This window comes from Streptosporangium sp. NPDC049078 (assembly GCF_040648855.1).
Classification (GTDB): Bacteria; Actinomycetota; Actinomycetes; order Streptosporangiales; family Streptosporangiaceae; genus Streptosporangium.
Map to the genome: position 1 here is coordinate 321782 of NZ_JBEZEL010000002.1, position 115343 is coordinate 437124.

95 protein-coding genes and 1 pseudogene are annotated in these 115343 nt (G+C 70.4%); 40 read left to right on the forward strand and 56 right to left on the reverse strand.

Annotated features, from left to right (window positions below; genetic code table 11):
* Positions 1-103: 103 nt before the first annotated feature.
* Positions 104-655 carry a hypothetical protein gene (locus tag AB0B90_RS04425; RefSeq protein ID WP_362920774.1) on the reverse strand — a complete coding sequence of 184 codons (552 nt, stop codon included), beginning with the start codon at positions 653-655 and terminating at the stop codon, positions 104-106.
* A 583-nt stretch (positions 656-1238) separates the two neighbouring features.
* Positions 1239-2732, reverse strand: a complete 1494-nt coding sequence (gene miaB, locus AB0B90_RS04430) for a tRNA (N6-isopentenyl adenosine(37)-C2)-methylthiotransferase MiaB (protein ID WP_350944626.1) — start codon at positions 2730-2732, stop codon at positions 1239-1241.
* A gap of 172 nt (positions 2733-2904) precedes the next feature.
* Between miaB and AB0B90_RS04435 the strand changes: the two genes are divergently transcribed.
* The 6 genes from AB0B90_RS04435 to AB0B90_RS04460 all read left to right on the forward strand — a co-directional run bounded on the left by AB0B90_RS04435 (position 2905) and on the right by AB0B90_RS04460 (position 9055).
* Positions 2905-3573, forward strand: a complete 669-nt coding sequence (locus AB0B90_RS04435; RefSeq protein ID WP_362920877.1) for a Uma2 family endonuclease — start codon at positions 2905-2907, stop codon at positions 3571-3573.
* 80 nt (positions 3574-3653) lie between these two features.
* Positions 3654-4409 carry an amino acid ABC transporter ATP-binding protein gene (locus AB0B90_RS04440; protein WP_350944629.1) on the forward strand — a complete coding sequence of 252 codons (756 nt, stop codon included), beginning with the start codon at positions 3654-3656 and terminating at the stop codon, positions 4407-4409.
* 79 nt (positions 4410-4488) lie between these two features.
* Complete coding sequence (locus AB0B90_RS04445) at positions 4489-5286, forward strand: glutamate ABC transporter substrate-binding protein (protein ID WP_350944630.1); 798 nt, start codon at positions 4489-4491, stop codon at positions 5284-5286.
* A gap of 60 nt (positions 5287-5346) precedes the next feature.
* Positions 5347-6015, forward strand: a complete 669-nt coding sequence (locus AB0B90_RS04450) for an amino acid ABC transporter permease (protein ID WP_350944631.1) — start codon at positions 5347-5349, stop codon at positions 6013-6015.
* Positions 6012-6953: an amino acid ABC transporter permease gene (locus tag AB0B90_RS04455; RefSeq protein WP_350944632.1), complete on the forward strand. Its 942-nt coding sequence runs from the start codon at positions 6012-6014 to the stop codon at positions 6951-6953. Before AB0B90_RS04450 ends, AB0B90_RS04455 begins: the two co-directional genes overlap by 4 nt.
* A gap of 224 nt (positions 6954-7177) precedes the next feature.
* On the forward strand, positions 7178-9055 hold the full coding sequence (locus AB0B90_RS04460; protein WP_350944634.1) for a prolyl oligopeptidase family serine peptidase: 1878 nt from the start codon (positions 7178-7180) through the stop codon (positions 9053-9055).
* Positions 9056-9121: 66 nt separating this feature from the next.
* On the opposite strand, the gene rny is transcribed toward AB0B90_RS04460, so the two are convergent.
* The 3 genes and pseudogenes from rny to recA form a co-directional block, all read right to left on the reverse strand.
* Positions 9122-10738, reverse strand: coding sequence for a ribonuclease Y (gene rny / locus AB0B90_RS04465; RefSeq protein WP_350944636.1), 1617 nt, complete (start codon positions 10736-10738; stop codon positions 9122-9124).
* Positions 10739-11024: 286 nt separating this feature from the next.
* Positions 11025-11861, reverse strand: coding sequence for a recombination regulator RecX (gene recX / locus AB0B90_RS04470; RefSeq protein ID WP_350944638.1), 837 nt, complete (start codon positions 11859-11861; stop codon positions 11025-11027).
* A gap of 164 nt (positions 11862-12025) precedes the next feature.
* Positions 12026-13012 (reverse strand): annotated as a pseudogene (recA, locus tag AB0B90_RS04475) (recombinase RecA); the annotation flags it as partial.
* A gap of 628 nt (positions 13013-13640) precedes the next feature.
* Here recA and AB0B90_RS04480 point away from each other — a divergent pair.
* Positions 13641-13916, forward strand: a complete 276-nt coding sequence (locus tag AB0B90_RS04480; RefSeq protein ID WP_350944639.1) for a hypothetical protein — start codon at positions 13641-13643, stop codon at positions 13914-13916.
* Between the two features lie 7 nt (positions 13917-13923).
* On the opposite strand, the gene AB0B90_RS04485 is transcribed toward AB0B90_RS04480, so the two are convergent.
* Both AB0B90_RS04485 and AB0B90_RS04490 read right to left on the reverse strand, forming a co-directional pair.
* The gene (locus AB0B90_RS04485) at positions 13924-14118 is read right to left on the reverse strand and encodes a DUF3046 domain-containing protein (RefSeq protein ID WP_350944641.1); all 195 of its coding nucleotides are present in this window, start codon (positions 14116-14118) and stop codon (positions 13924-13926) included.
* Positions 14119-14301: 183 nt separating this feature from the next.
* Positions 14302-14790, reverse strand: coding sequence for a VOC family protein (locus tag AB0B90_RS04490; RefSeq protein ID WP_350944643.1), 489 nt, complete (start codon positions 14788-14790; stop codon positions 14302-14304).
* A gap of 286 nt (positions 14791-15076) precedes the next feature.
* On the opposite strand from AB0B90_RS04490, the gene AB0B90_RS04495 reads away from it, so the two are divergent.
* Complete coding sequence (locus tag AB0B90_RS04495; protein WP_362920778.1) at positions 15077-20008, forward strand: ATP-dependent helicase; 4932 nt, start codon at positions 15077-15079, stop codon at positions 20006-20008.
* Positions 20009-20270: 262 nt separating this feature from the next.
* Positions 20271-20414, forward strand: coding sequence for a hypothetical protein (locus AB0B90_RS04500; RefSeq protein ID WP_350944646.1), 144 nt, complete (start codon positions 20271-20273; stop codon positions 20412-20414).
* A 317-nt stretch (positions 20415-20731) separates the two neighbouring features.
* Here AB0B90_RS04500 and AB0B90_RS04505 read toward each other — a convergent pair whose 3' ends face one another.
* The 6 genes from AB0B90_RS04505 to AB0B90_RS04530 are packed head-to-tail and all read right to left on the reverse strand — an operon-like array spanning position 20732 to position 32568.
* On the reverse strand, positions 20732-26377 hold the full coding sequence (locus tag AB0B90_RS04505; protein ID WP_362920780.1) for an amino acid adenylation domain-containing protein: 5646 nt from the start codon (positions 26375-26377) through the stop codon (positions 20732-20734).
* Positions 26374-27579, reverse strand: a complete 1206-nt coding sequence (locus tag AB0B90_RS04510; RefSeq protein WP_350944649.1) for a 2-oxo acid dehydrogenase subunit E2 — start codon at positions 27577-27579, stop codon at positions 26374-26376. The genes AB0B90_RS04505 and AB0B90_RS04510 overlap by 4 nt, the downstream gene beginning before the upstream one ends.
* Positions 27572-28555 carry a transketolase C-terminal domain-containing protein gene (locus AB0B90_RS04515; protein WP_362920782.1) on the reverse strand — a complete coding sequence of 328 codons (984 nt, stop codon included), beginning with the start codon at positions 28553-28555 and terminating at the stop codon, positions 27572-27574. Before AB0B90_RS04515 ends, AB0B90_RS04510 begins: the two co-directional genes overlap by 8 nt.
* Positions 28546-29469, reverse strand: coding sequence for a thiamine pyrophosphate-dependent dehydrogenase E1 component subunit alpha (locus AB0B90_RS04520; protein ID WP_350944652.1), 924 nt, complete (start codon positions 29467-29469; stop codon positions 28546-28548). The genes AB0B90_RS04515 and AB0B90_RS04520 overlap by 10 nt, the downstream gene beginning before the upstream one ends.
* A complete protein-coding gene (locus AB0B90_RS04525) occupies positions 29462-31114 on the reverse strand; it encodes a condensation domain-containing protein (RefSeq protein WP_362920784.1) in 1653 nt (550 codons plus the stop codon). Before AB0B90_RS04525 ends, AB0B90_RS04520 begins: the two co-directional genes overlap by 8 nt.
* Positions 31114-32568: a class I adenylate-forming enzyme family protein gene (locus tag AB0B90_RS04530; RefSeq protein WP_350944655.1), complete on the reverse strand. Its 1455-nt coding sequence runs from the start codon at positions 32566-32568 to the stop codon at positions 31114-31116. Before AB0B90_RS04530 ends, AB0B90_RS04525 begins: the two co-directional genes overlap by 1 nt.
* Positions 32569-32935: 367 nt before the next feature.
* Here AB0B90_RS04530 and AB0B90_RS04535 point away from each other — a divergent pair, with 367 nt between their 5' ends.
* From AB0B90_RS04535 to AB0B90_RS04565, 7 genes are all read left to right on the forward strand, one after another.
* Complete coding sequence (locus tag AB0B90_RS04535) at positions 32936-39457, forward strand: amino acid adenylation domain-containing protein (RefSeq protein ID WP_362920786.1); 6522 nt, start codon at positions 32936-32938, stop codon at positions 39455-39457.
* A 1-nt stretch (position 39458) separates the two neighbouring features.
* Positions 39459-39632 (forward strand): MbtH family protein, encoded by a 174-nt coding sequence (locus tag AB0B90_RS04540; RefSeq protein WP_350944658.1) that lies wholly within the window; start codon positions 39459-39461, stop codon positions 39630-39632.
* Between the two features lie 75 nt (positions 39633-39707).
* Positions 39708-39959 carry an acyl carrier protein gene (locus tag AB0B90_RS04545; RefSeq protein WP_350944660.1) on the forward strand — a complete coding sequence of 84 codons (252 nt, stop codon included), beginning with the start codon at positions 39708-39710 and terminating at the stop codon, positions 39957-39959.
* Positions 39960-39984: 25 nt separating this feature from the next.
* Positions 39985-41406 carry a hypothetical protein gene (locus AB0B90_RS04550; protein ID WP_362920788.1) on the forward strand — a complete coding sequence of 474 codons (1422 nt, stop codon included), beginning with the start codon at positions 39985-39987 and terminating at the stop codon, positions 41404-41406.
* The gene (locus AB0B90_RS04555; protein WP_350944662.1) at positions 41403-43235 is read left to right on the forward strand and encodes a N,N-dimethylformamidase beta subunit family domain-containing protein; all 1833 of its coding nucleotides are present in this window, start codon (positions 41403-41405) and stop codon (positions 43233-43235) included. Before AB0B90_RS04550 ends, AB0B90_RS04555 begins: the two co-directional genes overlap by 4 nt.
* Before the next feature lie 385 nt (positions 43236-43620).
* On the forward strand, positions 43621-43764 hold the full coding sequence (locus tag AB0B90_RS04560) for a hypothetical protein (RefSeq protein WP_362920790.1): 144 nt from the start codon (positions 43621-43623) through the stop codon (positions 43762-43764).
* Positions 43765-43805: 41 nt separating this feature from the next.
* Positions 43806-44330, forward strand: a complete 525-nt coding sequence (locus tag AB0B90_RS04565; protein WP_362920792.1) for an NUDIX hydrolase — start codon at positions 43806-43808, stop codon at positions 44328-44330.
* A gap of 44 nt (positions 44331-44374) precedes the next feature.
* On the opposite strand, the gene AB0B90_RS04570 is transcribed toward AB0B90_RS04565, so the two are convergent.
* Complete coding sequence (locus tag AB0B90_RS04570) at positions 44375-45019, reverse strand: M15 family metallopeptidase (protein ID WP_362920794.1); 645 nt, start codon at positions 45017-45019, stop codon at positions 44375-44377.
* A 288-nt stretch (positions 45020-45307) separates the two neighbouring features.
* Between AB0B90_RS04570 and AB0B90_RS04575 the strand changes: the two genes are divergently transcribed.
* Positions 45308-46216 (forward strand): MerR family transcriptional regulator, encoded by a 909-nt coding sequence (locus tag AB0B90_RS04575; RefSeq protein ID WP_362920796.1) that lies wholly within the window; start codon positions 45308-45310, stop codon positions 46214-46216.
* Between the two features lie 241 nt (positions 46217-46457).
* Here AB0B90_RS04575 and AB0B90_RS04580 read toward each other — a convergent pair whose 3' ends face one another.
* Positions 46458-47660, reverse strand: coding sequence for an ROK family transcriptional regulator (locus tag AB0B90_RS04580; protein WP_350944668.1), 1203 nt, complete (start codon positions 47658-47660; stop codon positions 46458-46460).
* A 207-nt stretch (positions 47661-47867) separates the two neighbouring features.
* Between AB0B90_RS04580 and AB0B90_RS04585 the strand changes: the two genes are divergently transcribed.
* The 4 genes from AB0B90_RS04585 (at position 47868) to AB0B90_RS04600 (ending at position 52703) form a co-directional block, all read left to right on the forward strand.
* Positions 47868-49205: an extracellular solute-binding protein gene (locus AB0B90_RS04585; protein ID WP_350944669.1), complete on the forward strand. Its 1338-nt coding sequence runs from the start codon at positions 47868-47870 to the stop codon at positions 49203-49205.
* Positions 49206-49207: 2 nt separating this feature from the next.
* Entirely contained in the window at positions 49208-50221 is a 1014-nt protein-coding gene (locus tag AB0B90_RS04590) for a sugar ABC transporter permease (RefSeq protein WP_350944670.1), read from the forward strand.
* The gene (locus AB0B90_RS04595; RefSeq protein ID WP_362898549.1) at positions 50218-51126 is read left to right on the forward strand and encodes a carbohydrate ABC transporter permease; all 909 of its coding nucleotides are present in this window, start codon (positions 50218-50220) and stop codon (positions 51124-51126) included. Before AB0B90_RS04590 ends, AB0B90_RS04595 begins: the two co-directional genes overlap by 4 nt.
* 122 nt (positions 51127-51248) lie before the next feature.
* A complete protein-coding gene (locus tag AB0B90_RS04600) occupies positions 51249-52703 on the forward strand; it encodes a glycoside hydrolase family 3 protein (RefSeq protein WP_350944673.1) in 1455 nt (484 codons plus the stop codon).
* A 51-nt stretch (positions 52704-52754) separates the two neighbouring features.
* Here the strand turns inward: AB0B90_RS04600 and AB0B90_RS04605 are convergent, their stop codons facing one another.
* Positions 52755-54029 (reverse strand): condensation domain-containing protein, encoded by a 1275-nt coding sequence (locus tag AB0B90_RS04605; protein ID WP_362920799.1) that lies wholly within the window; start codon positions 54027-54029, stop codon positions 52755-52757.
* Between the two features lie 425 nt (positions 54030-54454).
* Positions 54455-55633: an ROK family transcriptional regulator gene (locus AB0B90_RS04610; RefSeq protein WP_350944675.1), complete on the reverse strand. Its 1179-nt coding sequence runs from the start codon at positions 55631-55633 to the stop codon at positions 54455-54457.
* A 760-nt stretch (positions 55634-56393) separates the two neighbouring features.
* Between AB0B90_RS04610 and AB0B90_RS04615 the strand changes: the two genes are divergently transcribed.
* Positions 56394-56843: an Rrf2 family transcriptional regulator gene (locus AB0B90_RS04615; RefSeq protein ID WP_326637143.1), complete on the forward strand. Its 450-nt coding sequence runs from the start codon at positions 56394-56396 to the stop codon at positions 56841-56843.
* 201 nt (positions 56844-57044) lie between these two features.
* Entirely contained in the window at positions 57045-57836 is a 792-nt protein-coding gene (locus tag AB0B90_RS04620; protein ID WP_350944676.1) for a DNA-formamidopyrimidine glycosylase family protein, read from the forward strand.
* On the opposite strand, the gene AB0B90_RS04625 is transcribed toward AB0B90_RS04620, so the two are convergent.
* From AB0B90_RS04625 to dapA, 8 genes are all read right to left on the reverse strand, one after another.
* Positions 57833-58180, reverse strand: coding sequence for a helix-turn-helix transcriptional regulator (locus AB0B90_RS04625; RefSeq protein ID WP_350944677.1), 348 nt, complete (start codon positions 58178-58180; stop codon positions 57833-57835). The two genes, AB0B90_RS04620 and AB0B90_RS04625, sit on opposite strands and share 4 nt — an antisense overlap.
* Before the next feature lie 207 nt (positions 58181-58387).
* On the reverse strand, positions 58388-58891 hold the full coding sequence (locus tag AB0B90_RS04630; RefSeq protein ID WP_362898557.1) for a nicotinamide-nucleotide amidohydrolase family protein: 504 nt from the start codon (positions 58889-58891) through the stop codon (positions 58388-58390).
* Positions 58892-58922: 31 nt separating this feature from the next.
* Positions 58923-59528, reverse strand: coding sequence for a CDP-diacylglycerol--glycerol-3-phosphate 3-phosphatidyltransferase (gene pgsA, locus AB0B90_RS04635; RefSeq protein WP_350944681.1), 606 nt, complete (start codon positions 59526-59528; stop codon positions 58923-58925).
* A gap of 25 nt (positions 59529-59553) precedes the next feature.
* On the reverse strand, positions 59554-60963 hold the full coding sequence (gene rimO, locus AB0B90_RS04640; RefSeq protein WP_350944682.1) for a 30S ribosomal protein S12 methylthiotransferase RimO: 1410 nt from the start codon (positions 60961-60963) through the stop codon (positions 59554-59556).
* Positions 60964-61178: 215 nt separating this feature from the next.
* Positions 61179-61934 carry a RodZ domain-containing protein gene (locus tag AB0B90_RS04645; RefSeq protein ID WP_350944684.1) on the reverse strand — a complete coding sequence of 252 codons (756 nt, stop codon included), beginning with the start codon at positions 61932-61934 and terminating at the stop codon, positions 61179-61181.
* A gap of 100 nt (positions 61935-62034) precedes the next feature.
* Positions 62035-64557, reverse strand: coding sequence for a DNA translocase FtsK (locus AB0B90_RS04650; protein WP_350944685.1), 2523 nt, complete (start codon positions 64555-64557; stop codon positions 62035-62037).
* A 205-nt stretch (positions 64558-64762) separates the two neighbouring features.
* Positions 64763-66448 carry a ribonuclease J gene (locus tag AB0B90_RS04655; protein WP_350944687.1) on the reverse strand — a complete coding sequence of 562 codons (1686 nt, stop codon included), beginning with the start codon at positions 66446-66448 and terminating at the stop codon, positions 64763-64765.
* Between the two features lie 164 nt (positions 66449-66612).
* Positions 66613-67539: a 4-hydroxy-tetrahydrodipicolinate synthase gene (gene dapA, locus AB0B90_RS04660; RefSeq protein WP_362920802.1), complete on the reverse strand. Its 927-nt coding sequence runs from the start codon at positions 67537-67539 to the stop codon at positions 66613-66615.
* 444 nt (positions 67540-67983) lie between these two features.
* Here dapA and AB0B90_RS04665 point away from each other — a divergent pair, with 444 nt between their 5' ends.
* A complete protein-coding gene (locus AB0B90_RS04665) occupies positions 67984-68706 on the forward strand; it encodes a GntR family transcriptional regulator (RefSeq protein WP_350944690.1) in 723 nt (240 codons plus the stop codon).
* Between the two features lie 60 nt (positions 68707-68766).
* On the opposite strand, the gene AB0B90_RS04670 is transcribed toward AB0B90_RS04665, so the two are convergent.
* From AB0B90_RS04670 to AB0B90_RS04680, 3 genes are all read right to left on the reverse strand, one after another.
* Positions 68767-69237, reverse strand: coding sequence for a peroxiredoxin (locus AB0B90_RS04670; protein ID WP_350944848.1), 471 nt, complete (start codon positions 69235-69237; stop codon positions 68767-68769).
* 187 nt (positions 69238-69424) lie between these two features.
* The gene (locus AB0B90_RS04675) at positions 69425-70075 is read right to left on the reverse strand and encodes a YoaK family protein (protein ID WP_362920804.1); all 651 of its coding nucleotides are present in this window, start codon (positions 70073-70075) and stop codon (positions 69425-69427) included.
* A 192-nt stretch (positions 70076-70267) separates the two neighbouring features.
* Complete coding sequence (locus AB0B90_RS04680; protein ID WP_350944693.1) at positions 70268-71254, reverse strand: DMT family transporter; 987 nt, start codon at positions 71252-71254, stop codon at positions 70268-70270.
* Between the two features lie 22 nt (positions 71255-71276).
* On the opposite strand from AB0B90_RS04680, the gene AB0B90_RS04685 reads away from it, so the two are divergent.
* The 4 genes from AB0B90_RS04685 to AB0B90_RS04700 all read left to right on the forward strand — a co-directional run bounded on the left by AB0B90_RS04685 (position 71277) and on the right by AB0B90_RS04700 (position 75149).
* A complete protein-coding gene (locus AB0B90_RS04685) occupies positions 71277-72674 on the forward strand; it encodes a PLP-dependent aminotransferase family protein (protein WP_350944694.1) in 1398 nt (465 codons plus the stop codon).
* Positions 72675-72943: 269 nt separating this feature from the next.
* On the forward strand, positions 72944-73510 hold the full coding sequence (locus AB0B90_RS04690) for a CGNR zinc finger domain-containing protein (protein WP_350944696.1): 567 nt from the start codon (positions 72944-72946) through the stop codon (positions 73508-73510).
* Between the two features lie 132 nt (positions 73511-73642).
* Positions 73643-74254 (forward strand): GNAT family N-acetyltransferase, encoded by a 612-nt coding sequence (locus tag AB0B90_RS04695; RefSeq protein WP_350944697.1) that lies wholly within the window; start codon positions 73643-73645, stop codon positions 74252-74254.
* Positions 74255-74279: 25 nt separating this feature from the next.
* Complete coding sequence (locus AB0B90_RS04700; protein ID WP_350944698.1) at positions 74280-75149, forward strand: 1,4-dihydroxy-2-naphthoate polyprenyltransferase; 870 nt, start codon at positions 74280-74282, stop codon at positions 75147-75149.
* A 37-nt stretch (positions 75150-75186) separates the two neighbouring features.
* Here the strand turns inward: AB0B90_RS04700 and AB0B90_RS04705 are convergent, their stop codons facing one another.
* From AB0B90_RS04705 to rimP, 15 genes are all read right to left on the reverse strand, one after another.
* Positions 75187-75639, reverse strand: coding sequence for a GNAT family N-acetyltransferase (locus AB0B90_RS04705; RefSeq protein WP_350944700.1), 453 nt, complete (start codon positions 75637-75639; stop codon positions 75187-75189).
* A 25-nt stretch (positions 75640-75664) separates the two neighbouring features.
* Complete coding sequence (locus AB0B90_RS04710; RefSeq protein WP_350944702.1) at positions 75665-75841, reverse strand: hypothetical protein; 177 nt, start codon at positions 75839-75841, stop codon at positions 75665-75667.
* 55 nt (positions 75842-75896) lie between these two features.
* The gene (gene dapB, locus AB0B90_RS04715) at positions 75897-76634 is read right to left on the reverse strand and encodes a 4-hydroxy-tetrahydrodipicolinate reductase (RefSeq protein ID WP_350944703.1); all 738 of its coding nucleotides are present in this window, start codon (positions 76632-76634) and stop codon (positions 75897-75899) included.
* Between the two features lie 130 nt (positions 76635-76764).
* Positions 76765-78078 (reverse strand): pitrilysin family protein, encoded by a 1314-nt coding sequence (locus tag AB0B90_RS04720; RefSeq protein WP_350944849.1) that lies wholly within the window; start codon positions 78076-78078, stop codon positions 76765-76767.
* The gene (locus AB0B90_RS04725) at positions 78078-80429 is read right to left on the reverse strand and encodes a polyribonucleotide nucleotidyltransferase (protein WP_350944704.1); all 2352 of its coding nucleotides are present in this window, start codon (positions 80427-80429) and stop codon (positions 78078-78080) included. The genes AB0B90_RS04720 and AB0B90_RS04725 overlap by 1 nt, the downstream gene beginning before the upstream one ends.
* Before the next feature lie 322 nt (positions 80430-80751).
* Complete coding sequence (rpsO, locus tag AB0B90_RS04730) at positions 80752-81021, reverse strand: 30S ribosomal protein S15 (protein WP_350944705.1); 270 nt, start codon at positions 81019-81021, stop codon at positions 80752-80754.
* Positions 81022-81418: 397 nt separating this feature from the next.
* Positions 81419-82372 (reverse strand): bifunctional riboflavin kinase/FAD synthetase, encoded by a 954-nt coding sequence (locus AB0B90_RS04735; RefSeq protein WP_350944706.1) that lies wholly within the window; start codon positions 82370-82372, stop codon positions 81419-81421.
* Positions 82373-82517: 145 nt separating this feature from the next.
* The gene (truB, locus tag AB0B90_RS04740; RefSeq protein ID WP_350944707.1) at positions 82518-83426 is read right to left on the reverse strand and encodes a tRNA pseudouridine(55) synthase TruB; all 909 of its coding nucleotides are present in this window, start codon (positions 83424-83426) and stop codon (positions 82518-82520) included.
* Between the two features lie 30 nt (positions 83427-83456).
* A complete protein-coding gene (locus AB0B90_RS04745; RefSeq protein ID WP_350944708.1) occupies positions 83457-84482 on the reverse strand; it encodes a bifunctional oligoribonuclease/PAP phosphatase NrnA in 1026 nt (341 codons plus the stop codon).
* Positions 84479-84967, reverse strand: coding sequence for a 30S ribosome-binding factor RbfA (gene rbfA / locus AB0B90_RS04750; RefSeq protein WP_350944709.1), 489 nt, complete (start codon positions 84965-84967; stop codon positions 84479-84481). The genes AB0B90_RS04745 and rbfA overlap by 4 nt, the downstream gene beginning before the upstream one ends.
* Before the next feature lie 68 nt (positions 84968-85035).
* Positions 85036-85335 carry a DUF503 domain-containing protein gene (locus AB0B90_RS04755; RefSeq protein ID WP_350944711.1) on the reverse strand — a complete coding sequence of 100 codons (300 nt, stop codon included), beginning with the start codon at positions 85333-85335 and terminating at the stop codon, positions 85036-85038.
* A 110-nt stretch (positions 85336-85445) separates the two neighbouring features.
* Complete coding sequence (gene infB, locus AB0B90_RS04760) at positions 85446-88604, reverse strand: translation initiation factor IF-2 (protein ID WP_350944713.1); 3159 nt, start codon at positions 88602-88604, stop codon at positions 85446-85448.
* A gap of 143 nt (positions 88605-88747) precedes the next feature.
* Positions 88748-89050 (reverse strand): YlxR family protein, encoded by a 303-nt coding sequence (locus AB0B90_RS04765; RefSeq protein WP_350944851.1) that lies wholly within the window; start codon positions 89048-89050, stop codon positions 88748-88750.
* Positions 89034-90041, reverse strand: coding sequence for a transcription termination factor NusA (gene nusA / locus AB0B90_RS04770; protein ID WP_350944715.1), 1008 nt, complete (start codon positions 90039-90041; stop codon positions 89034-89036). The genes AB0B90_RS04765 and nusA overlap by 17 nt, the downstream gene beginning before the upstream one ends.
* 12 nt (positions 90042-90053) lie before the next feature.
* Positions 90054-90554 carry a ribosome maturation factor RimP gene (gene rimP, locus AB0B90_RS04775; protein WP_350944716.1) on the reverse strand — a complete coding sequence of 167 codons (501 nt, stop codon included), beginning with the start codon at positions 90552-90554 and terminating at the stop codon, positions 90054-90056.
* A 156-nt stretch (positions 90555-90710) separates the two neighbouring features.
* Here rimP and AB0B90_RS04780 point away from each other — a divergent pair, with 156 nt between their 5' ends.
* From AB0B90_RS04780 to AB0B90_RS04795, 4 genes are all read left to right on the forward strand, one after another.
* Positions 90711-91232 (forward strand): hypothetical protein, encoded by a 522-nt coding sequence (locus AB0B90_RS04780; RefSeq protein WP_350944717.1) that lies wholly within the window; start codon positions 90711-90713, stop codon positions 91230-91232.
* On the forward strand, positions 91229-91711 hold the full coding sequence (locus tag AB0B90_RS04785; protein WP_350944718.1) for a ferritin-like domain-containing protein: 483 nt from the start codon (positions 91229-91231) through the stop codon (positions 91709-91711). Before AB0B90_RS04780 ends, AB0B90_RS04785 begins: the two co-directional genes overlap by 4 nt.
* 179 nt (positions 91712-91890) lie before the next feature.
* Positions 91891-92082: a DUF4236 domain-containing protein gene (locus AB0B90_RS04790; RefSeq protein ID WP_350944719.1), complete on the forward strand. Its 192-nt coding sequence runs from the start codon at positions 91891-91893 to the stop codon at positions 92080-92082.
* A complete protein-coding gene (locus AB0B90_RS04795) occupies positions 92082-92375 on the forward strand; it encodes a DUF4236 domain-containing protein (protein WP_350944720.1) in 294 nt (97 codons plus the stop codon). Before AB0B90_RS04790 ends, AB0B90_RS04795 begins: the two co-directional genes overlap by 1 nt.
* A 126-nt stretch (positions 92376-92501) precedes the next feature.
* Here the strand turns inward: AB0B90_RS04795 and AB0B90_RS04800 are convergent, their stop codons facing one another.
* Both AB0B90_RS04800 and AB0B90_RS04805 read right to left on the reverse strand, forming a co-directional pair.
* On the reverse strand, positions 92502-94244 hold the full coding sequence (locus AB0B90_RS04800) for a proline--tRNA ligase (RefSeq protein WP_350944721.1): 1743 nt from the start codon (positions 94242-94244) through the stop codon (positions 92502-92504).
* A 120-nt stretch (positions 94245-94364) separates the two neighbouring features.
* Complete coding sequence (locus tag AB0B90_RS04805) at positions 94365-94931, reverse strand: hypothetical protein (protein WP_350944722.1); 567 nt, start codon at positions 94929-94931, stop codon at positions 94365-94367.
* Positions 94932-95475: 544 nt separating this feature from the next.
* Here AB0B90_RS04805 and AB0B90_RS04810 point away from each other — a divergent pair.
* On the forward strand, positions 95476-96825 hold the full coding sequence (locus AB0B90_RS04810) for an FAD-dependent oxidoreductase (protein WP_350944723.1): 1350 nt from the start codon (positions 95476-95478) through the stop codon (positions 96823-96825).
* A 157-nt stretch (positions 96826-96982) separates the two neighbouring features.
* Positions 96983-98248: an aldolase gene (locus AB0B90_RS04815; protein ID WP_362920811.1), complete on the forward strand. Its 1266-nt coding sequence runs from the start codon at positions 96983-96985 to the stop codon at positions 98246-98248.
* 162 nt (positions 98249-98410) lie between these two features.
* Here AB0B90_RS04815 and AB0B90_RS04820 read toward each other — a convergent pair whose 3' ends face one another.
* From AB0B90_RS04820 to AB0B90_RS04830, 3 genes are all read right to left on the reverse strand, one after another.
* Positions 98411-99085, reverse strand: coding sequence for a copper homeostasis protein CutC (locus AB0B90_RS04820; RefSeq protein ID WP_350944725.1), 675 nt, complete (start codon positions 99083-99085; stop codon positions 98411-98413).
* Positions 99086-99128: 43 nt separating this feature from the next.
* Entirely contained in the window at positions 99129-99785 is a 657-nt protein-coding gene (locus AB0B90_RS04825) for a GNAT family N-acetyltransferase (RefSeq protein ID WP_350944726.1), read from the reverse strand.
* A gap of 272 nt (positions 99786-100057) precedes the next feature.
* The gene (locus tag AB0B90_RS04830; RefSeq protein ID WP_350944727.1) at positions 100058-100804 is read right to left on the reverse strand and encodes a GntR family transcriptional regulator; all 747 of its coding nucleotides are present in this window, start codon (positions 100802-100804) and stop codon (positions 100058-100060) included.
* 136 nt (positions 100805-100940) lie between these two features.
* Between AB0B90_RS04830 and AB0B90_RS04835 the strand changes: the two genes are divergently transcribed.
* Together AB0B90_RS04835 and AB0B90_RS04840 are read left to right on the forward strand one after the other, a co-directional pair.
* The gene (locus tag AB0B90_RS04835) at positions 100941-101294 is read left to right on the forward strand and encodes a hypothetical protein (RefSeq protein WP_350944728.1); all 354 of its coding nucleotides are present in this window, start codon (positions 100941-100943) and stop codon (positions 101292-101294) included.
* A 203-nt stretch (positions 101295-101497) separates the two neighbouring features.
* A complete protein-coding gene (locus tag AB0B90_RS04840) occupies positions 101498-102028 on the forward strand; it encodes a BTAD domain-containing putative transcriptional regulator (protein ID WP_350944729.1) in 531 nt (176 codons plus the stop codon).
* 36 nt (positions 102029-102064) lie between these two features.
* Here AB0B90_RS04840 and AB0B90_RS04845 read toward each other — a convergent pair whose 3' ends face one another.
* Complete coding sequence (locus AB0B90_RS04845; RefSeq protein WP_362920815.1) at positions 102065-102793, reverse strand: alpha/beta hydrolase; 729 nt, start codon at positions 102791-102793, stop codon at positions 102065-102067.
* A 125-nt stretch (positions 102794-102918) separates the two neighbouring features.
* Here AB0B90_RS04845 and AB0B90_RS04850 point away from each other — a divergent pair, with 125 nt between their 5' ends.
* Both AB0B90_RS04850 and AB0B90_RS04855 read left to right on the forward strand, forming a co-directional pair.
* Complete coding sequence (locus AB0B90_RS04850) at positions 102919-103569, forward strand: GntR family transcriptional regulator (protein WP_350944733.1); 651 nt, start codon at positions 102919-102921, stop codon at positions 103567-103569.
* Positions 103570-103609: 40 nt separating this feature from the next.
* A complete protein-coding gene (locus tag AB0B90_RS04855; protein WP_350944735.1) occupies positions 103610-104647 on the forward strand; it encodes a 1-aminocyclopropane-1-carboxylate deaminase in 1038 nt (345 codons plus the stop codon).
* A gap of 53 nt (positions 104648-104700) precedes the next feature.
* Here AB0B90_RS04855 and AB0B90_RS04860 read toward each other — a convergent pair whose 3' ends face one another.
* Entirely contained in the window at positions 104701-105474 is a 774-nt protein-coding gene (locus AB0B90_RS04860) for an SDR family oxidoreductase (protein ID WP_350944737.1), read from the reverse strand.
* 213 nt (positions 105475-105687) lie between these two features.
* Here AB0B90_RS04860 and AB0B90_RS04865 point away from each other — a divergent pair, with 213 nt between their 5' ends.
* Positions 105688-106986, forward strand: coding sequence for a DUF2252 domain-containing protein (locus AB0B90_RS04865; RefSeq protein ID WP_362920818.1), 1299 nt, complete (start codon positions 105688-105690; stop codon positions 106984-106986).
* A 10-nt stretch (positions 106987-106996) separates the two neighbouring features.
* On the opposite strand, the gene AB0B90_RS04870 is transcribed toward AB0B90_RS04865, so the two are convergent.
* From AB0B90_RS04870 to AB0B90_RS04890, 5 genes are all read right to left on the reverse strand, one after another.
* On the reverse strand, positions 106997-107983 hold the full coding sequence (locus AB0B90_RS04870; protein WP_362920820.1) for an ABC transporter ATP-binding protein: 987 nt from the start codon (positions 107981-107983) through the stop codon (positions 106997-106999).
* A 109-nt stretch (positions 107984-108092) separates the two neighbouring features.
* Entirely contained in the window at positions 108093-109103 is a 1011-nt protein-coding gene (locus tag AB0B90_RS04875; RefSeq protein WP_350944742.1) for an ABC transporter ATP-binding protein, read from the reverse strand.
* Between the two features lie 13 nt (positions 109104-109116).
* On the reverse strand, positions 109117-110034 hold the full coding sequence (locus AB0B90_RS04880) for an ABC transporter permease (protein ID WP_350944743.1): 918 nt from the start codon (positions 110032-110034) through the stop codon (positions 109117-109119).
* 83 nt (positions 110035-110117) lie between these two features.
* On the reverse strand, positions 110118-111152 hold the full coding sequence (locus AB0B90_RS04885) for an ABC transporter permease (RefSeq protein WP_350944745.1): 1035 nt from the start codon (positions 111150-111152) through the stop codon (positions 110118-110120).
* Positions 111153-111158: 6 nt separating this feature from the next.
* Positions 111159-112832 (reverse strand): ABC transporter substrate-binding protein, encoded by a 1674-nt coding sequence (locus tag AB0B90_RS04890; RefSeq protein ID WP_350944746.1) that lies wholly within the window; start codon positions 112830-112832, stop codon positions 111159-111161.
* A gap of 507 nt (positions 112833-113339) precedes the next feature.
* Here AB0B90_RS04890 and AB0B90_RS04895 point away from each other — a divergent pair.
* Entirely contained in the window at positions 113340-114101 is a 762-nt protein-coding gene (locus AB0B90_RS04895) for an SDR family oxidoreductase (protein WP_362920823.1), read from the forward strand.
* 6 nt (positions 114102-114107) lie between these two features.
* Here the strand turns inward: AB0B90_RS04895 and AB0B90_RS04900 are convergent, their stop codons facing one another.
* Complete coding sequence (locus tag AB0B90_RS04900) at positions 114108-114941, reverse strand: hypothetical protein (RefSeq protein ID WP_362920825.1); 834 nt, start codon at positions 114939-114941, stop codon at positions 114108-114110.
* Positions 114942-115343: the final 402 nt, after the last annotated feature.

The following is a 115343-nucleotide window of genomic DNA, read 5'->3' on the forward strand; positions in this document are numbered from 1 at the left end:
CGGGGCGAGGATGGTCTTACAAGATCCGGAAACGCGCCGGGGCGCGGTGCTTCTCGCACCGCGCCCCGGCCGTACCGATCATCTTTGGCTCATCGACCCTGGGTCAGTAGCCGCCGACGGGCCCCTGGGGATGCACATAGCCGGCAGGGCCGTCGCTCAGATCGCCCTCCTGGGTGCCCTGCGGCTTCTGCGGGCTGCTCTGCCGCTGCTTCGACGGCTTGTCCTCCGCGGGCCTCCCGGCGGCCGGCTCGTTCCCGCCCGTTCCGCCGCCCCCGGCGTTGGCGTTGGTGTTGGTGTTGGCGCCTGAGCCACCGCCTCCGGTGGACGTGTCGTCGCCTCCGGAGGCGACGTCCGCGCTCTTCTTCGGCTTCTGCTTCTCGTCCTGCGGCGAGCTCTGGTCCGGCTCGGGCTCCTGGACCGCCTCCTGGGCGCTGTCCGGCACCGCCGGCGCTCGGGGATCGTCGCCCCCGGCGTTCACGAAGGCGAAGACGGCACCTCCGCCCAGGAGGGCGGCGGCGAGCACGGAGAAGACGGCTATGGCCAGGCCGCTTCTCCGTCGGGGCTTACGGGATTTACGTGACTGTCTGGGCTCGTCGGCGGGTCCGACGATGATCTCTGGCTCCTCGGGACTGCCCGAAGATGGAGGGACGTGCATGGGGAAAACTCCCTGCGGTTCTCGGGGGGAAACCTCCACGGCTTCCGCGGGTGCTGAACCACAGTAGCCACAGCAGGGAAATGCTCGCACATCAATCACGGATGAATCACGAAATATCATCCGTTAAGGGGCCGACGGCTACGGCGCACAGGTACTCCCTGGCAGGAGCGTCGGCGCTGCCGAAATCACCGCCCCCACCGGGGGTTCCGGCGATTCGATCATGGAATCGCACCGCTCGGAGAAGCATCCCAAAAACAATCGGAAGATCTCCTCCGAAGTGAGCAAATCCGAGAAAATCCCTCCTTCAAGGAGAGGGAGCGACGGTCCTCCAGCCGAGGGCACAGGCCCCTGCCGGGAGACGAGCGGGACCTTCTCACCGGGTGGAGCGGGGATTGCGATGACCGGATGCGCCGTGAGCCGCCCCACCGTTCGGCCCGAGCGCTCGCGGCCCACCGACCCCGGAGAACGCCCTCGGCCGCGACGACGAGGCCCGGGGATCACCGGGACCTCGCGGCCGACGACCGTCGTGTCTCCCGAAGGTCCCTCGGAAGGGCGGGACCCCGGAGGTCGGGAGACCGGATCCTCAGGAGACGGAGCAGCCCGAGGCCTCGGGGAGCGGGGCGGGGCGGCCGATCGAGGGCATGCCGAGCATGACCCCGGAACCGGCCCCGGCGGGGGCGCCCTGACGCGCCTGCCAGGCGTCGCCCGCGCGGGTGCGGCGGAGCCTCAGAGCCGGACCGTCGGCGACCAGGTGATGCGGCGCCGCGTACGTGACCTCGGCGCTCACCACGTCACCGGGACGCGGAACCTCCGCACCGGGGGTGAAGTGCACCAGACGGTTGTCGGGGGCCCGCCCCGACATACGGTGGGTCGCCTCGTCCTTGCGCCCCTCGCCCTCGGCGACCAGCACCTCGAGCGTCCGGCCGACCTGCTTCTTGTTCTCCGCCCAGGAGATCTCGGTCTGCAGGGCGACGAGCCGCTCGTAGCGCTCCTGCACGACCTCCTTGGGAATCTGGTCGTCCATGGTGGCGGCGGGGGTGCCAGGCCGGATGGAGTACTGGAACGTGAAGGCGTTGGCGAACCGCGACTCGCGCACCACGTCGAGGGTGCCCTGGAAGTCCTCCTCGGTCTCGCCGGGGAAGCCCACGATGATGTCGGTGGAGATCGCCGCGTCGGGCATCGCCGCGCGGACCCGCTCGATGATGCCCAGGTAGCGCTCGGCCCGGTAGGAACGGCGCATGGCCTTGAGGACCCGGTCGGAGCCCGACTGCAGCGGCATGTGGAGCTGGTGCATCACATTGGGCGTCTCGGCCATGGCCGCGATCACGTCGTCGGTGAAGGCCGCCGGGTGCGGGCTGGTGAAACGGACCCGCTCCAGCCCCTCGATGTCGCCGCAGGCCCGCAGGAGCTTGCCGAAGGCGAGCCGGTCGCCGAACTCCACGCCGTAGGTGTTGACGTTCTGACCGAGGAGGGTGATCTCCAGCACGCCCTGGTCGACCAGGGTGCGCACCTCGTTCAGGATGTCACCGGGACGGCGGTCCTTCTCCTTGCCGCGCAGCGCGGGCACGATGCAGAACGTGCAGGTGTTGTTGCATCCCACGGAGACCGACACCCACGCGGCGTAGGCGGACTCGCGCTTGGTCGGCAGCGTGCTCGGGAAGGTCTCCAGGGATTCCTTGATCTCGACCTGGGCCTCCCGCTGGACGCGCGCCCGCTCGAGCAGCACCGGCAGCGAGCCGATGTTGTGGGTGCCGAACACCACGTCCACCCAGGGCGCCCTGCGGACGATCTCCCCCTGGTCCTTCTGCGCCAGGCAGCCGCCCACGGCGATCTGCATGCCGGGGTTGCCCACCTTCGAGGGACGCAGGTGGCCGAGGTTGCCGTAAAGCTTGTTGTCGGCGTTCTCCCGTACGGCACAGGTGTTGAACACGACCACGTCGGCCGTCTCCCCCTGGGCGGCCGGGACGTATCCGGCGTCTTCCAGGAGGCCCGACAGGCGCTCCGAGTCGTGCACGTTCATCTGGCACCCATAGGTACGGACCTCGTACGTGCGGGCGCTCTCCACGGTGGCAGTCATCTCACGACAAGGGTAGGCGCTCCGCCGAACCTTCAGGTACGCCCTCGACCCACCGAACTCCAGGTAATCGAATGGTCGCCCAGCGTCAATCTTCTCGCTAAGCTGGGGTTCCAAAGCCGCATGCGAGAATTAGGACTCGACCGACAGCTGAGAGTGGTGAGCCACGGTGGCGATGCTCGTGCAGACCTCGGAGGCCCCGTTGAAGGCCAAGAAGCCCACCAAGAAGCCCCGCCGGAAAACAGCGGCGCCGAAAACGGCCATCTGGGAGACCCCAGGCGAACTCAGCCTCGACGAGTGGTCCGAGCTCAACTCGCGAGACGACGGCGGTCGCTACGAGCTCATCGACGGGAGCCTCATCGTGTCCCCCGCTCCCCCCTTCAGACACCAGCGCATCGGAGACCGTCTTCAGACCTATCTGGAGACGGTGACGCCGGAGGATTTGATCCCCGTTACCGCGACAGGTCTTCTCCTGGATCGCAAGCCCGGCGTCATTCCCGATCTGATGGTGGTGGAGGCGGCACCTTTCGAGGAGGGCGCGGAGGTCGCGCAGCCCGAATGGGTCCACCTGGTGGTGGAGATAGTCTCCAGGTCCACTACGGCCACGGATCGGATCATCAAGCACGCGAAATATGCGGAGGTGGGCATCCCTCACTTCTGGCGCGTAGAGATGAAGTCGTTCCGAGGGCAGGGCTCCGACGATCTTCCGGTGATCTTCACGTACGCGCTCGACGAGAACGGCGAATATCAGCTCATCCATCGTGTCGCCGCCGGGACGACCGTGGACCTGACGGAACCCTTCAAGCTCACCCTCGACCCGGCTACCCTGGGCAGGCTCCGATGATCAAGGCGTGAGCAGGACGTGATCTGATCGGTACCGCAGGGTTAGCCTCAGGTGCCCTTTACAGAATTACGTTGTCCAGCATGACGGAGAACGGGGACAAGACTCCTCTGGTCGTGCTTGAAGGTGTCAACAAGCACTTCGGCAGCCTGCACGTCCTTCGGGACATCAATCTGACGATCTCCCGCGGCGAGGTCCTCGTCGTCATCGGCCCGTCGGGCGGCGGCAAGTCGACCCTCTGCCGGACGATCAACCGGCTGGAGGCGATCGACGAGGGGACCATCACCTTCGACGGGCAGCCGCTCGCGGTGGAGGGCAAGACCCTGGCCAAGCTCAGGTCCGAGGTCGGGATGGTGTTCCAGTCCTTCAACCTGTTCGCCCACAAGACGATCCTCGAGAACGTCACCCTTGGGCCGATCAAGGTTCGCGGCGTCGCGAAGGAGGCCGCGGAGCGGCGGGGCATGGAGTTGCTGGAGCGGGTCGGTATCGGCGCCCAGGCGTCGAAGTATCCCGCGCAGCTCTCGGGAGGCCAGCAGCAGCGCGTGGCGATCGCCCGCGCCCTGGCCATGGACCCCAAGATGATCCTGTTCGACGAGCCGACCTCGGCACTCGACCCGGAGATGGTCCAGGAGGTGCTCGACGTCATGATCGGTCTTGCCCAGGAGGGGATGACGATGATGGTCGTCACCCACGAGATGGGCTTCGCCCGCCGCGCGGCGAACCGCGTGGTGTTCATGGCCGAGGGCCAGATCGTGGAGGAGAACACCCCCGAGGAGTTCTTCACCAACGCCCGGACCGACCGGGCCAAGGATTTTCTTTCCAAGATCCTCACTCACTGACGGCCTGCTCACCCCTGATGTTCCTGATGTCCCTGACGAAAAAGAGGTAGCAAGAATGCGTGTACGTCGTATTGGAGCCGTGGTCATCGCAGCCGCGGCGGCGCTGGCCGGCCTGACCGCGTGCGGCGACGACGGCGGCAGCGGAGGCGACAAGTTCGTCGTGGGAATCAAGGTCGACCAGCCTGGTCTCGGCCAGAAGCAGCCTGACGGCTCCTTCAAGGGTTTCGACGTCGATGTCGCCCGCTATATCGCCAAGGAGCTCGGCTACACGGACGACAAGATTGAGTTCAAGGAGGCCATCTCGGCCAACCGTGAGTCCTTCATCCAGCAGGGCCAGGTCAACGCTGTGATCGCGACCTACTCGATCACCGACGACCGCAAGAAGAAGGTCGCCTTCGCCGGCCCGTACCTGGTCACCGGCCAGGACATCCTGACCCGGGCGGACGACACCACGATCAACAGTGTCGAGGACCTCAAGACCAAGAAGGTCTGTGGCGCCCAGGGCTCCTCCTCCCCCGCCCGCCTGGTCGAGAAGTTCGGCGACGAGTGGAAGAGCGGCTTCCTCACCGAGCAGCAGGGCTACGGCGCCTGCCTGCCGCTGCTGGAGAACAAGCAGGTCGACGCGATCTCCACCGACGCGACGATCCTGGCCGGCTTCGCCACCCAGTCTCCCGGCAAGTTCCGCCTCGTCGGCCAGCCCTTCTCCGAGGAGAAGTACGGCATCGGCCTGAAGCTGGAGGACACGGAGACCCGCGAGAAGGTCAACGCGGCCGTGGAGAAGATGTTCACGGACGGCAGCTGGAAGAAGGCCATCGACGCCAACTTCGGCGAGTTCGGCAAGTTCTTCACCAACCCGCCGACCGTCGAGCGCTACTGATTCGGTCACACCTCGGCCGGGGCGTACGGACGCCCCGGCCTGTGACCACGGGAGGGATGAGTGCAGGCACTCTTCGATGAATACCAGGTCATTCTGGACGCTTTCTGGCTGACGATCCGGCTCACCCTCGCCAGCGGCCTGGTGGCGCTCGTGCTCGGGACGATCCTCGCGGGCATGCGGGTCAGCCCGCTGCCGGTCCTTCGCGGGATCGCCACGGCGTACGTGAACACCCTGCGGAACACCCCGCTGACCCTGGTGATCGTGTTCTGCGGGCTGGGGCTCGGCCTGGTCCTGGACGTCTCGTTCTCCGAGAGCCTGTCCACCAACTACCTGTGGCTCTCCATCATCGGACTGTCCGCCTACACGGCGGCGTTCGTCTGCGAGGCGATCCGCGCCGGGATCAACACGGTCCCGGTCGGCCAGGCGGAGGCGGCCCGTGCCATCGGGCTCACCTTCGGACAGAACCTGAGGCTGATCGTGCTGCCCCAGGCGTTCCGCGCGGTGATCGCCCCGCTGGGCAGCGTCCTGATCGCGTTGATCAAGAACACCACGATCGCCGCGGCCATCGGGGTGGGTGAGGCGTCCCTGACCATGAAGACCCTGTTCGAGGCGCACGGCGACGCGGTCATCCAGATCTTCGCCGGGTTCGCGCTGGGCTTCCTGATCCTGACCCTGCCGACCGGGCTGCTGTTCGGGTGGCTCGCCAAGCGCCTGGCGGTGGTCCGATGACCGCGGTGACCACGGAGCGACCCCCGGCACGCAAGCGGCGCGCCGAGAGCTCGGAACGCGTCAGCGTCCTGTACGACATTCCCGGCCCCAGGGCCCGGATCCGCAACAACGTTCTCACCGTGCTCGTCATCCTCGCCGTGCTGTTCGCGGTGTACGTGATGGTGACCAAGCTCGGCGAGAAGAACCAGCTCAGCGCCGAGTTGTGGACGCCGTTCCTGCGCGGCGACGTGTGGATCAACCTGATCCTGCCCGGCCTGGTGAACACGCTCACCGCGGCCGCGGTCGCCGCCCTGATCGCGGTGCCCTTCGGGTTCGTCTTCGGCATCGGCAGGCTCTCCACGAACGCCTGGATCCGGCGCGCCGCCGGTGCGGTCGTCGAGTTCTTCAGGGCGATCCCGCTGCTGATCATGATCTTCGCGGTGATGTTCGGCGGCAGCGCGGTCTTCGGGCTCACCGTGACGCCGTTCTGGGCGGTGGTGATCGGCCTCGTCCTCTACAACGGCTCGGTGCTGGCGGAGATCGTCCGGGCGGGCATCCTGTCGATCCCACGGGGGCAGAGCGAGGCCGCGCTCGCGGTCGGCATGCGTCCCGGCCAGGTGATGCGGATGATCCTGCTGCCGCAGGCGGTCACGGTCATGATGCCGGCGATCGTCGCGCAGCTGGTGGTCCTCCTGAAGGACACCGCCCTCGGCTTCATCGTGTCGTTCGAGGACCTGCTGAACGCGGGGGCACGCGTGCTGCCCTCCAACTTCAACAACATCATTCCCGCTGTGATCGTCATCGCGATCATCTACATCATCATCAACGTGATGGTGGGCGCCGTCGCCACCTGGCTGGAGAGACGGAGCCGTCGCAGCAGGAAGACCGCGGCCAAGCCGATCGCCCGGCCCGACTCGCCGACGGCGGTCGAGGACGGCCCCGGCAACCCCGCGCCGTAGGAGTACGGCAGCCGAAGGGCGGTCACCGGATCCGGTGACCGCCCTTCCGTGTGACAGGTGGGTAAAAACCTCCGCAGGCCGATTTATGCCAGAGATCGGGCCAACCGCCCTCACCTCATCATTCCCCCTGATCTCACGGCCCGCTCGGTTCACCGACGGCATATCTCCGATGACGCGAGCGTGATACCGGCGACACGCGACGGGTTATCGGGCAGGATTACGCCATGTCCCCCGAGCAGGTCGTCCTGCCGTACGCCACGTGGCCGTCGCCGGTCTCCACCTCCGACGTCGCCCGTTCCGGGCTGCGCCTCGGATACCCGACTGTTCTCGGCGAGGAGGTCTGGTGGACCGAGGACCGTCCCGCCGAGGGCGGACGGACCACCATCATGCACCGCAGTGCCGACGGAGCCCAGCGCGAGCTGCTGAGCGCGCCGTGGAGCGCCAGGACCAGGGTCCACGAGTACGGCGGGCGGTCGTACGCGGTGGTGCCCGGCGAGGGCGTGGTGTTCACCAACTTCGTCGACCAGCGCCTCTACCTACTGCCCGCCGGCGGTGAGCCCAGACCCCTCACGCCGGAGCCCGAGGAGCCGGCCGGCCTGCGCTACGCGGACCTGGTCGTCCACGACGGGCAGATCTGGTGCGTGAGGGAGCGTCACGACGACGGCCGGGTGAGCCGGTCGATCGTGTCCATCCCGCTGTCCGGTGAGGACGCGCCGCGCGAGCGGGCCGGCGGCCACGACTTCTACGCCTTCCCCACCCTCTCCCCCGACGGCGAGCACCTCGCCTTCGTCTGCTGGGACCACCCCCGGATGCCGTGGAACGGCACCGAGTTGTGGGTCTCCCGGCTCGCCGACGGCACCGCCTGGAAGGTGCGGGGCGGCGTCTCCGAGTCGGTGCTCGCCCCTCAGTGGCGTGACGAGCAGAGCCTCTACCTGATCTCCGACTGGTCGGGCTGGTGGAACCTCTACCTGGTCGGGATATACGGCACCGAGCCAAGGGCGCTCTACCCGGCGGAGGAGGAGTTCGCGGGTCCGCTGTGGCAGCTCGGCGCGGTGCCGTACGCACCGATGGCCGACGGGAGCCTCGCGGTCCTGCATGGGCGGGGCAACCTGCGTCTGGGGGTCTTCGACCCGGACAGCGGCGTGCTGAGCGACCTGGACGTGCCCTACGAGGGCTGGGACGCGGTGCTCGCCACCGACGGGCACGCCCTGGTCGGAATCGGGTACGGTCCCGCGCTGCCCCGGTCCATCATCCGGGTCGACACCGTGACCGAGCGGGTGGAGGAGCTCCGCAGGGACGTCAACGAGCTGCCCGACGCCGGTTACCTGCCACTCGCCAGGCCCGTGGAGTTCGAGACCCGGTTCGGGCGCGAGGTGCACGCGTTCCTCTACCCTCCGTCCAACCCCGAGGCGCGTGGCGAGGGCCCCGCGCCGTACGTCGTGTTCGTGCACGGCGGGCCGACCGGGCACAGTGTCGGCGCACTCGACCTGGAGAAGGCGTTCTTCACCAGCAGGGGCATCGGTGTGCTCGACGTCAACTACGGCGGTTCCACCGGCTACGGCCGCGTCTATCGCGAGCGGCTGCACGGCCAGTGGGGCGTGGTCGACGTCGAAGACTCGATCGCCGCGGCCGAGTGGCTGGCCGCGGAAGGTCTGGGCGACCCGGCGCGGATCGCGATCAGGGGCGGCAGCGCGGGCGGATGGACGGTCATGGCGGCCTGCTGCGCGTCCGAGGCGTTCGCCGGGGGTGTCTCCTACTACGGCGTGAGCGGACTCGCCAACTTCAGCGCGACCACCCACGACTTCGAGTCACGCTACGTCGAGTGGCTGATCGGCCCGGAGGATCCCGCCCTGTACGCCTCGCGCGAGCCGGTCGGCCGCGTGGCGGGGGTGAGCTGTCCCATGCTGCTCCTGCAGGGGCTGTCCGACCCGGTGGTCCCTCCGGCGCAGTCTCAGGCCTTCGTCGACGCTCTCACCGAACGCGGCGTCCCCTGCACCTACCTCACGTTCGAGGGCGAGGCCCACGGGTTCCGCCGTGCCGAGACCCGTAGTGCGGCCCTCGCCACCGAGCTCGCCTTCTATCAGCAGATCTTCCACTCCTGACCGGTCGGCGAGGTCAGCGGCTCAACGGGTTTTCAGCGGTTCGGCGGGGGCGACGGTTCGGCGGGGTCAGCGGGCGAACTCGGTGGCCCGCGATTCACGGACGACCGTGATGCGGATCTGGCCGGGGTAGGTGAGCTCCTCCTCGACCTGTTTGGCGACATCTCGGGCGATCACCTGGGCCTGGATGTCGTCGACCGCGTCGGGCTTCACCATCACCCTGATCTCCCGCCCCGCCTGCATGGCGAAGACCTTCTCGACGCCCTCGTAGGAGGTGGCGATCTCCTCAAGCCGCTCCAGTCGCTTGACGTAGGCCTCCAGCGACTCGCGGCGGGCTCCGGGGCGGCCGCCGCTGATCGCGTCGGCGGCCTGGGTGAGGACGGCCTCGACCGTCTTGACCTCGACCTCGTTGTGGTGGGCCTCGATGGCGTGGACGACGTCCTCGTGCTCGCCGTAGCGTCTGGCGATCTCGGCGCCGATGAGCGCGTGGCTGCCCTCGACCTCATGGGTGAGCGCCTTGCCGATGTCGTGCAGGAGCGTGCAGCGCTTGAGCAGTGTCGTGTCGAGCCGCAGCTCGGCCGCCATGATTCCGGCGATGTGGGCGGACTCGATGAGGTGACCGAGCACGTTCTGGCCGTAGGAGGTGCGGTAACGAAGCTGGCCGAGAAGGGTGACCAGCTCGGGATGCATATCGGTGATGCCGAGCTCCACCAAGGCGTCCTCACCGGCGCGCACGCACAATTCCTGGACCTCCGCCTTGCTGCGCTCGTGGGCCTCCTCGATGCGCTGCGGATGGATGCGCCCGTCGAGGACGAGTTTCTCCAGGGTCAGTCGCGCGGTCTCCCTGCGGACCGGGTCGAAGCACGACAGCAACACGGCTTCCGGTGTGTCGTCGATGATCAGGTTGACGCCGGTGGTCGACTCGAAGGCGCGGATGTTGCGGCCCTCACGGCCGATGATGCGCCCCTTCATCTCGTCACCCGGCAGGTGCAGAACGCTCACCACGGACTCGGCGGTCTGCTCGGTGGCCACCCGCTGGACCGCCAATGTGACGATCTTGGTGGCGCGCTTCTCACCCTCCTTGCGGGCCTCGCTCTCGATCTCCCTGATGATCAGCGCGGCCTCGCGCTTGGCCTGGTTCTCGATCTCTCGGACCAACTCGGCCTTGGCCTGGTCGCTGGTGAGTCCGGACACCCGCTCCAGGATGGTCTTACGCTCCTCGGCGACCCGTTCGAGATCCTCACGGCGGTCGGCCAGCTCGACCTCCGTCTCGGCGAGCTTGCGGGCCCGGTCGGTCTGGCGCCTGGCCTCCTCGTCGAGACGCTGCTCCCGCTCGGCGAGCCGGTTCTCCCTGCGTTCGAGGTCGGACCGGAGCTCCTTGAGCTCGTACTTCAGGATCTTGCCCTCGGCCTCGGCCTCCTTGCGCATCTCCGCCGCCGCCTCGACCGCCGTCTCCGACTTGCGCAGGAGCTCTCCGGCGTCATCCCTGGCTCTCGCCCGAATGTCGGCGGCCTCGCGCCTGGCCTCCTCCAGATGGGTCTCGGCCTCGGCCTCCTGCTCAGGGGTGGGGCCCTTCTGCACGGGCCCGGCTCCACCGATACGACGCAGCAACACGACCAGCACGGCTGTCATCACGGCGAGAGCCACAACCGTCACTACCAACATGACGACCACGACCGGATCCATGCGCGCCTCACCTTCCTCGCGTCGCAAATATCAGGCACACGAGGGGTCACACGCACGGCACGGAAAGTCCAGGTGGCAGCGCTGTCGGGACAGAAGTGACCCCAGAGGGGATCACCTACCGGCTCTTCCCGCCGGTCCGTCGTTCCGTCCTCATCCGCCAAGCCTGTTTGCCCGTACTACACCGCTATGACAATCCGCACTGCGCGGAGTAACTCCTCACTGCCGTTGAGATTAAGCGTCAGAGAGGTAACGAGCAAGCAAAGACCCGCTGTCAAGCTGCTTTGGACTAGTCAAGCGGATAGCCCGAATCATCCGTGAATGACGATGTTTCCGCACCCTCGTCCTCCAGCACTTCGCGGATGACGCGAAAGGCCAGGCCGGGGCCGTATCCCTTCCGGGCGAGCATGCCGGCCAGTCTGCGAGTCCTGACCGCGGGCTCCAGGCTTCGGGTCGAGGAGAGCTTGCGCCGAACGAGGCGACGGGCGGTCTCCGCCTCCTCCTCGGGATCGAGCTGATCCACCGCTTCCTTCACGGTCTCCTCTTCCACCCCGCGATGGCGGAGCTCCGAGGCGAGGGCCTTTCTGGCGAGCCCCCGCCCGGCGTGGCGTGAACTCACCCATGCCGCGGCGAACGCCTCGTCGTCGATGAGTCCGACCTCGGAGAAGCGGTCCAGCACGGCGTCCGCCGCCTCCTGTGGCACCTCACGCTTGCGCAGCGCCTCCGCGAGCTGGGCTCGGGTGCGCGGCGCCATGGTCAGCAGCCGCAGACAGATGCCTCGCGCCACCGCCTGCGGGTCGGCCTCGGACTTCCGGCTCACCCCTGCCCGCTCGGCCGATCCGTCGGACCCGCCTGGTCCGTCGGGGCCGTCGGATCCTTCGGGAAGGAAACCCGGGGTAGCCCTCCCTGAGCGCCGCCCGCCACGACGGGAGGCACGTTTCCTCCGGCCGCGGGGTGCGTCGCCCGCAGCTTCCGCGGTCTCCTCGCGGAACCCTTCCTCGAAAGCGGACGAACCGAAGTCGCGCCCACGCCTGCCCGGTGAGGCCGCCCGAGGTTCGTCGGGCCAGGCGCCCCAGTCTCTCGGCCCGGCCTGGTCGGCCGGACCGGAGTCAGGTCCCGTCGTCATCGATCAGCCCGGACTCAGGCGTCACCCGGCTTGGGAGTGGCGGCCTTGGAACCGCGACCGGACCCGGCGGAAGACGCGGCACCGGCCGCACGGCCGGACGCGGCGGCCGGGGCCGAAGCCGCGGGGACGGGCGACGGGGCGGCCGGGCTGTCAAGGCGCGGGCCGACACCCAGCTTCTCCTTGATCTTCTTCTCGATCTCGTTCGCCATGTCCGGGTGGCTCTTGAGGAAGTTTCGCGCGTTCTCCTTGCCCTGGCCGAGCTGGTCACCCTCGTAGGTGTACCAGGCGCCGGACTTGCGGACGAAACCGTGCTCGACACCCATGTCGATCAGGCCACCCTCGCGGGAGATGCCGACGCCGTAGAGGATGTCGAAGTCGGCCACCCGGAAGGGCGGGGCCATCTTGTTCTTGACGATCTTCACCCGGGTGCGGTTGCCGACCGCCTCAGTGCCGTCCTTCAGCGTCTCGATGCGGCGGATGTCGAGACGGACCGAGGCGTAGAACTTCAGCGCCTTTCCACCGGTCGTGGTCTCGGGCGAACCGAACATCACGCCGATCTTCTCGCGGAGCTGGTTGATGAAGATCGCGGTGGTGCCGGTGTTGTTGAGCGCGCCGGCGACCTTGCGCAGCGCCTGGGACATCAGGCGGGCCTGGAGGCCGACGTGGCTGTCGCCCATCTCGCCCTCGATCTCGGCCTTGGGCACCAGTGCGGCGACCGAGTCGATGACCAGCAGGTCGACGGCGCCGGACCGGATCAGCATGTCGGCGATCTCCAGCGCCTGCTCACCGGTGTCGGGCTGGGAGACGAGCAGCGCGTCGGTGTCGACGCCCAGCTTCTGGGCGTACTCCGGGTCGAGCGCGTGCTCGGCGTCGATGAACGCGGCGATGCCGCCGCCGCGCTGGGCGTTGGCCACCGCGTGCAGGGCGACCGTGGTCTTGCCCGAGGACTCGGGACCGTAGACCTCGACGATGCGGCCGCGTGGGAAACCTCCGATGCCGAGGGCCACGTCGAGCGCGATGGAGCCGGTGGGAATCACCTCGATGGGAGCCCGGGTCTCGTCGCCCAGGCGCATGATCGAGCCCTTGCCGAACTGACGCTCGATCTGAGCGAGTGCGGTCTCAAGCGCCTTCTCGCGGTCGTTAGCTGCCATGGGAGCCCCCTGAAGGGTCGCGGGTTGGATCGGTTGCCAGAAAGCTACGGGGTGCCGCCGACAATTTCGGGAGGGCACGCCAGGAGTGGTGGCCTGTTCAATATAGCCGAACGACTGTTCGATCGCCGCCCGTTGGCACCACGGGTTGCGGGAGTCGCGAACCATCGCGGAGGTCACCCGCGCACGACCGGGCACGACCGGGCGCGACCGGGCGCCGACGAACACAGACGGACGCGGACGAACACGAGTGGGCGCGGACGGCGGGTCCGCCTTGACGGTCCAGATGTCGCGTGGCGGTCCGACGAACACGGGGGCGCGGACGGCGGAGCCACCAGCGAGGCGTGCGTGACACCGGGTGCGACAGGCATCATCGGGCATGAATGGCTACGAAACACATGAATAGCCGGTAACTGGCATAGAACACCACAGGTCTACGCAACCAGGCACGGGCGGCGGGGCCGCCGACGAGGCGCGTGGCGCCAGGCGCCGTGGGCACCGGCGGCGGGAGAACCGCCCCGGAGAACCCGGAACCCATCCGAAAGGCGACATTTCCAAGAATTACCTGGAGCCTGTTGTAACCGGGCTGACCTGGGGTGATCCTGAGGGGAAACGACCCGAGGTGCCCGACGTGCCCAACGCGTTCACACAGCAACGCCTAGCCCATCTCGACTCCCTCGCCGCCGAACTGCGACAACGGGGGATGGCGAGCCGCACCCTCGGCGGCACCGCCCCCGTGCTGTGGGTGTGGCATCCCGACAGTCACCGGCAGACGATCGTCTTCGCCACGCCGGTCAAGGACGGCTGGCTGTTCCTGTGGGCACCGGACGGCGAGGAGAGCGCCGACGATCCCGCGCACGCGGCCGAGGTGGTGGAGAGGCTCCTCGTCCCGCTTCCCGAATCCTGACCGGCTCTCAGCGGAGCCTGGGCGAGACGTCGGTCACCCCGCACACGGCGTGCCAGACCTCCTTCGCCCCCACGCCGTCGGCCAGCGCCTGGACCACGGTCCGACCGCCGAGGTCGGCGATGACGTAGTCGTTGGCCCATGAATCGGCGTACCGGTCACCGAAGTGTGACTTCATCCGCTTCCAGAATTCCGACAGGCGCATACCCCAAGTATGGGTCCACTCCGGGGTGGGGGAGCCCGTTCCGAGACGCCGCCTGACCGCGAACCACCCCGTCTCCCGATCTCCCGTCCAGGCCCGCCGGGACCGGGACGGGAGACGTACGGGGAAGGGCCGTCGCCGGTGAGAACGCGGGCGGCCGAGGTCCGGGGTGAGGAGGCGGAGTCGTCAGAGCACTCGGGAGCCGTACATCTCGCCGAGGGGGTCGGCGAGCAGCTCCAGGCGTGCGCCGTCGGGGTCGGCGAAGTAGATGGACGCGCCACTCTCGACCTGGTGCGGCACTCCCGCCGCCTCCAGCTTGCCCCGCAGGCGCTCCCACGTGGAGGGATCGACGGAGATGGCGATGTGGTGGAGCCCGCCGAGAACCTCTTTGTAGGGGCCGAGGTCCAGGCCGGGGAAGTCGAAGAAGGCGAGGAGGTTGCCGTTGCCGATGTCGAAGAAGAAGTGGTTCGACCCCCGGTAGTCGCGGTTCTCGAAGATCTCCGTGAGCGGGAACTCCAGGAGGTCCTGGTAGAACGCGATCGTCGTCTCGACGTCGGAGGAGATCAGCGCGAAGTGGTGCAACCCCCTCGCACTGCTCGGAGGGCGGTGCTCCCTGAGGTGCTCCGCCTTGATCCGCTCGCGTGTCGCCTCGATGGCCTGATGGTCGATGCTCACCGTTAGCTCACCACTCAATGCGTCGTGTGTTCGTCAAAGTCGTGTCCGTGACGACAGGGGGCCAACCTATCCCGGACGCCATGTCATGGCCGCAGGGCGTCGGGAAGACCCCCGGGAGACGTGATCTCCCTCGTTCCCGCCGCGAGGCCGGTTCGTGTGTCCGCAGGTGACGCGCGGTCCGTCCACTCCCGCCCGCCGGTCGGCGGTGGCGGGTTCTGTCGGTGGGACCGTGCAGTATGGGCGGTGACCCGGTTGGTCGGCCGGACCGGGAGCCAGGGGGGCGGCGATGAGCGAGACAACGGGCACGGGCGGCGCGCTCGACCACTTCACCCGGATGACCAGAGACTGGTTCACCGGGGCGTTCTCCGCGCCGACCGCCGCGCAGGAGGGGGCGTGGGCGGCGATCGCCCGGGGTGACAACACCCTGGTGGTCGCGCCCACCGGCTCCGGCAAGACGCTCGCCGCCTTCCTGTGGTCGCTCGACCGGCTCGCCTCCGCCCCTCCCCCCGACGCCGAGACCTCCGGTACGGGTCAGGCGGGCGGTGCGGGCTCGCGGCGCGGGCGGGGGCGTTCTCGCGGGGACGGCGAGCCGGCGAGGCGGTGCCGGGTCCTGTACGTGTCGCCGCTCAAGGCTCTCGCCGTCGACGTCGAGCGCAACCTCCGGGCCCCGCTCGCCGGGCTGAGGCAGACCGCGCGGCGGCTCGGTCTGCCGGTGCCGGAGATCTCGGTGGCGATCCGGTCGGGCGACACCTCCCCCGAGGAGCGGCGCCGGTTCGCGACCAGGCCGTCCGACATCCTGATCACCACCCCCGAGTCGCTGTTCCTGCTGCTCACCAGCCAGGCCCGCGAGGCGTTACGCGACGTGGATACGGTCGTCGTCGACGAGGTGCACGCGGTGGCGGCCACCAAGCGCGGCGCGCACCTCGCCCTCAGCCTGGAGCGGCTCGACACCCTCCTGTCCAGGCCCGCCCAGCGGATCGGCCTGTCCGCGACCGTGCGCCCGGTGAGCGAGGTGGCCGCCTTCCTGGGTGGGACGCGCCCGGCGACAGTGGTCCAGCCGCCCTCCGAGAAGGAGATCGCGGTCGAGGTGGTCGTCCCGATCGAGGACATGACCGAGCTCGACACACCTCCTCCCGCCCCCGCCCCCGACGACGACCGCTGGCTGACGGAGACCCCGGCCAGGCGGTCGATCTGGCCGCATGTGGAGGAGCGGCTGTTCGAGCTGATCGGCGACCACGCTTCCACGATCGTGTTCGCCAACTCCCGGCGGCTCGCGGAGAGACTGTGCACCCGCCTCAACGAGCTGGCGTGGGAGCGACGGGACGACGGCGGGGAGCGGGCGGCGGCGGAGGGCGCGGGAGCGGAGCCGGTGCACTGGGCCGAGGGGTTCCCCGTGCCACCGGCCTCCATCTCCACCCCTGCGGCGATGATGGCGCAGGCCGGTGCGGCCAAGGGGGTCGTCCCTGAGATCGTGAGAGCCCACCACGGTTCGGTGTCGAAGGAGGAGCGCTCCCAGATCGAGGAGGCGCTCAAGTCCGGGCGGCTGCCCGCCGTGGTCGCGACCTCCAGCCTGGAGCTCGGCATCGACATGGGCGCGGTCGACCTGGTGGCGTGTGTCGGGGCACCGCCGAGCGTGGCGAGCGGCCTGCAGCGGATCGGCCGGGCCGGGCACCAGGTGGGGGCCGTCTCGCGCGGCGTGATCTTCCCCAAATACCGGGGGGACCTGGTCCAGACGGCGGTGGTGGCCGAGCGGATGAGGAGCGGGGAGATCGAGGATCTGCGCTACCCGCGCAACCCCCTCGACGTGCTCGCCCAGCAGATCGTCGCGATGACCGCGCTGGACGAGTGGACGGTCGACGAGCTGGAGGAGGTCGTGCGGCGGGCCGCCCCCTACCGGACGCTGCCCAGGAGCGCGCTGGAGGCGACGCTCGACATGCTCGCCGGGCGATACCCGAGCGAGGAGTTCGCCGAGCTGCGGCCGCGCATCGTCTGGGACCGGGTGACCGGCACCCTGCGGGGCCGTCCCGGAGCCCAGCGGCTCGCGGTCACCAACGGTGGCACGATCCCCGACCGGGGGTTGTTCGGAGTGTTCCTGGTCGGGGAGAAGTCCTCCCGGGTGGGCGAGCTGGACGAGGAGATGGTCTACGAGTCGCGGGCCGGGGACGTGTTCGTGCTGGGCGCGACCTCCTGGCGGATCGAGGAGATCACGGCCGATCGGGTGCTGGTCACGCCCGCCCCCGGCCAGCCGGGAAAGCTCCCGTTCTGGCACGGCGACACCGCGGGGCGGCCCGCGGAGCTGGGGAGGGCCATCGGCGCGTTCCTCCGCGAGATGTCGGCGGCGGGCGCGGACGCCGGAGTGGGAGGCGGGGGCACCCGGAGCCCGGGGACGGGAGCGGCGAAAGCCGAAGACGGAGCGGCGGAGGCGAGAAGCGCCGGAGCGGGAGGGACGGGGAAGACCGGAGCGGGAGGCACGGGAGACGGAGAGAGGAGGAAAGCGAAAGCGGGGGACGGGAAGACGGGGAAGGCCGAAGCGGGCGACGCGGCGCGGGAGGGCGCCCTGGAGAGGATCAGGGCGGCGGGACTGGACGAGTTCGCCGCGGCCAACCTGCTCTCCTACCTGGCCGAGCAGCGGCAGGCGACCGGCTACGTGCCGGACGACAGGACGTTGCTGGTCGAGCGCTTCCACGACGAGCTGGGCGACTGGCGGGTGGTGGTGCACTCCCCGTACGGTGCCCGGGTGCACGCGCCGTGGGCGCTGGCGATCGGGCGGCGGCTGCGGGAGCGCTACGGCGTCGACGTGCAGGCCGTGCACTCCGACGACGGGATCGTGCTGCGTGTTCCCGACACGCTCTCCGATCCTCCGTCCGATGTCGCGATCTTCGACGCGGACGAGATCGAGCGGATCGTCACCGAGGAGCTGGGCGGCTCGGCGCTGTTCGCGGCGCGGTTCCGCGAGTGCGCGGGAAGATCCCTGCTGTTGCCGCGCCGCGTGCCGGGCAGGCGGTCGCCGCTCTGGCAGCAGCGGCAGCGCGCCTCACACCTGCTGAGCGTGGCGGGCCGCTACGGGTCGTTCCCGGTGGTGCTGGAGACGATGCGCGAGTGCCTCCAGGACGTGTTCGACGTGCCGGGGCTGGTCCGGCTGATGCGTGACATCGAGGCGCGGCGGGTCCGGCTGGTGGAGGTCGAGACCGGCCAGGCGTCGCCGTTCGCGGCGTCGCTGCTGTTCAACTACATCGGCGCGTTCATGTACGAGGGCGACGCCCCGCTGGCCGAGCGACGCGCCCAGGCTCTCGCGCTCGACACGAGCCTGCTGGCCGAGCTGCTCGGCCAGGCGGACCTGCGCGAGCTGCTCGACCTCGATGTGATCACCGACACCGAGCGGGAGCTGGCCCGGCTGGACAGGCCGCTGCGCGACGCCGAGGACCTGGCCGACCTGCTTCGCTCCCACGGCCCCCTCGTGGCCGAGGACGTCGGCGTGCGCGAGGGCGACCCCGCGTGGCTGACCGCGCTGGAGGGCTCCCGGCGGGCCATCAGGGTGCGGGTGGCGGGGCAGGAGCGGTGGGCGGCGATCGAGGACGCCGCCCGGCTGCGCGACGCGCTCGGCGTGCCGCTGCCCGTGGGTGTGCCGCACGCGTTCCTGGAGCCGGTCGACGATCCGCTGGGCGACCTGCTCGCCCGGCACGCCCGTACGCGCGCCCCCTTCCTCGCGAGCACCGCCGCGGCCAGGTTCGGCCTCGGTGCCGCGGTCGTCACCGAGGCGCTGCGCCGCCTGGCCGCCTCGGGGCGGGTGGTGAGCGGGGAGTTCAGGCCGGGGGGCCGCGGTGAAGAGTGGTGTGACGCGGGGGTGCTGCGGATGCTGCGCCGCCGGTCCCTCGCCAGGCTCCGCAAGGAGGTGGAGCCGGTCTCCCCGGAGACCCTGGCCGCCTTCGCGCCCGCCTGGCACGGCATCAGCGGCTCTCCCCCACGGGGCAGGCCGCCGATCGACGCGCTGGTGGGCGCGATCGAGCAGTTGCAGGGTGCGGCGGTGCCCGCGTCGGCGTTGGAGACGCTCATCCTGCCCTCGCGGGTGCCCGGATACGACCCGTCGCTCCTGGACGAGCTGACCGCCTCGGGCGAGGTGGTCTGGGCAGGGCAGGGGTCCCTGCCCGGCGGTGACGGCTGGGTGTCGCTCTACTTCGCCGACACCGCGCCGCTGCTGATGCCCCCTCCCGCCGACGTCACCCTGACGCCGGTGCACGAGGCGGTGCTGGAGGTTCTCGGCGGCGGGGGCGCGCTGTTCTTCCGCGAGCTGGGCAGCCGGGTCGGCGCGCTCCTGACCGGTTCCGTCCCGGACGACCGCGCCCTGTCCGCCGCCGTGTGGGATCTGGTGTGGTCGGGCCGGATCACCGGTGACACGCTCGCGCCGCTGCGGGCCGTCCTCGGAACGGGACGCCCCGCGCACCGCCCGGCCCCGACCAGGCGCCGTCGGGCGGTGCTGCCGACGAGGAGCGGCCCGCCCACCGTGAGCGGGCGCTGGTGGGCACTGCCCGCCCTCGCGGAGGACACCACCCAGCGCGCCCACGCCCAGGCCGAGGTGCTGCTGGAGCGACACGGCGTGGTGACCAGGGGAGCGGTGACCGCCGAACGGCTGCCGGGCGGGTTCGCCGCCGTCTACCAGGTGCTTCGCGCCTTCGAGGAGAGCGGCCGATGCCGTAGGGGTTACTTCGTGGAAGGGCTGGGCGGCGCCCAGTTCGCCCTTCCCGGCGCCGTCGACCGGATGCGCTCCACATCCCTCTCCCCCACCTCGCCGGAGACGGCGCCGGCGCCCGACCCGTGGAGCACGCGGAAGCCGGAGAGGGCGGAGGCGAGCACCCGGCGGGCGGTGGTGCTGGCGGCCGCCGACCCGGCCAATCCGTACGGCGCGGCCCTGCCGTGGCCCGCCCATCCCGGGGAGGTGTCCCACAAGCCGGGCAGAAAGGCCGGGTCCCTGGTGGTGCTCGTCGACGGGCACCTCGCCCTCTACGTCGAGCGCGGCGGCAAGACCCTGCTCTCCTTCTCGGGTGACGATCGTCTCCAGCCCGCCGTCGACGCCCTCGCGCTCGCCGTGCGCGACGGCGCCCTGGGCAAGCTCACCGTCGAGCGGGCGGACGGCACCGCCGTCAACGACTCCCCCCTGGGCGCGGCCCTGGAGTCCGCCGGGTTCCATCCGACCCCGAGAGGGCTGCGTCTGCGGGCATAGGGCACCGTGACCTGTCGTCCGGTCCCATCTCGCGTCGACGCGCGTGCCACGTGACCTGTCATCCGGCCCTCGTATCGATACGTGCGCTCCATGTCCCGTTGTCCGGTCCCGCCCGTATCGATACGCGCGCTCCATGACCCGTCATCTGGTCTTGCCCGTGTCGGCGCGTGTGCTCGGCGAGGCGATTGCAGTCGTCCACCACTGGTTCGCAACCGGAGGTTGGGACATTGGCCGCGTTGTCAGATCGAAAGGGGAAACAACGATGGCCAAGGCCAAGCCTCAGCTGTCCGAGCTGGCCGGGATCGGCACCGAGCTGGAGGAGAGCCAGCTCGCGCAGGTCAACGGTGGGTACTACTGGGATTTCTACCACTGGGAGGACTTCGCCCCCGGTGGCTGGGCGTACTGACGCCGCGCGGGTAGCCGGACAGGCATGAGAGGACGGGGCGTGGTCGTCGACCGCGCCCCGTCCGTTTTCTCTTCACCCGTTCCTTCCGGCCCTCTCCGAAAGAGGGCCGGGGTTACGCCGCTCAGGACGGGGTCGTCGTCTTCCTGATCGGTTCCGGGAGTAAGCCATCCGGCGGACTCCCGGTGGTGGCCGCCGGCAGGTGAGCACTCTGTGTTCCCTGGCCTTGAGTCCTGATGAAAGACCGCGCCTCTGCCGGCCGGCCGGGAGAAGTGATCGCTTTCAGCGTGGAGACCCCGCCTTCGGGCGCGGGAAGGACGTCATCTCCGAATCGAGATCACCTCGGCGGTCGGCTCGCCGCGCTCGCGTTCCTCACGCTCGCGCTCCTGGCGCCTCTGGATGGCCTGGAAGCCGACCAGGTCGTCCGGGAGCGCGTCGGGGACGTCGGTGTCGAACCTGGACAGCGTGCGGGTCCGCATCGCGACCAGCGCCGTGACCACGATGGCGACGGCGAACAGCACGTACATCAGGCCGACGCCCCGGCCCTCGCCGGTGCCGAGCACGAGGCCGACCGTGTCGGCCAACGGCCCTCCGGGGAGCATCAGCGGTTCGAACAGCTCGCTGCCGTACGGGGCGACCAGGCCGAAGCCGACCGGCAGGGTGGACCAGGCGACGAGCGTGTTGAGCGCGATGACGCGGCCGTGGAAGCGTTGCGGCACCTTGACCTGGATGATCGTCGCGTAGACGCCGTTGAGCATGGTCAGCCAGAACGACATGCCGAAGGCGCCGATCCCGATCAGGATCAGGTTCTGCTGCAGACCGGTGACCAGGCAGAAGACGCCGAGCACGAGGGTGGAGAGCATGACGCCGCGCAGCCGCTGCCGTCGCGGGCCTCCCCAGACGGTCATGGTCAGGCCGCCGAGAAAGACGCCGAGACCGCCGAAGAAGGAGATCCGGCCGACGTCGTCCAGGGTGGCGAAGCCCAGGACGAGCGGTGAGATGAGCAGGAACAGCGGGGACAGGAAGATGTTCAGCACCGCGAAGAAGAACAGCATGCCGCGGAAGCCCCGGTTGCCCCAGGAGAACTTCCAGCCCTCGACCATCTCGGCGACCAGCGACTCCCTGCGCTTCCACGCCATCGTCTTCGGGAAGCGGACGAAGAGCAGCACGCTGATCGCGAAGACGTACGCGGCGACGTCCAGGACGAGGATGCCCTCCAGCCCGATCGCGGCCATCAGACCGACCGCGGCCAGCGGGACGACCAGCTGAGCGGTACCGGTGACCATCTGGACCACACCGTTGGCGTGCCCGAGGAAGCGTTTGGGCACCAGTTGCGGGATGGCGGAGTTGTAGGCGAGGCGCTGGAAGGTCAGCGCGATCGACAGCAGCACCAGGAGCGGGTAGATGTGCCAGATCTGCAGGTTGCCGGTCCACAGCAGGATGCCCAGTGTCAGCTGGGTGCCGAACGCGCCGATGTCTCCGGCGATCATGATCTTGCGCCGGTCGTGGCGGTCGACGAGGGCTCCGGCCAGCGGGGAGACCAGCATGCCGGGAACGAGCGCGAGGACGGAGAAGAGGGCGAATCTGGCGAGCGAGTCGGTGGTGATGTAGATCCACAGCGGGATGGCGAACTCGGTGAGCGACGACCCGACGATCGAGACGAGCTGCCCGGCCGCCACGACGGCGAACCGTTTCATGCTGGGCGGAGGTCCCGAGCGTGCCGGGGTGCCCGTCGCGAGCGGGTCTGTCGTCCCCGGTGGCGCGCCGCCCGTGCCGGAGCCGGGAAGGGCGGACGCCGCGGAGTCAGGACCGGCGGAGTCAGGGCCGGCGGGGGCGACCGGTCCCGCGCCGGTGATCGCGGGTGCCGTCGTCGCCGGGGCGACTTCGGCGAGGTCGTCCTGGGTGGAGACGCCGCCGAGCCACCAGGTGGACCGGTCGGTGCGGGCCAGCTTGGCCGTGTCACCCGAGGCGATGGCCCGGTGAGTGCCGGTCACGATGGTCGCGAGCTCTTCCGCCCGATATTTCAGGAAAAAGTGTCCGGCCTCGTCGAGGACGACCACGGCCGTGGAGCCGGTGAGGAGATGCCACTCGCGATAGCGCTCCTGATAGAACTCGGTGGCCGGGTCGCGGTCACCCGCCACGGAGATGATCGGTGCCTTGAGCGGCTCGACGCCCTCCTCGAAGAGGCGGGTGAAGTAGCGCTCCGCCTCCTTGGTGCCCTTGCGACGGTTGTCGATCATCAGCTTGAGCTGGTCGCGCTCCAGGTCCTCCACGTCGAGACCCGCGGCCTGCAGGGCGTTCGCCCAGACCTGGTCGCTGCGGAGGCGGTCGGTGAGGTTCGACAGCTTGGCCAGCACCGAGGTGGGGCGGGCGAAGGGGAAGATGCCGCCGAGGTAGATCGCCTCGACCGGGCGGCCCGCGGCCTCCAGGCGACGGGCGATCTCCACGGTCAGCATGACGCCGAGCCCGCAGTGCCCGTACAGCGCGAGCGGGCCTCGGATGTCCTTGAGGATCTCGTCCACGCAGCCCTGCGCGACCTCCGCCACCGGCCGGGTCTCCTCGATCAACCCCATCTCCTGGCCGGGGACGGCGACCGCGTGCAGCGCCCAGTTCTGGGGCAGCCTGTCGGCCAGCGGCTGGTAGATGGCGGCGCTGCCGCCGCCGTACGGCACGCAGACCAGGGTCGAGGTGGCCGCGCGGGCCGGGGTGAGCCGGTGCAGCAGCATGCGCGGGCCGTCGTCGGCCGTCTCGACGAGCCGCGCCAGCTCGCGGACGGTCCGGTGCTTGAACAGGTCCAGGATCGTGACCTGGCGCCCGCCTTCAGGAATGGCTTTCCGAAGGCGGGCGACCACCTGCGCGGCGAGCAGCGAATGACCGCCCAGGTCGAAGAAGTCGTCCAGCACGCCGACCTGTACCAGTCCGAGCACCTTCGCCCACACCTCGGCGATCGCCTCTTCGAGAGGCGTCTCCGGCGGGACGAATCCGGCTTCCTGGTCGGGCCGCGCCTCGTCGGGTTCGGGCAGCCTGGCCCGGTCGACCTTGCCGTGCGACTTCAGGGGCAGCTCGTCCAGCCAGACGAACCGCCCGGGGATCATGTACTCGGGGAGCCGCTCACCGAGCCGCGCCCGCAGCTCGCTCACGCTGATCTGGTCTCCGGCGACCTCGCCGACCACGTACGCGACCAGCCGATCCCCGCGCAGGTCGACGACGGCGTGGGCGATCCCCGGCTGGTCGGCGAGCACCGACTCGATCTCCGGCAGCTCCACCCGGTAGCCCCTGACCTTGACCTGCAGGTCGCGGCGGCCGAGGAAGCACAGATCGCCCGAGGGCAGCCACCGGCCGAGGTCACCGGTCCTGTACATGCGGGCGCCGGGCCCGCCGTACGGGTCGGGCAGGAATCTCTCGGCCGTCAGGCCGGGCCGCCCGAGGTATCCGCGGGCGAGCCGGTCGCCGCCGAGGTAGATCTCGCCGGTCATGCCGGGCGGGACCAGCCGCAGGTGCTCGTCGAGCACGTAGACCGCGGCCCCGGGCAGCGGTCTGCCGATCGGCAGGTTCAGCGCCCGCTCGTGCTCGCCGGTGACGGCGTGGGTGGAGATGCCGACCGTCGCCTCGGTGGGGCCGTAGTGGTTGACCACCGTGGTGTGCGCGGTCAGCTCGCGGGCCCAGCTCCACCGGGAGGCCTCGCCGCCGAGGACGAGGAGCCTGCGCGGGAGCAGCTGCGCGGGGTCGTCCACCGCGGCGAGCAGCGAGGCGAGGTGGGAGGGGGTCATCTTCAGGTAGTCGGTGCCGCTCAGCAGCCCGGCGAGCTCCTCGGCGGGAGCCTGCGGGTCGGCCAGGTGCAGCTCTCCGCCGGTCATGAGCGACAGGTAGAAGATCGTCACCCCGAAGTCGAACGAGAGCGACTGCAGCAGGGTGTAGACCCCGCCGGGTTCGACCTCGAAACGCTCCTCGACCCCGGCGAGATAGTTGAGCACCTGCCGGTGCTGCACCCCGACGCCCTTCGGCCGCCCGGTGGTCCCCGACGTGTAGATCACGTACGCGAGGTGGTCGGGCGACACCTCCGGTGGCTCGAACCCGGTCTCCTCCAGCGCCTCGGAGTCCAGGCGGATCGCCGGCGTGCCCGTGACGTCGGGAAGCAGGTCACTCAGTGCGGAGGTGGTCAGGACGGCGACGGCCCCGGCGTCGGCGAGCATGTACGCCAGCCGGTCACGGGGCTGCTTGGGGTCGAGGGGCACGTAGGCGCCACCGGCCTTCAGCACGCCGATGACGGCCGCCGCCAGGTCGGTGGACTGGTCGAGGAAGACGCCCACCCTGGTGTCGGGGCCCACGCCGTGACGGTTCCTCAGCAGGGCGGCGATCCTGGTGGAACGCTCGTCGAGCTCGGCGTACGTCAGCGAGCCGCCCGCCGTCGACGCCGTACCCGGCCCTGAGCCGCCGCGCGTGGCGGGCAGCGTGGTCGAGACGGGCGAGCCCTCGTGGACCACGGCCGTCGCACCGGGCGTGAGCGCGGCCCGCGCGGTGACGAGGTCGTGCAGCAGGTCGTGACCCGACGGCCGGAGCGCGGGACCCGAGCCGAAGCCCAGGACCCTCTCCCGCTCCTCGTCGGAGAGCAGCGACAGCTCGCCCACCCGCGTGTCCGGGTCCGCCACGATCGAGCGCAGCAGCGTCTCGAAGCGCGCCGCCAGCAGTTCCACGGTCTCCGGGTCGAAGAGCGCGGTGCTGTAGGCGAGGTGGCCGACCAGCCCGTCCGGGCTCTCGAACAGGTAGAGGCCGAGGTCGAAGCGGGTCGTCCTCGCCGGGAGCGTGAGGTAGGAGACGCGCCCGTCCTCCTCGCCCGCCTTGAAGTTCTGCAGCGCGAAGGTGACCTGCGCGAGCGGCGACCGGCTCACGTCACGGACCACGTTCAGTTCGTTGACCAGCTGGTCGAACGGGAGCTCCTGGTGCGCGTAGGCGTCCAGGGCGCTCTCGCGCGTCCTGGCGAGGAAAGTGGTGAACGACGGGTCGTCGGCCAGGTCCGCGCGCAGGACCAGGGTGTTGACGAACATGCCGACGACCCCGTCCAGCTCGGGCAGCCCGCGCCCGGCGACCGGGGAGCCGACCGCGAAGTCCGTCTGTCCCGAGTAGCGGGCCAGCAGGACCTGGAAGGCGGCGAGCAGCGTCATGTACGGCGTGGCGCCGGCCTCGGCGCCCAGCTCGGTGAGCCGCCTGGTGAGGTCGGCATCCACCCGGACGTCGAGGGCGGCTCCCTCGTGGCGCTGCTCGGCGGGGCGCGGCCTGTCGGTGGGCAGCTCGATCGCGGGCAGCCCGGCGAGCCGGTCGCGCCAGTGGTCGATCTCGCGGCGGTGGTCGCGGCCCCGCTGCCAGAGGGCGTAGTCGCCGTAGCCGACCGGTGCGGGCGGCGGGGTCCCGCCGTCGTGCAGGACGAGCAGCTCGCGGATGAGCAGGTCGCTGGACCAGCCGTCGATGACGGTGTGGTGGGCGGCGATGAGGAGGACGTGGTCGTCGGGCGCGATCCTCACCAGCACGGTGCGGAAGAGCGGGCCGTGCTCCAGGTCGAACGGGACGGCGAGGTCGGCGTCGAGCAGCTCGATCGCGGCGTCCACGCCGTCCGCCTCGACGACGCGCAGCGCGGCCGGACCCGGCTCGTCGATGACGAGTTCCGGGGTGCCGTCGTCGGTGGTGAGGAACCGCGTCCGCAGGGCCTCGTGGCGCGCGACGAGCTCGTCCAGCGCCCGGCGCAGCGCGTCTTCGTCCAGCTCACCGCGCAGACGCACCGCGACGGGGACGGTGTAGGTGGTGGTGCCCGGCCGGTACTGCTCAAGGAACCACAGGCGTTCCTGGGCGTGGGACAGGGGCGGGACGGTTCCTGAGGCGCGGCGGGCGACGGTGGCCCGTGACTCTCCGCGGCTCTTGAGCCGCCTGGCGAGCAGCGCCTTCTTGGCGTCCGACAGTGTTGTCTCGGTCACGCTTGTAACTCCATCCGGAGGGCCGCGAGGAAGAGCGCGGCGTCCCGTCCGTTGATCAGCCGATGGTCGTAGGCGAGGCCGATGTTGGCGACGGTTCTCATCGTCACCGTGCCGTCCTCGGCGAGTCGCGGTTCGGGCTGCGGCGAGGTGATCGCGAGAGCGCAGACCGTACCGGGGAAGATGAGGGGGATCGCGAGGATGACGTCGGCGTCGGTGTGCAGGGTGACGGCGATGTTGGCACCGGTGAGGTCCTTCTCGCGGAAGTCCCCCTCGGTGGCGGCGAGCCGGTAGCGCATGAGCGCGTCGGCGATGGCCTTGAGCGAGCCGGTGTCGTGGACGACCGGCACGTACAGGCCCTCTCCCATGTCGAAGGTGACGCCGACGCGCGGGGCGTCGGCCGGATGTACCCGGTCACCGTCGACCGAGGCGAAGAACAGCGGGAACGCCGGGTGCAGCGCGGCGACGGCCTGGACGAACAGCTCCGCCGGCCCGACCGGCCTGCGTACCTCCCTGCTCAGCCCCTTGGCCCGCTCCAGCAGCGGGCCCACCTCGAACTTCACCACGGTGTACGCGGCGGGGATGGTCGCGTGCGAGGTGGTGACGGCACGCGCGACGGCACGCTGCACCCGCGAGAGGCGGTGCGCGCCCGGGTCCGCGGCCGGTTCCCGCGCGTCCTGCCGCTCCTTCCGCGCGTCTTCGCGCACGTCTTCGCGCACGTCGGAGGCCGTCTGCCCGGTACGGCGGCGGACCAGGGCCTCCACGTCGGTCCTGCGGACGACGGCGAGGCCCAGGGACGCGACCTCGGCGTGGGAGACGCCGAGCTCCTCCATCGCCACCCGCGCGGGAGCGGTGACGACCGGCTCGGCCACCGGCGCGTCCCGCTGCCGCGCCGCGTCCTCGGAGGCCACCGGGGCGGGCACGCCGGTGACCGGCGCGGGCACGCCGGTGACCGGGGCGGGCTGCGGAACCGCCTCGGCGGTGATGCGGGCGAGGAGCGCGCCCGGAGCGATCCAGCTGTCGAGGGCGGCGACGTGGTGCAGGTAGCCGCTCTCCCCCGCCTCCAGTTCGTCGGCCGCCTTGGAGGTCTCCAGTACGGCGATCGGCTCTCCCGCGACGACGGGCTTTCCGTTCCCGACGAGCCACTCGACGACCAGGTACTCGGTGTCGTTGTTGTTGAGTTTGGGAACGTGGATGTCAGCCACGCAGAGCCTCCCGTGCGGCGTGGTGGATCGTGGACTCCCCGGCCAGGACCTCGTTCTCCAGGTGCGCGGCGGTGGGGATCACGGAGTCCCGCGAGTGGACGAGGCGGACGGGTCCTCGCAGACGGTCCCAGAGACGGGCGTGCAGCAGGTGGGCGACCTCGCTGCCCCAGGTGCCCCCGGCGGTGCTCTCCTCCGCGACCAGGACGACGTCCCCGAGGTGGGGCAGCAGCGTGTCGACGTCCAGCGGGTAGAGCCGGGAGGGGACGAGCAGCCGGGCGGAGATCTCCTCCTCCATCATCAGGGAGCGCATCGCGCCCAGCACCCGGTGGACCATTCCGCCGGGAGCGATGACCACACAGTCGGGACGGTCACCCGCGTCGCGGATGTCCACCACGGCCAGGTCCCCGTCGCGGCGCATCAGGAACAGCGGGTCCACCCGTTCCATCTGCCGGGTGTAGAGGACCTTGTCCTCGAAGAACACGCACGGCTCGCCCCGTTCCAGCATCGCCGCGAACACCGCGCGGTTGTCATGGAAGGGGGACATCTCGTACAGCGACAGTCCCGGCATGCCGACGAAGTGCTTCTGCAGGCTCTGGCTGTGCGTGGGACCGTAGCCCCGGCCGCCACCGGTGGGGCAGCGCACCACCATTCGCAGCGGCAGCCGCCTGCCGTACATCGACACCGACTTGCCGGCGAAGTTGCACAGCTGGTCGAAGGCGAGCGCCACGAAGTCGCCGAACATGATCTCGGCCACGGCCGTGTTACCGGCGAGCGCCAGTCCCGCCGCGACCCCGGTGAGCGCGCCCTCGCTGATCGGGGTGCCGATCACCCGCTCGGGAAAGCGTGTGGAGAGCCCCTTGGTGATTTTGAAGGCGCCGCCGTACGGGTCGAGGATGTCCTCTCCGAGCACGTAGGCGGTGTGGTCGTCGTTCAGCAGCCCGTGCAGGGCCGCGTTGAGGTTCTCCGCTACACGCACGATCCCTCCCAGCGGGAGAGGGGGCGCGCGGCCACCTCGTCGGCGACGGCCTCGACCTCGGCCTTGACGACGCCGTCGAGCCGGTGGAAGTGCTCGGGGTGGTCGTGGGCGTAGCGGGCGTACCAGTCGTTCTCCCTCGCGGCCTGTACGACGTCGGCCGGGCGGATGTCGTCGCCCTTGCTGTGCGGCCCGAGGCGGTGGGTGACGAACTCGACCACCAGAGGCTGCCCCTCGCGCACCCGCGCGATCTCGCGTTCCAGCGAGAGGCGGATCTCGTTGACGTCGGTGGAGACGACCAGCCGGTGCGCGATGCCGAAGGCCGCCGCCCGGCCGGCCACCGTCCCGGCCATCTGCGAGGCGGTCGGAGTGGACTGGGCGATGCCGTTGTTCTCCACCACGACGAGCAGCGGGAGCCGCCAGAGCGCGGCGAGGTTCAGCGCCTCGTAGACCGCGCCCTCGCCCCAGGTGCCGTCGCCGATGTGGACGCAGGCGAGGGTGCCGGGCTCGGAGCGCTTGAGGTGCAGCGCGACACCGGCGGCGACCGGCATGCTCTCACCCTGAACGCCGGTGGACATGTAGCGGTCGCGGTGGATGTGCTGGCTGCCGCCGACACCCCCGCAGACCGCGCCCTCCCTGCCCATGATCTCGGCGAGCAGGCCGTGCGGGTCGCGGAACCTGGACAGGTAGTGGCCATGCCCCCGGTGGTTGCTGAAGACGTGGTCGGCCGGGCCGAGCAGGGATCGCAGCGCGACCGGGACGTACTCCTGGCCGAGGCAGGTGTGCGTGGTGCCGTTGAGGTCACCCCTGCCGTAAAGCTCCAGGAGCTTGAGCTCGAAGTGCCTCACCAACAGCAGGAGTTCCAGGTCGTCGTCGGCGAGGCGGGAGAGACGGAGGCCGTCGAGGATCTCAGTCATCGCCGAGGGAGTCCACGATCCCGGCGATTGTCGGGTTGTCGAAGAAGTCGTCGAGGGAGACCTCGATGTCCAGGCGCTTGCGCATCCGGGCGATGATCTGCGTGATGGTGAGGGAGTGGCCCCCCAGATCGAAGATGTCGTCGTCATCGGCGATCGGTGATATGCCGAGCACCTCTTCCCAGATCTCGCGTACCTGGTCGTTCAGCGTGGTGACGGAACCCATCTCGTCCTCCAGAATTTCGTGCAGTGTCAGGTTGGGGTTGTGCGTGGCGCGTTCCAGAAGGAGACGCAGGTCGTCGGCGACCCTGGCGGCGTCGGGCACCGTCTCGGGGTCGTGGCGCAGGCTGATCTCCAGCCCGCCGGGACCGTCCACGCACTGCAGGTGCAGCGCGCCGCGTACCGCGTGGTTGAAGACGGTCCACTCCACCGACGCGTCGAGCCCGGTGAACACCGGGTCCGCGTCGCGGCGGGTGCGGTAGCTGACGGAGACGGGGACGAGCGCGGCGTGCGGTCTGAGGCGGGGCATCGCCCGGGAGAGCGGCACCTGGCGGAAGCGGTAGATCTCCCTCAGTTCGGTGCGCAGCGCGGTGGCGAACTCGCGGAAGGTCGCCTCGGGGGACGGACCGGAGGCGACCGGGAGTTCGTTGACGAACAGCCCGATGTGTCCCGCGGCCTCGGGGGTCCGGGTCGACAGGTCGACGGCGGTGGTGACCGCGGTGTTGCCGTAGCCGAGGAGCAGGGTGTGCAGCCCGGCGAGCAGCACCTCGAACCGGGTCAGGACGGGGGTGGAGGAGAGGTCCCGCGACGGGTCCGGCTCGATCGACGGGTTCACGGTGAACCGCAGTACCCGGCCCTGGGCCGCTCGCCGGGATCTCAGCGCGCGGCCGAGAACGACGGTCTCGCCGGGATCGCGCCAGCGGGGCTTCCAGAACTCGCGCGCGGCGGGAAGCAGGGCGGCCACCCGGCCGCGCTCGGCCCGCCCGTGGTCGATTTCCGGCAGCGGGGGCGGCGGCTCGCCGTTGTAGAAGGCGGCCAGATCGCGCACCAGGATGTCCTTCGACTGCCCGTCGAAGATCAGGTGGTGGGCGACGAAGAGCAGGAGGTTCCGTCCGGGACCGATCTCGAACAGGGTGAACCTGGCCAGCGGCCCCTTCTCCAGGTCGAACGCGCGCAGGATCTCCTCCCGCACGGCCCGCCCGTACCGCTCGCCGTCCTCACCGCTCTCGCCGTCCCGGGAAGGCGAATGCGGCGAGGGCGAAAGGTCGCGTGTGTCCCCCGCCGCCCCCGCGGCGACGTCGGCGGAAGAGGGGATCGTCACCCGGCGTACGGGAACCTCGGCTCCCGGCACCAGCCGCAGCTCGTTGTCCACCTCCGCCACCACATCGCGCAGCATCGGATGCCGGGCGACCACCGCCTCGCAGGCCGCCAGGAGCGCTCCGGTGTCCAGATCGCCGCGCAGGTGGACGAGTATCGGCATGTGATAGGCGGCGCCCCCGCCCACGCTCTGCTCGGTCACCCACATCCCCTGCTGGGTGAACGTGACCTCCGGCAGGCCCCCGGACGTGTTCTCCCACGAGGTCTCCGAGGTCTCCGAGGTCTCCGCCACCTCGTTCCGTGAAGTGTGCTCGGCGGGGAGACCGGCCATCACTCGCTCTCCGTCATCCGGCGCAGGGCCTTCTTGTCGACCTTGCCGCCGGCGTTGCGCGGCAGGGCGTCGACCGTGATGACGTGCGCGGGCAACTCGTGCGGGGCGAGGCGGTCCTTGAGGAAGATCCGCAGATCCTCGGGCGCGAGGGCCTCTTCGGTGACGAGGGCCACCGCGACGACGGTTCCGAGCACGGGGTGGGGAACCCCGAACGCGGCGGCCTCGATCACCGCGGGGTGCCGGTAGACGACCTCCTCGATGTGGATCGTGGAGACCTTGAAGGCCCCGGACTTCACCACGTCGCTCTCGCGGTCGACGAGGTAGAGGTAGCCCTCGGCGTCGATGTAGCCGAGATCGCCCATCCGTACCCAGCCGCCGCGGAAGGTCCCGTTCTCGGGGTCGCCGTAGTAGGCGCGCGGTGCCGCGGGGGATCGCATCCAGACCTCCCCGGTCTCTCCCGCCTCCAGTGGCTCTCCCTCCGCGGTGGCGATCCTGACCCGCCCTCCGGCGATGGCGCGGCCGACGCTTCCCGGCCGGTCCGGGTCGAACATCATCACCGTCTGGGCCGGGGCCGCCTCGGTCGAGGTGTAGTAGTTGGTGATCGTCGCTCTGGGGAAGGCCGTGGTCAGCGCCTGGGCGACGGCCGAGGGCAGCGGCGCGGCGGCCGAGCCGAGCAGCAGCACGCTGGACAGGTCGTGCCGTTCGGCCACCTTCGCGTTGATCAGCTCGATGGCCATCGCGGGGACGAGGAAGACCGTTCCCGCGCGGTAGGACTCGATCAGCGAGGCGAAACGGGCCGGGGTGAAGCGCGGCAGCGTCACGACGGCCGGATGGGCGTCGAGCGCGTTGATCAGCATCGCCTGTCCGGCGTTGGTCCCGATCGGGAAGGCGTGGACCAGATGCCGGGAGTGCGCGAACGGGCGGCGTTTGGCACCGCAGCCGTAGGCCAGATTGGCATGGGTCGCCGAGACCCCCTTGGGACGGCCCGTCGTACCGGAGGTGTAGAGGATCTGGGCGAGATCTCCGGGCTCCGGAGGCGCGATATCGGCCTTCTCATAGGAGGTTTCGACGTTCAGAGCGTCGACCGTGGCGCTCCAGCCGACCTCGGGAACCGCGAGACCTTGGGCGTGCACGACGCCGGTCGCGCGGCAGTTCTCCAGCATGAGACGCAGGTCATCGAGGGCGAGGCGGTCGGAGAGCGGTACGCCCACCGCCCCTGCCGCCAGCACCCCGCAGAACGCCACGGCGTAGTCCGCCCAGTCCGCGGCCCCGAACACCAGACCCACCCGGTCGCCTCGGGTGACGCCCCGTGCGACCAGGCTGTTCGCGAGCACGGTGGACCGCTCGTGCCACTCGCGATAGGTGAGCCGAGCCGAGCCGTGCACGATCAGCGCGACCCCCTCGGGGTCGGCGAGGGCTCGATCCCTGAGCAACTGGGGGACGGTCAGGTTCACCAAGTGAACCTCCCATTAAAGATCGGATGTATGCGCGTTCGATGTGTGCGAGCACCGAAGGCACAACAGGAAAGAATCTTTACTATTTAAAATCGAGCGCTAGTCTTACATGATCGTAAGGCTCACACAAGACTTTGGGGAGGGGGTTCACAAAGGAACTGAAAACGCGCGAAAGTGACCCTTGCGCCCTCAGGACGAAGGTGTAACACTGACGACCGCGGAGCTAACTGAAAGGTTTCTTTCCAGAAAGAGACCTTTCCCGACGCCCACTTAACTGGTCAAATAGGCACAGAGTGGGTTTTTTGCGTACCAACCTCCAACGCGATTGCGTGAACTAACGGGCCCGTGGCCGACAAAGGAGCCCTTTGTGTTCCCACCGGAGACCGTTCCAACCGGTCAAACAGGGACGGAATACCCCCTGTCGTACGGTCAGCAACGGCTTTGGTTTCTCCACAAGCTCGACCCCAGCGACTCGGCCTACAACACATCCTATGTTTACAGGTTGAAAGGTCGCCTTGACAAGATCGCTTTGGCCGCTGCTTTCACCGCCGTGGCGGCACGGCACGAGAGCCTGAGGACCCGGTTCCGTGAAGTGGCCGGGGAGGCCGTCGCGATCGTCGAGCCGCCGTCGCCGGTGACGGTCGAGCACCTCACCGCCCCCGGCGAGCGGGAAGCCGCGGCTCTGGTCTCGACGCTCACCAACACGGCCTTCGACCTGGCCGCCGCGCCGCCGTTCCGCGTCTCGCTGATCGAGCTCGGTCCCGCCGACCACGTGCTCTGCGTCGTCCTGCACCACATCAACGGCGACGGCTGGTCGCTGAGCGTGCTCCGCTCCGAGGTCGCCGTCCACTACGGAAGCCGGGGCGGCGTCCCGCTGCCCGAACTGCCCCTGCAGTACGGCGAGTACGCCCGCGCCCAGCGTCCCGAGGACTCCGAGCTGCGCTGGTGGACCGAGCGGCTGGCCGGGGTGCCTCCCCTGGAACTCCCCACGGACCGGCCGCGCCCGGCCCGGCGGACCGGCGCGGGCGCCCAGGTCGACTTCCGGATCGCCCCCGACCTGACCGCCTCGATCGGCGACCTCGCCCGCCGCACCCGGTGCACACCGTTCATGGTGCTGCTCTCCGCCTACCAGGTCCTGATGCACCGGCACACCGGCCAGAGCGACTTCTGCGTGGGCACCCCCTCGGCCGGTCGCGGCAGCACCGAACTGGAGACCATGATCGGTTTCCTCTCGACCACCCTCGCCCTGCGCTGCGACGTCTCCGGCGACCCCACCTTCGAGGAGCTGCTCAGGCGCACTCGCAGGGTCGTGCTGGACGGGCTCTCGCGGCAGGACGTCCCCTTCGAGCGCCTCGTGGCCGATCTCGACGTGGAACGGGACCTGAGCCGCACTCCCCTGTTCCAGACCCTGTTCGCCTTCCACACCCACGGCGAACCGGACGAGCCGCTGCCCGGCCTCGACGCCACGTACTTCCCCAACGGCTGGGCCCGCGCCCGGCTCGACCTCTCGGTGGACCTCTACCGTGGCGAGGACGGCGCCCTGAACGGCACCGCCATCTACAGCACCGACCTGTTCGACCACGAGACCGTGGAACGGATCATCGCCCGCTTCCAGGAGCTGCTCACGGCCGCCGTGGCGGATCCGGGCGCTCCGGTGAGCTCGCTGCGGATGCTGCCGGACGCCGAGCTCGACCTGCTGGAGGAGTGGAACGACACCGCGACCGAACTACCGGAGCTCACACTCGTCGACCTGCTGCTCGAACAGGTCGCGGCGACCCCCGACGCGATCGCGGTACGCGCCACACCCGCCCCCGCCCCCGCCGCGATGCCGGCCGGGACCACCCCGCTCACCGCGAACGAACCGGTACGCGAGGGAGCGCCGGTGGACGGACCCGCCGCGCGGGAACTGACGTACGCGGAACTGGCCGGACGGGCGGCGGAGCTGGCCGGGCGGCTGAGCGCGGCCGGGATCGGGCGCGGCTCACTCGTCGCGGTCCGGATGGAGCGCGGCGCCGACATGCTCGTCGCCCTGCTGGGCGTGGCGATGAGCGGCGCGGCCTACCTTCCCGTCGACCCCGACTACCCCGAGGCCCGCGTCTCGTACGTGATCGAGGACTCCGCGGCGGCGCTCGTCCTGACCGGCCTCGACGACCTCCCCCCGATGACGGGCGCGATGACGGGCGAGGCGACCGGTCCAGTGACCGGCACAGTGACCGGCGCAGTGACCGGCGCAGTGACCGGCGCGCTGGTCCCCGCGGCACCCGCCCGGCCGCTTCCCGACGACACCGCGTACGTGCTCTACACCTCGGGATCCACCGGCCGACCGAAAGGCGTCGTGGTACCCCACCGGGCACTGACCAACTTCCTGCTGGCCATGCGTGACCTGGTACGGTCCTCGCCGCAGGACGTGTGGCTCGCGCTGACCTCGCTGTCGTTCGACATCTCCGCCCTGGAGCTCTACCTGCCGCTGGTGACGGGAGGACGGGTGGTCGTCGCCGACGCGGAGACGGCCCGCGACGGGGTACGGCTCGCCCGGCTCGTGCGGGACGAGCGCGTGACCCACGTCCAGGCGACGCCCTCGGGATGGCGCGTCCTGCTCACCGGCGACCTGCCGCGCGTGGTGGGCCTGACCGGCGGCGAGCCGCTCGCCCCCCGGCTCGCCCGCGAGCTGCGTCCCCGGGTCGACCGTCTCGTCAACGTCTACGGGCCGACCGAGACCACCATCTGGTCCACGGCCTGGGACGTTCCCGAGGACCCCGGCGAGATCGTCATCGGCCGCCCGATCGCCAACACCGTCGTCCACGTCGTCGACCTCGGCGGCGGGTCGTGCCCGATCGGGGTGGCCGGGGAGCTGCTCATCGGCGGCGAGGGGGTCGCGACCGGTTACCTCGGCCGCCCCGCCCTGACCGCCGAGCGCTTCGTCCCCGGCCCCGGCGGTTCGCGGCACTATCGGACGGGAGACCGCGTCCGCCTGCGTAACGACGGCACCCTGGAGTTTCTCGGCCGGACCGACAACCAGGTCAAGCTGCGGGGTCACCGTATCGAGCTGGGCGAGATCGAGGCCGTGCTCGACGCCTGCCCCGGCGTGCGGCAGGCGGTCGTCGTGGTGCGCGGAGACCGCCTGGTCGCCTTCGCCGTACCCGCCGCCCTCTCTGAGACGGACACGGACACCGCGGCCACCGGACCGGACGGCACGGAAACGGGCCGCGCGGAAACAGGCGGGTCCGGAGCAGGTCACGCGGGAACGGACGGCACGGAAACGGGACGCGCGCAGAGCGCGGGAACGCTTGACGGTCTTCGGGAACACGCCGCGCGCGAGCTGCCCGGCTACATGGTGCCCAGCGTGTTCGTCGAGGTGGAGACCCTGCCGCTCACCCCCAACGGGAAGGTCGACCGCAACGCGCTCCCCGACGTGGACGCGGCGCCCTCACCGGACGCGATCGCCCCCCGCACCCCGGGCGAACGGATGGTCGCGCAGGTCTTCGCCGAAGTGCTCGGGACCGCGGAGGTCGGGGCGTACGACGACTTCTTCACCCTCGGCGGCCACTCGCTGCTGGCCACCATGGTCACCGCGCGGCTGACGGCGCTGTCCGGGATGGAGGTGCCCGTGCGGGAGGTGTTCCTGCGGCCGACGGTCGCCGCGCTGGCGGATCTGATCGCCACCGCGTCCGTGGCAGAACTGATCGCCACCGCGTCCGTGGCAGAACTGATCGCCACCGCGTCCGGCGACAGGAGCGACGGGCCGCGACCTCGGCCGGAGGGAACCGTCCCGCCGCTCTCCTTCGGGCAGGAGCGGCTCTGGTTCCTCAACCGGCTCGATCCCGATGACGCGTCGTACAACATGTGCCTGGTCACGCGGCTGCGCGGGCCGCTGGACCGGAACGCGCTCGCCGGCGCCCTCGCCGGGACCGTCGCGAGGCACGAGAGCCTGCGCACCCGCTTTCCCGAGGTGGACGGGGTGCCGGTCGTGGTCGTCGACCCGCCGGGGCCGGTGGCTGTCGAGGAGACGGACGCGGCGGGCGAGGCCGGGGCGTTGGAGCTGGTCGCGGCCCTGACCAACGCGCCCTTCGAGCTGGGCGCCAGGCCGCCGCTGCGGGTCACCCTGATCAGGATCGCCGAGGACGACCACGTCCTGTGCGTCGTGCTGCACCACATCCTCGGCGACGGCTGGTCGCTCAACCTCATCTTCGACGAGGTGTCGCACCTGTACTCCGGCGCCGGCGCCCTGCCGCCGGTCCCGCTCCAGTTCGGCGACGTCGCCCTCTGGCAGCGCGGGCGCGATCTCGGCGACCTGCTCGGCTACTGGCGGGACAGGCTCGCCGACCCCACCCCGCTGGACCTTCCGGTCGACCGGCCGCGTACCGCGGGTGCCGCCAGGCGCGGCGACGTGGCGAACGTCCGGCTGGACGCGGCGGAGGCCGCCGCCCTCGCCCGGCTGGGCAGGGAGCAGGGCGCGACCATGTTCATGGTCCTGCTCGCCGCCTACCAGGTCCTGCTGTCACGGCACACCGGGCACAGCGACATCCTGGTCGGTACGGCCACCGCGGGCCGGGACCGGGTCCAGCTCGAACCGGTCGTCGGCTATCTCAGCGACACCCTGGTCATGCGCGGCGACCTGTCGGCCGACCCCACCTTCGCCGAGCTGCTCCGTGAGACCCAGATCGGCGTCCTGGACGCCTTCTCCCACCAGGGCGTGCCGTTCGAGGAGCTGGTGGCGGCTCTGAGGGTCGAGCGCGACCTCACCCGCACGCCGCTGTTCCAGACCATGCTCATCCTGCACACCCAGGACGTCGGCCGGCCCCGCGACGCCTTCGCGGGGCTGACCACGACGGGGTTCGAGCACGGCATGCGGCAGGCCAAGCTCGAACTGATGCTGGAGGCCTGGCAGGACGAGCACGAGCTCACGCTCAGCTTCGTCTACGACGCCGAACTGTTCGACCGGTCCACGATCGAGGCGATGGCCGCGCGGTTCCGCCTGCTGCTCACCGCGCTGCCGGAGGCGTCCGGCGACCGGATCTCCGAGCTTCCGTTGCGCACCGGGGAGGACGACGCCCTGCTGCGGCGCCTCTCGCGGGGACCCGCGCGACCACCCGCGCTCCCGGTGCCCGCCCTGTTCGCGGCGACCGTACGGGACACGCCGGACGCGACGGCGATCGGATGCGGGGGTGCCACGCTCGGCTACGCCGACCTGGACGCCCGCGCGGACGAGCTCGCGGCGCTGCTGCGAGGGCGGGGGGTCGTGCCCGGCGACGTGGTCGGCGTCTGCCTGGACAGGTCGCCCGACGCCGTCGCGGCCCTGCTCGCCGTCTGGCGGGCGGGGGCGGCCTACCTGCCGCTCGACCCGGACCATCCCGCCGAGCGGCTCGCCTTCATGCTGGACGACAGCGCCGCCTCCCTCGTCCTCACCTCGGCGGACCTGGGCGACCGCCTGCCGCCGGGAACGCCACGCGCGCACACGAACGAACGCCCTCCCGCCATGCTGAACGGCACGGTGAACGTCCCGACGAGCGTCCCCGCGCCCGGCTCGGCCGCTTACGTGATCTACACCTCCGGATCCACCGGAACGCCCAAGGGGGTCGTGGTCTCGCACCACAACCTGGCCGCCCGCGTCGCGTGGATGCGCGAGGCGTACGAGCTGGGCCCCGAAGACCGGGTGGTCCAGTTCGCCTCGCTGAGCTTCGACACCCACGCCGAGGAGATCTATCCGGCGTTGGCCGCCGGGGCCCGGCTGGAGTTGCTGCCCGAGGGCGGCGTCACCCTGCCCGACCACCTCGACCAGGTCACCGTGCTCGACCTGCCGACGGCGTACTGGCACGCGCTGGTCGACGACATCGACGAGATCTCCTGGCCTCCGACGCTGCGGCTGGTGATCCTCGGCGGCGAGCAGGTGCACGAGGCGGCCGTGACCCGCTGGCGGGAACGCTTCGGCGACAGGGTGCGGCTGGTCAACACCTATGGCCCGACCGAGGCGACGATCATCGCCACCGCCGCCGAACTGGACGGCTCCCCCGGACGCCCGTCCATCGGCGTCCCGATCGCCGACACCTCGGTCCTGCTTCTGGACGGCTCCGGTGAGGCCGTGCCGCCGGGAGCGCCGGGTGAGCTGTGCGTCGGCGGGGCCGGGGTGGCCGTCGGCTACCTGGGCAGACCGGACCTCACGGGCGAGCGCTTCCCCACCCTCGGTGTCTCCGGCGTTCCCGGTGTTCCCGGTGTTCCCGGTGCCCTCGGCGGAGAGCGGATCTACCGGACCGGCGACCTGGCGCGCTGGCGGTCCGACGGGCGGCTGGAGTTCCTGGGCCGCCTGGACGACCAGGTCAAGGTACGCGGCTTCCGGATCGAACTCGGCGAGATCGAGGCGCGGCTGCTCGCCCACCCGGGCGTCGGCCAGGCGGCGGTGGCGGTCCGCGGAGAGACGCTGGTCGGCTACGTCGTCGGCACGGCCACGGGAGACGAGCTGGCCGGATACCTGGCGGCGACGTTGCCCGCCTACATGGTCCCGGCCGCCTGGGTGAGTCTCGCCGTCCTGCCGCTGACCGCGAACGGCAAGCTCGACCGGACCGCGCTGCCCGCGCCCGAGGCCGGCTCCCGGCCGAGGACCGCCCCGCGCGGTGACGCCGAGGAACTGGTGGCCGAGATCTTCGGCGAGGTGCTGGGCGTCGGGGAGGTCGGCGCCTTCGACGACTTCTTCGCTTTGGGCGGGCACTCGCTGCTCGCCACCCGCGCCGTCGCCAGGCTCCGCGCCGCCGTCGAGGTGGAGGTGCCGATCCGCACCCTGTTCGCCAGAAGCACCGTGGCCGACCTCGCGGCGGCGGTGGAGGAGCTGCTCGTCGCCGAGCTGGCTGAGATGTCCGACGAGGAGGCCGAGCGCCTCATGGAAACCGGGAGCTGAGATGGGTCACCGCGTCGTGGTCAACCACGAGGAGCAGTACTCGATCTGGCCGGACGGCCGGGACCTTCCCGACGGCTGGCGAGAGGAGGGCGTCTCCGGCAGCAAGGAGGAGTGCCTCGCCCACATCGACCGCGTCTGGACCGACCTGCGCCCGCTCAGCGCGAGAAGTTCATGAAAAGTCCGGAAATGTTCGACAACTGGATCCGGATCCCGGCGAGCGGCGCCGGAGACCGCAGGAGAGGGGCCCGCAATGGTTAGGGAACGGCTGGCGGCGATGGTCGCCTCGGCGTCCGACGGAGCGGTCACGGCCGGGGAGGCACTCGCCGCCACGGTCCCGCTGTCCGCGCTGGGGGTCACCTCCCTGGCGCAGATGCGGCTGATCGACGCGGTGGAGACCGAGTTCGGGATCGAGATCGACCTGTCCGGCGACGGGTTCGACCTGCTCGACGACCTCGACGCGCTGGAACGCCACATCAACGAGGCGCGAAGCGCGCGTTCCTGAACCCAGCTCCGAACGGGGGAGACACATGGACATCCGGTTCTCGGGGAGCCGCTCGGGAATGGCACCGCTGACCTGGGGGCAGCGGGCCATCTGGGACACGATCAGAAAGACGGCACCGGACGACCACTACTTCAACTTCGGCCGCGTGCTCGCCGTACCCAGGAGAGCCAGGCCGCTCGCCGTGGCGGGAGCGGCCGAGGTGCTGCGCACCCTGGTGGAACGGCACGAGTCCCTGCGCACCAGGCTCGGCGAGGCGCCGCACGGGAACGCGGCGCACGCGGGCGGCACGACGCCGTACGGAAAGGCGGTCCACGCGAGCGGCACGACACCCCGCGAAGGCGGCTCCCGCGCAAACGACGGCGCGGAGCCGTGGCAGGTCCTCGTCGCCGACGGCTCCATCCCGGTCACCGTGTCGGAGGGCGACCCCGAGCGGCTGCGGGACGCGCTGGCGAAGACCGCGTTCGACTACGGCGGCGAATGGCCGCTCAGGATCGGGCTCGTCGTCGACCGCGACGAGGTCACCCACATCGTGCTCGTCTTCTGTCACCTGGCGGCCGACGGCCTCGGCGCCGAGGTGGCGATCACGGACCTGCGGCTGCTCCTGCTGCGCGGCTCCGTACCCGGCCCGACCCCGCCCTCACCGCTGGAGCTGGCCCGCTGGCAGGGCTCGCAGCACGGTCTGAAGGTCGCGGCGGTGGCCGCGGAACACTGGGCGAGCGAGTACCGGCGCATCCCCCCGACCGTGTTCGAGCGGCGGACGGACGGCGCCGCCGAGGATCCCCCGATCTGGCGGGCACACCTGGTCTCACGGGCGATGGACCTGGCCGTGCGGCGGATCGCCGCGGTGCGCGGCGCGGCCACCTCGACCGTCCTGCTCGCCGCCGCGTCCGCGCTGGCCGGAAGGGTGACCGGCCACGACCTGGGCGTGATGCTGCCGATCGTGAGCAACCGCTTCCGCGGCGACACCGTCAACGCGGTCACCACGCTCTCCCAGGAGGGCCTGTTCGTGCTGGACCTGCGCGAGGGCGGCTTCACCGAGCTGCTGCGCGCGGCCAAGCCCGCCGCGCTGCGCGCCTACCGGTCCGCATACCACGACCCGGACGACCGGGACCGGCTCACCGAGCGGGCTGGCCGGGAGCGGGGGGTGCGGATCCACCCGTACTGCTGCTTCAACGACATGCGCTTCACCGACCGGGTGGACGCCTCCCCCGACGAGCGAAGCGTGCGGCGGGCGCTGGACGAGACGACCCTCACCTGGCCGCTCAGCCAGGAACGGCTCAACTGCCGCTTCTGCCTGCACGTGACCGACGAGCCCGGCGGGCTGGGCGTCTCGCTCACCGCCGACACCGGCTGTCTTTCCCGCCCCGCCATGGAACGCTACCTGCTCGACCTGGAGTCCTTGCTGGTCGAGGCCGCGTTCCGCGAGGTGCTGGAGCCGGTCGGTTGACGATCCACGCCTACGCCGAGTCGACGTCCTGCGTCCAGGGCGGCGCGCTCCGCTTCCACCTCGCCCGCGCCTCCCGCGCCCCGCTGCGCGGCTCGGTGCTGGTCGAGGACGTGGCCACCGACCTGGCCGTGCTCGACGGGGAGTTCACCGGGCCGCTGTGGACGCTGGAGGTCTCCCCCGGCTGGCGCAGCTCGCTCTACCGGGCGATCTTCCATGCCGACGAGGAGAGCAGCGAGGTCTACTTCGTCGTACGGGCCGCCCGTCCCCGCTCACCGGTCCTGCTGTCGATCCCGTTCCCGACCTGGCAGGCCTACAACCGGGCGGGCATCCCCGGCGAGTCCATCTACTGGACCGAGCAGCCGACCCGCGCCGCGCGCGTCTCCTTCGACCGGCCGGGCGGCGGGCCGCCGCCCGAGCGCTGGGAGGAGGGCATGATCCGCTGGCTGGGCCCCGCCGGGTACGACGTCGACTACTGCTCGGCCCTGGACCTGCACTCCGGGCGCGAGCTGCTCTCCGGTCACCGGCTGCTGATGATCAGCGGACACGACGAGTACTGGTCGGCGGGGATGCGTGACAGCGTGGAGGAGTTCGTCCGCCGGGGCGGCAACATGGCTGTCTTCTCCGGCAACACCTGCTGGTGGCAGTTCCGGCTGGAGGACGAGGGGCGCACCATGGTCTGCTACCGCGACGCGGTCGCCGACCCGATGGCCGCGGTGGATCCCGCCCTCACCACGGTCGAGTGGTCGAGCGCGCCGGTGAACCGCCCGGAGAACGGCCTGACCGGAGTCAGCTTCCGGCGCGGCGCCGGGACGTGGGGCCCGTACATGCGACTCATGCACGAGGAGACCTACACCGTCCGTTTCCCCGAACACTGGGTGTTCGAGGGCACCAAGCTGGACGAGGGCGACACGTTCGGCAAGGGCGCCATCGGCTACGAGACGGACGCCTGCGACTTCGTCGAGGAGGACGGCGTGCCGGTGGCCACCGGACGCGACGGCACCCCGCCGTCCTTCGTCATCCTCGCCACCGCCGACCTGCGCCACTGGCACCGGTACGGCCAGGGCGGCATGGCGACGATGGGCGTCTTCGGTCTCGGCGCCGGGACGGTCTTCACCGCCTCCACCGTGAACTGGGGAAACACCCTGCACGACCCGGTCGTGGACCGGATCACCCGCAACGTGCTGGACCGGCTCTCGGTGCGCGCGGACGGCTGGGAGACCATCGGCGCCGCGGACGAGATCCAGGCGCTGACCGTGTTCGACTCCCTGCTGTACGGTGCCACCTCCGGCGGCTCGCTGCTCACCCGCGAGGTCTCCGGCCAGAACCTGCGCTGGCGTCCCGCGGGCACCGCCCCCGCCCTCGTCGCCCTCGCCACCCCCAGGGAGGCCACCACCGTCCACCCGATCGGCCTGTACGGTCTCACCGCCGACGACCGGCTCGTCCACCGCGACCCCGAGCACGGCTGGATCACCCTCGCTGACGGGCCCCGCGGCGGGGTCGGCCTGGGCATGGTGAACGGCGAGCTGTTCGCCGCCGCCGCGGACGGCCTGTGGCTGCTCGACCCGGAGACCTCGGCCTGGAGCCTGGTCGAGGCCACCTCCGGCGCCGTGGCCCTGACCGCGATGAACGGCCGGCTGTACCTGGCGGACGCGGACGGCAGGATCCGCACGCGACTGCCGGTGGCGACCCCGGCCGGATGGACCGACCTGTGCGACGCGGGCGGCTGCACCGTGCTGACCGGGCACGCGGGCACCCTGATCGGCACCGCCCGCGACCGCCCCCTGCTCCGGCGCGCGAACCTCCTGAAGAAGGCGGCGCCCACACCGTGACCGTTGACGAACGTCTCGGCGGCGTCGTGATTGAAAAGAGCCGTGGAGGGCTGGGGTACGTTCGGCTCAGCCCAGCCAGAAGGCGGCGAGTGACCACGTTCGGGCGTCGCTTGTAGAGCCGTCGTGCGGCAGGAACTCCGTCGGGGCGATATACCCCTCGCCGGGGTCAAGCCGGATGCGCAGGCACCGCAGCGGGTGCCCCTCCGCGACATAACGGCGCAGGTCGTCGGTGTGTGGGTAGTACTCGTCCTGGTCACAGCCCAGGACGCGGCAGATCTCCTTCGATACCTGCCATCTGCGCGGCCAGACCCACCGACTGGCAACTCTCGCCCTTGTCCTGGCTGAACGCGGCGACCTGGACCAGGCCGTCGCTACAGCTGGGACGATGCTCGACCGCGCACAGGGCATGGAGTCCAGACGCATCGCCGAACGGGTCGCCATGGTGGCCGACGTTCTACGGCCCTTCGATGCCCGCGTGGTCGAAGAGTTTCTGACGCGGGCGCACCAGCAGGCACATGTGCCCTTGTAGCGTGGTGCCGAAATCAGGTAACCACGCTGGGAGCACGCCGCATGCGCTGGCAGGTCAATTCCGAAGAACCTCTCTATAGCGACCCGTGGCTTGATGTCCGAGTGGCGGATGTGGAACTGCCTAATGGCAGGCACCTGGCCCATCGACTGATCCGTACCGCGCCGGGGGCCGGAGCCGTCGTCATCGACGATCGGCACCGGGTATTGCTGATCTGGCGGCATCGCTTCATCACCGACTCTTGGGGCTGGGAAATCCCGATTGGCAAGATCGAAGACGGTGAGGAGCCGGCGACGGCCGCCGCCCGCGAGGTCGAAGAGGAGACCGGTTGGCGGCCCGGACCGCTGCGCCCGCTGCTGCGCGTCGAGCCGACCAACGGTATCTCGGACTCGGTCCACCACATCTTCCGCGCCGACAGAGCCACCTATATCGGCCCACCGACCGAGGCGTGGGAGGCCGAGCGCATCGAGTGGGTACCCCTCAACGATCTCCGCGACCTGGTCGGCAAGGGCGACGTCGTGAGCGGCACCAGCATGGCCGGGCTGCTCTACGTCCTTACCGGCTCGTAGTATGCGAAGCGTGCGGAGTCCCGTCGCCCAACCGCCGTACGGAGTCAGATGGAGACCGGGCCGTAGAGGGCGGCCGGGGAGCCGGTGGCCAGGGCCCAGTAGCGGTCGCCGTAGGACCAGTGCCACCACTCGGTGGGGTAGTTGACCAGTCCTGCCGCCTCCAGGGCGGTGCCGAGGAGCTTGCGGTGGTGGCGGGCCTCGGGGGACAGCCCGGGGGCGTCGGTGTAGCAGGCGCCGTCGCTCTGCTCGGGGGTGGCGTTGAGCCGGGTGCCCATGTCGAGCTCGGTCCCGTCCTCGGTGGACAGGGTGAGGTCGACCGCCGCTCCCGCGGTGTGCGGGGCGATCTCGACGGGCGAGACGTAGCGGCTCGCCGCGGCTCGCAGCTCCGCGGGCGACATTTCCGGATGTAGCGTCCTGAGCTCCGCCGAGTAGCCGTCGAAGATCTCCTTCTGCGTCGCCGGTGGCCGGTACCCCTCCACCACCAGCAGCCGGTATCCCTCCGGCAGCTGCGCCTGGGCCTCCTCCAGCCGGGTGAGCAGCCCGAGCCGCAGGTGGGCGAAGGCTCCCGCCGGGTCGGCGAGCCGCCCGTCCGTCCGCAGCCGTCCCCGGACGTCCACCAGCCGCTCTCCCGACTCCTCGACGGGGATCGAGACGACTCGGGCATCGGAGATCAGAACGATGTCGCGCATGGCGGTAATTCTTCCCCAAGCATCACAGTGCGCAGACCCCGCTCACGGGGGAACAGGGGTGCCGAACCGTGTCCGGAAACACCCGCTCGCGGTACGCCGGTCCGGCACCGGCCTCGTCGCACGGGACAGCGGTCCGCGTTTCGCGGCCAAGCCTCCACCCGGGCCCAACGAACCGACCGAGTCATTCGACGACGTATAAGTGCAAACAATGCCCAAACAGCCGCTCTATGGCGAGAATTTGGGCGCATCGCTTGAGGTTCCAGCGGGTGGAAGGTGCAGATTCGAGCCATGAGCGACGCGACGGATCTCTACACGATCGGGCAGCTGGCCCGGCGCACCGGGTTGCAGGCGCGCACGATCCGCTTCTGGTCCGACAGTGGCGTCGTCCCCCCGGCCCGCAGGTCGAGCGGGGGATACCGGCTTTATGACGCGGAGGCGGTCGCACGGCTGGACCTGGTCAGAACCCTTCGCGATCTCGGGCTCAGCCTTGATGCCATCCAGCAGATCCTGGAAAAGCAGGTCCCACTGAGGGAACTGGCGGAGACGCACGTCAAAGCGCTCGACGCGGAGATCCGCACCTTGAAGGTACGGCGTGCCGTCCTGCGCGTTCTCGCCAAACGTGACAGCACCACCGAGGAGATCACCTTGATGCATGCACTGGCCCGACTGTCGGCGCGGGAACGCCAGCAGATCATCGACGAGTTCGTCGACGGGGCATTCGCCGACGTCATCGACGAGGACGCCACCCTCGTCGCGGAGTGGATGCGCGACGTCCCCTCCGAGCTTCCCGAAGAACCGACGTCCGAGCAGGTGGACGCCTGGATGGAGCTGGCCGAACTGGTCGCCGACGAGAGCTTCCGGCGGACGGTCCGGCAGATGGTCCTGAGCGGAAGGCAGGACAATCGCCTTGAGTTCGGGCTCAACCTACGGCCCCTGGTCCTCCAGCACGCAGCCGACGCCCTTGAGAAGGGAATCCCACCGGAGTCGCCCGGCGCGAGCGTGATTCTGGACCGGATCATCCCCGTGGAGCTTCCCGCCGAGGAGACCGTCTCCCTGACGGACTGGCTGGAACTGGTCGCCGAGCCGCGGGTGGAGCGGTACTGGCAGCTTCTGAACCTCCTTCGGGGTCTGCCACCGGCCCCGGAGGCGGTGCCGGCCTTCCAATGGCTGCTCGCCGCGCTGCGCGCCCACCGCTGACCCAGTCCCGTCCTTCCTCATCGGGGCCCCCGCGGGTGAGGGCCCGCCGACCGGGAAGCGGGAGGAGGCGGTGAAGGCCGTGTGCGGGCCGGCCCTCGCCTCGTAGGACCCCGTCGGGCCGGGCTCCGCCCAGGCGGCACACCGGTTCCCACGACCGAGGCCATGCTCCCCGACATGACCTGGGGAAAGTCCACAGGTGACCGGCGTCCCCGAACGCGATCTCGGAGGTTGAAGAACAAGATCAGACCGTGTCCGAGAACACCTGCTCACGGGCCTGGTGCAGCGCCGACACCAAGGCACCGCGCAGCACGGGGTTCCCCCTGACCCGGGAGACCATGACCCTGGGCCGGCTCGGGCAGAACCGGGCCACCGCGTCCTGCACCCTGTCGGCGAGCGCGTCTCCCCCGGCCCTGCCGACGTCGCCGCTGAGCACGATCAATCCGGGGTCCAGGACCACCGCGACGGCGGCGACACCGATGGCCAGCCGCCCGGCCAGCTCGTCCAGAAACGCCTCGGCGCCCTGGGCGACCGCCGTACGGACATGCTCTCCCACGGAGTCGGCGTCGGGGTCGCCTCCGGAGGCTCTTGAGACCCCCGAGGCGAAACCGATGCCGTGGGCGCTCGCGAGCCCGGCCACGGCGTCACCGCCGACCAGGCGCTGGAACGAGCCCGACTGGGGCTCGCTCACGTCGGTGGGGAGCGGTTCGCCGGGGACAGGGAGCCAGCCGATCTCGCCCGCGCCGCCGGTGAAGCCGCGGTGCAGCCGTCCGCCCAGCATGACGCCGAGTCCCTGGCCGACCCCCGCCCAGACGAGCACGAAGTCGTCGACGCCCAGCGCCGCCCCGTACGCGCGTTCGGCCAGCGCGGCCAGGTTCACGTCGTTCTCTATCGTCACCGGCACCCCGAGGTCGCGGCGGAGCTCGGCGAGCACGCCGTTGTGCCAGGAGGGCAGGTCGAAGGAGAAGCGCACGTCACCGGTGCCGGGGTCGACGACGCCCCGGGTGCCGATCACGAAGGCGCGCAACCGGTCGGCGCCGATGCCCGCCGCCTCGCACGCCTGGCCGAGCGCGCTCCGCACGAGCCGTACCGGGTCGTCGTGCCCGCTGGGGTCCGCGGCGACCTCGGCGACGAGGGTGCCGGTGATGTCGGCGACCCCGGCGCTGATCCTGCCGGGCAGCACGTCGAGCCCGGCCACGTACGCGCAGGAGGGCACCACCCCGTAGAGGGCGGCGTTGGGCCCGCGTCCGCCCGCCTGCTCGCCGACCACCGCGACGAGGCCGCGATCCTGGAGTCTGGAGAGCAGCTGACCGGCGGTCACCTTGGAGAGCCCGGTGTATTCTCCCAGCTCGGCCCGGGTGAGAGGGCCGCTGGACAGTAGGAGTTCCAGCGCTGCGCGGTCGTTGAGCTGGCGCAGCAGCCGGGGGGTCCCCGGGCGTGTGGGCAAGGTCGTCCTCCCCGTCACGATCCGCTAACGATCGTTTCTTTTAAGAAAGTTTCTTGTTAGTTTAACCCTAGTCAGCCCGCAGGCAAGCGATCGGAGCCGCGGGTTGCGGTAAACCCGACAGCTCCCAGTGCGTGCAGAGGGTCACGGGGACCCCGGCCATAACAGATGAGCGCAAACCCCGGCGAAAGCCTGAAAGGGAGAACTCCAGTGAAGTTCGCGAGAATCGCCACCACGACGGCCACCACGGCCGCCCTCGCCCTGGGTCTCGCCGCGTGTGGCAGCAGCGAGCCTGCCGCTCCGGCCGCCGGCTCCGACGCGACGGCCCCCGCCGCGTCCGGCCCCAAGTTCGCAGGTCAGACGCTGACCGTCTGGCGCCTCGGCGCTCCGGACGAGAAGCAGGACAAGCTGATGGCCGACCTGAACGCCAAGTTCAAGGAGACCACCGGCGCAGACGTCAAGGTCCAGTGGGTCCCCTGGCCCGACGCGCAGGCCAAGTGGACCGCCGCCCTCGCCGGCGGCGAGGGCCCCGACGTCACCGAGTTCGGCAACGACCAGGTCGCCGCCTGGGTCGCGCAGGACGCGCTGACCGACATCACCGACGTCGTCAAGAGCGCGCCCGACTTCCAGCAGATCCCGCAGAACCTGTGGGGCTACGAGACGGTGGACGGCAAGATCTACGCCGCCCCGTGGGGTGGCGGCACCCGCGCCGTCCTCTACCGCAAGGACTGGTTCGAGGACCTGAAGATCGAGGTCCCCAAGACCTGGGAGGACCTCGTCGCGGCGGGCAAGAAGATCGTCGCGGAGAAGGGCAAGGACGTCGACGGCTTCGCCTTCAACGGCGGTTCCGACGCCAACATGTCGCTCTCCCCGTTCGTCTGGTCGGCCGGTGGCGACTTCGCCGCCTTCGAGGGCGGCAAGTGGGTCGGCAAGCTGACCGATCCCGGCTTCAAGGAGGGCTTCCAGTACTACACCGACCTGGTGACCAAGCACGGCGTCTCGCGCAAGTCCGCCCTCACCCAGAACTCGGTGGACATCGCGACCCGCTTCGCCAACAGCAAGGTCGGCATGTACGTGACCGGCGGCTGGGACATCACCACCATCAAGGAGCAGAGCGGCGGCAAGGTCGACGACTCGAAGATGGCCTTCTTCTCGCTCCCGGCCAAGGACGGCAGCGGCCCGGCCCCGGCCTTCCAGGGCGGCAACGACATCGCCATCTGGAAGGACACCAAGAACGCCGAGCTGTCCGCCGAGTACGTCAAGCTCGCCGCCGGCAAGGAGTTCGGCACCCGCTACGCCAAGGAGGGCGGCCTGCTGCCGCTCTACCCCGAGGCTCTGGCCGAGTACGCCGCCGACCCGGTGCAGGCGCCGTTCGCCGAGACCTTCAAGGTCGCCAAGGGCTTCCCGAACGACACCAACTGGGCCGAGGCGAACGACACCAAGGCGGTCCTGCAGAGCGCGGCCCGCTCGGTCATCGAGGGTAAGAAGGACGTCGACACCGCGCTGACCGACGCCAACAAGGAACTCGAAGAGATCCTGAACCAGTAACCATGGCGAACACCTCAACCATCGCCCGGGACGGGGGCTCCCCCTCCGTCCCGGCGCGGGGGCACCGAGGCACCACGCCCCCGCGCGGGTCCAGGGGTCTGCCCGCCTGGGCAGTCCCCTACGCGCTGCTCGTCCCCGGCCTGATCGTCATCGCCGGCCTGCTGCTCTACCCGCTGTACCAGATGGTCGTCATGTCCTTCCAGAACGTGGGACTGCGGCAGATCCGGGGGGTACCGGCCGAGTTCGTCGGCGTCGAGAACTACCAGAAGCTGGTCGAGTCCGAGCTGTTCTGGACGTCGCTCCGCAACACCGTCGTCTTCGCCGTCGTCACGGTGGCGTGCACCCTGATCCTCGGCACGCTGGTCGGCCTGCTCCTGCACAAGCTGGGCAAGAAGATGTCGACCTTCCTGATCGTCGGCATCATGGCCGCCTGGGCCACCCCGCAGATCGCCACCGCGATCATCTGGCGCTGGCTGTTCGACGCCGAATCCGGCGTGATCAACTGGGCGCTCAACGCGCTGCCCGACTGGTTCTCCTCCCTGCTGTTCGGCCGCTCCGACTGGACCGGCGAGCCGTGGCTCAACGACGCGTTCACCATCTACGTCGTACTGATCATCGCGGTGGTCTGGGCGTCGTTCCCGTTCATCGCGGTCTCGGTGCTGGCCGGGCTGAAGAGCATCTCCCAGGAGCTGTACGAGGCCGCCAGGGTGGACGGCGCCTCCGCGTGGCGGATCTTCTGGAGGATCACCTTCCCGCTGCTGAAGCCGGTCTTCGCGGTGCTGACGGTGCTCTCGGTGATCTGGGACTTCAAGGTCTTCACCCAGCTGTTCGTGCTCGCGGGCGGCACGTCCAACCGGGAGGCGTTCAACCTGTCGCTGTTCGCCTTCACCCAGGCCTTCAGCGCGCCGCCCAAGATGGGCATGGGCGCGGCGATCGCCGTGGTGCTGACGCTGATCCTGCTCGTCATCACCTTCTTCTACGTCCGCCAGATCGTGAAGACGGAGGACGTGCGATGACCACCTACGACACACGGGCATCCCGGCGACGGCGGCCCGCGTCCGGGACGCGGAGCGGTCCCAAGCGGCGCAGGACACTCGGCAAGATCGGCCTGAACACAACAGCCGTCCTGGTGTTCCTGTTCGCGGTGTTCCCCGTCTACTGGATGGTGAGCACGGCCTTCAAGAGCAGCGAGCAGATCTTCACGACGGACTTCATCCCGTTCCCCACCGATCCCACGCTCGAACACGTGAAGCGGGTCTTCACCGAGGGCGTCGCGGGCCACTCCATCTGGCGCTACCTGCTCAACAGTTCCATCGTCGCCATCGGCACCGTGCTCGTCGGCGCGGTGTTCGCCCTGCTGGCGGCGACCGCGGTGGCCCGCTTCCGCTTCCGCGGACGCACCTCGTTCCTCATCCTGCTGCTCATCGTGCAGATGGTCCCCGGCGAGGCGCTGCTCATCCCGCTGTTCCTGATGGTCAGGCGGGCCGGGCTGTACGACCAGCTCCTCGGCCTCGTCGTGGTGAACGTCGCCATGACGCTGCCGTTCGCCATCTGGATGCTGCGCACCTTCGTCGCGGCGGTGCCCAAGGAGTTGGAGGAGGCCGCCTGGATCGACGGCGCGAGCCGGTTCGCCACCTTCTGGAGGGTGTTGTTCCCGCTGGTGGCCCCCGGGCTGGTGGCGACCAGCATCTTCTCGTTCATCACCGCGTGGAACGAGTTCGTCTTCGCGCTGACGCTCATCGGCGACCAGAGCAACTTCACCATGCCCGTGGCGCTGCGCTACTTCGTCAGCCAGCGGTCGGTGGACTGGGGCGGCATCATGGCCGCCTCCACGCTGATGACCATCCCGGTCATCGTCTTCTTCCTCCTGGTGCAGCGGCGGATGGTCTCCGGGCTCGTCGCGGGCGCCGTCAAGGGCTGACCCCATCGGTGCCGGCACGGCACGCACCCACAAGGCGCGGACCGTGCCGGCCCTGCCCGTTTTCCTGTTGCTCACTTCCATGTCCGACACCCCCACATCTCAGGTAAGGAACACCTACCGCCATGTCTGAGCTCATCGCGGATCGCGGCGACCAGGGGCTGCGTCGTCTCGCCGCCGGCACGCTGCTCGCCGCGTTCCAGGGCACCGAGGCACCCGAGTGGGTCCTGCGGGAGCTGGAGAACGGTCTCGGCGGCGTCACGCTCTTCGGCTTCAACGTCGCCGACGCCGCCCAGCTGTCCGCTCTCACCTCCCGGCTGCGCGCGTCCGCCGATCCGGTCATATCGCTGGACGAGGAGGGGGGTGACGTCACCCGGCTCGCCTACCACGTCGGCAGCCCGTATCCCGGCAACGCCGCCCTCGGCGCGGTGGACGACGTCGAGCTCACCCGGCGGGTCTACCGGTCCATCGGCGACGAACTGGCCCGCTGCGGTATCAACCTGGACATGGCGCCGTCCGCGGACGTCAACACCGCCGCCGACAATCCGGTTATCGGTACCCGCTCGTTCGGGTCACAGGCCGCGCTCGTCGCCCGGCACACCGTCGCCGCGGTCCACGGCCTGCAGGCGGCCGGAGTGGCCGCCTGTGTCAAGCACTTTCCCGGCCACGGTGCGACCCGGCAGGACTCCCACCTGGAGGTCCCGCTCGTCGACGCCTCCGTGGAGTTGCTGCGCGAGCGCGAGCTCGCCCCCTTCCGCGCCGCGATCGAGGCCGGGACCAGATCCATCATGACCGCGCACGTACGCGTCCCCGCCGTCACCGGCGCGCTTCCCGCGACGCTCTCCCCCGCCGCCCTCACCGGCCTGCTTCGCGGCGAGATGGGCTACGAGGGCGTGATCATCACCGACGCCCTCGACATGGGGGCCGTCACCGCCGCCTACGGTCTCGCCGGGGGCTCGGTGCTCTCCCTCGCCGCCGGAGCCGACCTGCTCTGCCTCGGCCCGATCCCCACGGAGAGCGACGTCCGCCTCATCGTGGACGAGATCGTCGCGGCCGTCCACGACGAGCGGCTTCCCGTGGCCCGCCTGGAGGCGGCGGCCGAGCGGGTCGCCGCCCTGCGCGCCTGGTTCGGCACGCCACGCACCGGCGAGGCCGAGCGGGACGTGATCGGTCTCACCGCCGCCCGTCGCGCGGTCAGCCTCACCGGCTCCGCCCCGTCCCCGGTCGACCCGCTGGTGGTCGAGGTGGACACCCCGCCGACCATCGCGGTCGGCGACGTACCGTGGGGCTTCACGCCGCTGCTGCCGCAGGCGGAGGTGCTGCGGGTCAAGCCGGAGATGGCCGACGTGGCGGACATCCTGGAGCGCGCCTCGGGCCGCTCCCTGATCGTCGTCGTCAAGGACGCCCATCGCTACGAGGCCAGCCAGTCGGTGGTCTCCGCGTTGCTGGCCGCCCGCCCCGACGCCACGGTCGTCGAGATGGGTCTGCCGATCTGGCGTCCCGAGGGTGTCACCTACCTGGCCACCTACGGCGCCGCCCGCGCCAACGCCCAGGCCGCCGCCGAGCTCCTCGGCGTCTGACGACACCGGTCACCCTCGCCTGCGGGGGATCGCCCCTTCCCCCACGGACGGTTACGTCACCTTCCCGAGGTCCGGGACGAGCGGGCCGGTCGCGGGAGGCTTCTCCTCAAGCGTGGCATCGGCCGATTCTCCGGGCATGGAATCGGCCGATGCCACCAGACCCGCGACCTTCGCACGGGGGTGCTCGGAGACGGCGCGCAGCAGCACGCGCAGGTGACCCGCGATCGCGGACACATCGTCGTGGCCGATCGCGGTGGGGTTGAAGCGCAGGCCGAGGGTGAGGCTCGACCCGGCGTCCACGGCCTGGACGTGCAGCGCGCCGTGGGCGGTTCCGTTGAAGACGGTCCACTCCACACCCGCCCCGACACCGGGAAACTCAGGGACGGCCGTCCTTCTGCGGTAGCTGAGCAGCACCGGTGAGGAGGGCGGCTCGGGAGGCGCGTGCCGGAAGCGGTACATGGCCTGGAGCTCGGTCCGGACCGTACGCAGATAGCCGGGAAAACCCTCTTCGAGGCCGGGGTGCGGAACGAACGGCACCCTCGCCACGAAGGGCCCGACGCGGTCGCGCGTCTCGCGCGTGCGGGTGCCGAGATCGAGGGCGAGCGGTGACGCGGAGGTACCGTAGCGGCGCAGCAGCACGCCCACGGCCGCGAGCAGCAACTCGAACCTGGTGGCGCCGAGCTCTGTGGCGGCCTCGGTGAGGGCCCCGGACTCCGCGCCGCCGAGGACCATCTCGACGATCTCCCCGGGGCCGGTGCCGCGCGGGACGGCGCGCAGCCCGGGCAGGATCGGTTCCGCGGGCTCGCGGTCGCGCTCCTTCCAGAACTCCTCGGCTCCGCAGGGCGTCGCCGGAGACGCCTCGTGGTCCGCCCCCGAGCCGCCGTGCCGTCCCGTCCGCGTGGACGGGACGGCCTGCGCCGAGCCGTACGACGGCGAGACCGGCGAGGAGTGCGGCGTCGGCACCGGCAGGGTCGCCCGGGAGAAGTAGGCGTCGGCGAGGTCGCGGACCAGGACGTCCTTGGAGGCCGCGTCGAACACTCGTCCGTGCGCGGTGAAGAGCAGCCTGACGCGCTCGGGACCCACCGTGACCAGCGTGAACCGGGCGAACGGGCCGCGTTCCAGGTCGAAGGGGCGCGTGGCCTCCGCCGTGGCGAGCTCGTGGTAGCGCTCCGGGGTCGACTCCGCGCGGGTGACCCTGACGCGCCCGAGCACCGGATGCCTGCCGGCCACGTCGGCGCACGCCTCCGTCAGCGCGATGACGTCGACGGGGCCGTTCAGGTGGAGCGCCAGCGGAATTCCCCGCAGGTCGAAAGGACTGTGCGACATCCTGTCCGTCTCCCTCGGGGGTGGCTCACCTCGGGCAGGCGCCGGGGCCTCCTCGCCTCCGACGTGCGATCTCGACGCTTAATTATTAGGAAAGTTTCTTGTTTATTTAAACAACCAGAATGCTACACACGAGACACGCCTGAGACAAGCGACCTGCCACGAACCTGGTCAGGGCACGGTGACGACCGTCCGCGATGCCCGAAAGAGCGCACCGAACGGCGCGAGCCCCGAACCGGCCGGACTCATCGGCACGGGGGTCGCGGGCAGGCGATTCCAGCTCCGGGAGCCCGGACCTCGGAAACCTCCGGCCAAGGACTCCCGCTCCAGGAACCGTGCCCCAGGAACTCCCGGCCAAGGAATCACCGAGGACTCAAGGCCCGGCGACAGAACCTCGGGCCCTCAAGAAGTCAGAAGGATCAGGAGGATCAGGAGGTGAAGATCTCTTCCCTCGCCTGTTCCAGTGCGGCGATGACGGCCCCGCGCAACACCGGGTTGCCCTCCACCTCGCTCGCCACCACCTGCGGCCTGACCGGGCAGCTCCTCGCCACCGCCTCCTCGATCCTGGAGGTGAGCTCGTCGCCTCCGGCCCTGCTCACCTCACCCGCGAGCACCACGAGCCCGGGGTCGAGCACGACGCACACCGACGCCACCCCCAGCGCGAGCCGCCCGGCGATGTCGTTGATCAAGGGCTCCCCCCGCTCCCCCGCCGCGACCGCCGCCGCGACGCACTCGGCGGCACTCTCCCCCTCGAAGCCGTACGTCGCGGCGAGCTCGGCGACCGCCTCGGCGCTGACCAGGGACTGCAGGCCCCCGGCGAGCGACGGCAACCTGCCCGGCACGGCCCGCACGTCCTCGGCCAGCGGCACCCCGGGCACCGGCAGGTAGCCGATCTCGCCCGCGCTGCCGGAGCGGCCCCGATGCAGCCGGCCTCCGAGCACGACACCGAGACCGATGCCGCGCCCCACCCACAGGAGCACGAAGTCGTCGACCTCGCGGGCGGCACCGAGGGTGCGCTCGGCGATGGCGACGAGGTTCACGTCGTTCTCTATCCTGACGTCGCGGCGCAGGTCACGGGCGAGCGCCTCGTGGATGCCCTCGTGCCAGCCCGGCAGGTCGAAGGAGAACCGCACGTCCCCGGTGCGGGGGTCGACCACGCCGGGGGTGCCGATGACGACCGAGCGCAGCTTGGAGAGCGCGACCTTGGCCGACCGGCACGCCTTGACCACCGCGCTGTGCACGAGGGCCACCGGATCGTCGTGTCCTTTCGGTGCCACCTGCACCTCGGCGATGATCTCCCCGTGGATATCGGCGATGGCGGTCGTGACGAATTCCGGGCCGACGTCCAGACCCGCCACATAGGCCGAGGAGGAAATAATCCCATAAAGGGCGGCATTGGGCCCCCGGCCTCCCGCCTGCTCCCCCGCCACCTCGACCAGCCCGCGCCCTTCCAGGCGGGCGAGTGTCTGCGACGCCGTCACCTTGGAAAGGCCCGTGAGCTCGCCGATCTGCCCCCGCGTCAGCGGTCCGGAAGCGAGCAGCAACTCCAGGGCGGCCCTGTCGTTGATCTCCCTCAGTAGCCTGGGCACGCCAGGACGTCGCTCCATACGCATGCTCTCTTGCTCGCCGCTTCCTCTTTTGCTCGTCGCTTCCCCGTCGCGATTACTTTCAATCAAGAATAAGAACTCTATTCTTAATAAGGCTTCCTGACAGTTTAGCCCCGCCCTCACCCCGCGAGGGCTGCGGAGGACACGCCGGCGCCGCCTCTCCCGCTCGTCGCCGTTTCACCGCACGTCTCCAGCACCCGCCGCCGCGACGCCCGTAGGGCGAGGGGCCGCGGCGCCCGCCCGGTGCGTGGAACGCTCCCAGAAGCGGCAGAGATTCTTTCCGGCAAGCCCTCACGGCAGGGGTGGGGCAGACTTCGACACGGACACCATCGCCACGATCCGGTCCGGAGCCGGGGCGGAGGTGTCCAAGCTTCCGACATTACGAATATATCGGGAATTTCGCCTATCTGGCACGATCGGGAACGGATCACACCGCCCCCTACCGAGTGAGCGGCGGCGCGGTGGTACCACCGGGCCCACGAGAGCGCCCAAAGGCGTCTCATCCTCGTGGCACACACTCCCGACACACCTCTGAGCTGCGACATCACTTCCGAAAACCCGAGGAGATCCCCACCGGCCGCCTCGCTCCGCCGCCGGACCGTACCCCCGCGGCGGCACCTCACCACCGTGTCACGCACCCGCCGGGACACACCGGCGCGTCGCTCTACGTGCCCGTTGTCACCGAGAGCGACGGGGGTGATTTCACCTCCTTCGGCCCCTCGCGCGTAAGGAACCAATAGCAGGCGGGATAATCGGCTACATGCGCCTATCCGCTCGTGTCGACTATGCCCTCCGTGCCGCCGCCGAACTCGCCGCCGCGGGTGACGGCCCTACCACGGTGGGTGAGCTGGCCAAAGAGCAGGACATGCCTCCCAAGTATCTTGAGAACATCCTGCTTCAAATGCGCCGCGCCGGACTGGTTCGCGGCCAGCGCGGCCCGGAGGGAGGCTACGTGCTGGCCCGCCCCCCCGCCGAGATCAGCCTCGCCGATGTGATCCGCGCCGTTGACGGCCCGCTCGCCAATGTCAGGGGGGAGCGGCCCGAGCACGTCGGATACCGAGGTCCCGCCGAATCACTGCAGCAGGTCTGGATCGCGCTGCGCGCCAGCGAACGGGCGATCCTGGAGGAGGTCACCCTGGAGAACGTGGCCACCGGAGCCCTCCCCGAGCGGGTCCGCAGCCTGTCCGCGGACCCCGCGGCCTGGGACTGACCGTGCCGGGGTGGCCGCCCACAGGGTTCCGGCCGGCCGAGTCCTTCCGGAACCGGCCTCCCGTCCGAGACCGGCTCATCTCAGGAGACCTCGTCTCACCCGACCGCCCCGCCACCCGAGACAGGTCCGGCTCGCGGGATCCATCCGTCTCACTCGACCGGCTCACCGCACGGGAGCGGCCCACGTCTCGGGGCGGGCGCCGTGCCCGAGGGTGACGTCGTCCACCGCTCCGCACTGCGGCTCGGCCGGGCGCTCGACGGACGGATGCTCACCCGCTCGGACTTCCGCGTGCCCCGCCACTCCACCGCCGACCTGACCGGACGCGCGGTGCTGGAGACCGTATCGCGCGGCAAGCATCTGCTCACCAGGGTCGAGGGCGGGCTCACCGTCCACACCCACCTGCGGATGGAGGGCCACTGGCAGATCTCACCCGCGGGACGTGGGCTGCCCGGCGGCGATGTCGTCCGCCTGGTGCTCGCCAACGCGACATGGCAGGCGGCGGGGATACGGCTGGGCATGGTCGATCTGGTGGCGACCGAGCGGGAGGAACTGCTCGTCGGGCACCTCGGACCCGATCTGCTCGGGGAGGACTGGGACGAGACCGAAGCCGTACGGCGGCTGGCACGGCGGCCTGAAACGAGCATCGGGATCGCGCTGCTCGATCAGCGCAACCTGGCGGGAATCGGCACCATCTATCGCGCCGAGACGCTTTTTCTCGCCGGAGTGTCGCCGTGGCGACCCGTAGGGGCCATTGAGGATCTGGGGGCGATCGTGTCGATCGCACGGCGGCTGCTGGACGCCAACAAGGAACGCCCGAGTAGAACGACGACGGGCGACCTCCGTCCGGGACGGAGCACCTGGGTCTACGGCAGGGCCGGGCGGCCTTGCCTGCGCTGCGGGCGTCGGATCAGTCGTGGGGAGATGGGCGAACAGCCGCAGGAACGGCTGATCGTCTGGTGCCGTCACTGCCAGCCGGAAGAACCGACCGGCTAGGCGGCGACCATGTCGTTGACCTCGGGGAACACGGAATCAGGCACGGTTTCGGGAATCGGCAGACGCTCCCGTTCGGGAACATCGTTGGCCAGGACCGGAGCATGCTGCAGCTCGGCCAGGGCAAATTGATCGGAAACCTCACGGAGAACCTGTGAAAGCGGCACGCCCAAGGCACCGCAGATCGACGCGAGCAGCTCCGAAGAGGCCTCCTTCTGGCCGCGCTCCACCTCGGACAGATATCCGAGAGAAACCCGAGCCAATGTGGACACCTCACGAAGGGTGCGACTCTGGCGCACCCTAAGCCGCCGCAGCACGTCACCGAGCAGCTGACGCAGCAGGACCATCTGTCGCTCCCTCCCCGGCGCGGGCGTCTTCACGACACTCCGCGCTATCGGTTCGTGCCGCCCGTTCTTCGAACGCGACCCTTGGTACATACTCCTCGCCGTCATCATCGCTTGACCTTTACCTCACTCACAGTTCCACCGTACCTGTATCCACCGACAACGCGGCAGACCATGTGGAGCATGTTCGCTGGGGACGTAACGCGGTAATCATCCCGAATGTTCCCTCACGTTCGCCTCCAGCACACCTCGGAGGAGGTCTACGGCCTCATTCACGGTCGCCTCCCGGATCTGATCGCGCGTCCCGGAGAGCCGCGGATCCCGGTGCCATACCCGCCCTCCCGGACCGCTAACAGCGAGATGCACAGTGCCGACCGGTTTACCATCCTGCGGCTCAGGGCCGGCCACCCCGGTGACCGCCAGACCGTATGTGGAACCGACGAGGAGGCGTACCCCTTCGGCCATGGCGGCGGCGACCCCTGGGTGCACCGCCCCCTCACGGGCGAGCAGGTCCGCCGGAACGTTCAGCAGCCGGTGCTTGAGTTCGGTGGCGTAGGAGACGACCCCGCCCAAAAAGGCCGCCGAAGCCCCGGGAGGGCCGGTGAGGGCCGCGCAGATCAACCCGGCGGTCAGCGACTCGGCCACCGCCACCGTTTCGCCCCTGCGGACGAGAAGGGAGAGGATCTCGGCGGTCACGGGCGGGCGTCGGCTCATCCGGCCCACCTCACAGACTCGGCGCCCGTCCTCATCTGGCCCGCGCCCGCTTCGCGACCTGCCGCAGCTTGATCGCCCGGATCACGTAGTCGAGGCCGGTGACGACGGTGACGAGGGCCGCCGCGCCCATCACGACCCAGCGGATCAGGTCGGGCACGCCCGGCCAGATGTAGGAGACGATCGCGGCGATCTGCAGGACGGTCTTCACCTTCCCGCCGTAACTGGCCGGGATGACACCGTGCCGGATGACCGCGAACCTCAGCGTGGTGACACCCAGCTCCCTGCCCAGGATCACGGCGGTGACCCACCAGGGCAGCTCTTCCAGGATGGAGAGACTGACCAGGGCGGCGCCGATGAGGGCCTTGTCGGCGATCGGGTCGGCGATCTTCCCGAAGTCGGTGATCAGGCCGTAACGGCGGGCCAGTTCGCCGTCGAGCAGGTCGGTGAGCGAGGCCACCAGAAAGACCACCAGCGCCGCGGCCCGCCAGCCGGTTCCGGGGAGGAAGAGGCAGGCCGCGAAGAACGGAACCATCGCCAGCCGTATCACCGTCACGACGTTGGCGATGTTCCAGGCGCTCACCTTGGGGCGCGCGGATGCCGCTGTCGAGTCGGTGCCGGTCTCTGGCGTGTTGGTCATACGCTCTCCCGGCCCGGCGGCGCACTCATGGGGCCGCCTTGATGCGGGCGATCAGGTCGACCCCCTCCGAGTCGACCACGACGGCCCGGACGATCTGGCCCGGCACCAGCCCGATGCCCTGGACCGTCACGGATCCGTCCACCTCGGGCCCCTGGTGAGCGGCGCGGCCCTCGTAGCCGCCGTCGCCCAGGTCCTCCTCGATCAGGACGTCGACCTCGGTCCCGATCCGCTCCTCGGCCCGCTGAGCCATGAGCTCCTCGGCCAGTTCGGTGAGGGCGGACACCCGGGCGTCGACGATCTCCTGGTCGAGCTTGCCGGGGAGCGAGGCCGCCTCGGTGCCGTCCTCGTCGGAGTAGCCGAAGACGCCGATGACGTCGAGCCTGGCCTCCTCCAGGAAGCCCACCAGCTCCCCGAACTCCTCCTCGGTCTCGCCGGGGAAACCCACGATGAAGTTGGAGCGCACACCCGCCTCGGGCGCGTGGGCACGAATCGACTCCAGGAGGTCCAGGAAACGCCGGGGGTCACCGAAGCGGCGCATCCGGCGCAGCACCGGGCCACTCGCGTGCTGGAAGGACAGGTCGAAGTAGGGGGCCACCCCCTCGGTCGAGGCGATGATCTCCAGCAGTCCCGGGCGGAGCTCGGCGGGCTGCAGATAGCTGACGCGCACCCGCTCGACGCCCTCGGTCGCGGCGATGGAGGGCAGGAGCTTCTCCAGCGCCCTCAGATCGCCCAGATCCTTGCCGTAGGAGGTGGAGTTCTCGCTGACCAGCACCAGCTCCTTCACGCCCTGCTCGGCCAGCCAGGCGGCCTCGCCGAGGAGCTCCTCGGCACCGCGCGAGACGTAGGCTCCGCGGAAGGCGGGGATGGCGCAGAACGTACAGCGCCGGTCGCAGCCGGAGGCGAGTTTCAGTGACGCCACCGGGCCGTCACCCAGGCGCTTGCGGAGCGGCCGGGGGCCGCTCGCGGGGGCCAGGCCCTCGGGCAGCTCGCCGTGGCCCGGAATACCGGTCCTGGGAGCCGCGGCGCGTTCCACCGGGGAGATGGGCAGCAGGGTCCTGCGGTCGCGGGGACTGTGCGGGACGAGCGGCCTGCCCTCCAGCACATCGTCGAGACGCGTGCCGATGTCGGTGTAGTCGTCGAAGGAGATGACGGCCGCGGCCTCGGGCAGCGCGTCGGCGAGCTGGTCGCCGTATCGCTCCGCCATGCAGCCCGCGGCGACCACCTTGGCCCCGGAGTCGGCCGCGGCGAGCAGCGTGTCGATGGAGTCCTTTTTCGCCGAGTCGATGAAGCCGCACGTGTTGACGACGACGACGTCGGGATCGTCGTCGCCCAGCTGCCAACCGGCAGCCTCAAGGCGAGCGGCGAGTTCCTCGGAGTCGACCTCGTTGCGTGCGCAACCAAGCGTGATCAGCGATGCGGTTCGGCGGGATGACATGGTGAACACTACGGTATCGGGAGTTGGCCACTACCCGATGCACCTCCCCCCATTGAGGCCCCCATTGAGGCCCCCATCGAGGCCCCCATCGAGGCCCCGCCCAGCCCTCCGTGCAGGCACCGCCCCACCCCGGGCACGCCGCCGTCGCGGGCGGTCCCGGGGCTCCGCGGGCCTTCCCGGACGCGCGGCGCGTGAGGCGTTCCCCATGGCCTGACCTAGCGCTTCTTGGCCGCGGGAGCCTCGTAGGAGCGGTTGACGACCTGTCCTCGGCGGCCGGGGGCGCCCACGTCCTTGCCGTTCACCTTCAGCGAGACGGCTCCTCCGTCACCGAAAGTGACCCTCATGCCGACCTTCGCCTTCCAGGTCGAGGTCTTGCCCGCCGCGAGCGTCCCCGAGAAGATCCTCCGGCCGCCCGCGTCCTGCACGTCGAGCCAGGAGGTGCGCTTCGCCTTGACCTGGAGGACGACCATGTCGCGCCGCTTCCCCTCGGCCAGCGACGCCGCCCGGCGCGGTGAGTCGTGACCCGAGCCCGCCGAGGGCGGCGGCACGGCGGGCACCGGCATGGGACGGAGATCCGCCACGGGAGTGTCTCCCCCGCCCATGGTCCGCACCACACCGAAGATGACCACGATGCCCAGCGCCACTGCCATCGCCGTCGTCCAGTTGGGCGAGCGGCGCTCACGGATCTTCAGGGGCATGTCGGCCTGGAAGACGCTGGAGGCCCGCACCGGCAGCGGCACGCCCCCGTGCTGCTCGTCGTAGCGGTGCACCAGCGTCTCGGGATCGAGATCGACGACCTTGGCGATGTTTCTTATATGGCCTCGCGCGTAGAAATCTCCCCCGCATTGCGAGAAGTCGTTCCTCTCGATCGCCTGGATGAGAACCTCGCGAATGCGTGTCCGCGCGCTCAACTGCCCGACGGTCATCCCCATCGACCGCCTGGCATCCGCCAGATCGCTTCCAATGCCCATGGCGCACGCCTCCCAGCCCCCGACGTTGCGTAGCGATACCTATTCAATCAGTAACCGGGCGGAAGGTGTGCGGCGGGGGTGCCGTTCCCGTAAGGTGCCGTCAGCCCCCGCGCAGGTCGGCCAGGAGGCCGGGCAGATCGTCGGGTTTGACGATGACCTCCCTCGCCTTCGACCCCTCGCTGGGCCCGACGACGTTCCTGCTCTCCAGCAGGTCCATCAGGCGACCCGCCTTGGCGAAGCCGACCCTGAGCTTGCGCTGGAGCATCGAGGTCGAGCCGAACTGGGTGGTCACGATGAGCTCGGCCGCCTGGACCAGCAGGTCGAGGTCGTCGCCGATGTCCTCGTCGATCTCCTTCTTCGCGGTCGCCACGACGGACACGTCCTCGCGGTACTCGACCGTCATCTGGGCCTTGCAGTGCCCGACGATCTCGCCGATCTCCTTCTCGGAGACGAAGGCGTTCTGCAGCCGCATGGGCTTGCTCGCACCCATCGGCAGGAAGAGCGAGTCGCCCTGCCCGACGAGCTTCTCGGCACCCGGCTGGTCCAGGATGACCCGGGAGTCGGCCAGCGAGGAGGTGGCGAAGGCGAGCCGGGAGGGCACGTTGGCCTTGATCAGACCGGTGACCACGTCCACGCTGGGGCGCTGGGTGGCGATGACCAGGTGGATGCCCGCGGCGCGGGCCAGCTGGGTGATGCGGACGATGGAGTCCTCGACGTCGCGCGGGGCGACCATCATCAGGTCGGCGAGCTCGTCGACGATCACCAGCAGGTACGGGTAGGGCTGGTAGACGCGCTCGCTGCCCGGCGGCGCCACCAGCTTGCCGGCGCGGACCGCCTTGTTGAAGTCGTCGACGTGCCGGAAGCCGCTGGCGGCGAGGTCGTCGTAGCGGCGGTCCATCTCACCGACGACCCACTCCAGCGCTTCGGCGGCCTTCTTGGGGTTGGTGATGATCGGCGTGATGAGGTGCGGGATACCCTCGTAGACGCTGAGCTCGACCCGCTTGGGGTCGACGAGGACCATGCGGACCTCGTCGGGGGTGGCGCGCATCAGGATCGAGGTGATCAGTCCGTTGACGCAGACCGACTTGCCTGCGCCGGTGGCGCCCGCGATGAGCAGGTGCGGCATCTTCGCCAGGTTGGCCACTATCGTGCGCCCCTCGACGTCCTTGCCGAGTCCGACGATCATCGGGTGATGGTCGGCCTGGGCCACCGGGGAGCGCAGGATGTCGCCCAGCGAGACGAGGTCCTTGTCGGTGTTGGGGATCTCGACCCCGATCGCCGACTTCCCGGGGATCGGAGAAAGGATCCGGACATCGGCCGACTTGACCGCGTACGCGATGTTCTTGGTGAGCGCGGTGACCTTCTCGACCTTGACCGCCGGGCCGAGCTCGATCTCGTAGCGCGTCACCGTCGGCCCCCGGGTGAAGCCGATCACCTGGGCGTCGATGGCGAACTGCTCCAGCACACTGGTCAGCGCGTTGACGACGACGGTGTTGGCCTTCGTCTGCGGCTTGGGCGCGGTGCCGGGACGCAGGAGCTGCGGCTCGGGCAGGGTGTACGGGCCGGCCTGGGAGGACAGGACGAGCTGCTCGACCTTGCGCGGGGCCGGGGACGGCTCGGGGGGCGCGGCCCTGACCACCGCCTCCTCCGCCGCCTCGTCCTCCACCAGGCCGGGCACGATCTCCGGGGAGTGTTCCGGGGACCCGCCGGGCGTCTCGGCGACCAGGGGCGTGTCGTAGGGCTTGACGTGGTCGCCGAGCTCGTCGCCCTCGGACTCCGGCTTCTTACGGGTGGAGGGCTTCTTCCTGGACACGCGCGGCGCGGGGGGCATATCCCGGTTGAAAAGCATGTGCCGGATCTCTGCCAGCCGTTCGGGGACCCGGTGCACCGGCGTCGCGGTGATCACCAGGATGCCGAAGCCCGACAGGATCAGCAGCAGCGGGATGGTGATGAAGGACGGCAGGATGCTCGCCGGGGGCGCGGAGACGATGAAGCCGACCATGCCTCCGGCGGCCGAGACCTTGTCCATGCCGTCGGATTCTCCCCCGGACGGGTACGGGGTGTTGTGGACCACGTGCACGACGCCGAGCACGCCGATGGTCAGGGCGGACCAGCCGATGATCATCCGGCCGGTGTCGGCGTTCTGGTCGGGGTGGCGTAGCAGCCGCCAGGCCAGCAGCACGAGCAGGATCGGGATCACCCAGGTCAGCGAACCGAAGACGCCGCGCATGACGCCGTCGACCACGGTGGAGACGGTGCCGGTGTTCTTCCGCCAGGTCATGGCGGCGAGCACGACCGCTCCGGCGAACACCGCCAGGCCGAGCCCGTCGCGGCGGTGGACGGGGTCGAGCTCGCGCGCGTTCTGCCCCAGCGCCCGCGCGGCGCTGCCGATGCCCCCCGCCAGGAGCATCCAGATGCCCATGAACAGCTTGCCGATCATGATGAGCACCCAGCTGATCGGGTCGTGCTGGGGCGAGGGCCTGCGGGCCTGGCTCGTGCTCCTCTTCCGGGCGGCGGGCGGCCGCCTGGCGGAGGCCGTACGGGCCTGGGAGGTGCCCGAACGACCGGAGGACCCCTTCCCGGGGGGCTTTCCTGAGGATCCTTTAGACGTACGGGTGGCCATGCTAGGGAGGTTAACGAGACGGGTGGTGGATTGCGCGCCGACTCGCCGGAGCGATCGACCCTCGGCCGCATTTCGCCAGATCGGTCAATACTTCACAAAAAGCAATGAAGGGCAACGAATGTCCCATTGGCCTGCTGGAAAGCGTTCTTCCATGCCCCGGCAGGGCCCGTACGGCGGCCGGTGAGGCCGCCGTACGGTGCGAAGGTCAGACCTCGACCACCACAGGAATGATCATCGGACGACGGCGGTAGGTGTCGCTCACCCAGCGCCCCACGGTCCTGCGGACCACGCGGCGGACCTGCTGGATGTCCACCACCCCGTCGGCCGCGTTCTCCTGCAGCGCCCTCTCGACCTGCGGAAGGATGTCGTCGAACATGGCCGGGTCGATGCCGGATCCCCTGGCGTGGATCTCCGGGCCCCCGGCGAGCTTGCCGGTGGCGGTGTCGACCACGATGACGATGGAGATGAAGCCCTCCTCGCCCAGGATGCGGCGGTCCTTCAGCGCGAAGTCGGTGACGTCGCCCACCGAGGTGCCGTCCACGTAGACGTAACCGGCGGGAACCGCACCCACGATCTTGGCCCGGCCGTCGATCAGGTCCACCACGACGCCGTCCTCGGCGATCACGATGTGGTCGTCGGGAACCCCGGTCAGCGCGGCGAGCTTGGCGTGTGCCCGCAGGTGACGCCATTCACCGTGCACCGGCATGAAGTTGGACGGCCGCGTCAGGTTGAGCACGTACAGCAGCTCGCCCGCGGCGGCGTGCCCGGAGACGTGCACCTTCGCGTTGCCCTTGTGCACCACGCGGGCGCCCCAGCGGGACAGCCCGTTGATCACGTTGTTCACCGCGGTCTCGTTGCCCGGCACCAGCGAGGAGGCCAGCAGGACCGTGTCGCCTTCGGCGATCCGGATCGGGTGGTCGCGGTTGGCCATGCGTGACAGCGCCGCCATCGGCTCGCCCTGGGAGCCGGTGCAGATCAGCACCACGTCCTCCGGCGGACGGCCCTCGATCTCCTTGGCGTCGACGATCAGGCCGGGCGAGACCCTCAGGTATCCCAGGTCGCGGGCGACGCCCATGTTGCGCACCATCGAACGGCCGACCAGCGCGACCTTGCGGCCGTGCTTCTCCGCCGCGTCGATGACCTGCTGGACGCGGTGGATGTGGGAGGCGAAGCTCGCCACGATCACCCGCTTGCTCGCGGTGCGGATGACCTCGTCGATGACCGGCGCGATCTCCCGCTCACTGGTGACGAAGCCCGGCACCTCGGCGTTGGTCGAGTCGGACATCAGCAGGTCGACGCCCTCGGCGCCGAGCCTGGCGAACCCGCCCAGGTCGGTCAGCCGCCCGTCACTGGGCAGCTGGTCCATCCGGAAGTCACCGGTGTGCAGGACGATGCCCGCGGGCGTCCTGATCGCGACGGCGAGCGCGTCGGGAATGGAGTGGTTGACGGCGAGGAACTCGCACTCGAACGGCCCGAACCTGTGCCGCTCCCCCTCCACGACCTCACGTCTGGTCGGCTGGATGCGGTGCTCGGTGAGCTTGGCCTCGATCAGCGCCAGCGTCAGCTTCGATCCCACGATCGGGATGTCGCGGCGCTCGCGCAGCAGATAGGGCACGGCACCGATGTGGTCCTCGTGCGCGTGGGTCAGGACCACGGCCTCGACGTCGTCCAGGCGGTCCCGGATGTATTCGAAGTCGGGCAGGATCAGGTCGATGCCGGGCTGGTCGGGCTCGGGGAAGAGCACCCCGCAGTCGACGATCAGCAACCGGCCTTCGTACTCGAACACGGCCATGTTGCGGCCGATCTCACCGAGCCCGCCCAGCGCGACGATGCGCAGGGCACCGTCGACGAGCGCGGGCGGCAGCCCGAGTTCGGGATGGGGGTGACTCATCCGGCCACACCTCTCTCAGAGGTCTCACATGCGACGGAAGCCCTCGTGGGCAGCAGGACTACTCCCTCGCCGAGCACTCCGTCCCCCAGCGGACCCTTGTGTCTTCTCTCGCGCAAACTCTCGTTCCTCCCGGATGCGGCCGGTGAGGGCCGCGGTGTCTTGTCTCATGTCACAACTTCGTCGGGCAGCTTCACACCGCCCGCGATCAAGTCTTCGCGCAGCCTGGCGAGCTGCTCCCCCGTCGCCTCCACCAGGGGAAGCCGCATCGGCCCCGCGGGCCGTCCGACCAGGGAGAGCGCCGCCTTCGCCATGATCGCGCCACCGGCCTGCATCATGATCCCGGAGACCACGGGGAGCAGCCTGCGGTGGACGGCGAGCGCGCCCGCGACATCCCCCGAGCGGTACGCCTCGATCATCGTGGCGATCTCCGCGCCCGCGACGTGGCCGATCACGCTGACGCACCCCACGGCTCCCACCGACAGCCACGGCAGGTTGAGCGTGTCGTCACCCGAGTAGTAGGCGAGGCCGGTGGACGCGATGACCTGCGTCCCCTCGAACAGATCGGCCTTGGCGTCCTTCACCGCGACGATCCGCTCGTGCCGGGCGAGCCTGGCGAGCGTCTCGCTCAGGATCGGCACGCCGCTCCGGCCGGGGATGTCGTAGAGCATGGCCGGCAGGGCCGTCGCGTCCGCCACGGTGACGAAGTGGCGGTAGATCCCCTCCTGGGGAGGCTTGCTGTAGTAAGGCGTCACCAGCAGGAGACCGTGGGCCCCGGCGCGCTCGGCGGACCTGGCGAGCTCCACGCTGTGGTGGGTGTCGTTGGTCCCGGCTCCGGCGACGACCGTGGCGCGATCACCGACCGCCTCGACGACGGCGCGCAGGAGATGCTCCTTCTCTTCGTCGGTGGTAGTCGGGGACTCCCCCGTCGTACCGCTCACGACGATGCCGTCGTTGCGCTGCTCGTCAACCAGGTAGGTGGCGAGGCGCCCCGCTGTCTCGTAGTCGACCGCTCCGTCACGTGTGAACGGTGTGACCATGGCGGTCAGCATGCGGCCGAAGGGGGCGTCGGAGGTTCCAGTTGGCGCTGCCATAGACCGAACGCTACCCGGATCCGCTGAAACGGTGGACCCCGCCACCCCGCCTAACCTCCGTCCACCGATGAGCCCAAGAGCGAACATCCCCCCGAGGTGCCCGCTGCACACCGTACACGTGGATATAAGCCGTCACGGCGGCGGACCCCGGCGACCACACCCTTGACCCATTTATAGACAAATAAGGCTTTTGTCCACTTTGGCGGCGACACGGACTTCCCCGAACGAGAAAGAGGCCGCCGATATGTGCTCGGGGGTACACACATCGACGACCTCTACCGTTGAATCGGCGGTCCTTACGCGGGCGTTACAGGGTCTCTGAGATATTTTTGGATCCCTCTGGGGACAACGGTAAAGTTGGAGCTCCAAATCGGGTCCATTACCCTGCGTCGCGTATCGAATACGGCAGGATGGGGCAACGCCCCAGACCCCAGGGATGGACACGTGGCAAGCTCCGATCCTGTCTACCTGCGCGTCGTCGCCGACATCCGGCGCCAGATCGTCGACGGCTCCCTTCCCCCCGGCACCTCGATCCCCTCGCGCGCCCAGCTGACCAGGAAATACGGCGTGGGCGAGACGGCCGCCCGGCACGCGCTGCGCGTGCTCGCCGCCGAGGGCCTCATCGTCGGCCGCGTCGGCTCGGGCCACTACGTACGGGAGCAGCCGGTGCTGCTCCCGCTGCACCGATGGCGTTTCCACGACCACCCCACCCCCTTCGGCGCCGACATCCAGTCTCAGGGCACCCGGGCCACCTGGGACTGGCGGGCCGAACCCGCCGACGCCACCCCCGACATCGCCCACCGCCTGCGGCTGGACGAATCGGCCCCGGTCACCCGCACCCACTACGTCTTCCGCGGCGACGGCAAGCCGATCCAGCTCGCCACCTCCTACGAGCCCGCCGAGTTCGGTGAGATCACGGAGGAGGGCCCCCGAAGCCTGATCGCCCGCCTGTCGGCGGTCGGCGTCAAGATCACCGAGATCGTCGAGCAGGTCTACACCCGCGTCCCGCAACCGGCCGAGAGCGACGCCCTCGCCCTGTCCTCGGGCGTCCAGGTCCTGCATGTCGAACGCACCCACTGGGCGGGGGACCGCCCGGTGGAGACGAGCGACATCGTCATCCCCGGCGACCGCTTCCGCCTCGTGTACACCCACCCCCTGCACCCCTGACCGCCGCGTCCACCGCGGCGGGAGGGCACCGCGGGACCCGTGAAGGTCGACCCGTGAAGGTCAGGGACGTGGGCGGGAGCGGAGGACTTCGAGCGCGTGGTCGGCGTGCGCCTCCATGGAGGTCTCGCTGTGGATCACCTCCAGGAGGCGATGGTCCACGTCGATGACGAAGGTCATCCTGCGGGTGAGAAACGGTCCCACCGCGACGGTACGGCGGGCGCCGAGGCGACGGGCGACGGTGCCGTCGGGGTCGGAGAGCAGGGGAAAGCCCAGCTGGTTGGACGTGGCGAACCTTGCCTGCCGCTCGACCTGGTCGCGACTGATCCCGATCCTGGTCGCTCCCTCGGCCGCGAACTCGGCGGCCAGGTCGCGGAAGTGACAGCTCTCGAGCGTGCACCCGGAGGTCATCGCCGCCGGATAGAAGAAGAGCACCACCGGCCCCTTGGCCAGAAACTCGCCGAGCCGCCTCGGCGTGCCCGTCTCGTCGAGGAGTTCGAAGTCCTCGACCACATCTCCCACCGCGAGGCCCATGCCCACGAGTCATCTCCTTAGGTTCACCGGAGGATCTCCGCTCACCTCGGCCGTCGTGATCGGCGAGGCTGAGAGTCGGAGTCCCAACCCCATTTCTAAGCGATTCACCGTTCGAGCGACAGGCCCACAACCGACTCACCGTGGAATATCCGTTCTTCCCGTCCGGAAACCGGAAAACGGCGGATCATCACCGGCTCCCCCGGTCCGGTCGTCCCCGGAACCCGTACGGGTGCGCGACGGCGAGTGCGAGGAGCGTGAAGGCCGGGGCGACCACACCGGCCCAGGGCGGCGCGAAACGCAGGAGCAGGGACGCACAGAGGGCACCGAGGACGAGAGCGACGACGATGGCGGCGCGACGCCGGTTGTCGGTGGACCAGCCCGACGCCGAGCTCTCGAACAGCGAGGTGAGGGTGCCCGTGACGAACGTTGCCGTGATACCGGCGAGGTCGACCCGGCGGGCCGCCGCGGCCTGCATGCCCATGGCGCAGGATCCCACCCCGATCAGCACGAGGATCACGGCCGGGCCGGGTGCGCCCCCGCCGAGCGCCCAGCCGGCGAGAAAGGCGCTCTGGAGGGCCAGGTCGGCCCACAGGAGCCTGATGACGGCCAACGACCACAACGCGTTCCCCTCGTGACGCCCGGGCATCGTGAAGCCGATGAGAAGCCCCGCGCAGAACCCCGCGCAGGCGAGGCCGGACCGCAACGCGTGGAGCACCCAGTCCTCGCGGCCGGCGAGGGCGAAGAGGATGAGGTTGCCGGTCATGTTCGCGGTGAAGACACCACCGAGCCCGAGGAAGGCGATCGCGTCCATCGCCCCCGCCGCCAGCGTCAGCAGCACGAGAGCGGCATGGCCGCGCCGCCGCACGGACCCCGCCTCGGGGGTTCGCGCCGGAACGGGCTCACCACCGCACGGGAAAGCCGGATCACCTTCGGAGGCGGCAGGCACGACGCTTCCTTTCCACCATGCCCCGCACCCCCGCGATAACTTCGTTCACATTTGCACCTGTGCGTCACGTCCTTCATGAACATCTCAGGAGCGGGCCCGCTGCGTCAGGGCGACGCACGCGAGGACGGCCAGCGCCGCCGCGACGGTGACGGGACCGAAGAGCTCGCCGAGCAGCAGCCAGGCCCACAGCAGCGTCAGCAGCGGCTGGGCGAGCTGGGTCTGCCCGGCGCGGGCGATGCCGCCCATGGCCAGGCCCGCGTACCAGGGGATGAAGCCGAGGAACATCGAGACCAGGCCGACGTACGCGAACCCGGCGAGTGAGGCGGCGGTGGGCCGCGGGTCGGTGGCGAGCGCGAGCGCGACGGTGATCGGCACGGTCAGCGGTGCGGCGAGGACGAGGGTGTGGGAGATCACCCTCCAGCCGGGGGTGTCGCGGGACAGGCGCCCGCCTTCGGTGTAGCCGACGGCGGCCGACAGCAGCGCGCCGACGAGCAGCAGGTCGGCTCCGGTGATGTGACCGCCGCCCATGCTGAGGGTGAAGACGGTGATCGACACGGCTCCGAGGCCGCAGGACACCCAGAACAGCGCCCTGGGCCGCTCCCCCGCCCGCAGCACCGCGCAGGCGGCGGTGGCGGCGGGCAGCAGCCCGATCACCACTGCGGCGTGCGAGGTGGAGGCCCCGGCGTGAAGCGCGAGACCGCTGAAAAGCGGGAAGCCGAACACCACGCCCGCCACGATGACGCCGTACGACCGGAGCTGGGACCTGGGCGGCAGCAACGGCACTCTCGCCGCGAGCAGGAACACGGCGGCCGCGACCGCGGCGACGACGGCCCGGCCGACGGCCACCAGGTAGGGGTCGAAACCCTCCATCGCGAAGACCGTCGCCGGGAACGACCCCGAGAAGGCCAGCACCCCGAGCCCGGCCAGCAGGGTCCCCCGCCACGCCCTGCCCGGCGCCTCCGGCGGCGTCGCACCCCCCGGCCGCCGATCGTGACGCGCCTTTGCCGGTGAGGCGAGGCCGGACAGCACCTCTGCGGGCGGGACCGTACCCGCCGCTATCCGATTTGGCACGATAGCGCTACTCTTTTCACTCATGAATGACGATAGCAGTATCGTCCGGCTCACCGCCACGCTCCGTGAGGAGGTGTCGCGGCTCCGTCCGGGCGACCGGCTGCCGTCGAGCCGGGAGCTGGTCCGGCTGCACAACGTGAGCCCGGTGACCGTGTCACGCGCGATCGGCAGGCTCGCCGCCGAGGGACGGGTGATCACCAGACCCGGCAGCGGGGCCTACGTGGCTCCGGCGATCACACGGGGCGGCGACAACGCCGACATGTCATGGCAGACGGTGGCGCTCGGCGACAGGGTGGTGGACGACAGCGAGGTGAGCGGCCTTCTCGCCTCGCCGCCCGAGGGGGTCATCCCGCTCACCGGCGGCTACCTCAACCCGGCTCTGCGCCCCTCCAGGGCGCTGTCGGCCGCCGCCTCCCGCGCGCTGCGCCGTCCCGACGTCTGGGAGATGCCGCCGCTGAGCGGTCTGCCCGAGCTGCGCAGGTGGTTCGCCCAGGAGTTGGGAGGTGACGTCACCCCGTCGGACGTCCTGATCGTCAGCGGCGGGCAGACGGCGCTCATTCACGCCTTCCGTGCCCTCGCGGCCCCCGGGACCCCCGTACTCGTCGAGACCCCCACCTACCCGGGCGCGCTCGCGGCCGCGCGGGCCGCGGGGCTTCGCGCGACGGCCGTGCCCATGGACCGCGAGGGGGTGCGGCCCGAACTCCTCGCGGAGGCGTTCGCCGTGACCGGCGCGCGGGTGTTCCTCTGCCAGCCGACCCTGCACAACCCCACGGGCGCGACCCTGCCCCTGGAGCGGCGCGAGCAGGTGCTGGCGATCGCCCGCGCCGCCGGGGCGTTCGTGATCGAGGACGACTACGCGCGCTACTTCACCACCGCCCCCGCACCTCCGCCGATGGTCGCGCTGGACGCCCACGGCACGGTCGTACACATCAACTCCCTGACCAAGGTCCTGTCGCCGAACCTGCGGGTCGCCGGGGTCGTCGCCCGAGGTCCCGCCGCGCGGCGCCTCCGGGCGAGCCAGCTCGTGGAGTCGTTCTTCGTCGCCAGGCCGCTCCAGGAGACGGCGCTGGAGTTCGTCGGCTCGCCCGCCTGGCGGCGCCACCTCGCCGCGCTCGGCACCGAGCTGGGGCTGCGCAGGGACACCCTCGCCGCGGCCCTCACCGCCCGGATGCCCGGCGCCACGATCCACCTCGTTCCTCGCGGCGGTCTGCACCTGTGGGTACGGCTCCCCGAAGACCGGGACGAGGAGAGTGCGGTGGAGGCCGCCAGGAGGGCGGGAGCCCTGGTGAGTCCCGGGCGCATCTACTACCCGGCCGAGCCGCCGGGCCCGCGCATCAGGGTGACCCACTCGGCGGCCGTCCACACGGCCGAGCTGGTCGAGGGCGTACGCAGGCTGGCGACGGCCCTCAACGACCACTGACCGTCTGGTCACCCTCGCGGGGGCTCGGAGGCGCCCCCTGCCCCCGAACCCCCGCGAGAGTGGTCAGCCGAGCGCGAAGACCTCCTCTTCACACCCTCATGATCATGATCTCTCCTCCGGTACGACGTGCGCCTGCCGGCCTCCTTGAACGCGAGATAGACCAGGTACCACATGCACACTTCCCATCAAAACACCATCTATCGCGTTATGCAGGTGTTGAAAGTAACACAACCCCCTAATGCCGTACAGTGGTTGCGAAGAGGGAAGAGGTGAGCGACGCCATGGGCAACCCCTCCGACCTGGTGATCGACTTCGTGAACACGTACGACGTCGAGGAGCGGGCCGACTCGATCCCCTCCCCGGCCGCGCTCACCGCCTGGCTGGCCGGGCGGGACCTGATCGGCCCCGGGGACACCGCCGACGAGCGGGATCTGGCGACGGCCGCCGATCTTCGCGAGGCACTCCGCGAGGCGCTCCGTCACAACCACGACCGCCCCGGCGAGACCGGCGACGGTCACGGGGCGGAGCTGTCGAGGCCCTTCGCCGCCCTCCCGCTGCGCGTCGCCCTCACCGCCTCAGGGCCGGTGCTCGAACCGGTCGCGACGGGGGTGCCCGGAGGGCTGGCCGGGATCGTCGCCGCCGTGATGGACGCCCGTTCCGACGGGATGTGGCCGCGCCTGAAGGTCTGCACCGAGAGCACCTGCCAGTGGGCGTTCGTCGACTCCTCCAAGAACCGCTCACGCTCGTGGTGTTCCATGAAGGTCTGCGGCAACCGTACGAAGACAAGGGCATATCGGGCCCGACGGCAGATGGAGCCGGGTTCACGTCATCTCTGAGTCGGATTCCCCGATACGGTGTAAGAGCCTGTCTCACGGATCCACCCGCCTGATGCCCGCTCGCGTGGCACGAGATCCACGAGACAGCGCGTTCCGAGGCGACGGCAGACGGCAGAGAAGGAGCGGGCCGAGATGGCAGACGTAGGCGTGCGGGCGGCTCGGCACGATGATGTCGCCGCGGTGACGGGCACCCAGATCCGCGCGTGGAGATACGGCTACCGGGACTTCCTTCCCGAAGGCCCGCTGGAGCAGATGACCGGCCCCGCGGCCGAGAAAATGTGGCGGCAGCAGTGGGAGGACGCGATCACCTCGCCGCCCAGCCGCCGGCACCGCGTACTGGTGGCCGTGGAGCAGGTCGTCCTCGACACCGACGCCTTCCCGGCGCTCGGCCCGGGCGGCATCGAGGCCATGGCCGCCCTGCAGGGCGCGGAGAAGATCGCCGGTCTGGCATCACACGCCCCGGCGGAGGATCCCGACCTCGACCCGACCACCGCCGGGGAGATGCTCACGTTCCTGATCGACCCCGACCACGTCCGGCGCGGCCACGGCAGCAGGCTGCTGAACGCCACGGTCGACTACCTCCGTGACGACGGCTACCACACCATCGTGACCTGGGTCTTCGCCGAGAACTACGCGGTGCGGGGCTTCCTGGAGTCCGCCGGGTGGGGCGCCGACGGGGCCGAGCGGGTCATCGACATGGGCCGTACGGTGCGGATGATCCGCCTGGCGACCGACATCAGCTAGAGCCCGAGAGGAACGCCGCAACGCCATGGCCACCCCGAGCCAGTGGATCGCCGGAGCACGCCCGCGCACCCTCCCCGCCGCCGTCGTCCCCGTCGCGATCGGCACCGGAGTCGCGATCGGATACGGCGGAGGAGTGTGGTGGCGGGCCCTGCTGGCCCTGTTCGTGGCCCTCGCCCTCCAGGTGGGCGTCAACTACGCCAACGACTACAGCGACGGGGTGCGCGGCACCGACTCCGACCGGGTCGGTCCGATGCGCCTGGTCGGCTCGGGCGCCGCGCCCCCTCGTCAGGTCCTCGTCGCGGCCCTCGCCTGCTTCCTCGCCGCCGCGGTGGCCGGCCTGGTGCTCGTCGCGGTCACCGGGGCCTGGTGGCTGCTGCTGGTCGGCGCGGCGGCGATCGCCGCGGCCTGGTTCTACACCGGCGGCTCCAGCCCGTACGGCTACCGGGCGCTGGGCGAGGTCTCGGTCTTCGTGTTCTTCGGCCTGGTGGCGGTGACGGGCACCACCTACGTCCAGCTCGAACACCTGCCCGCTCTCGCGGTGGTGGCCGCCGTCCCGGCCGGCCTGCTGGCCTGTGCGATGCTCGTGGTCAACAACCTGCGCGACATCGTGACCGACGGCCCCGCGGGCAAGCGCACCATGGCCGTGGTTCTCGGTGACACCCGCACCCGCGTCCTCTACACCCTCTGCCTCGTCCTGCCCCTGGTGATCGCGCTCGCGCTCGCGCCGTGGCGGCCCTTCGCGGCCCTGGCGCTGCTCGCCGCCCCGCTCGCCGTCGCCCCGGTGAAGGCGGTCCGGGCGGGCGCCACAGGCCCCGCGCTCATCGCGACGCTCCAGCAGACGGGCCGCTTCCAGCTCGTCTACGGCCTGCTGCTCACCGTCGGCCTCGCCCTCTGACCTTCAACGCTCCCCGGCCTCACCAGGCCGAGGCCCTTCACAGGATTCGGCGCATCACGACGCGGGGGACGATCTCGATACCCAGTTCCCGCTCGTGGCGCACCAACTCGGCCATCTCCGGCCCCCACTCGGCCGGGTCGAGCACGGCGAAACCGCGCCGGGCGTACCAGGGGGCGTTCCAGGACACGTCGCGGTAGGTCGTCAGCGTCACGGCGGCGGAGCCGGTCGAGGCCGCGTGCTCGCAGACGGCCTCCAGCAGGCGCCCACCGGCACCCCTGCGCCCATGGTCGGGATGGACGGCCAGCTGGTCGAGGTGGAGTTGCCCGTCGACCAGGCCGACCATGGCGAACCCGATCGGCGGGTCACCCGCGACGAGCACCCGCTCTGGGTCCTCGGTCTCCTCGATCATCGTGGTCCCCGGTGGAAAGGTGATCCCGACCTCGGTGAACAGCCCGTCGGCCGCCAGCTCCACCGCCACAAGTCCGGCCAACTCCTCCGACCGCGCCCAGCGAACCTCAGTCGAAGTCGAAGATCGAGTGCTTGTCATGGAACTGGAGGATATAGCGGCATCGCTCGCAGATCATCAGGGTTAACCGGTGCGAGGTGATGCCCCAGCGACTGTCGAGCCTGCCCGTCTCCTTACGGAACTCCGTGCCGCGACAGAGCGGGCAGGCGAGCTCAGGGTGCGTCATACTCGCGCAACGAGCGGCGCCAGGCCCGGGGTTCCAGGGCCTGCGGGGCAGGTGCTCAGAGGTCGAGAAGGGGCTCCAGGCCGACGGTCAGGCCGGGCAGCTCACGGACCCGGCGCACGCCCAGGAGCACCCCCGGGGTGAACGACGAACGGTTCATCGTGTCGTGGCGGATGGTGAGGATCTCGCCGTCGCCGCCCAGGATCACCTCCTGGTGGGCGATGAGCCCGGCCAGCCGCACCGCGTGCACCCGGACCCCGTCGACGTCGGCGCCGCGCGCCCCGTCGAGCTCCGTGCTGGTGGCGTCGGGCATCGGCGCGGAGCCCGCCTTGCGCCGGGCCTCGGCGATCAGCTCGGCCGTGCGGCGGGCGGTGCCCGAGGGCGCGTCGGCCTTGTTGGGGTGGTGCAGCTCGACGATCTCGGCCGACTCGAAGTAGCGGGCGGCCTGCTGGGCGAAGTGCATCATGAGCACGGCCGCGATGCCGAAGTTGGGGGCGATCAGCGCGTTGACGCCGGGGTTGGCGTCCAGCCAGCCCTTGACGGTCGCCAGCCGCCCGGCGTCGAAGCCGGTGGTGCCGACCACCGGGTGGATGCCGTGGGAGACGCACCATTCGAGGTTGCCCATCACGACGTCGGGGTGGGTGAAGTCGACCACCACCTCGGCGCCTTCCAGCGCCTCGATCGGGTCGCCCTGGTCGACGGCCGCGACCAGCTCCAGATCGTCCGCCGCCTCGACGGCCCTGCACACTTCGACACCGACGCGCCCTCGGGCGCCGAGAACTCCAACCCTGATCACGGCCCCAAGGCTATACCGTACGAGTCCGCCGGGCTGTCGCGGACCACCGGGTCCGGCCCTCCAGGAGCGCCCTCGGAGACACGGGCGGCCCCGGCGCGGAATGCGCCGGGGCCGCTCGCGGACGGGGTCGTCAGCCGGTGACGACCGCGCTGAAGTCCCTGTCCTCCTCGTAGGGGCCGATGACCGCGAGGGACATCGGGCGGGTGAGGACGTCCGAGGCGACCTCGGCGATCTGCTCCGGGGTCACCGCGTCGATCCTGACGAGCAGGTCGTCGACGGAGAGCAGCTCGTCGAAGACCAGCTCGCCCTTGCCGATCCTGGACATCCGGGAGCCGGTGTCCTCCAGGCCGAGCACGAGACCGCCGCGCATCTGGCCCTTGCCGCGGACGATCTCCTCCTCGGTGATGCCGTCGGTGACCACGCGGAGCACCTCCTCGCGGCAGATCTTCAGCACGTCGTCGATCTTCGACGGCAGGCAGCCGACGTAGATGCCGAACTGGCCGGTGTCGGCGAGGGCGGAGGTGTAGGAGTACGCCGAGTAGGCCAGGCCCCTCTTCTCCCTGATCTCCTGGAACAGCCGCGAGGACATGCCGCCGCCGAGCGCCGCGTTGAGCACCCCGAGCGCGAAGCGGCGCTCGTCGGTGCGGGTCAGCGCGGTCGTGCCGAGGACCAGGTTCGCCTGCTCCGTCGGCCGGTGGACCACCCGCGTGCCGGAGCGCAGCTCCACGCCGGGCCCCGACACGCGCGGGGGCACCGGCGAGGCGTCCCCGCCCAGGGCCCCGGCCCGCTCGTAGGCGGCGGCGACGAGAGCCACGACCCGCTCGTGGTCGACGTTGCCCGCCACCGACACCACGGTGTGGGTCGGCAGGTAGAAACGCCGGTAGTACTCGGCGATCCGGTCGCGGGTGACCGCGGTGATCGAGTCGACCGTGCCGAGGATCGGCCTGCCGACCGGCGTGTCACCGTACAGCTCCGCGGAGAACTGCTCGTGCACCACGTCGGAGGGGTCGTCGTCGTGCATGGCGATCTCCTCCAGGATCACGCCACGCTCGGCCTCGACGTCCTCCTCGGTGATGAGCGAGGAGGTCACCACGTCGGCGAGCACGTCGATCGCCACCCGCAGGTCCTCGTCGAGGACCCGCGCGTAGTAGCAGGTGTACTCCTTGGCGGTGAAGGCGTTGATCTCACCGCCGATGCCCTCGATGGCCGCGGAGATCTCCAGGGCGTCCCGGGTCGGCGTGCCCTTGAACAGCAGGTGCTCAAGGAAGTGGGAGGAGCCCATGTGCTGGGGGGACTCGTCTCTCGATCCGATGCCGACCCACATGCCGACCGCGACGGAACGCACGGTCGGCATGGACTCGGTCACCACCCGGAGCCCACCGGGAAGGACGGTGCGCTTCACGACCCCGGCGCCGTCCTTGCCGGGGTGCAGAGTGGTGGTGATCACGAGTTGCGGTCTTCCCCTCCGCCGCCACCGCGGTTGCCACCGCCGCTGTTGCTGCTGCGGGTGCGGGTGCGACGGGGCCGCTCCTCACGGGGCCGCTCGTCGGCGGACGCCTCGGCCGCCGGGGCGGCCGACGTCGCCGAGGGCTCGGTGTCGCCGGACTCGGCCTTGGCCGCGGCTTCCTTCTCGATGACCTCGACGGGCACCAGGGAGAGCTTGCCGCGGGAGTCGATCTCGGCGATCTCCACCTGGACCTTCTCGCCGACGTTCATGACGTCCTCGACGTTCTCGATGCGCTTGCCGCCGTGCAGCTTGCGGATCTGGGAGACGTGCAGGAGGCCGTCCTTGCCCGGCATGAGGGAGATGAAGGCGCCGAAGGCCGCGATCTTGACGACCGTGCCCAGGTAGCGCTCGCCGACCTCCGGCATGTGCGGGTTCGCGATGGCGTTGATCGCCGACCTGGCCGCCTCGGCGGACGGGCCGTCGGTGGCGCCGATGTAGATGGTTCCGTCGTCTTCCAGGGTGATCTCGGCGCCGGTGTCGTCCTGGATCTGGTTGATCATCTTGCCCTTCGGGCCGATGACCTCTCCGATCTTGTCCACCGGAATCTTGATCGTGATGATGCGCGGAGCCGTCGCGTTCATCTCCGCCGGGGAGTCGATGGCCTCCTGCATCACGTCGATGATCGCCAGGCGGGCGCCCTTGGCCTGCCTCAGCGCGGCCGCCAGCACGGAGGCCGGGATGCCGTCCAGCTTCGTGTCGAGCTGGAGCGCGGTGATGACGTCCTTGGTGCCGGCGACCTTGAAGTCCATGTCGCCCATCGCGTCCTCGGCGCCGAGGATGTCGGTCAGCGTGACGTACTGGTCGCCCTCGTTGATGAGGCCCATCGCGATGCCCGCGACGATGCCCTTGAGCGGGACACCCGCGTCGAGCAGCGCCATCGTCGAGGCGCAGACCGACCCCATCGAGGTCGAGCCGTTGGAGCCCAGCGCCTCGGAGACCTGGCGGATCGCGTAGGGGAACTCCTCGCGCGCCGGCAGCACCGGCAGCAGCGCCCGCTCGGCGAGCGCGCCGTGCCCGATCTCGCGCCGCTTGGGCGAGCCCACCCGGCCGGTCTCACCGGTGGAGTAGGGGGGGAAGTTGTAGTTGTGCATGTAGCGCTTGGTGCGCTCGGGGTTCAGCGTGTCGATCATCTGCTCCATACGGAGCATGTTGAGTGTGGTGATGCCCAGGATCTGGGTCTCGCCGCGCTCGAACAGGGCCGAGCCGTGCACCCGGGGTACGACGTGGACCTCGGCGCTGAGCTGCCTGATGTCCTTGACGCCGCGGCCGTCGATGCGGACGCCCTCGGCGATGACCCGCTCGCGCATGAGCTTCTTGGTCAGCGACCGGAACGCGGCGCCGAGCTCCTTCTCGCGGCCCTCGAAGTCGGGGCCGACCTTCTCCAGCACCAGGGCCTTGACCCTGTCGAGCTCGATCTCGCGCTCCTGCTTGCCGGCGATGGTGAGCGCGGCGGCGAGCTCGCTGCGCACCGCGCCGGTCACCGCCTCCAGGACGTCGTCCTGGTAGTCGAGGAACAGCGGGTATTCGGCGGTCTCCTTGGCGGCGACCTTCGCGACCTTGGCCTGCGCCTCGCACAGCACCTTGATGAACGGCTTGGCGGCCTCAAGGCCCTGGGCCACGGTCTCCTCGGTCGGAGCCACCGCGCCCTCGGCGACGAGCTTGAGCGTGTCGCGGGTGGACTCGGCCTCGACCATCATGATCGCGACGTCGCCGTCGTCCAGGACCCGGCCCGCGACCACCATGTCGAAGGTGGCACTGGCCAGCTCGGTGTTGGTCGGGAAGGCGACCCACTGGCCCTCGATCAGCGCGACGCGGACGCCGCCGATCGGGCCGGAGAACGGCAGCCCGGCGAGCTGGGTGGACAGGGACGCGGCGTTGATCGCCACGACGTCGTACAGGTGCTCGGGGTGGAGCGCCATGATGGTGGCGACCACCTGGATCTCGTTGCGCAGGCCCTTGACGAACGAGGGGCGCAGCGGCCGGTCGATCAGGCGGCAGGTGAGGATGGCGTCCTCGGAGGGACGGCCCTCACGCCGGAAGAACGAGCCGGGAATGCGGCCCGCGGCGTACATTCGCTCCTCGACGTCCACCGTGAGGGGGAAGAAGTCGAGGTTCTCCTTGGGATTCTTGGACGCGGTGGTCGCTGAGAGGACCATCGTGTCGTCGTCGAGATAGACGACGGCGGAACCCGCCGCCTGGCGCGCGAGCCGCCCGGTCTCGAACCGGATGGTACGTGTGCCGAATGAGCCGTTGTCGATGACGGCTTCGCTGCTGTGGACACCCTCCACGGGGGACCTCCTTGTGGATCGGTCGCCCGCGTCCGGCCAGACGCACGTGTCGCGCCTGGTTCGTCGTGTTTTGCCGGCTCCCCGTAGGTGCAGCGCCGGTCTTCGATCGAAGCGCCCGGTTCCGTATGGCTTTGTGCCATGATGACCGGGGGCCACTACCGAGGACCGGCCCTCCGACGCCGTGGGGCGCGCTTGCTTGCGGACGCGGGGCACTGTCTCGGCTATTCAGTTTGCTCACCGGGGCGACGTCTTCGTGGCGCGACGCGCCGACATCGTCCCCCATGAGATGAGGGAGCGGCGCGAACGCCACTCCCTCACAACACTATCGGCGCAGGCCGAGCCGCTCGATGAGCGAGCGGTAGCGCGCGATGTCCTTGCTCTGCAGGTACTTCAGCAGCCGGCGGCGGCGGCCGACGAGCAGCAGCAGGCCACGGCGGCTGTGGTGGTCGTGCTTGTGCACCTTCAGGTGCTCGGTGAGCTCGCTGATGCGCTTGCTCAGCAGCGCGATCTGCACCTCGGGGGAACCGGTGTCGGTCTCACCCTTGGCGTAGTCACCGATGATCTTCTTCTTTGCTGCGGTGTCGAGAGACACTTTTCTCCTTGGACCTCTGCGGGCACGCGCAATTCCGGCTCCCCGAACGACCGTGCGTGCCTACAGTCGCCGTGGCGAGATCAGCACCGGGATCATACGACACCGGTTACAGAGCTGACATGCCAGGCTACCACCGGCTTCGCGACCCCCGCACATCCTGTGAGAGCCCGGCGAGCCTCACCCGAAACCCCTACAGGACCGGCATTTCGGCCTCCGAGGTCGACGTGACGTGAGGGCCGTGTGACACGGGGGCCGGGTGGGACCGGACATGAGATCGAGCACAGGATCGCGCACGGAACCGGGCAGGGGATCGGGCACGGAACCGGAATTCCGGGGTCCTGGGTCGGCGTGGCATGAGGACCGGCCGGGACCCCCGCGGGCCCCCTCCCGGAGGAGGTCAGCTCGTCAGGCGCCGGACCTCGTCCACGTCGGCGTGGATCTGCGCGACGAGAGCCTCGATCGAGTCGAACCTGGTGTTGCCGCGCAGCCTGGGCCCGAAGTCGACGGCCACGTGCGCGCCGTAAAGATCGAGGTCGTCGCGGTCGAGGGCGTACGCCTCGACGGTGCGGGGCACCCCCTCGAAGGTCGGGTTGGTGCCCACGGAGATCGCCGCGGGCCAGCGCTCGCCGCCGTACACCGCGGGCAGGTTGCCGGTCTCGACACCCTGCAGCCAACCGGCGTAGACGCCGTCCGCGGGGATGGCGGTGAACTCCGGCGACTCCAGGTTCGCCGTCGGGAAACCGAGCTGCCGGCCGCGCTGGTAGCCGCGGACGACCACGCCCTCGACCCGGTGCGGACGGCCGAGCGTCTGCCGGACCGCCTCCATGTCGCCGGAGGCGATCTGCTCGCGGATCAGGGTGGAGGAGATCGTCTCCCCGTCGCTGACCAGCGGGACCGCCTCGGCCACGAAGTCGTACTTCTCCCCCAGGGTGCGCAGCGTCTCCACGTCGCCGGATGCCTTGTGGCCGAAGCGGAAGTTCTCCCCCACCACGACCCCGGCGGCGTGCAGCCGGTCGACGAGGACGGTCTGCACGAACTCGTCCGGGCTCATCCGGGAGAACTCCAGCGTGAACGGCAGGACGCACACCGCGTCGACGCCCAGGCCCGCGAGGAGCTCGGTGCGGTGCCTCGCCGTCGTCAGCCTCGGAGGGTGCGTGCCGGGCCGCACGACCTCCTCGGGATGCGGGTCGAAGGTCACCACCACCGAGGGAACCCCGAGACGAGCGGCCATCGCGACGGCACGGGCCACCATCTGCTGGTGCCCGCGGTGAACGCCGTCGAAGACGCCGATCGTGACGACGGACCTGCCCCAGTCTTCGGGCACGTCGTCCAATCCGTGCCAGCCTCGCACCGCAGCCTCTTCCCTCGTAGCGGATGAACCCCTAAAGCCTGCCATGCTCTGAGCCCTTCCCCCCAATCGGGGAGCCCCTTGCCCGTGGCGCGCCCCTCGCCGCGAAAGGTCCGGGACGACACCCGGGACGACGACGGACGACCCGTCAGGGGACGAAGACGGCCAGGGACCTGGCGACCTGGCCACGCTCCTCCATCAGCGCCACCAGGGTGCCGTCGGGGGCGAACACCCCGATCGGCCCGCTCCCCGCGCCCAGCGCGGGCAGCCGCCCGCCGTGCGCGACGGTGGCCGCCTCCTCGGCGGTCACGTCCCGGCGGGGAAAGGCCGCCGCGACCGCGTCGGCCATCGGCAGGATCACGCACTCGGCGGCGAGGTGCTCCAGGGTGTGGGCCGTCGACAGGTCGTAGGGGCCCACCCGGGTACGGCGCAGGGCGGTCAGATGACCGCCGACGCCCAGGTCGGCGCCGAGATCACGGGCGAGCGCGCGGATGTAGGTGCCACTGGAACAGGACACCGAGGCGTCGACGTCGACGAGCTCGCCGAACTCGCTGTGCCGGCGCACGGCGGTGATCTCGAAGCTCGACACGGTCACCTGGCGAGCCTTGAGCTCGACCTCCTCCCCGGCCCTCGCCCGTTTGTAGGCTCGCTCGCCGTTCACCTTGATCGCGCTGACCTGCGGCGGGATCTGCATGATCGGGCCGGTCAACTTGGCGACGCCCTTCCTGATGTCCTCATCGGTGACCCGCGCCGCCGACACCGACGCGATGATCTCGCCCTCGGCGTCGTCGGTGTTGGTGGTCTGACCGAGGCGGATCGTGGCGTCGTAGCCCTTCTCGGTGAGCGCGAGGTGGCCGAGCAGGCGGGTGGCCTTCTCGACACCGACCACCAGCACGCCGGTGGCCATCGGGTCGAGGGTGCCCGCGTGACCGACCTTGCGGGTGCCCGCGATGCCGCGGAGCTTGGCCACCACGTCGTGCGAGGTCCACTCGGCGGGCTTGTCAACGATGATCAGTCCGCTCGGCGGCGGGGTGCGCTTGGCGCGGGCCGTACTCATTGTGGTCCTCACAGGCGTGCGGTGAAGGGCTTACAGCAGTGCCCGGAGACTCGCGATCGTCTCCTCGACGGGCTGGTGGGAGGTGAAACCCGCCGCCTTGGCGTGCCCGCCGCCCCCCAGCGCGACGCTGACGCGCGAGACGTCCACCCCGCCCTTGGAGCGCATGGAGACCTGCCAGACGCCGTCGTCGTCCTCCTTGAGAATCGTGGCGACGTCCGCCTCGTCGGTGCGCCGGATCACGTCGATCATCCCCTCGATCTCGTCGTACGGCAGCCCGTACGCGGCGCGGTCGGCTCGGGTGACGAACGTCCAGACCAGGCCACCGCCCACCTCGGGCTCCAGCCGCACCCTGCCGAGCACGACGCCGAGCACCTTCAGGTAGCCGAACGGAGAACGATCCCACAGCTCGCGGGAGATCTTCTCTGGATCGAGCCCGGTGTCGAGCAGCCGGGCGGCCATCGCGTGCGCCTCCGGGGTGGTGGAGGAGTGCCTGAAGGAGCCGGTGTCGGTGACGAGCCCGACGTACAGGCAGGTCGCGATGTCCTTGTCGATCGGCAGGCCGAGCCGGTGGATCAGCTCCTCGGCGAGCACGGCGGTGGCCGCGGCGTCGGGATCGACCAGGTTGAGAGTGCCGAACCCGGTGTTGGACGGGTGGTGGTCCAGCACGACCAGCTCGTTCGCCTTGACCGTGTTGCCGGTCAGCACGCCGAGACGCCCGACGGTGGGGACGTCGAAGGTGACCATCACCTCGGGCGCGGCGGGATAGTGCGCGGGGTCGGCCAGCAGTTCCTGCCCCGGCAGGAAACGCAGCAGCCTGGGCACACTGAAGCGCCGGTCGCCGAAGGAGGCGGTGACCCGCTTGCCCGCCGCGCGCAGTGCGAGCCCGACGGCGAGCATGGAGCCGAGCGCGTCACCGTCGGGTGAGACGTGACAGGCGAGCGCGATCTCGTCCGCGGCGGAGATGAGCTCGACGGCCCGCGCCCAGTCCCGACCGGACACCGGGCCGGCCGAGCCCGCCGAGCCCGCCGAGCCATCGTCACGCGAGGCGGGCGTCACGTCGCGGAGCGTCCCGCGCGTTCCGGGGATTCGTCTTCCTCGTCCCCGGATTCGTCGCCGTCTTCCCTGTCCTCGGGCCTGCGGTAGGGATCGGCGTCCCCGGCGTGCGACGCCCCTTCGGCCCGCTTGGCGATCTCCACGTCCCTGGCCTTCGCCTCGGCGAGCAGATCCTCCAGATGACGGGCGCTGTCAGGGAGCGGGTCGTGGGTGAACGTCAGCGTCGGCGTGTGGCGCAGCCCCGTCTGGCGGCCCACCTCCGAGCGGATGAGCCCCTTGGCGCTCTCCAGTGCCATGGCGGAGTCGGCCCGCTCGGCCTCGGAGCCGAACACGGTGTAGAACACCGTGGCCTCACCCAGGTCGTTGGTGATGCGCGTGTCCGTCACGGTCACGAACCCCAGCCTGGGGTCCTTGATGCGGCGCTCCAGCATCTCCGCCACGATCTGCTGGATCCGATCGGCGATCTTGCGCGCGCGTGCGGCGTCCATAGCTCCCCCCTTCTCACGGGGATGGCCGGTGACGGTAGGGGTTCTTCCGCGACCGGCCGTCTCCGTATCTAGTCTTCGTCCTCGTTGTAGAGCCGATGTCTGGCGGACAGCAGCTCGATCTCCGGGTGGAAGGCGATCAGGCGCTCGCAGTCGTCGAGCACCTCACCGCAGTTGGCGGCGGTGGCGGAGACGACCGCGATTCCGATCTCGGTACGGCGATGCAGGTCAAGATGACCGGTCTCCGCGACGGCCACATTCGGGAACCGTCGCCGCACCTCCGCGACGATGGGACGCACCACCGAGCGCTTCTGCTTCAGCGAGTGGACGTCGCCGAGCAGGATGTCCAATGTCAGTGCACCTACATACATGGTGGGTCACTCGCCACGATCGACACCGTGCCACGGGCTCGGGTCCCGCCCACCGGCCGCGCACCCGAGGATGCGCGGCCGATGGAAAGGTTTCCCTGCCTGTCGAGGCATCAGGTTCGCGGCTTCTCCCGCATCTCGAAGGTCTCGATGACGTCATCGATCTTGATGTCGTTGTAGCCGACACCGATACCGCACTCGAACCCTTCGCGGACCTCGGTCGCGTCGTCCTTGAAACGGCGCAGCGAGGAGACGGTGAGGTTGTCGGAGATGACGACCCCGCCGCGGATGATCCGGGCCTTGCTGTTGCGGACGATCGTGCCCGAACGGACCAGCGCACCGGCGATGTTGCCGATCTTCGGCACCTTGAAGACCTCGCGGACTTCGGCGGTGCCCATCTGGACCTCTTCGAACTCCGGCTTGAGCATGCCCTTGAGGGCCGCCTCGATCTCCTCGATCGCCTGGTAGATGACCGAGTAGTAGCGGATGTCGACGCCCTCGCGCTCGGCCAGATCGCGCGCCCTGACCTCGGGACGCACGTTGAAACCGATGATGACGGCGTTGTCGTCGGCGACCGCCAGGTTGACGTCGTACTCGGTGATCGCACCGACGGCGCGGTGGAGCACCCGCAGGCGCACCTCGTCGCCGACATCGATCTTGAGCAGCGCGTCTTCCAGGGCTTCGACGGAACCGGAGACGTCACCCTTGATGATGAGCTTGAGCTCGTCGACCTGGCCCTTCTCCATCTCGCTGAAGAGCTCTTCGAGGGTGCGGCGACGGCCGGACCTGGCCATGTCCGCGATGCGCTTGCGCGCGGCGCGCTGCTGGGCGATCTGGCGCGCCATCCGGTCGTCGGTGACGACGATGAAGTTGTCACCGGCTCCCGGCGTCGCGGTCAGACCGAGGACCTGCACCGGACGGGACGGGTCGGCCTCCGGGATCGCCTCGCCCTTGTCGTCGAGCATCGCCCGGACGCGGCCGAAGGCCTCGCCACAGACGATCGAGTCGCCGACGCGGAGCGTGCCGCGCTGGACCAGCACGGTCGCGACCGGGCCGCGGCCCTTGTCGAGGTGCGCCTCGATGGCGACGCCCTGGGCGTCCATCGTGGCGTTGGCCCGCAGGTCGAGCTCGGCGTCCGCGGTGAGCAGGATGGCCTCGAGCAGCTGCTCGATGCCGATCCCGTTCTTGGCGGAGATGTCGACGAACATCGTGGTGCCGCCGTACTCCTCGGCGACCAGACCGTACTCGGTGAGCTGGGCGCGCACCTTGCTCGGGTCCGCCCCCTCCTTGTCGACCTTGTTGACCGCGACGACGATCGGCACGTCGGCCGCCTGGGCGTGGTTGAGCGCCTCGATGGTCTGCGGCTTCACGCCGTCGTCGGCCGCGACGACCAGGACGGCGATGTCGGTCACCTTGGCGCCTCGGGCACGCATGGCGGTGAACGCCTCGTGACCCGGGGTGTCGATGAAGGTGATCTTCCGCTCTTCGTCCTCGTGCGTGGTGGCGATCTGGTAGGCACCGATGTGCTGGGTGATGCCACCCGCCTCCCGCGCCACCTCGTTGGTGTTGCGGATGGCGTCGAGCAGCTTGGTCTTACCGTGGTCGACGTGACCCATGACGGTCACCACCGGCGGGCGGGCGACCAGGTCGGACTCGTCGCCCTCGTCCTCGCCGAACTCGATGTCGAAGGTCTCCAGGAGCTCGCGGTCCTCCTCCTCCGGGCTGACCACAAGCAGGTTGTAGTCGAGCTCGGCGGCCAGAAGCTGGAGCGTCTCCTCGTTGACCGACTGCGTGGCGGTCACCATCTCGCCCAGGTGCAGCATGATCTGCACCAGGGACGCCGGGATCGCGCCGATCTTGTCGGCGAAGTCCGACAGGGAGGCGCCGCGCGACAGGCGGATCGTCTGCCCGTTGCCGCGAGGAGCCTGCACGCCGCCGATCGCCGGGGCCTGCATGTTGTCGAATTCCTGACGCCGCTGGCGCTTGGACTTGCGACCGCGGGTCGGGCGTCCGCCGGGACGGCCGAACGCGCCCGCGGTGCCTCCACCGCGACCACGGCCACCACCACCGGGACGACCGGCGAAACCGCCGCCGCCACCACCGGGGCCACCGGTTCCGGTGCCGGGACGACCCGCGCCGCCACCGCCACCCGGGCGACCGGCGAAGCCGCCGCCACCACCGGGACGACCGCCGCCACCGGGACGACCGGCGCCGCCACCCGGGCGACCGGCACCCGCACCGCCGCCGGGACGACCGGCGCCGCCGCCGCCGGGACCGGCGGGCCGGCCCTGGGGCATCATCATCGGGCTGGGACGCGGACCACCCGGACGCGGGCCACCGGGACCGCCGGCGCCGCCACCGGGACGCGGGCCACCGGCGCCGGGACCCGGACGCGGGCCACCCGATCCGGGCGGGCCGGAACGAGCACCGGGCGGACGGGGACCGGCGTTGTCGCGGTCCTGGCGAGGACCGCGGTCCTCGCGGGGGCCGGGACGCGGACCTCTGTCGCCGGGGCCGCCGTCACGGCCGGGGCCACCGGGACCACCGGGACCGCCACCGCGCGGCGGACGGGCCTGGCCCATGCCGCTCGCGTTCGAGGAGAACGGGTTGTTGCCGGGGCGCGGACCGCGCGGGCCCGGACGCGGGCCGGGCTTGGGCGCACCGGCACCGGGGGCACCGGCACCGGGCCTGGGGCCCGAGGGCGCTCCACCGGGACCGCCCGAGGGACGACCGCCCTCGGGGCGCGCCTCGGGGCGCTGTGCGGGACCCGGACGCGGGGCGGGCCTGGGACCCGGCTTGGGGCCGGGGGTCGGGCGCCCGCTCTCGGTGCGGGGCGCCTCGAACCGCGGTGCCTGCACCTGCGGCGGCTGCTGACGCGGCGGCTGCGGGGGCTGGACCGGCGGAGCCGGAGGAACCACCGGCGGGGCCGCCTGCGGCGCGGGGGCCGCGGGACGGGCCTGCACGGGCCCCGGACGAGGACCCGGCCTGGGGGCCGGACCCGGCTTGGGGATGGATGTCGGCGCCGAGGTGGCACCGTTTGGCTGGCCGTCACCCGGCCGAGGGGCCGCCTGAGGCGGCCTGGGGCCTCTGCCCCTGTCGGACGAGCCCTTACTGGGGCCGCCCAAAGCTTCCGTGAGCCTGCGGACTACCGGTGCTTCGATAGTCGAGGACGCCGAACGCACGAACTCGCCCATCTCCTGGAGCTTGGCCATCACGACCTTGCTCTCCACACCGAACTCCTTGGCGAGCTCGTATACCCGGACCTTCGCCACTGCACTCCCTTGTCTCGGCCCGGGAGGCGGTGCCGCCGGACCGTCGTTACGTTGACGTACTCATCGCCGCATGCTCATCAGGCGCTCATAGCTATCTGACCAGCCCATCAGTTCGGCGTCCTACATGACAGTCGGTAACCATTTCACCCGATCCTTTCAGCCTGTTGCTCTTCCAGGTGGCCGCGCAGTCGCGACAGGTCGAGCGATTCCGCGACGCGAAAAGCCCGCGAAAACGCTCGGCGACGCTCTGCGAGTTCGAGACAGCTCAAGGTGGGATGCAGTGAAGCACCACGCCCTTGGAGCCGTCTTCGCAGGTCAGGGACGATAACGCCCTCGACCACCACCAGGCGGAGCAGCTCGGAGGAAACCGTGCGAACCCGGCACCCCACACATGTTCTTCGTGGGGCAGCCTGGCCACCATATTCCAGCTTACCGTGTGGGCGCATCTGCGGCACCGGCCGCGTCCCCCGGCTGGGTGTCGGGACGGATGTCGATCCGCCAGCCGGTGAGGCGGGCGGCGAGCCGGGCGTTCTGCCCCTCCTTGCCGATGGCGAGGGAGAGCTGGTAGTCAGGCACGGTCACGCGCGCGGCGCGGCCGTCGAAGTCGATCACCTCTACGTGGGAAACGCGGGCCGGGGACAACGCATTCCCGACGAACTCCGCGGGATCCTCCGACCAGTCGATGATGTCGATCTTCTCGCCGTGCAACTCCGTCATCACGTTGCGTACCCGCGAGCCCATCGGGCCGATGCAGGCACCCTTGGCGTTCACCCCCGGGCGCCGGGACCGGACCGCGAGCTTGGTGCGGTGACCGGCCTCGCGGGCGACGGCGGCGATCTCGACCGTGCCGTCGGCGATCTCGGGCACCTCCAGCGCGAAGAGCTTCTTCACCAGGCCGGGGTGGGTGCGCGACAGGGTCACCGAGGGACCCTTGTGGCCCTTCTTGACCTGCACCACGTAGCAGCGGATGCGGTCGCCGTGGACGTATTCCTCGCCCGGGACCTGCTCGCTGTGCGGCAGCACCGCCTCGATCTTGCCCAGGTCGACCAGGACGACCCTCGGGTCCTTGCCCTGCTGGATGACCCCCGCCACGAGTTCGCCCTCACGACTGGCGAACTCACCGAAGTTGATCTCATCCTCGGCGTCGCGGAGCTGCTGCAGGATCACCTGCTTGGCCGTGGTCGCGGCGATGCGGCTGAAGTTGCCCGGGGTGTCGTCGAACTCCCTGAGCACCTCCCCGCTCTCGTCGTCGAGCTCGGCCGCGAAGATGGTCACGTGCCCTGACTTGCGGTCGAGCTCGGCGCGCGCCTTGGCCGCCGCGCCCTCACTCCGGAAATACGCGATCAGCAGCGCGTCCTCGATCGCCTTGACGACCAGGTCGAAGGAGATGTCCTTCTCCCTCTCCAGGCTGCGCAGGACGCTCATGTCGATGTCCACGAGGCTTCCCCCTTAGCCCTCGTCGCCGTCTTCGCCGTCGTCTTCGGCGTCGTCGAGCCGGCGGAATTCCACCTGCACCCGTCCTCGGGTCAGGTCCTCATAGTCGATGCGGCGCGGTGCGCCGTCGACGTCCAGCTCCACTCCGGTCTCGTCGGTGGCGACGATCCGGCCCTCCACGGCGGTGCCGTCCCGCAGGTCGGCCTTGACCAGCCTCTTCACCGCGCGGCGCCAGTGACGCGGCTCGGTGAGGGGACGGTCGACCCCCGGAGAGGAGACCTCCAGCACGTACGGGGTGGTTCCCATCGCCTCGTCGGCGTCCAGTGTCTCGGAGACGACGTGGCTGATCTCCGCGACGTCGTCGAGGCTCACGCCGCCGTCACGGTCGACCACGACACGCAGCAGCCGCCGCTTGCCCGCGGGGGTGACCGTGACGTCCTCCAAGTCGAGCCCTCCGGCTCCGACGACAGGTTCCAGAAGCTTCATCAGGCGGTCGCGGGATGTGGCGCTGCCCATGCCGACCTCCCATTGTCACGATCTCAGCCGGGCGGACCTCGCCCATGCGATTAACCAGCCTATCCACACCAGGGCGTAGAAACAGCGCCACTCGGTGTGGCGGAGCCGCCCGAGAAGCGAGGTGAGTGCCATTATTCCAAGCCCGTACGATGCTAAGTGCGTCAGCTGCCCGACACAGAACCGGAGGTCGTCGTGCGTTCCGTCTCCCGGCGCGCCCTGCTGAGGGGCGGCGCTCTCGGGGTGGCAGCCGTGACGGCCGCGGGGTGCGCCACCGGTGAGCCGGTGCCGCCCGTGGCCGCGCCGCCCGACCCCGAGACGCTGCTCCTGCGCGAGCTGATCGCGGGCAAGGAGCGGACCGTGGCGCTGTACGCCTCGGCCGCCTCGCCCCGGCTGGAGCCCTTCAGGCAGCGGCACGAGGCCCATCTCGCCGAGCTCCGCCGCCGCCTCCCGCCCGCTCCGGCGTCCACGGCCGCGCCCCCCTCTGCTTCGCCCACGCCGTCCCCGTCAGCCGGCCCGGCTCGGAGCACGTCGGTGCGGGCCCTGCGCGACCTGGAACGCAAGGCCGCGGCACTGCGCACCCGTCAGATCGAGGGGGTCTCACCCCCGCTCGCCCAGTTGCTCGCGTCCATCGGCGCCTGCGAGGCCGCGCACGCCCTCGCCCTGTCGAGGCCGCTGTGAGAGGCGCGCGGGGGGCCGCGGGGGCCGATCAAGGGCTCGGCGCGGCGCTGGCGGCCGAGCACGCCGCCGTGTACGCGTACGGGATCCTCGGGGCCAGGACCACGGGCAGGCTGCGGGCGGCGATGACGACGGCCTACAACGCCCATCGCGCCCGCCGCGACCAGCTCCGCACGATGATCACCACCGCGGGCGGCACACCCGCCGAGCCCAAAGCGGTCTACGAGCTTCCGATCACGCCCTCCGGCCCGGACCAGGCGGTGGAGCTGGCCGTGCTGGTCGAGCGCGGGGTGACCGGCGCCTATCTGGAGCTGGCCGCGACCACCGACACCACGCTGCGCAAGATGGCCGCGCTGGTCATGCAGGAGTGCGTCACCCGCTCCTACAGCCTGCGGCCCGAGATCGACGCCTTTCCCGGCATGCCGCCCAGGACCGCGCCGCCGAACCCGGAGCCCACTCCCACCCCGGCCACGTCCCAGTGACCTTTCCTTTCGCATTTCACGAGTGACCCCTTCCGGCACAACGGACTGGTCAACGTGGAAATCGATCTCCAATGGAGGCCGCCTGGGGCGCGAGTCGCGAATCAAACCCGCTTTCGACCACGTTTGCACCGTGCCTGCCGGGTAGTTGGATCTCGCCGAATACGCCTAAGGAGGAAGTAATGGGCTGGGGATACCGGAAATCCATGAAGTTCGGTCCGTTCCGTCTTAACCTTTCGCGGAGTGGAGTGGGCCACAGCTGGGGAAACCGCGCCTTCAGGGTCACCAGAACGGCCGACGGGCGCCGCACGCTGAGCATCAATCTTCCCGGTGGCTTCCACTGGCGCAAGACCGTCAGCAGCAGCCGTCGCTGATGGGCATCACTCCGGAACCCTTCGCGGACGCCGCTCGTTCTCACCAGACGACACGGCGTTTCCGCGAGTCCGGGGAGAAGGCATTGGGCTGGGGATACAGAAAGTCAGTCAAAGTCGGTCCTTTCAGGATCGACCTGTCCCCGCGCGGGATCGGCCACAGTTTCGGCGGTCGCGGATTTCACGTCAGCAGAACTCCCGACGGCCGCACATACGTGACCGTCAACCTGCCCGGCGGGTTTCACGTGGGTAAGGCGATCGGCCCGAACTCCCGGCGTCGACACCACCACTACTGACGCGCGGCCACACACTCGAAAAGAGCGGCCCGCCCCTTCCAGGGGGCGGGCCGCTCTCACGCGTTCGGGGATCACCCGCCGCGAAGCCGTGCCGCGCGTTCGGAAATCACCCCCGACGGGCCGTTCTCACCCCTGGCAGGCCGCCACGACGCGGTCGACGGCCTCGGCGAGCGGGATCTCCTCCTTGGCGCCGGTGGCGCGGTCGCGTAGCTCCGCGACCCCCTGGGTGAGACCTCGGCCGACGATCAGGATCGTCGGCATGCCGAGCAGCTCGGCGTCCTTGAACTTCACCCCCGGGGAGACGCCGGCCCGGTCGTCCACCAGGACGCGCAGCCCGCGGGCCTCCAGCTCTTCGGCGAGGCGGGTGGCGGCCTCTATCTGGCCGTCCTTGCCGGTGCCCACGACATGGACGTCGGCGGGGGCGATCTCACGGGGCCAGACCAGGCCGAGCTCGTCGTGCCTCTGCTCGGCCAGCACCGCCACGGCCCGGGAGACGCCGATGCCGTAGGAGCCCATGGTGACGCGAATGGGCTTGCCGTCGGGGCCGAGGGCGTCGAGCTTCGCGGCGTCGGCGTACTTGCGGCCGAGCTGGAAGATGTGGCCGATCTCGATGCCGCGGTCGATGGACAGGCCGGAGCCGCAGACCGGGCAGGCGTCACCCGCGCGGACCTCCGCGGCCTCGATGGTGCCGTCGGCGACGAAGTCACGGCCGGCGACGACGTCCACCGCGTGCTTGCCCGGCTCGTTCGCGCCGGTCACCCAGGCGGTGCCGTCGACCACGCGGGGGTCGACGAGATAGCGGATGCCGAGGTCCTTGAGGACCTGGGGGCCGATGTAGCCGCGGACCAGGCCGGGGTGCCTGGCGAAGTCCTCGGCCTCGAAGATCGCGGGCTCACCGGGGGCGAGGGAGGCCTCCAGCCGCTTGAAGTCGACCTCGCGGTCTCCGGGAACGCCGATGATCAGGGTCTCGGTCTTGCCGGTGCCGGGAACCGTCACCTTGACCACGATGTTCTTGAGCGTCTGGGCGGCGGTGATACCGAGGCCGTAGTGCTCGTTGACGTGGCCGACCAGCGACTCGATGGTCGGGGTGTCGGGGGTGTCGAGCACCCGCGTCGCGGGCCGCTCACCGGTGACCGCGGCCGGCGCGGGGGTGACGACGGCCTCCGCGTTGGCCGCGTAGCCGCAGTTGTGGCAGGCGACGAAGGTGTCCTCACCGGTGGCAGCGGGAGCGAGGAACTCCTCGGAGGCCGACCCGCCCATCGCCCCCGAGGTGGCGAAGCAGATCTTGTAGGCGATGCCGAGGCGGTCGAAGGTCTTGATGTAGGTCTCGCGGTGGCGCTCGTAGGAACGCTTGAGGCCGTCGTCGTCGAGGTCGAAGGAGTAGGAGTCCTTCATGACGAACTCGCGTCCGCGCAGGATGCCGGCCCGGGGACGGGCCTCGTCGCGGTATTTGGTCTGGATCTGGTAGAGGGTCACCGGATAGTCCTTGTAGGAGGAATACTCCCCCTTGACCATGTCGGTGAACATCTCCTCGTGGGTGGGCCCGAGGAGATAGTCGGCCCCCTTGCGGTCCTTGAGGCGGAAGAGCGTGTCGCCGTACTCGGTCCAGCGGCCGGTCGCCTCGTAGTATTCGCGGGGCAGCAGGGCGGGGAAGAGCACCTCCTGACCGCCCATGCGGTCCATCTCCTCGCGCACGACGCGCGTGACGTTCTCCAGGACCGTCTTGCCGAGCGGCAGCCAGGAATAGACGCCAGGCGCGACGCGGCGGACGTAACCGGCGCGGACGAGCAGCTTGTGGCTCGGGACTTCCGCGTCTGCCGGGTCGTCCCTCAGCGTTCGAAGAAACAGCGACGACATGCGCAGCAGCACGGCTACTCCTAGCTAGCGAGGTTCGATGCCCTACAGGCTATCGAGTCTCGCAAGCCGATTGTCTGCGGTCGGCGGCTTCCGAAGCCCCACCGAACCGCCACCGACCCCCCGCCGCGCCTCTCAGAGCCCGGTGAGGAAAACGAAGTACGAGGCCCCGAGGACGATTGCGATCAGCGCGGAGCAGACATGGTCGCGTCCGCGCCCCAGCGAACCCAGCATCCCCACCGCGATCGCGACTACCGCCGCGACGCCCCACGGCCAGAAACCCGAGACGTACTCGGGCCCACCGGGCATCGTCTTGTCGATCCCGTCGAGCAGCGCCAGCCCGGCCGCGCCGCCGGCCGCGGTGGTCCCCCAGCGGTCGCGGCGTTTGGCGAGGTAGGAGAGGATGCCGATCGCGACGAGGTTCGTGATCATGAGGTTTATCGAGATGCCGTCGTCGCCGAGGCTCATGCTCCAGGCACTCGACTCGAAGATCGCGGCGACGAGCAGCGAGAGTATCGGCCCGAACGTGGCCAGCACGCTGGAGAGCACCGCCCAGCCGAAGCCGGTGGCGGTCCGCCCCACGACGACGACGAGGAGAAGGTAGGCGTACGGGTTGTAAAGCGCGTACAGCAGATCGGGCCCGTAGGCCGCCAGCGCTCCGACGCCCCCGAGCAACATTCCCACGAAGAGCGAGAGGAGCATGTGCCGAAGGATGGCGCGGTCCCGGCGGTCTCCCGCGGCGAAGTCAAGCGTGTAATTGCGTTCCACCAAAGCCACTGATCCCCCGATCACATTTGCTAGTGGCCATCGGCAGTCTATCTGACCTGCGACAACACCTCGAACAAATCAAATTCGCAAAGCAGGTGGGCACTTGGCCAAGCTGCCGGCTCCCGGCTTTCCTTGAGCGTTTGATTAATATTTCACAGAACTCCGCCGAAGCTCCGCGACGCCGCCCGCGCCTTTCTCCGGCGGTATTCCGGCCTCCGGACGCCCCGGACCGGTCCACCGTCGGGTGGGCGGGGGTCCACTCGGGAGAACACGGGAACACGTCCCCGACGCTCCCCTGGAGGATCTTCCAACGGCGGGAGGCGGAACCCGGCACCGGATGACATCCTGATCACCGCATCCGCCGTTCACCGAAGAAAGGCTCGATCGTGTCGGCGCGTGAGTCTGGCAGTCGCCCCCCTCGGTGATACAGAATCAAGCAGGGCGTCGCGTTCATGACATCCAACGCCGAGGAGGCGATATGTCACTGCGAGTCGCGATCGTGGGGTCAGGACCCGCCGGGATCTACACCGCCGAGGCTCTGACGAAACAGGCCACCGTGCCTCTCAGGGTGGACGTGCTGGAAAGGCTGCCGACGCCGTACGGGCTGGTGCGGTACGGAGTGGCTCCCGATCACACCTCGATCAAGTCGATAGCCGGATACCTGCGCGGCGTGCTGGAGCTTCCCGAGGTGCGGTTCCTCGGGGGCGTCGAGCTGGGCAAGGATGTCGACGTCGCCGACCTGCTCGACTGCTACGACGCCGTGGTCTACTGCACCGGCGCGATGGTGGACCGGCGAATGGGCATTCCCGGCGAGGACCTGCCGGGCAGTGTGGCCGCCACCGACTTCGTCAACTGGTACTGCGGTCACCCCGACATGCCCGCCGACCGTTTCGTCCTCGACAGCCCCGAGGTCGCGGTGATCGGCGTGGGCAACGTGGCGGTCGACGTGGTGCGCGTCCTGGCCAAGACCGCGGAGGAGTTGCGCGCCACGGACGTGCCGGAGGAGGTGCTGACCCGGCTCGCCGCCAGCGAGGTGAAGACCGTCCACATGATCGGGCGCCGGGGGCCCGAGCACGCCAAGTTCACGTTGAAGGAGCTCAGGGAGCTGGGCGAGCTGGCCAACGCGGACGTGCGCGTACGGCCCGAGGAGTGCGTGGCGGACGTCACGGCGGCCTCCCGGCAGGTCCGGGGGAACGTCGAGGTGCTGCGGAGCTGGGCGACCCGCCCCGCGAGGGGCCTCCCCCGGCGGCTGGACGTGCGGTTCTGGATGCGCCCGGTGGAGATCCTCGGCGAAGGGCGGGTGGAGGCGCTCAGACTGGAGCGCACCCGGCTGGAGGACGGCCGGGTGGTCGGCACCGGCGAGTTCGAGACCCTCCCGGTCGGCATGGTGTTGCGCTCGGTCGGCTACCAGAGCGTGCCACTGCCCGGTGTTCCCTTCTCGGAGACCACCATGACCGTGCCGAACGAGGCCGGCCGGGTCCGCGACCGCGAATACGTCGCGGGCTGGCTCAAGCGGGGTCCCACCGGTGTGATCGGCACCAACAAGTCCGACGCCGCGGAGACGGTCCGCACCCTCCTCGCCGACCTGGCCGACCTCGATCCTGTCCGCCGCGCGGACCCGGACGAACTTCTCGCCTCCCGGGGCGTCTCGCCGATCACCTACGAGCACTGGCTCGCCATCGAGGCGGCCGAGGCGGCTCTGGCCAGGTCCCTCGACCGAGGAGAGCGGGTGAAGCTCCTCGGTCTCGCCGCCATGCTCACCGCCTGTGATCGGGAGCTGTGGTCGGGAGGCGATCTGGAGGCCGGCCGAACCGGCCAGGCGGGCTGAACCGGCGACCGGCCGGGCAGCCCTTACCGACCGAACCGGCCAAAAGTCGGGAATGGTCGGTGAACCGGGCGATTTCGCACTCGCGCCCCGGTCGAACCGGCACGCCCGCCCCGAACCGGCCCCCGCGCGAACCGGCACGTCCAGGAGGAGCACCAGCATGCGCGTCACGCTCGCCGACCCGTCCGCCCTGATCCCGGGTTTCGAGCAGACCCACCGTGAGCAGTCCGCGCTGTACCCGTACCGACCGGCCGACTGGCAGCCCGTGCACACGGTCTACGTTCCCGCCGACCGGTTCGACGCCGGGACGACGCGGGAGTGGGGGGACGCGGCGCTGGAGCTGTTCCGGCGGCACCTGCCGGCGGGCGACCTCGCCGTGATCCTCGGCACGACCCCCGGCGTTGTTCTCGGTGCCCCCGGTGCCCCCGGTGCCCCCGGCGCCCCCCTCGGTGCGCCCTTCGGCGCGGGCGAGGACGTCGCCGGAGCCGTGCACCGGATGGTGGCCGCCAAGCTCGCCGGGGAGCCCGTCGAGGACCTGCGGATCGACTTCGAGGACGGCTACGGGACGCGCCCCGGGGAGGAGGACGGCCACGCCTCCTCCGCCGCCAAGGCGATCGCGGCCATGCACGCGGCCGGGACGCTCCCCCGCCGCTGGGGACTGCGGGTGAAGTCGTTCGCCGACGGCGACCCGGTCCGCGCCGTCAGGACCCTGGACGGTTTCCTCACCGGCGTGCTCGATCGGGCCGGGCACCTGCCCGAAGGCTTCGTGGTCACCTTCCCGAAGGTGCTGATGAGGGACTACCTGTACCAGTTCGCCGACTGTCTCGACGTGCTGGAGGACGGACTGGGTCTCGGCCGGGGCGCGCTGAGGTTCGAGATCCAGGTGGAGGCGCCGCAGACGGTGCTGTTCCTCGACGCGGGCCTGGTGACCTCCCTGCGGGGCAGGCTGGCCGCGGCCCACTTCGGTGTCTTCGACTACACGGCGAGCTGCGCCCTTCCACCGCACGAGCAGCGGCTGGACCACCCCGCCTGCGACCACGCCAGACACGTCATGCAGACCGTCTTCGCCGGGACCGGGGTGGAGCTGTCCGACGGCTCGCTGGCCGCCTCTCCCGCCTCGGACGGCGGGAGTGACGTGCGGGCCCTGTGGCGGCGCCACGCGGAGCTCGTCGGGCACTCCCTGAAGCACGGCTTCTACCAGGGCTGGGACATGCACCCGTCACACCTGGTCAGCCGGTACGCGGCGGTCTATGCCTTCCACCTGTCCCGGTACGGGGAGTACGCCCACCGGGTACGCGCCTGGGAGGAGCGGCGCGACGCCGGTGAGGGGGTGATGGACGAGCCCGCCACGGTCAAGACCATGGCCGCCGCTCTCCGCCGCGCCGACCTGGCACTGGGCGACGGCCTCGCGAAGCCACCGGCCTGACCCCGGTCACCTCCAGGGTCCGGTCTCGGCCACGGGTGCCGGGCACGGGTTCCCCCGGGGGAGGCCCGATCCGGGTGGCACGGCGGGGATCCCACCGTCTCTCGCGGCCGATCATCGCGCCCCCACGGGGCCTCGTCGAGGCCCGACGAGGCCCTGCGGGGCTCAGTCGATCAGGGTGCGCCACTCGCGGACCCGGCGGGCGTCGACCGGGTCCGACCAGGACGCCCGCACGGCGCTGCCGACGTGGAAGGCCCGCACGCCGTACTCCATCAGCGCTCCGACGTGGCAGGGCCGCAACCCACCCCCGGCCATGATCAGCGGGCCGTCGCCGGCCTCGCACCGGGTCTTGAGCACCGGCAGCCCGTCCGCCACGCCACCGGGCGCACCCGAGGTGAGCACGGTGGCGAGGTTGGGCAGGAGACGGACGGCACGCCAGCTCGCCTGGATGTCGGCCGCGTGGTCCACCGCCCGGTGGAAGGTCCAGGGCAGCGGCGCGACCGCGTGGATGAGCGTCTCGGTGGCGGCCAGGTCGACCGCTCCCGCCTCGTCGAGGAAGCCGAACACGAACCCGGCCGCGCCCGCGTCGGCGAGGGCCCTGGCAGCGCGGCTCAGGGCCTTCAGCGACTCGGGCGTGGCCAGGAACGACGCCTCCGCGCGCAACATCACCATCTGAGGAAGCGCGCACTTCCTGGAGATCGCCGCGACCGTCTCCACCGCCGGGGTGACCCCGTCGGAGGTCATGTCGGCGACGACCTCCAGGCGATCGGCGCCGCCCGCTTCCGCGGCGACGGCGTCACGCACGTCGAGCGTGATCACCTCAAGTAAGGATCCGGTCATGGATGGAGGTTATCGGATGGTTTTGTCCTGGGATCGCCGTGGTTCAGACATGCTCGGGGACGAACGCTCCGCGCCGGTCCGAGAAGGGCAGCGCGAGGCCGGACGCGCGAGCGCGCAGGCCCCCCGGCCGCTGGAACAGGGCGCCGGAGGCGCGGTGCGGCAGGTCGACCGTGCGGAGATGCGCGAAACGCTGTCCCCGATAGTAGTCCTGCAACCTTGAGTTGTCCTTGGAGCAGTCAAGCCTGAGCCATCTTTTCCCCAAGGCCAGGGCCCGCAGGCCCGCCCAGTCGAGGAGCGCCTCTCCCAGGCCCGTACCGGCGTGGTCGCGCGCCACGGCCAGCTTGTGGACATAGAGCGCCGAGGAGGGATCGTCGTCCCGGCTCCAGAACTCGGGGTCGGCGTGGCCGTCCAGGGCGAGGGTGGCGACGGGTCCGCCCTCCCGGACGTGTCCGTCGTCGGCGTCCAGGTCCGGCCTCTCCTCCTCGGCCTGCCTTTCCAGCAGGTACAGGACCCCCTCGCCGATCAGCGGGGTGATGCGCCCGGCGGGGAAGCCGTCCGCGGGCCACTGCCGCACGCCGCGGCCGTTCAGCCATCCGGCGGTCTCGGCGAGGAGCGCGAGCACTCCGTCGAGGTCACCGTCCGTGGCCCTGCGCAGCGTGAACGGGCGCGTGGCGGTGGGACTGGCGGTGTTCGAGTGCATGGTTCATCCCTTCGTTGCGTTTGGTGCGTGAGATGACACGGAGCGTGACCATGTGATGGCGCACGGCAGCCATGCCGGGCTAGGCGGATGCCTAGGGGTCTGGGGTGAGCGGCGGGGCCGCGCCGGGGAGAGGAGGCGGGGAGAGGCCCAGCGGAACGAGAGGCGCGGGCGGGCGCGGAGAGCGGCGTCTAGCCACCCGGCGGGCGCGACCCTGTGTTCGCCCGCGGCGCGGGCGGAACGGCGGCCGGCCCGTCAGGGCGGTCACGGAGACGTCAACGGCTTTCCAGCTCGTACCGGATCAGGTGCTTGTCCGCGGGCAGGACGGAGACCGCCACGCGCACGGGGGTGTCGTCCTCGTCGTAGCCGACCCGGATGTAGACGACGACCGGCGTGCCGAGCTGGAGCTGGAGTCGTTCGCTCTCGGCGCTGTTGGGCATCCGCGCCCAGATGTCGTCCACCACCCGCACCTGGCGGTGGCCGAGTTCCTCCAGGACCTTGTTCGCCCCGCGCTTGATGTCACCGGGGCGGGTGATCTCGGAGTCCGCGACCAGGGCGAGGGGGAAATAGGAGTCGTTGGTGTTGTACGGCTGGCCGTCCACGAAGCGCAGCCTGCGGCGGACCACGGCGAGCTCCTCGTCGGAGAGCTCCAGCCTGCTGGCGATCTCCTCGGCCGGCTGCACGATCGAGACCTCGATCTCCTGGCTCGGCGCGCGCCCCTCCTGGGAGACGGCCCAGGCGAAGGCCTCCATGGTCTCCTCGCGCCGCGGCTGCAGCTCGCGCTGGGGATGCATGAGCAGCGGGCGGCGTTCCCTCACGACGGTGCCCCTGCGGGGGGTGCGGGTGACCAGGCCCTCGTTCACGAGCTCGCCGAGGGCGAGCCGTACGGTGTTGCGGCTCACCTGGTGCACGAGCATGAGTTCCGCCTCGGTCGGCAGCTGATCTCCCGGTCCGAGCGCACCGGAGTAGATGGTCCTCCGCAGGTCGGAGGCCACCTGTTGATACAGCGTTGACCGTGCCATTAAGTCCCCTTTGTGCCAACAAAACTAGACGATCTGGTTCTAGTGGGGAACAGCCCCTTGACCCAACCTCCCAAGACCCGCATCATCCAATCGTTGGTACAAATCCACCGAAAGGTCTACGAGGGGGTGGAAGCCGGTGCTGTCGGTCCGCACGAACACGCCGCACGCGCCCTGGCGTGAGCCCCGCGAGGCGACGCGTCTGCTGCGTTACGCGTTGCACCGTCAGGGATTCACCCACACCTACCAGAGCAACGGAAACGGCATGTCCGTGCTCTCGGTAATGACCGATCTAACCGTTTGGTGTAAAAACGGGTTGTTTGTCTGGAATGAGGATGGCATCGAGTCGTCCCACCCGGCCGACGACCCGGCGGGAGCGGCCCGTCTCATCTCACGGCACTACCGGCGGCCCACACCCGACGACGACCTCCCGGAGGAGGCGGCGGACCTTTCGGTCCGCGCCTTCGCCGCCACAGGCTCCGAGCGCGACTAGCGGACCGAGGACCCCATCCCTCGCCGGGGTCCTCCGTCGCCGCGCCGGGGGCGGAACGCGTCCTGGCGGGTCCCCCACGCCCGCCAGGGCGCGCTTCCCATCACGGAAACGCGTTCTGACGGAACAGGGACCCGCCGGGACGTGATCGCTCGCCTCCCCTCACCTCCGCCTCCGACGGCGGGCGACCCGCTGGGGCGGAAGACGTGGGACCACGCGAGGGAAGACGATCACCCTCCGTACCGCCTCGGGAGGCCCTGGAGCTGTGGCGGGGACCCGCGCTCGCCGACGCCGCGGACGCCACCTCCGTGCGGGCCCTGGTCCCGCGACCGGAGGAGCGCGGGCTCGGCGCCCCGGAGGACCGCATCGAGGCCGACCCTTCAGCGGGGCGAGCACCGGGCCGCGGTGCCCGAACCGCGGGAACCGGCCCCCGCGGGCGGCGACCACCGCGCATGGCCTCCTCGTACGAGTACGAGGAGGCCATGCGCGAGTACGCGGCGGGATGCCGGGGGCGGGCGACGGGGTGGGCAGGTGGGTGGTCCCCCGAGAGCCGGCTCATGGCCTGGTTCGTCGGCCAGAACCACAAGCTTCCGCCCTGCGTGCCGTGGAAGGGCCTGATCGCCAAGGGCATCCGGCGGACGGCGAACGCCATCACCCCGAAGGACTACGAGCGCCGACCCGGCCGGACCACGCACCGCCGCGAACATTTCCGTTCGCGATGGACTCCGGCCGGGTGAGCCGCTCCGGGATCGTGCGGCGGCAGTGTGGCCGCGTCAGGAGGCGGTGGCGCGGGCGGCGGCGTCGATGAGGTCGGCGACGGCGGCGGGCTGGGAGACGGTGACGGCGTGGGAGGCGTCGATCTCGACGGTCGTCGACTCCGCCCTCTTGGCCATGAAGCGCATGGATTCGGCGGGAATGGCCAGGTCCTGGGTGGTGACCATGGTCCAGGACGGGATGGTCTTCCAGGCAGCCCTGGTCGCCTTGTCCGCCAGCGCGTTCGCTTCGATGGGCCGCTGCGTGGCCGCCATCAGCGCGGCCGTCCCCGGGTCGACGTCGGCGGCGAACACCTCGCGGAACCCGTCCTGCCGGATGTAGAGGTCGGTCCCGGTGCCCCCACCGGCCGCCGGGTACGGCACCTGGTACAGGGCGGGGCCGAGCTCACCGCCGGGGAACCTGGCCGCCAGCTCGCCGGTGCTCTCGCCGACCTCGAGGTTGAAGCTGGCGATGTAGACGAGCGCGACGACGCCGTCGGCGCCGTCGGCGGCCTCGCTCATCACCGATCCGCCGTACGAGTGGCCGGCGATCACGATCGGGCCGGTGAGGCTGTCGAGCACGCTGCGCAGGTAGGCGGCGTCCTCCCGCAGTCCGCGCAGCGGGTTGGCGACGGCGATGACCGGATAGCCGCGGCGCCGGAGGTCGGCCACCACGCCGTTCCAGCTCGCGGACTCGGCGAAGGCGCCGTGGACCAGGACGACGGTGGGCTCGCGGGACGTGGTGCTCATCGGGATTTCCTCTCGATAAGGGGGCGACGGCTGCCGCTCATGAGGAAAATATGCAATATATTGCTAGCACCGTCAACCTCGCGGCCCGGTTTGAAGTTTCCCGCTCGGTGTGCGCAATATATTGCATGCCCATCCCGCACAACACGCCCGCCATCGACCGGCATCTCCTGCGTGACAACGTCTACCAGCGCCTGCGCGACGCCATCGTCGACGGCAGCCTCGCGCCGGGCGAGCAGTTACGCGACGTCGAGCTGGCGGCCTGGCTCGGGGTCAGCCGCACCCCTGTCCGCGAGGCGCTGCTGCGGCTCGCGGAGGCCGGGCTGGTCGTGGCCCAGCCGGGACGCTCCACGACGGTGAGCTCGCTGAACCTGCGCGACATCCGTGAGGCCCGCGACGTGGTGGCGGCGATGCACGAACTCGCCGTCCGTGAGGCGGTGGGCGGTCTCACCGAAGCCGACCTCGACGCGATGCGCGAGGCCAACGACCGGTTCCGCGCGGCGATCGAGCAGGGCGACATCGAGGCGGCCCTGCTCGCCGACGACGAACTGCACGGCATCCCCGTGCGGGTGGCCTCGAACCGGGCCCTGACCTCGGTCCTCGACCAGTTCACGCCGGTGCTGCGCCGCGCCGAGCGGCTGCGCTTCTCCTCGCTGGGCGGGCGTGCCTCCCTCACCCGGCACGACAACCTCATCCGGCTCTGTGCCGCCGGAGACGCGGACCAGGCGGCGGCGATCGCCTTCGACACCTGGCACACGCTGCCCGCCACCGAGGAGTGAACATGCCCCTGTCCGATTTCCCCGCCACCGTGGAGCGAGCATGACCCTGTCCGATTTCCCCCGCCACCGGCTGACCTTCGGGCCGAGTCCCGTCCATCCGCTGCCGCGGCTCACCCGGCATCTCGGCGGGGCGTCCATCTGGGCGAAGCGCGAGGACTGCAACTCCGGGCTCGCGTACGGCGGCAACAAGACCCGCAAGCTCGAGTACATCGTCCCCGACGCGCTCGCCCATGGTGCCGACACACTGGTGTCGATCGGCGGATACCAGTCCAACCACACCCGCCAGGTCGCCGCCGTCGCCGCGTCGCTGGGGTTGAAGGCGGTGCTGGTGCAGGAGAACTGGGTCGACTGGCCCGACTCCGTCAACGACCGGGTCGGCAACATCATGCTGAGCCGGATCATGGGCGCCGAGGTCAGGCTCGACCCGGCCGGCTTCGGCATCGGCTTCAAGGACTCGTGGAACCGGGCGATCGAGGACGTGAAGGCGCGCGGCGGCACGCCGTACCCGATCCCGGCGGGCGCCTCCGACCACCGGCTCGGCGGACTCGGGTTCGCGAACTGGGCGTACGAGGTGGCGGAGCAGGAACGCGAGCTGGGCGTCTTCTTCGACACCGTCGTGGTCTGCGCGGTCACCGGCTCGACCCAGGCCGGCATGATCGCCGGGTTCGCCGCCCTGGAGGAGGCCGGCGGCCGGCCACGCCGGGTGATCGGGATCGACGCGAGCGCGAAGCTCGAGGAGACCCGCGACCAGGTGGCCCGGATCGCGAGGGCCACCGCCGAGCTCATCGGCGTCGGCCGCCCCCTGAGAGAGGACGAGATCACCATCCTCGACGGGTGGGCGGGCGACCTGTACGGGATCCCCGTCCGGTCGACCCTGGACGCGATCCGGCTCACCGGTGAGCTGGAAGGCGTGATCATCGACCCGGTCTACGAGGGCAAGTCGATGGCCGGCCTGATCGACCTCGTCACCGGCGGGGAGATCCCCCGTGACTCCACCGTCCTGTACGCCCACCTGGGCGGCCAGCCGGCGCTGAACGCCTACAGCGCCCTGTTCACCCACACGGGTCCGGTCACCTGACCCCGCTCACGGCTCGCGCTCGGACGTCTCCTCGACGTCGTGGACCGCGCGGCTCAGCTGAGGCCGCCGTTGGCCTGGAGGTTCTGGCCGGTGAGCCAGCGGCCGTCGGGTCCCACCAGAAAGGCCACGACGTCCGCGATGTCCGAGGGCGCGCCGAGGCGGGAGAGCGGGGTGAGCGCGGCGATCTCGGTCAGGACCTTCTCCGGGTTGGTACCGCGCAGCAGGTCGGTGTCCGTCGCGCCCGGGGAGACCGTGTTGACGGTGATGCCCCGCCCGCCGAGCTCGCGGGCCGCGACGGCGGTCAGCTGTTCGAGCGCGCCCTTGCTCGCCGCGTAGGGGGCGATACCGGCCGCGGGGCGGACGGTGTTGAGAGTGGAGATGTTGACGATGCGGCCGCCGTCGCGCATGTGCCTCGCGGCGTACCGGATGGTGAGGAAGGCGGCCTTGGCGTTGACCGCCATGGCGCGGTCGTACAGTTTCTCGCTGGTCTCCGCGATGGAGATCGGGGTGAAGCTCAGCGCGGCGTTGTTCACCAGGATGTCGAGGCCGCCGAGGACCTGCCCGGCGGTCTCCATCAGCCACTCCGCGGCGCCGCGCCTGGCGAGGTCCACCTGGACGGCGCGGGCGCTGCCGCCCGCCTCCTTGACGGTCTCCTCCACCTCGCTCGCGGACACGGCGGCGTTCGCGTAGCCGAAGACGACGTCCGCCCCGTCGCGGGCGAGGCGCTCCACGATCGCCCGGCCGATGCCCCTGGACCCCCCGGTGACCACCGCCGTCCTGCCTTCGAGCACCGCCATACCGGCCTCCGCCTCTCCCGTGAACTCCACGACCGTGCCTTCGCGTCCGCTCCCCGTCCGCGCCCCTCGGCTTCCCGCGAATCTATGATCAACCGGCGTGCCTGTCGATGTCTCTCCGCCTTTCGGACAGCCGTGCCGGAGCCCGCGCACCGGATGGGAGCGGGAGCGGTTCCCTGGCGCGTTCCAGATCCGTAATACTCCGGCCCTGGCGGAATTTCGGTCCCGCGACCTAATCTGCCCACCATGACCACCGATGGGCGCTCGGCGCGCATTCTCGACGTCCTCATCACCGAGTTCGGTGACTCCATGAAGCGCGACCCCGCCGCCTTCCGGCGCAAGTTCCGGAAGATGGCCGCCTCGCCCTTCGCCTTCTACCGGGGCAGCGCCTGCCTGTTCTACGCGGACATGACCGGCGAGTTCGCCGACGACACCTTCCTCGACGACCAGACGCGACGCGTCTGGATCCACGGCGACCTGCACGCCGAGAACTTCGGCACCTACATGAACGCCTCGGGCGTCCTGGTGTTCAACGTCAACGACTTCGACGAGGCCTACGTCGGCCCGTACATCTGGGACCTGCGGCGGTTCGCGGCCAGCGTCGCGCTCATCGGGTACGCCAAGGCGCTGTCGGACGACGTCATCGGTGAGCTGGTGACCGGGTTCGCCCACTCCTACCTCTCCGAGTTGCACGGCATCTCGGAGGGCGGGGACGACGCGATCGGCTCGCTCACCCTGGAGACCACCACCGGCGTGCTGCACCGGGTGCTGCAGCACGCACGGCTGAACACCCGGGTGGCGCTGCTGGAGCTGGAGACCACCATCGAGAACTTCGACCGCAGGTTCGCCGTCATGGACGGCCGCTACCCGGTGGACCAGGAGACTCGCGAGGCGGTGGAGGTGGCCTTCCGCGACTATCTGACGACCCTTCCCACGGTCTCCGAGATCGAGCACACGATCAAGGACTTCGCGCTGCGCACCGGCGTCGGGATCGGCTCGGCCGGGCTGCCCTCGTACAACATGCTTCTTGAGGGCCACACCCAGGCCCTGGAGAACGACGTCATCCTCTACATGAAGCAGGCCCAGGTGCCGGCCGTCGCGCGGTACATCACCGACGAGAAGGTGCACGGCTACTTCAAACACCAGGGCCACCGCACCGCGGAGTCACAGCGGGCCCTGCAGGCGTACGCCGACCCGTGGCTCGGCTACACCACGCTGAACGGCGTCGGCCAGATGGTCGCCGAGGTCTCCCCCTACTCCGCCGACCTGGACTGGGGCGACGTCAACGAGCCGGACGAACTGTCCTCGGTCATCCGCGACCTGGGCCGGGCCGTGGCCAGGATGCACTCGGTGGCCGACGACGAGTCCAGCCACGACCTGGTCGACTTCTCCACCGAGGACGCGATCGTGGCCGTGATCGACGGCGACACCGAAGGCTTCACCCGCGGCCTCGTCGAGTTCGCCCACACCTACGGGGCACGGGCGAGGGCCGACCACGGTCTCTTCGTCGACCTGTTCAGGAACGGCCGCCTCCCCGGTCTGTGACCTCTCCCGGTCACCGTCTCCCGTTTTCGACCTCCACCCCTCGGCGGGCCTCGGCATGGTGGCAGGCGACCTGGGCCTCGGCCGAGGAGGGCAGGACGGGCAGCGGCCGTGACACGCACAACCCGTCGACCCCCGCCTCGGCCGCCGCGCCCGAGGCGAGGACCTGGCAGCGCGGATGGAAGCGGCAGCCCGGCGGGACGCGGATCGGGTCCGGTGGCTCGCCGCCCAGCACCACGGGTGACGGCGACTCCGGCAGGACCGAGAGCAACGCCTGGGTGTACGGGTGCGACGGCGCGGTGAGGATCCGTTCCACGGGTCCGGCCTCGACGATCCTGCCGAGATACATCACCGCGACGCGGTCGGCGATGTTCCAGGCGAGCCCGAGATCGTGGGTGACGACCAGCGCCGACAGGCCGAACTCGTCGCGGAGGCGGAGCAGCAGGGCGAGGATCTCGCCGCGTACCGACGCGTCCAGCGAGGCCACCGGCTCGTCGGCGACCAGCACCCTGGGCTCCAGCGCGAGGGCTCCCGCGATGACGACGCGCTGGCGCTGGCCGCCGGACAGCTCGTGCGGGTAGCGGCCGAAGAACCGTTCGGGGGGTCGCAGCCCGGCGCGCGACAGCGCGGAGGCGACCCGGTCCGCCTCCGCGGGCAGCCGGTGGATGCGCGGCCCCTCGGCCACCGCCTCGTAGACGGTGTGCCGGGGGTTGAGCGATCCCGTGGGGTCCTGGAGAACGAGTTGCACCTCGCGCCGATGGGCCCGCAGCGCGCGTGAGGAGTAGGCGAGCGGCGTCCCGCCGTACCGGACCGACCCCGAGGCGGGCCGCTCCAGGCCGAGCAGGGTGCGGGCCAGCGTCGTCTTGCCGCAGCCGGACTCGCCGACCAGCGCGACGATCTCCCCCTCGCCCACGGCGAGGTTCACCCCGTCCACCGCGCGGGCGCGGCGCCCGCGCGAGGCGAACTCCACGCGCAGGTCCCGCGCTTCGAGCAGGGTCATCGGGCCTCCTCGGGAACGCCGTGGACACACGCGTCGCGCGGGATCATCGGGCCTCCTCGGGAACACGGGACGCGGACGAAGAACTCCGCGCCCCGCGTTTCCGGCGGGGTCATCGGGTCTCCTCGGGGACGTGGACGCACGCGGCGGTGTGCGGCACCTCGGCGCCACCCGGTCCGGTACGGCCCACGACCCTGAGCTCGACCGGCTCCGACGCGCACGAGACGAGCGAGACCGGGCAGCGGGGATGGAAGGAGCACCCCGCGGGCAGGTGGGCCGGGTCGGGCGGGTCACCGCCCAGCCCTCTCGGCGCCATCCTGGAGGCGGGGTCGCCGACGGTGGGGAACGCCTCGGCCAGCGCGTGGCCGTAGGGGTGCCTCGCGTCCAGGAAGACCTCGCGCGAGGGACCGGACTCGACCACGCGGCCCGCGTACATCACCGCCAGCCGGTCGCACGTCGCGGCGAGGACCGAGAGGTCGTGGGAGATCATGATGAGGCCGATCCCGTGTTCGGCGATGAGCGAGCGGATGAGCGAGAGCACCTGCGCCTGGATCATCACGTCCAGCGCCGTGGTCGGCTCGTCGGCGACGATCAGGCGCGGGGAGCAGGCGAGCGCCATGGCGATCATCACGCGCTGGCGCTGCCCGCCGGACAGCTCGTGCGGGTAGCCGCGCGCCCGCCAGGCGGGCAGGCCGACCTGTTCCAGCAGTTCCGTCGTCCTGCGCCGCGCCGCCGCGCCGGTCGCCATGCCGTGCACCCGCAGCGGCTCGGCGATCTGGTCGCCGATCCTGCGCACCGGGTTCAGGGCGTGCTGTGCCCCCTGGAAGACCAGGGAGGCCGACGCCCACCGGACCGCGCGCAGCCGCCCCCAGCTCATCGTGAGCACGTCCTCGCCGTCCAGCAGGATCTCCCCGGACACCAGCGCGTTCTTCGGCAGCAGCCGCAGCAGCGACATGGCGAGCGTCGACTTGCCAGAACCCGACTCACCCGCCACGCCGAGGGCCTCGCCCTCCGCCAGTCCGAGCGAGACCCCGCGCACCGCGGGGACGTCTCCGGTCGCGCTCCGGTAGGTCACCGCCACGTCGCGCAGTTCGAGCAGGCTCACGAGACCTCCGGAGACCATCGGTCGAGTACGGTCACGAGACCCCCCGAAGACGTGGGTTGAGTACGGTCTCCAGAGCGCGCCCGCAGAGGGTGAACGCCAGGACGACCAGGATGATGCACAGACCCGGCGGCAGCACGTACCACCAGGCGCCCGAGGTGGCCGCGCCCCAGTCGTAGGAGGCGCGCAGCATGCCGCCCCACGACACCTGGCCGGAGTCGGCGCCGAGGAAGGCGAGGGTGGACTCGGTGACGATCGCGCCGGCGACCGTGAGGGTGGTGTTCGCCAGGACCAGCGGGGCGACGTTCGGCAGCACGTGCCGGGTCATCACGTGCCAGTGCCCGGCGCCCAGCGCCCTGGACCTCTCGATGTAGGGCCTCGCCTCGACCGCGAGCGTCTGCGCCCGGATCAGCCTCGCCGTGGAGGCCCACGAGGTCACCCCGATCGCCAGGATGATCGTGGAGGTGCCGCCGCCGAGTACGGCCGCGAGCACCAGGGCGAGGACCAGGGCGGGCAGCACCAGGAACCAGTCGGTGACACGCATCAGCACGGCCGAGACCCAGCCGCGGAAGTGCCCGGACGCGATGCCGAAGACCGTACCGATCACCATGCTGAGCAGCGCGGACATGAACCCGATGAGCAGCGAGACCCGCGCGCCCCACAGGAGCATGAGCAGGACCGAGCGACCGGACTCGTCGGTGCCGAGCGGGAAGCCCGCGCTCGGCGGAGCCATCTTGGCGCCCGTCGCCCTGGTCACGTCCAGGCCGGACGGGTCGGTGACCAGCGGCGTGACGAGGGCCGCCAGGACGGCGACCAGCAGGATCGCCGCGCCGTACAACCCGGCCCTGTCGCGGCCGTACGCGCGGCGGAACCGCGCGAACGCGGCGCGGCGGCGCGTCCTGGCGATCGCGCGCCGAGTCGCGGAGTCGTCATCGGCGGTTCGCGACGTCATGGCGGCTCCCTCGGCGGTTACCGGTGAGGCCGCCTCGCCTGCCCGCTTGCCGCTCGTGTCCCTCGTGTCCTCCTTTTTCGTGCTCACGCCGACCTCACCCTCGGATCCAGGACGTGGTAGACCACGTCGGCCAGCGTGTTCATGACGATCACCGCGACGCAGACGAGCATGAAGGTCCCCTGCATGACCGCGTAGTCGGGTCCCCTGATCGCCTCGACGAACAGCAGGCCGAGACCGGGCCAGGAGTAGACGAACTCCACCGAGACCGCGCCGCCGACCACGAAGCCGATCTGCATGAACACCAGGGTCACCGTCGGCAGCAGCGCGTTCGGCACCGCGTGGCGCCGCCGCACGTCGTCGTCGCGCAACCCCTTGGCGCGGGCGGTGGTCACGTAGTCCTGGCCGATCTCGTCCAGCAGCGAGGAGCGCATGACCAGCAGGTACTGCGCGTAGACGACGGCGACCAGGGTGAGGCACGGCAGCACCAGGTGGTGGGCGACGTGCAGGAGGTAGAGCGGCCCGTCGGGCGCGTCGACGTCCCGCATGCCCCGGGTGGGGAACAGGCCGGGTATCGGGCCCGCCCCCGCGGCGAGGACCATGAGCAGCAGCAGCCCCAGCCAGAAGGTCGGCACCGACCACAGGGTGAGCGCGGTTCCCGTGGAGAGGCGGTCGAACCGCCCTCCGTGCCGCCAGGCGGCCCTCGTGCCCTGCCACATGCCCAGGCCGACCGCGACGGCGAGCCCGGTGCCCACCAGCAGCAGTGTGGGCCCCACCCGCTCGCCGATGAGTTCGGCGACCGGCCTGCGGTACTCGTACGAGGTGCCGAGGTCCAGCCGCAGGGTTCGCAGCACGAAGTCCAGGAACTGCTCGCCCAGCGGCCGGTCCAGGCCCATCTGCCGTCTGAGCAGGGCGAGCTGGTCGGGGGTGACGGGCACGTCGCGGGTGTAGGCGATGGTCGGGTCGCCGGGGATCAGGCGGAACAGGAAGAACGTCGCGACGATCACCAGCCCGATGCCGAGCAGCGCCCCGCCGAGCTTGCCCAGCGCGTAGCGGACCACGGCCCGGCGGGCACCGCCCTCCTCGATGCCGTCCCTCATCCCCTGCGGTGTTGTGAGCATCGGCCGCTACTCGCGGTCGTCGACGGAGGCTCGGCGGCGCCGCAGGAGGAAAACCCCGGCGCCGAGAGCCAGTACGACGGCCGCCGCGACGGCCACCACGGTGCCGGTTCCCGAACCGCTCCCTGCCGGGGCGGCGACGCGCTCCACCGCACGCAGCGAGTAGACCGGCCAGTAGCTGCTCCCGCCGTACAGGATGCCCCTGTCCTCGGGGATCGGGGTGATGGCGGCGATCCGGTCCTTGCGGTAGCCCTCCAGGTTGTTGGGATAGTAGAGCGCGACGACGGGGGCCTCGGTGTAGAGCCGCTCCTGCATCCGCTTGATCAGCTCGACCCTGGCGGCCCGATCGAGTTCGGCCAGCTGGGCCTGGTAGAGCCGCTCGTACTCCTTGTCACAGAAGAACGACTCGGTGCCGCCGCCCTGGCCGCTCGCGGTGGGCCTGCGGCTGCACAGGTGGGTGGCGAGGACCTCCTCCGGGTCCGGGTTGACCGACCAGCCGCTGATCGCGATGTCGTAGAGGGCCGTGCTGCCCGTCTCCTCGGTGAACTTGTTGGAGTCGAGCTTGCGGGTGGTGACCTGAATGCCGATGTCCTTCAGCCAGCCGGTGAGGAACTGGGCGATCTTGTCCTCGACGGGTTCGTCGGTGTGGATGCTGAAGCGCATCTCCAGCCTGCGTCCGCCGTCGGGCATGGTGCGGATGCCGTCCGCGCCCTTGGGGTAGCCGGCTTCGTCGAGGATGCGGTTGGCCTCCGCCAGGTCGAAGGCGACGGCCGCCTCGCCCTCGGCCTTCCAGAAGAACTCCTGGTACATCGGCGGGACGATCGAACCGTCCGCGGGTACGGCGAGACCGTTCTGCGCCTGCTCGACGAGGGTCTTCTTGTCGATCGCGTGGTGGATGGCCCGGCGCACCCTGACGTCCTTCAGCGCGGGGTGCCCGTCGCCGATCGGCTCGCCGTCGGCCGTCGCGGCGCCCGGGTTGAACTGCAGGTAGGCGGCCCGGCGGCCCTGGGTGTTCCACTGCGTGATGTTCGCGTCGTTCGCGAGGGCCTGGAACTGCGGGCCCTGCAGGCGGCCGATCCAGTCGATGTCGCCCTTCTTCAGACCGGCGATCGCCGCCTCGGGATTCTCGTAGAAGACGACGTGCAGCTCGTCGATGCCGGGAGCGCCGCGCCAGTACGACGGGTTGGCCTTGAGCCTCACATAGGCGTTCTTCCTGTGCTCGACGGCGATGTAGGGGCCGCTGCCGACGGCGGGATAGGTCTCGTTCTCGTAGGTGCCGATGTCGGGGACGCTCTCCCAGACGTGCTTGGGCATGATCGGGATCGGCAGCTCCAGCATCGATGCCTGAGGCTTTTTGGTGGTGATGACCAGGGTCCGGTCGTCGGACGCGGTCACGGTGTCGAAGTTCTCCACGGCGGGGCCGTTGGCCGTCTTGGCCCCGTCATCCGTCATGATCTTGTTGAAGGTCCACGCGGCGTCCTGGGCGGTGACGGGCCTGCCGTCCGACCAGGTGGCTCCGGCACGCATGGTGAAGGTCCAGGTCAGCTTGTCCGGTGAGGTCTCCCACGACTCGGCGAGGTCCGGGCTGGGCTTCAGGGTCTTGGAGTCGGGCACCGTGAGGAAGCCGTACATCCAGCGGTGAATCGACGTGGAGACCACCCGGACCGCCAGGAACGGGTTCATCGAGTCCACGCTCTGCGTCGCGCCCAGCCGGACGATCCTCTTCTGCGGCTGTGGCTGCGACTGCGACGCCCGCGCGGCGGAGAGAGTGAGGGGCTGGGGAGAGGGAGGGCGTTCAGGAGGTGGGGGGAAGTGCCTTGGAGACGACGGGAGGTGCACCGGGAGTTCCGGGGGTTCCGGGGGTGAGGCGTGCGCCATGGGAAGTGCCGTTGTCGAGAGTGCCATTGACAGTCCCAGGCTCAGCGCCGCCAGGCGCGCACCCCTTCTGAGCATGCCGTACCCACCTCCGGATCGGTGACTCCCTGACAACGAAGGCACACCATACAAACAGTGCGTGTCAACGGGCGGTGGAAGATTGTTTCACTCTCGTTTTATTTGGCGACATTATTTTTCAGATTCCCTGGGACGAATGCCGACAAAAGGGATTTTTATTCGAGAAAAGGGCGGCCGATGCGCTGCACCGACCGGCTGGTATGGACGAGGTCGGCGGGGTACGGCATGCTGCGGAACATGACTCTGTTCTCGGTGGAAGGCAAGACGGTCGTCGTCACCGGCGGATCCCGGGGAATCGGCCGGATGATCGCGTCCGGGTTCGTCGACGCGGGGGCCACGGTCTACATCTCCTCGCGCAAGGCGGCCGAGGTCGGCAAGACGGCCGCCGAGCTGGGGTGCACCGCGATACCCGCCGACCTGTCCACGCAGGAGGGGGTGTCCACGCTGTTCGAGGCGGTCGCGGAGCGGGAGTCGCGGCTCGACGTGCTGGTCAACAACGCCGGGGCGACCTGGGGAGCGCCGCTGGAGGAGTATCCCGAGCACGCCTTCGACAAGCTCTGGGGGATCAACGTCAAGGGCGTGTTCCACCTCACCCAGCGGTTCCTGCCGCTGCTGCGCGCCGCCGCGAGCCCGGAGGACCCGGCCAGGGTCATCAACATCGGCTCGGTGGACGGGCTCCGGGTCCCGGCGATGGAGAACTACGCCTACTCTGCGGCGAAGGCGGCCGTGCACATGCTCACCCGGCACCTGGCCCAGCGGCTCGCGGGAGAGTCGATCACGGTCAACGCGATCGCTCCCGGGCCGTTCGAGTCGAAGATGATGGCCTTCGCGCTCGACGACCCGGCGATGCGCGCGGCCGTCGCCTCGCACGTCCCGCTGGGCAGGATCGGCAGCCCGGAGGACATGGCCGGCACCGCGATCTTCCTGTCCTCACGCGCCGGCGCCTACCTCACCGGGACCGTGATCCCCGTCGACGGCGGCATCTCCGGCTGCGCGTAGTTTTTGTCAGATCGCCTTGGCCAGGGCGGTCGCCAGGTTCGCGGCGGCGTCGGGCGCGTAGCACAGGAACAGGTAGGGCTCGGCGAGCTCGATCTCGATGAGCGCCGGGCTGCCGTCGGCCAGCCGGACCAGGTCCACCCGGGCGTAGAGCAGTTCGGGAAACTCGCCGAGCACCTGCTCGGCGAGCGCGAACTGATCGGGATCGGGGGTGCGGAGCTCCCCGTGACCGTCGCCCTGTCCCGGCCTGGTGGCGTTCTCGGTCAGCATCGGGCTGCGCCGGACGGCGTGGCTGAACCGGCCGCCGAAGTAGAGCAGCGAGGTCTCCCCCTCGCCCTCGACCATGTCCAGGTACGGCTGGATCATCGCGGTCCGGCCGTTGGCGGCCAGCTTGGCGGCATGCTCCTCGGCCAGTGCACGGTCCGTGGTCCTGATCGTGTCGCGGGCTCCGGCCGAGATCGACGGCTTGACCACGTACTCGTCGAGGTACGGGAGGTCCGCGGCCTCGCCCGGCGCGACCCAGGAGGTGGGGATGATCGGCGCCTTCAGGTCTTTCAGATAGACCTTGTCGGTGTTGCGTTCCAGCACGGCGGCCGGGTTGAGCAGCCGGGTGACGGACTCCACGTGGCGCGCCCAGTCGAGGAATTCCGTACGCCTCGTCACGTAGTCCCAGGTGGTGCGGACCACGACGGCGTCGAACGCGGCCCAGTCGACCTCGGGGTCGTCCCAGCGCACGATGTGACCGGTGATCCCTTGATCGGCCCAGGCGGCGACGGCGATTCCCTTCTCGTCATCGACCTTGTCCGGATCCGTGAAGGTCACGTACGCCACGGAAGCAGGCATGGGGTATCCCTTATGTCAGTATCAATTGGACATTAGGCACCTTACCTATGGCCGTGTTGTCGGCTGCGGGCCGGTCTGGGTCGTGTTCTTGGGTGGCGGGTGAGTTGGGTGTGCGCTGCGACTGTTTCCGGCTGATCCGAGGTGCGCGCTCCGGTGGGCGGGTGCTCCGGCCGGCCGTCTCGGTTGCTCCCCGGTGTTTCAGGCCTCCGGCCTGCTCGGGCGCGACGGTTGCGGGCTTTTATACGCCGGCCGGAACACCCACCCACCTCCGCGCTCCCCCACCCCGCCGTACCGCGTGCGGACCGTAGTCGCTCACTCTCCGGCCGCCCAGTGCCCTCTCCGATGCTGAAGCCCTCACGACGGGACCACCCAGAGTCGACCGCCGTAGCTGACGCGTATCTC

Coding starts and splice junctions, on each gene's coding strand:
- AB0B90_RS04425 (WP_362920774.1), bottom strand. CDS start 655: ATGCACGTCCCTCCATCTTCGGGCAGTCCCGAGGAGCCAGAGATCATC.
- miaB (WP_350944626.1), bottom strand. CDS start 2,732: ATGACTGCCACCGTGGAGAGCGCCCGCACGTACGAGGTCCGTACCTAT.
- AB0B90_RS04435 (WP_362920877.1), top strand. CDS start 2,905: ATGCTCGTGCAGACCTCGGAGGCCCCGTTGAAGGCCAAGAAGCCCACC.
- AB0B90_RS04440 (WP_350944629.1), top strand. CDS start 3,654: ATGACGGAGAACGGGGACAAGACTCCTCTGGTCGTGCTTGAAGGTGTC.
- AB0B90_RS04455 (WP_350944632.1), top strand. CDS start 6,012: ATGACCGCGGTGACCACGGAGCGACCCCCGGCACGCAAGCGGCGCGCC.
- AB0B90_RS04460 (WP_350944634.1), top strand. CDS start 7,178: ATGTCCCCCGAGCAGGTCGTCCTGCCGTACGCCACGTGGCCGTCGCCG.
- rny (WP_350944636.1), bottom strand. CDS start 10,738: ATGGATCCGGTCGTGGTCGTCATGTTGGTAGTGACGGTTGTGGCTCTC.
- recX (WP_350944638.1), bottom strand. CDS start 11,861: ATGACGACGGGACCTGACTCCGGTCCGGCCGACCAGGCCGGGCCGAGA.
- AB0B90_RS04485 (WP_350944641.1), bottom strand. CDS start 14,118: ATGCGCCTGTCGGAATTCTGGAAGCGGATGAAGTCACACTTCGGTGAC.
- AB0B90_RS04495 (WP_362920778.1), top strand. CDS start 15,077: ATGAGCGAGACAACGGGCACGGGCGGCGCGCTCGACCACTTCACCCGG.
- AB0B90_RS04500 (WP_350944646.1), top strand. CDS start 20,271: ATGGCCAAGGCCAAGCCTCAGCTGTCCGAGCTGGCCGGGATCGGCACC.
- AB0B90_RS04520 (WP_350944652.1), bottom strand. CDS start 29,469: ATGACTGAGATCCTCGACGGCCTCCGTCTCTCCCGCCTCGCCGACGAC.
- AB0B90_RS04525 (WP_362920784.1), bottom strand. CDS start 31,114: ATGGCCGGTCTCCCCGCCGAGCACACTTCACGGAACGAGGTGGCGGAG.
- AB0B90_RS04540 (WP_350944658.1), top strand. CDS start 39,459: ATGGGTCACCGCGTCGTGGTCAACCACGAGGAGCAGTACTCGATCTGG.
- AB0B90_RS04545 (WP_350944660.1), top strand. CDS start 39,708: ATGGTTAGGGAACGGCTGGCGGCGATGGTCGCCTCGGCGTCCGACGGA.
- AB0B90_RS04550 (WP_362920788.1), top strand. CDS start 39,985: ATGGACATCCGGTTCTCGGGGAGCCGCTCGGGAATGGCACCGCTGACC.
- AB0B90_RS04560 (WP_362920790.1), top strand. CDS start 43,621: ATGCTCGACCGCGCACAGGGCATGGAGTCCAGACGCATCGCCGAACGG.
- AB0B90_RS04565 (WP_362920792.1), top strand. CDS start 43,806: ATGCGCTGGCAGGTCAATTCCGAAGAACCTCTCTATAGCGACCCGTGG.
- AB0B90_RS04570 (WP_362920794.1), bottom strand. CDS start 45,019: ATGCGCGACATCGTTCTGATCTCCGATGCCCGAGTCGTCTCGATCCCC.
- AB0B90_RS04575 (WP_362920796.1), top strand. CDS start 45,308: ATGAGCGACGCGACGGATCTCTACACGATCGGGCAGCTGGCCCGGCGC.
- AB0B90_RS04590 (WP_350944670.1), top strand. CDS start 49,208: ATGGCGAACACCTCAACCATCGCCCGGGACGGGGGCTCCCCCTCCGTC.
- AB0B90_RS04595 (WP_362898549.1), top strand. CDS start 50,218: ATGACCACCTACGACACACGGGCATCCCGGCGACGGCGGCCCGCGTCC.
- AB0B90_RS04600 (WP_350944673.1), top strand. CDS start 51,249: ATGTCTGAGCTCATCGCGGATCGCGGCGACCAGGGGCTGCGTCGTCTC.
- AB0B90_RS04605 (WP_362920799.1), bottom strand. CDS start 54,029: ATGTCGCACAGTCCTTTCGACCTGCGGGGAATTCCGCTGGCGCTCCAC.
- AB0B90_RS04610 (WP_350944675.1), bottom strand. CDS start 55,633: ATGGAGCGACGTCCTGGCGTGCCCAGGCTACTGAGGGAGATCAACGAC.
- AB0B90_RS04615 (WP_326637143.1), top strand. CDS start 56,394: ATGCGCCTATCCGCTCGTGTCGACTATGCCCTCCGTGCCGCCGCCGAA.
- AB0B90_RS04625 (WP_350944677.1), bottom strand. CDS start 58,180: ATGGTCCTGCTGCGTCAGCTGCTCGGTGACGTGCTGCGGCGGCTTAGG.
- AB0B90_RS04630 (WP_362898557.1), bottom strand. CDS start 58,891: ATGAGCCGACGCCCGCCCGTGACCGCCGAGATCCTCTCCCTTCTCGTC.
- pgsA (WP_350944681.1), bottom strand. CDS start 59,528: ATGACCAACACGCCAGAGACCGGCACCGACTCGACAGCGGCATCCGCG.
- rimO (WP_350944682.1), bottom strand. CDS start 60,963: ATGTCATCCCGCCGAACCGCATCGCTGATCACGCTTGGTTGCGCACGC.
- AB0B90_RS04645 (WP_350944684.1), bottom strand. CDS start 61,934: ATGGGCATTGGAAGCGATCTGGCGGATGCCAGGCGGTCGATGGGGATG.
- AB0B90_RS04650 (WP_350944685.1), bottom strand. CDS start 64,557: ATGGCCACCCGTACGTCTAAAGGATCCTCAGGAAAGCCCCCCGGGAAG.
- AB0B90_RS04655 (WP_350944687.1), bottom strand. CDS start 66,448: ATGAGTCACCCCCATCCCGAACTCGGGCTGCCGCCCGCGCTCGTCGAC.
- dapA (WP_362920802.1), bottom strand. CDS start 67,539: ATGGCAGCGCCAACTGGAACCTCCGACGCCCCCTTCGGCCGCATGCTG.
- AB0B90_RS04670 (WP_350944848.1), bottom strand. CDS start 69,237: ATGGGCCTCGCGGTGGGAGATGTGGTCGAGGACTTCGAACTCCTCGAC.
- AB0B90_RS04685 (WP_350944694.1), top strand. CDS start 71,277: ATGAATGACGATAGCAGTATCGTCCGGCTCACCGCCACGCTCCGTGAG.
- AB0B90_RS04695 (WP_350944697.1), top strand. CDS start 73,643: ATGGCAGACGTAGGCGTGCGGGCGGCTCGGCACGATGATGTCGCCGCG.
- AB0B90_RS04700 (WP_350944698.1), top strand. CDS start 74,280: ATGGCCACCCCGAGCCAGTGGATCGCCGGAGCACGCCCGCGCACCCTC.
- AB0B90_RS04710 (WP_350944702.1), bottom strand. CDS start 75,841: ATGACGCACCCTGAGCTCGCCTGCCCGCTCTGTCGCGGCACGGAGTTC.
- truB (WP_350944707.1), bottom strand. CDS start 83,426: ATGAGTACGGCCCGCGCCAAGCGCACCCCGCCGCCGAGCGGACTGATC.
- rbfA (WP_350944709.1), bottom strand. CDS start 84,967: ATGGACGCCGCACGCGCGCGCAAGATCGCCGATCGGATCCAGCAGATC.
- AB0B90_RS04755 (WP_350944711.1), bottom strand. CDS start 85,335: ATGTATGTAGGTGCACTGACATTGGACATCCTGCTCGGCGACGTCCAC.
- AB0B90_RS04765 (WP_350944851.1), bottom strand. CDS start 89,050: ATGCGCCCACACGGTAAGCTGGAATATGGTGGCCAGGCTGCCCCACGA.
- rimP (WP_350944716.1), bottom strand. CDS start 90,554: ATGGGCAGCGCCACATCCCGCGACCGCCTGATGAAGCTTCTGGAACCT.
- AB0B90_RS04790 (WP_350944719.1), top strand. CDS start 91,891: ATGGGCTGGGGATACCGGAAATCCATGAAGTTCGGTCCGTTCCGTCTT.
- AB0B90_RS04795 (WP_350944720.1), top strand. CDS start 92,082: ATGGGCATCACTCCGGAACCCTTCGCGGACGCCGCTCGTTCTCACCAG.
- AB0B90_RS04805 (WP_350944722.1), bottom strand. CDS start 94,931: ATGCTCCTCTCGCTCTTCGTGGGAATGTTGCTCGGGGGCGTCGGAGCG.
- AB0B90_RS04810 (WP_350944723.1), top strand. CDS start 95,476: ATGTCACTGCGAGTCGCGATCGTGGGGTCAGGACCCGCCGGGATCTAC.
- AB0B90_RS04815 (WP_362920811.1), top strand. CDS start 96,983: ATGCGCGTCACGCTCGCCGACCCGTCCGCCCTGATCCCGGGTTTCGAG.
- AB0B90_RS04820 (WP_350944725.1), bottom strand. CDS start 99,085: ATGACCGGATCCTTACTTGAGGTGATCACGCTCGACGTGCGTGACGCC.
- AB0B90_RS04825 (WP_350944726.1), bottom strand. CDS start 99,785: ATGCACTCGAACACCGCCAGTCCCACCGCCACGCGCCCGTTCACGCTG.
- AB0B90_RS04830 (WP_350944727.1), bottom strand. CDS start 100,804: ATGGCACGGTCAACGCTGTATCAACAGGTGGCCTCCGACCTGCGGAGG.
- AB0B90_RS04845 (WP_362920815.1), bottom strand. CDS start 102,793: ATGAGCACCACGTCCCGCGAGCCCACCGTCGTCCTGGTCCACGGCGCC.
- AB0B90_RS04850 (WP_350944733.1), top strand. CDS start 102,919: ATGCCCATCCCGCACAACACGCCCGCCATCGACCGGCATCTCCTGCGT.
- AB0B90_RS04855 (WP_350944735.1), top strand. CDS start 103,610: ATGACCCTGTCCGATTTCCCCCGCCACCGGCTGACCTTCGGGCCGAGT.
- AB0B90_RS04865 (WP_362920818.1), top strand. CDS start 105,688: ATGACCACCGATGGGCGCTCGGCGCGCATTCTCGACGTCCTCATCACC.
- AB0B90_RS04870 (WP_362920820.1), bottom strand. CDS start 107,983: ATGACCCTGCTCGAAGCGCGGGACCTGCGCGTGGAGTTCGCCTCGCGC.
- AB0B90_RS04875 (WP_350944742.1), bottom strand. CDS start 109,103: ATGGTCTCCGGAGGTCTCGTGAGCCTGCTCGAACTGCGCGACGTGGCG.
- AB0B90_RS04880 (WP_350944743.1), bottom strand. CDS start 110,034: ATGACGTCGCGAACCGCCGATGACGACTCCGCGACTCGGCGCGCGATC.
- AB0B90_RS04885 (WP_350944745.1), bottom strand. CDS start 111,152: ATGCTCACAACACCGCAGGGGATGAGGGACGGCATCGAGGAGGGCGGT.
- AB0B90_RS04890 (WP_350944746.1), bottom strand. CDS start 112,832: ATGAACCCGTTCCTGGCGGTCCGGGTGGTCTCCACGTCGATTCACCGC.
- AB0B90_RS04895 (WP_362920823.1), top strand. CDS start 113,340: ATGACTCTGTTCTCGGTGGAAGGCAAGACGGTCGTCGTCACCGGCGGA.
- AB0B90_RS04900 (WP_362920825.1), bottom strand. CDS start 114,941: ATGCCTGCTTCCGTGGCGTACGTGACCTTCACGGATCCGGACAAGGTC.